General features: G+C 64.7%; 116 protein-coding genes and 1 tRNA gene (1 of these 117 only partly in view). 48 read left to right on the top strand and 69 right to left on the bottom strand.

Going from position 1 to position 111,103, the window contains the following annotated elements; all coding sequences use genetic code 11:
• Window positions 1–303: the start of a DNA double-strand break repair protein Mre11 gene (gene mre11 / locus GS429_RS10110; RefSeq protein ID WP_160065156.1), read on the bottom strand. It extends 1,104 nt beyond the left edge of the window; only the first 303 of its 1,407 coding nucleotides appear in the window; its start codon is at window positions 301–303; its stop codon lies off the left edge, out of view.
• Window positions 304–543: 240 nt separating this feature from the next.
• Entirely contained in the window at window positions 544–813 is a 270-nt protein-coding gene (locus tag GS429_RS10105) for a MarR family transcriptional regulator (RefSeq protein WP_160065154.1), read from the bottom strand.
• A 124-nt stretch (window positions 814–937) separates the two neighbouring features.
• Here GS429_RS10105 and pan1 point away from each other — a divergent pair, with 124 nt between their 5' ends.
• Window positions 938–2,155, top strand: coding sequence for a proteasome-activating nucleotidase Pan1 (gene pan1 / locus GS429_RS10100; protein ID WP_160065152.1), 1,218 nt, complete (start codon window positions 938–940; stop codon window positions 2,153–2,155).
• 250 nt (window positions 2,156–2,405) lie between these two features.
• Here pan1 and GS429_RS21835 read toward each other — a convergent pair whose 3' ends face one another.
• Window positions 2,406–2,543, bottom strand: coding sequence for a hypothetical protein (locus tag GS429_RS21835; protein WP_201293997.1), 138 nt, complete (start codon window positions 2,541–2,543; stop codon window positions 2,406–2,408).
• A gap of 220 nt (window positions 2,544–2,763) precedes the next feature.
• On the bottom strand, window positions 2,764–2,937 hold the full coding sequence (locus GS429_RS21830) for a DUF7556 family protein (protein WP_201293996.1): 174 nt from the start codon (window positions 2,935–2,937) through the stop codon (window positions 2,764–2,766).
• A 238-nt stretch (window positions 2,938–3,175) separates the two neighbouring features.
• On the opposite strand from GS429_RS21830, the gene GS429_RS10095 reads away from it, so the two are divergent.
• Window positions 3,176–3,727, top strand: a complete 552-nt coding sequence (locus GS429_RS10095) for a GMP synthase subunit A (protein ID WP_160065150.1) — start codon at window positions 3,176–3,178, stop codon at window positions 3,725–3,727.
• Window positions 3,728–4,057: 330 nt separating this feature from the next.
• Window positions 4,058–4,963 carry an NmrA/HSCARG family protein gene (locus tag GS429_RS10090; protein WP_160065148.1) on the top strand — a complete coding sequence of 302 codons (906 nt, stop codon included), beginning with the start codon at window positions 4,058–4,060 and terminating at the stop codon, window positions 4,961–4,963.
• A 75-nt stretch (window positions 4,964–5,038) separates the two neighbouring features.
• Here GS429_RS10090 and GS429_RS10085 read toward each other — a convergent pair whose 3' ends face one another.
• The 4 genes from GS429_RS10085 to GS429_RS10070 form a co-directional block, all read right to left on the bottom strand.
• On the bottom strand, window positions 5,039–6,253 hold the full coding sequence (locus GS429_RS10085) for a DUF418 domain-containing protein (protein WP_160065146.1): 1,215 nt from the start codon (window positions 6,251–6,253) through the stop codon (window positions 5,039–5,041).
• Between the two features lie 153 nt (window positions 6,254–6,406).
• Window positions 6,407–7,720, bottom strand: coding sequence for a GTPase HflX (gene hflX, locus GS429_RS10080; RefSeq protein WP_160065144.1), 1,314 nt, complete (start codon window positions 7,718–7,720; stop codon window positions 6,407–6,409).
• A 366-nt stretch (window positions 7,721–8,086) separates the two neighbouring features.
• Window positions 8,087–8,347 (bottom strand): DUF3194 domain-containing protein, encoded by a 261-nt coding sequence (locus GS429_RS10075; RefSeq protein ID WP_160065142.1) that lies wholly within the window; start codon window positions 8,345–8,347, stop codon window positions 8,087–8,089.
• A complete protein-coding gene (locus GS429_RS10070) occupies window positions 8,348–8,749 on the bottom strand; it encodes a prefoldin subunit beta (protein WP_160065140.1) in 402 nt (133 codons plus the stop codon). It abuts the gene before it with no gap.
• 192 nt (window positions 8,750–8,941) lie between these two features.
• Between GS429_RS10070 and GS429_RS10065 the strand changes: the two genes are divergently transcribed.
• Window positions 8,942–10,156, top strand: a complete 1,215-nt coding sequence (locus tag GS429_RS10065; protein WP_160065138.1) for an iron transporter — start codon at window positions 8,942–8,944, stop codon at window positions 10,154–10,156.
• 16 nt (window positions 10,157–10,172) lie between these two features.
• Here the strand turns inward: GS429_RS10065 and GS429_RS10060 are convergent, their stop codons facing one another.
• From GS429_RS10060 to truD, 9 genes are all read right to left on the bottom strand, one after another.
• Complete coding sequence (locus GS429_RS10060; protein ID WP_160065136.1) at window positions 10,173–10,646, bottom strand: DUF2243 domain-containing protein; 474 nt, start codon at window positions 10,644–10,646, stop codon at window positions 10,173–10,175.
• A 158-nt stretch (window positions 10,647–10,804) separates the two neighbouring features.
• Window positions 10,805–11,083, bottom strand: a complete 279-nt coding sequence (locus GS429_RS10055) for a KEOPS complex subunit Pcc1 (RefSeq protein WP_328821331.1) — start codon at window positions 11,081–11,083, stop codon at window positions 10,805–10,807.
• 9 nt (window positions 11,084–11,092) lie between these two features.
• Window positions 11,093–11,227 (bottom strand): DNA-directed RNA polymerase subunit P, encoded by a 135-nt coding sequence (locus tag GS429_RS10050; protein ID WP_006064440.1) that lies wholly within the window; start codon window positions 11,225–11,227, stop codon window positions 11,093–11,095.
• A gap of 20 nt (window positions 11,228–11,247) precedes the next feature.
• Window positions 11,248–11,511, bottom strand: coding sequence for an eL43 family ribosomal protein (locus GS429_RS10045; RefSeq protein WP_160065134.1), 264 nt, complete (start codon window positions 11,509–11,511; stop codon window positions 11,248–11,250).
• Window positions 11,512–11,668: 157 nt separating this feature from the next.
• A complete protein-coding gene (locus tag GS429_RS10040; protein ID WP_160065132.1) occupies window positions 11,669–11,875 on the bottom strand; it encodes a hypothetical protein in 207 nt (68 codons plus the stop codon).
• A gap of 134 nt (window positions 11,876–12,009) precedes the next feature.
• Complete coding sequence (locus GS429_RS10035; RefSeq protein WP_160065130.1) at window positions 12,010–12,765, bottom strand: DUF2103 domain-containing protein; 756 nt, start codon at window positions 12,763–12,765, stop codon at window positions 12,010–12,012.
• A gap of 99 nt (window positions 12,766–12,864) precedes the next feature.
• Entirely contained in the window at window positions 12,865–13,698 is an 834-nt protein-coding gene (gene surE / locus GS429_RS10030) for a 5'/3'-nucleotidase SurE (protein ID WP_160065128.1), read from the bottom strand.
• Between the two features lie 76 nt (window positions 13,699–13,774).
• A complete protein-coding gene (locus GS429_RS10025; protein ID WP_160065126.1) occupies window positions 13,775–14,086 on the bottom strand; it encodes a hypothetical protein in 312 nt (103 codons plus the stop codon).
• Between the two features lie 105 nt (window positions 14,087–14,191).
• Complete coding sequence (truD, locus tag GS429_RS10020; RefSeq protein ID WP_160065124.1) at window positions 14,192–15,556, bottom strand: tRNA pseudouridine(13) synthase TruD; 1,365 nt, start codon at window positions 15,554–15,556, stop codon at window positions 14,192–14,194.
• Between the two features lie 142 nt (window positions 15,557–15,698).
• Here truD and GS429_RS10015 point away from each other — a divergent pair, with 142 nt between their 5' ends.
• Window positions 15,699–15,938: a PRC-barrel domain containing protein gene (locus tag GS429_RS10015; protein WP_160065122.1), complete on the top strand. Its 240-nt coding sequence runs from the start codon at window positions 15,699–15,701 to the stop codon at window positions 15,936–15,938.
• A 152-nt stretch (window positions 15,939–16,090) separates the two neighbouring features.
• Window positions 16,091–16,258, top strand: coding sequence for a hypothetical protein (locus GS429_RS21825; RefSeq protein WP_201293995.1), 168 nt, complete (start codon window positions 16,091–16,093; stop codon window positions 16,256–16,258).
• 168 nt (window positions 16,259–16,426) lie between these two features.
• On the opposite strand, the gene GS429_RS22385 is transcribed toward GS429_RS21825, so the two are convergent.
• The 3 genes from GS429_RS22385 to pth2 form a co-directional block, all read right to left on the bottom strand.
• The gene (locus GS429_RS22385; protein ID WP_268892280.1) at window positions 16,427–16,549 is read right to left on the bottom strand and encodes a hypothetical protein; all 123 of its coding nucleotides are present in this window, start codon (window positions 16,547–16,549) and stop codon (window positions 16,427–16,429) included.
• Window positions 16,550–16,621: 72 nt separating this feature from the next.
• Window positions 16,622–16,915: a hypothetical protein gene (locus GS429_RS10010; RefSeq protein WP_160065120.1), complete on the bottom strand. Its 294-nt coding sequence runs from the start codon at window positions 16,913–16,915 to the stop codon at window positions 16,622–16,624.
• Window positions 16,916–17,011: 96 nt separating this feature from the next.
• The gene (pth2, locus tag GS429_RS10005; protein WP_160065118.1) at window positions 17,012–17,350 is read right to left on the bottom strand and encodes a peptidyl-tRNA hydrolase Pth2; all 339 of its coding nucleotides are present in this window, start codon (window positions 17,348–17,350) and stop codon (window positions 17,012–17,014) included.
• A 91-nt stretch (window positions 17,351–17,441) separates the two neighbouring features.
• On the opposite strand from pth2, the gene GS429_RS10000 reads away from it, so the two are divergent.
• Window positions 17,442–18,008, top strand: a complete 567-nt coding sequence (locus GS429_RS10000; protein WP_160065116.1) for a YIP1 family protein — start codon at window positions 17,442–17,444, stop codon at window positions 18,006–18,008.
• 35 nt (window positions 18,009–18,043) lie between these two features.
• Here GS429_RS10000 and GS429_RS09995 read toward each other — a convergent pair whose 3' ends face one another.
• Entirely contained in the window at window positions 18,044–18,859 is an 816-nt protein-coding gene (locus GS429_RS09995) for a hypothetical protein (RefSeq protein WP_160065114.1), read from the bottom strand.
• Window positions 18,860–19,125: 266 nt separating this feature from the next.
• On the opposite strand from GS429_RS09995, the gene dcd reads away from it, so the two are divergent.
• The 3 genes from dcd (at window position 19,126) to GS429_RS09980 (ending at window position 21,713) form a co-directional block, all read left to right on the top strand.
• A complete protein-coding gene (gene dcd, locus GS429_RS09990; RefSeq protein ID WP_160065112.1) occupies window positions 19,126–19,725 on the top strand; it encodes a dCTP deaminase in 600 nt (199 codons plus the stop codon).
• A 337-nt stretch (window positions 19,726–20,062) separates the two neighbouring features.
• Complete coding sequence (locus GS429_RS09985) at window positions 20,063–20,962, top strand: thiamine-phosphate synthase family protein (RefSeq protein ID WP_160065110.1); 900 nt, start codon at window positions 20,063–20,065, stop codon at window positions 20,960–20,962.
• Between the two features lies 1 nt (window position 20,963).
• Window positions 20,964–21,713, top strand: a complete 750-nt coding sequence (locus GS429_RS09980) for a class I SAM-dependent methyltransferase (RefSeq protein WP_160065108.1) — start codon at window positions 20,964–20,966, stop codon at window positions 21,711–21,713.
• Between the two features lie 53 nt (window positions 21,714–21,766).
• On the opposite strand, the gene GS429_RS09975 is transcribed toward GS429_RS09980, so the two are convergent.
• The 4 genes from GS429_RS09975 to GS429_RS09960 all read right to left on the bottom strand — a co-directional run bounded on the left by GS429_RS09975 (window position 21,767) and on the right by GS429_RS09960 (window position 25,243).
• On the bottom strand, window positions 21,767–22,177 hold the full coding sequence (locus GS429_RS09975) for an acyl-CoA thioesterase (protein ID WP_160065106.1): 411 nt from the start codon (window positions 22,175–22,177) through the stop codon (window positions 21,767–21,769).
• 98 nt (window positions 22,178–22,275) lie between these two features.
• Window positions 22,276–23,073 (bottom strand): DUF7001 family protein, encoded by a 798-nt coding sequence (locus tag GS429_RS09970; RefSeq protein ID WP_160065104.1) that lies wholly within the window; start codon window positions 23,071–23,073, stop codon window positions 22,276–22,278.
• Between the two features lie 101 nt (window positions 23,074–23,174).
• Window positions 23,175–24,065, bottom strand: a complete 891-nt coding sequence (locus GS429_RS09965) for an NAD-dependent epimerase/dehydratase family protein (RefSeq protein ID WP_160065102.1) — start codon at window positions 24,063–24,065, stop codon at window positions 23,175–23,177.
• Window positions 24,066–24,313: 248 nt separating this feature from the next.
• A complete protein-coding gene (locus GS429_RS09960) occupies window positions 24,314–25,243 on the bottom strand; it encodes a sulfide-dependent adenosine diphosphate thiazole synthase (protein ID WP_160065100.1) in 930 nt (309 codons plus the stop codon).
• Window positions 25,244–25,440: 197 nt separating this feature from the next.
• Here GS429_RS09960 and GS429_RS09955 point away from each other — a divergent pair, with 197 nt between their 5' ends.
• A complete protein-coding gene (locus GS429_RS09955) occupies window positions 25,441–25,848 on the top strand; it encodes an FxLYD domain-containing protein (protein ID WP_160065098.1) in 408 nt (135 codons plus the stop codon).
• A gap of 148 nt (window positions 25,849–25,996) precedes the next feature.
• Window positions 25,997–27,523: a flippase gene (locus tag GS429_RS09950; protein WP_160065096.1), complete on the top strand. Its 1,527-nt coding sequence runs from the start codon at window positions 25,997–25,999 to the stop codon at window positions 27,521–27,523.
• A gap of 86 nt (window positions 27,524–27,609) precedes the next feature.
• On the opposite strand, the gene GS429_RS09945 is transcribed toward GS429_RS09950, so the two are convergent.
• Window positions 27,610–29,094, bottom strand: a complete 1,485-nt coding sequence (locus tag GS429_RS09945; RefSeq protein WP_160065196.1) for an MATE family efflux transporter — start codon at window positions 29,092–29,094, stop codon at window positions 27,610–27,612.
• Window positions 29,095–29,336: 242 nt separating this feature from the next.
• Between GS429_RS09945 and GS429_RS09940 the strand changes: the two genes are divergently transcribed.
• The 3 genes from GS429_RS09940 (at window position 29,337) to GS429_RS09930 (ending at window position 37,840) form a co-directional block, all read left to right on the top strand.
• Window positions 29,337–30,707: a serine hydrolase gene (locus GS429_RS09940; protein WP_160065094.1), complete on the top strand. Its 1,371-nt coding sequence runs from the start codon at window positions 29,337–29,339 to the stop codon at window positions 30,705–30,707.
• Window positions 30,708–30,951: 244 nt separating this feature from the next.
• Window positions 30,952–33,438 (top strand): DNA topoisomerase I, encoded by a 2,487-nt coding sequence (locus tag GS429_RS09935; protein WP_328821330.1) that lies wholly within the window; start codon window positions 30,952–30,954, stop codon window positions 33,436–33,438.
• A 190-nt stretch (window positions 33,439–33,628) separates the two neighbouring features.
• The gene (locus GS429_RS09930) at window positions 33,629–37,840 is read left to right on the top strand and encodes an outer membrane protein assembly factor BamB family protein (RefSeq protein ID WP_160065092.1); all 4,212 of its coding nucleotides are present in this window, start codon (window positions 33,629–33,631) and stop codon (window positions 37,838–37,840) included.
• A 93-nt stretch (window positions 37,841–37,933) separates the two neighbouring features.
• Here the strand turns inward: GS429_RS09930 and GS429_RS09925 are convergent, their stop codons facing one another.
• A complete protein-coding gene (locus tag GS429_RS09925) occupies window positions 37,934–38,494 on the bottom strand; it encodes a TlpA family protein disulfide reductase (protein ID WP_235920786.1) in 561 nt (186 codons plus the stop codon).
• Between the two features lie 255 nt (window positions 38,495–38,749).
• On the opposite strand from GS429_RS09925, the gene GS429_RS09920 reads away from it, so the two are divergent.
• A complete protein-coding gene (locus GS429_RS09920) occupies window positions 38,750–39,370 on the top strand; it encodes a class I SAM-dependent methyltransferase (protein WP_160065090.1) in 621 nt (206 codons plus the stop codon).
• Window positions 39,371–39,427: 57 nt separating this feature from the next.
• Here GS429_RS09920 and GS429_RS09915 read toward each other — a convergent pair whose 3' ends face one another.
• On the bottom strand, window positions 39,428–39,982 hold the full coding sequence (locus GS429_RS09915) for a TlpA family protein disulfide reductase (protein WP_160065088.1): 555 nt from the start codon (window positions 39,980–39,982) through the stop codon (window positions 39,428–39,430).
• Between the two features lie 555 nt (window positions 39,983–40,537).
• On the opposite strand from GS429_RS09915, the gene GS429_RS09910 reads away from it, so the two are divergent.
• Together GS429_RS09910 and GS429_RS09905 are read left to right on the top strand one after the other, a co-directional pair.
• Window positions 40,538–41,380, top strand: coding sequence for a beta-keto acid cleavage family enzyme (locus GS429_RS09910; protein ID WP_160065192.1), 843 nt, complete (start codon window positions 40,538–40,540; stop codon window positions 41,378–41,380).
• Between the two features lie 76 nt (window positions 41,381–41,456).
• A complete protein-coding gene (locus tag GS429_RS09905; protein ID WP_160065086.1) occupies window positions 41,457–41,678 on the top strand; it encodes a helix-turn-helix domain-containing protein in 222 nt (73 codons plus the stop codon).
• A 12-nt stretch (window positions 41,679–41,690) separates the two neighbouring features.
• Here GS429_RS09905 and GS429_RS09900 read toward each other — a convergent pair whose 3' ends face one another.
• Complete coding sequence (locus tag GS429_RS09900; protein WP_328821329.1) at window positions 41,691–42,605, bottom strand: DMT family transporter; 915 nt, start codon at window positions 42,603–42,605, stop codon at window positions 41,691–41,693.
• Window positions 42,606–42,814: 209 nt separating this feature from the next.
• Between GS429_RS09900 and GS429_RS09895 the strand changes: the two genes are divergently transcribed.
• On the top strand, window positions 42,815–43,684 hold the full coding sequence (locus GS429_RS09895) for a DMT family transporter (protein ID WP_160065082.1): 870 nt from the start codon (window positions 42,815–42,817) through the stop codon (window positions 43,682–43,684).
• A gap of 61 nt (window positions 43,685–43,745) precedes the next feature.
• On the opposite strand, the gene GS429_RS09890 is transcribed toward GS429_RS09895, so the two are convergent.
• The 3 genes from GS429_RS09890 to lrpA1 form a co-directional block, all read right to left on the bottom strand.
• Entirely contained in the window at window positions 43,746–44,366 is a 621-nt protein-coding gene (locus GS429_RS09890) for a nitrous oxide reductase accessory protein NosL (protein ID WP_160065080.1), read from the bottom strand.
• Window positions 44,367–44,537: 171 nt separating this feature from the next.
• Window positions 44,538–45,032 (bottom strand): SRPBCC family protein, encoded by a 495-nt coding sequence (locus GS429_RS09885; protein WP_160065078.1) that lies wholly within the window; start codon window positions 45,030–45,032, stop codon window positions 44,538–44,540.
• Window positions 45,033–45,122: 90 nt separating this feature from the next.
• On the bottom strand, window positions 45,123–45,551 hold the full coding sequence (gene lrpA1 / locus GS429_RS09880) for an HTH-type transcriptional regulator LrpA1 (protein WP_160065076.1): 429 nt from the start codon (window positions 45,549–45,551) through the stop codon (window positions 45,123–45,125).
• Window positions 45,552–45,754: 203 nt separating this feature from the next.
• Between lrpA1 and GS429_RS09875 the strand changes: the two genes are divergently transcribed.
• A complete protein-coding gene (locus GS429_RS09875) occupies window positions 45,755–46,087 on the top strand; it encodes a hypothetical protein (protein WP_160065074.1) in 333 nt (110 codons plus the stop codon).
• A gap of 361 nt (window positions 46,088–46,448) precedes the next feature.
• Here the strand turns inward: GS429_RS09875 and GS429_RS09870 are convergent, their stop codons facing one another.
• From GS429_RS09870 to aroC, 5 genes are all read right to left on the bottom strand, one after another.
• The gene (locus tag GS429_RS09870; protein WP_160065072.1) at window positions 46,449–47,384 is read right to left on the bottom strand and encodes a thiamine pyrophosphate-dependent enzyme; all 936 of its coding nucleotides are present in this window, start codon (window positions 47,382–47,384) and stop codon (window positions 46,449–46,451) included.
• A gap of 2 nt (window positions 47,385–47,386) precedes the next feature.
• Window positions 47,387–49,294 (bottom strand): 2-oxoacid:acceptor oxidoreductase subunit alpha, encoded by a 1,908-nt coding sequence (locus GS429_RS09865; protein WP_160065070.1) that lies wholly within the window; start codon window positions 49,292–49,294, stop codon window positions 47,387–47,389.
• Window positions 49,295–49,605: 311 nt separating this feature from the next.
• Window positions 49,606–50,106, bottom strand: coding sequence for a response regulator (locus GS429_RS09860; protein ID WP_160065068.1), 501 nt, complete (start codon window positions 50,104–50,106; stop codon window positions 49,606–49,608).
• A 20-nt stretch (window positions 50,107–50,126) separates the two neighbouring features.
• The gene (locus GS429_RS09855; protein ID WP_160065066.1) at window positions 50,127–50,783 is read right to left on the bottom strand and encodes a helix-turn-helix domain-containing protein; all 657 of its coding nucleotides are present in this window, start codon (window positions 50,781–50,783) and stop codon (window positions 50,127–50,129) included.
• Window positions 50,784–51,072: 289 nt separating this feature from the next.
• Window positions 51,073–52,224 carry a chorismate synthase gene (aroC, locus tag GS429_RS09850; protein WP_160065064.1) on the bottom strand — a complete coding sequence of 384 codons (1,152 nt, stop codon included), beginning with the start codon at window positions 52,222–52,224 and terminating at the stop codon, window positions 51,073–51,075.
• A 117-nt stretch (window positions 52,225–52,341) separates the two neighbouring features.
• Here aroC and GS429_RS09845 point away from each other — a divergent pair, with 117 nt between their 5' ends.
• Window positions 52,342–52,821 (top strand): hypothetical protein, encoded by a 480-nt coding sequence (locus GS429_RS09845; RefSeq protein WP_160065062.1) that lies wholly within the window; start codon window positions 52,342–52,344, stop codon window positions 52,819–52,821.
• 209 nt (window positions 52,822–53,030) lie between these two features.
• On the opposite strand, the gene GS429_RS09840 is transcribed toward GS429_RS09845, so the two are convergent.
• From GS429_RS09840 to GS429_RS09825, 4 genes are all read right to left on the bottom strand, one after another.
• Window positions 53,031–54,350, bottom strand: coding sequence for an alkaline phosphatase family protein (locus GS429_RS09840; protein ID WP_160065060.1), 1,320 nt, complete (start codon window positions 54,348–54,350; stop codon window positions 53,031–53,033).
• A gap of 228 nt (window positions 54,351–54,578) precedes the next feature.
• Window positions 54,579–55,721 carry a thiolase family protein gene (locus GS429_RS09835; RefSeq protein WP_160065058.1) on the bottom strand — a complete coding sequence of 381 codons (1,143 nt, stop codon included), beginning with the start codon at window positions 55,719–55,721 and terminating at the stop codon, window positions 54,579–54,581.
• A gap of 104 nt (window positions 55,722–55,825) precedes the next feature.
• Entirely contained in the window at window positions 55,826–57,124 is a 1,299-nt protein-coding gene (gene aroA / locus GS429_RS09830; protein WP_160065056.1) for a 3-phosphoshikimate 1-carboxyvinyltransferase, read from the bottom strand.
• A 94-nt stretch (window positions 57,125–57,218) separates the two neighbouring features.
• Window positions 57,219–58,355, bottom strand: coding sequence for a LolA family protein (locus GS429_RS09825; protein WP_160065054.1), 1,137 nt, complete (start codon window positions 58,353–58,355; stop codon window positions 57,219–57,221).
• Between the two features lie 179 nt (window positions 58,356–58,534).
• On the opposite strand from GS429_RS09825, the gene GS429_RS09820 reads away from it, so the two are divergent.
• Complete coding sequence (locus GS429_RS09820; RefSeq protein WP_160065052.1) at window positions 58,535–59,722, top strand: M24 family metallopeptidase; 1,188 nt, start codon at window positions 58,535–58,537, stop codon at window positions 59,720–59,722.
• A gap of 17 nt (window positions 59,723–59,739) precedes the next feature.
• Here the strand turns inward: GS429_RS09820 and GS429_RS09815 are convergent, their stop codons facing one another.
• The 3 genes from GS429_RS09815 to GS429_RS09805 form a co-directional block, all read right to left on the bottom strand.
• On the bottom strand, window positions 59,740–60,783 hold the full coding sequence (locus tag GS429_RS09815) for an NAD(P)/FAD-dependent oxidoreductase (RefSeq protein ID WP_160065050.1): 1,044 nt from the start codon (window positions 60,781–60,783) through the stop codon (window positions 59,740–59,742).
• Between the two features lie 85 nt (window positions 60,784–60,868).
• Entirely contained in the window at window positions 60,869–61,600 is a 732-nt protein-coding gene (locus tag GS429_RS09810) for a GNAT family N-acetyltransferase (RefSeq protein ID WP_160065048.1), read from the bottom strand.
• 114 nt (window positions 61,601–61,714) lie between these two features.
• Window positions 61,715–62,071 (bottom strand): nuclear transport factor 2 family protein, encoded by a 357-nt coding sequence (locus tag GS429_RS09805; RefSeq protein WP_160065046.1) that lies wholly within the window; start codon window positions 62,069–62,071, stop codon window positions 61,715–61,717.
• 275 nt (window positions 62,072–62,346) lie between these two features.
• Here GS429_RS09805 and GS429_RS09800 point away from each other — a divergent pair, with 275 nt between their 5' ends.
• The 6 genes from GS429_RS09800 (at window position 62,347) to GS429_RS09775 (ending at window position 67,066) form a co-directional block, all read left to right on the top strand.
• Window positions 62,347–63,138 (top strand): prephenate dehydrogenase/arogenate dehydrogenase family protein, encoded by a 792-nt coding sequence (locus GS429_RS09800; RefSeq protein ID WP_160065044.1) that lies wholly within the window; start codon window positions 62,347–62,349, stop codon window positions 63,136–63,138.
• Complete coding sequence (locus GS429_RS09795; protein ID WP_160065042.1) at window positions 63,135–64,757, top strand: small ribosomal subunit Rsm22 family protein; 1,623 nt, start codon at window positions 63,135–63,137, stop codon at window positions 64,755–64,757. Before GS429_RS09800 ends, GS429_RS09795 begins: the two co-directional genes overlap by 4 nt.
• A gap of 136 nt (window positions 64,758–64,893) precedes the next feature.
• The gene (gene surE, locus GS429_RS09790) at window positions 64,894–65,700 is read left to right on the top strand and encodes a 5'/3'-nucleotidase SurE (RefSeq protein ID WP_160065040.1); all 807 of its coding nucleotides are present in this window, start codon (window positions 64,894–64,896) and stop codon (window positions 65,698–65,700) included.
• 72 nt (window positions 65,701–65,772) lie between these two features.
• Window positions 65,773–66,003 carry an Rdx family protein gene (locus GS429_RS09785; protein ID WP_160065038.1) on the top strand — a complete coding sequence of 77 codons (231 nt, stop codon included), beginning with the start codon at window positions 65,773–65,775 and terminating at the stop codon, window positions 66,001–66,003.
• Window positions 66,004–66,204: 201 nt separating this feature from the next.
• Window positions 66,205–66,591, top strand: coding sequence for a helix-turn-helix transcriptional regulator (locus tag GS429_RS09780; RefSeq protein ID WP_160065036.1), 387 nt, complete (start codon window positions 66,205–66,207; stop codon window positions 66,589–66,591).
• Window positions 66,592–66,919: 328 nt separating this feature from the next.
• Complete coding sequence (locus GS429_RS09775; protein WP_160065034.1) at window positions 66,920–67,066, top strand: DUF1328 domain-containing protein; 147 nt, start codon at window positions 66,920–66,922, stop codon at window positions 67,064–67,066.
• A gap of 223 nt (window positions 67,067–67,289) precedes the next feature.
• On the opposite strand, the gene GS429_RS22475 is transcribed toward GS429_RS09775, so the two are convergent.
• On the bottom strand, window positions 67,290–67,922 hold the full coding sequence (locus GS429_RS22475) for a HalOD1 output domain-containing protein (RefSeq protein ID WP_328821328.1): 633 nt from the start codon (window positions 67,920–67,922) through the stop codon (window positions 67,290–67,292).
• A gap of 957 nt (window positions 67,923–68,879) precedes the next feature.
• Between GS429_RS22475 and GS429_RS09765 the strand changes: the two genes are divergently transcribed.
• Window positions 68,880–69,272 carry a hypothetical protein gene (locus GS429_RS09765; RefSeq protein ID WP_160065032.1) on the top strand — a complete coding sequence of 131 codons (393 nt, stop codon included), beginning with the start codon at window positions 68,880–68,882 and terminating at the stop codon, window positions 69,270–69,272.
• Window positions 69,273–69,582: 310 nt separating this feature from the next.
• Here the strand turns inward: GS429_RS09765 and GS429_RS09760 are convergent.
• Window positions 69,583–69,654, bottom strand: a tRNA-Ala gene (locus tag GS429_RS09760).
• A 395-nt stretch (window positions 69,655–70,049) separates the two neighbouring features.
• Here GS429_RS09760 and GS429_RS09755 point away from each other — a divergent pair.
• The 5 genes from GS429_RS09755 to GS429_RS09735 all read left to right on the top strand — a co-directional run bounded on the left by GS429_RS09755 (window position 70,050) and on the right by GS429_RS09735 (window position 74,267).
• A complete protein-coding gene (locus GS429_RS09755) occupies window positions 70,050–70,517 on the top strand; it encodes a 30S ribosomal protein S15 (protein ID WP_160065030.1) in 468 nt (155 codons plus the stop codon).
• A gap of 31 nt (window positions 70,518–70,548) precedes the next feature.
• Window positions 70,549–71,760, top strand: coding sequence for an exonuclease (locus GS429_RS09750; protein WP_160065028.1), 1,212 nt, complete (start codon window positions 70,549–70,551; stop codon window positions 71,758–71,760).
• The gene (locus GS429_RS09745) at window positions 71,757–72,050 is read left to right on the top strand and encodes a KEOPS complex subunit Pcc1 (protein WP_160065026.1); all 294 of its coding nucleotides are present in this window, start codon (window positions 71,757–71,759) and stop codon (window positions 72,048–72,050) included. The genes GS429_RS09750 and GS429_RS09745 overlap by 4 nt, the downstream gene beginning before the upstream one ends.
• Window positions 72,043–72,684 (top strand): 30S ribosomal protein S3ae, encoded by a 642-nt coding sequence (locus GS429_RS09740; RefSeq protein WP_160065024.1) that lies wholly within the window; start codon window positions 72,043–72,045, stop codon window positions 72,682–72,684. The genes GS429_RS09745 and GS429_RS09740 overlap by 8 nt, the downstream gene beginning before the upstream one ends.
• Window positions 72,685–72,968: 284 nt before the next feature.
• A complete protein-coding gene (locus GS429_RS09735; RefSeq protein WP_160065022.1) occupies window positions 72,969–74,267 on the top strand; it encodes a GNAT family N-acetyltransferase in 1,299 nt (432 codons plus the stop codon).
• A gap of 183 nt (window positions 74,268–74,450) precedes the next feature.
• On the opposite strand, the gene GS429_RS09730 is transcribed toward GS429_RS09735, so the two are convergent.
• Window positions 74,451–75,632, bottom strand: coding sequence for an NAD(P)/FAD-dependent oxidoreductase (locus tag GS429_RS09730; protein ID WP_160065020.1), 1,182 nt, complete (start codon window positions 75,630–75,632; stop codon window positions 74,451–74,453).
• Window positions 75,633–76,098: 466 nt separating this feature from the next.
• Window positions 76,099–77,199, bottom strand: a complete 1,101-nt coding sequence (locus GS429_RS09725; RefSeq protein ID WP_160065018.1) for an NAD(P)/FAD-dependent oxidoreductase — start codon at window positions 77,197–77,199, stop codon at window positions 76,099–76,101.
• A 122-nt stretch (window positions 77,200–77,321) separates the two neighbouring features.
• Here GS429_RS09725 and GS429_RS09720 point away from each other — a divergent pair, with 122 nt between their 5' ends.
• Window positions 77,322–78,311, top strand: coding sequence for an ornithine cyclodeaminase family protein (locus GS429_RS09720; RefSeq protein ID WP_160065016.1), 990 nt, complete (start codon window positions 77,322–77,324; stop codon window positions 78,309–78,311).
• A gap of 169 nt (window positions 78,312–78,480) precedes the next feature.
• Window positions 78,481–80,409: a sensor histidine kinase gene (locus tag GS429_RS09715; RefSeq protein ID WP_328821327.1), complete on the top strand. Its 1,929-nt coding sequence runs from the start codon at window positions 78,481–78,483 to the stop codon at window positions 80,407–80,409.
• Between the two features lie 7 nt (window positions 80,410–80,416).
• On the opposite strand, the gene GS429_RS09710 is transcribed toward GS429_RS09715, so the two are convergent.
• Both GS429_RS09710 and purL read right to left on the bottom strand, forming a co-directional pair.
• Window positions 80,417–81,010 (bottom strand): response regulator, encoded by a 594-nt coding sequence (locus GS429_RS09710; RefSeq protein ID WP_160065014.1) that lies wholly within the window; start codon window positions 81,008–81,010, stop codon window positions 80,417–80,419.
• A 98-nt stretch (window positions 81,011–81,108) separates the two neighbouring features.
• Window positions 81,109–83,301, bottom strand: a complete 2,193-nt coding sequence (gene purL / locus GS429_RS09705; RefSeq protein WP_160065012.1) for a phosphoribosylformylglycinamidine synthase subunit PurL — start codon at window positions 83,299–83,301, stop codon at window positions 81,109–81,111.
• A 379-nt stretch (window positions 83,302–83,680) separates the two neighbouring features.
• On the opposite strand from purL, the gene GS429_RS09700 reads away from it, so the two are divergent.
• Complete coding sequence (locus GS429_RS09700; RefSeq protein WP_160065010.1) at window positions 83,681–84,019, top strand: hypothetical protein; 339 nt, start codon at window positions 83,681–83,683, stop codon at window positions 84,017–84,019.
• A 180-nt stretch (window positions 84,020–84,199) separates the two neighbouring features.
• Here GS429_RS09700 and GS429_RS09695 read toward each other — a convergent pair whose 3' ends face one another.
• The gene (locus GS429_RS09695; protein WP_160065008.1) at window positions 84,200–84,544 is read right to left on the bottom strand and encodes a winged helix-turn-helix transcriptional regulator; all 345 of its coding nucleotides are present in this window, start codon (window positions 84,542–84,544) and stop codon (window positions 84,200–84,202) included.
• Window positions 84,545–84,897: 353 nt separating this feature from the next.
• Between GS429_RS09695 and GS429_RS09690 the strand changes: the two genes are divergently transcribed.
• Window positions 84,898–85,479, top strand: a complete 582-nt coding sequence (locus GS429_RS09690) for a flavin reductase family protein (protein WP_425438200.1) — start codon at window positions 84,898–84,900, stop codon at window positions 85,477–85,479.
• A gap of 24 nt (window positions 85,480–85,503) precedes the next feature.
• Here GS429_RS09690 and GS429_RS09685 read toward each other — a convergent pair whose 3' ends face one another.
• Complete coding sequence (locus GS429_RS09685; protein ID WP_160065004.1) at window positions 85,504–85,938, bottom strand: SRPBCC family protein; 435 nt, start codon at window positions 85,936–85,938, stop codon at window positions 85,504–85,506.
• Between the two features lie 159 nt (window positions 85,939–86,097).
• On the opposite strand from GS429_RS09685, the gene GS429_RS09680 reads away from it, so the two are divergent.
• Window positions 86,098–88,536 (top strand): penicillin acylase family protein, encoded by a 2,439-nt coding sequence (locus GS429_RS09680; protein ID WP_328821326.1) that lies wholly within the window; start codon window positions 86,098–86,100, stop codon window positions 88,534–88,536.
• Window positions 88,533–88,943 (top strand): hypothetical protein, encoded by a 411-nt coding sequence (locus GS429_RS09675; RefSeq protein ID WP_235920783.1) that lies wholly within the window; start codon window positions 88,533–88,535, stop codon window positions 88,941–88,943. The genes GS429_RS09680 and GS429_RS09675 overlap by 4 nt, the downstream gene beginning before the upstream one ends.
• On the opposite strand, the gene GS429_RS09670 is transcribed toward GS429_RS09675, so the two are convergent.
• Window positions 88,926–89,981, bottom strand: coding sequence for a DUF2332 domain-containing protein (locus tag GS429_RS09670; RefSeq protein WP_160065002.1), 1,056 nt, complete (start codon window positions 89,979–89,981; stop codon window positions 88,926–88,928). The two genes, GS429_RS09675 and GS429_RS09670, sit on opposite strands and share 18 nt — an antisense overlap.
• A 539-nt stretch (window positions 89,982–90,520) precedes the next feature.
• Between GS429_RS09670 and GS429_RS09665 the strand changes: the two genes are divergently transcribed.
• Entirely contained in the window at window positions 90,521–91,495 is a 975-nt protein-coding gene (locus GS429_RS09665) for an aldo/keto reductase (RefSeq protein WP_160065000.1), read from the top strand.
• Between the two features lie 58 nt (window positions 91,496–91,553).
• On the opposite strand, the gene GS429_RS09660 is transcribed toward GS429_RS09665, so the two are convergent.
• A complete protein-coding gene (locus GS429_RS09660; protein ID WP_160064998.1) occupies window positions 91,554–92,108 on the bottom strand; it encodes a DUF8170 family protein in 555 nt (184 codons plus the stop codon).
• Window positions 92,109–92,245: 137 nt separating this feature from the next.
• Between GS429_RS09660 and GS429_RS09655 the strand changes: the two genes are divergently transcribed.
• From GS429_RS09655 to GS429_RS09645, 3 genes are all read left to right on the top strand, one after another.
• Complete coding sequence (locus tag GS429_RS09655; RefSeq protein WP_160064996.1) at window positions 92,246–92,659, top strand: MarR family winged helix-turn-helix transcriptional regulator; 414 nt, start codon at window positions 92,246–92,248, stop codon at window positions 92,657–92,659.
• Between the two features lie 168 nt (window positions 92,660–92,827).
• Window positions 92,828–93,121, top strand: coding sequence for a transcriptional regulator (locus tag GS429_RS09650; protein WP_328821325.1), 294 nt, complete (start codon window positions 92,828–92,830; stop codon window positions 93,119–93,121).
• Window positions 93,122–93,480: 359 nt separating this feature from the next.
• A complete protein-coding gene (locus GS429_RS09645; protein WP_160064994.1) occupies window positions 93,481–94,302 on the top strand; it encodes a TrmB family transcriptional regulator in 822 nt (273 codons plus the stop codon).
• 128 nt (window positions 94,303–94,430) lie between these two features.
• Here the strand turns inward: GS429_RS09645 and GS429_RS09640 are convergent, their stop codons facing one another.
• The 11 genes from GS429_RS09640 to GS429_RS09590 form a co-directional block, all read right to left on the bottom strand.
• Window positions 94,431–95,147, bottom strand: a complete 717-nt coding sequence (locus GS429_RS09640; protein WP_160064992.1) for an urease accessory protein UreF — start codon at window positions 95,145–95,147, stop codon at window positions 94,431–94,433.
• A complete protein-coding gene (gene ureE, locus GS429_RS09635) occupies window positions 95,137–95,829 on the bottom strand; it encodes an urease accessory protein UreE (RefSeq protein ID WP_160065182.1) in 693 nt (230 codons plus the stop codon). Before ureE ends, GS429_RS09640 begins: the two co-directional genes overlap by 11 nt.
• A complete protein-coding gene (locus tag GS429_RS09630; protein ID WP_328821324.1) occupies window positions 95,829–96,878 on the bottom strand; it encodes an urease accessory protein UreD in 1,050 nt (349 codons plus the stop codon). The genes ureE and GS429_RS09630 overlap by 1 nt, the downstream gene beginning before the upstream one ends.
• Window positions 96,875–97,495: an urease accessory protein UreG gene (ureG, locus tag GS429_RS09625; protein WP_160064990.1), complete on the bottom strand. Its 621-nt coding sequence runs from the start codon at window positions 97,493–97,495 to the stop codon at window positions 96,875–96,877. The genes GS429_RS09630 and ureG overlap by 4 nt, the downstream gene beginning before the upstream one ends.
• Entirely contained in the window at window positions 97,495–97,950 is a 456-nt protein-coding gene (locus GS429_RS09620) for an urease subunit gamma (protein WP_160064988.1), read from the bottom strand. Before GS429_RS09620 ends, ureG begins: the two co-directional genes overlap by 1 nt.
• A 106-nt stretch (window positions 97,951–98,056) precedes the next feature.
• The gene (gene ureC, locus GS429_RS09615; RefSeq protein WP_160064986.1) at window positions 98,057–99,760 is read right to left on the bottom strand and encodes an urease subunit alpha; all 1,704 of its coding nucleotides are present in this window, start codon (window positions 99,758–99,760) and stop codon (window positions 98,057–98,059) included.
• Window positions 99,757–100,170, bottom strand: a complete 414-nt coding sequence (locus GS429_RS09610) for an urease subunit beta (RefSeq protein ID WP_160064984.1) — start codon at window positions 100,168–100,170, stop codon at window positions 99,757–99,759. Before GS429_RS09610 ends, ureC begins: the two co-directional genes overlap by 4 nt.
• A gap of 338 nt (window positions 100,171–100,508) precedes the next feature.
• Entirely contained in the window at window positions 100,509–101,492 is a 984-nt protein-coding gene (locus GS429_RS09605; RefSeq protein ID WP_160064982.1) for a metal ABC transporter permease, read from the bottom strand.
• 52 nt (window positions 101,493–101,544) lie between these two features.
• Complete coding sequence (locus GS429_RS09600; protein ID WP_160064980.1) at window positions 101,545–103,023, bottom strand: metal ABC transporter substrate-binding protein; 1,479 nt, start codon at window positions 103,021–103,023, stop codon at window positions 101,545–101,547.
• Window positions 103,024–103,284: 261 nt separating this feature from the next.
• Window positions 103,285–103,824: a CBS domain-containing protein gene (locus GS429_RS09595; protein ID WP_160064978.1), complete on the bottom strand. Its 540-nt coding sequence runs from the start codon at window positions 103,822–103,824 to the stop codon at window positions 103,285–103,287.
• Between the two features lie 97 nt (window positions 103,825–103,921).
• Complete coding sequence (locus tag GS429_RS09590) at window positions 103,922–104,278, bottom strand: DUF555 domain-containing protein (RefSeq protein ID WP_160064976.1); 357 nt, start codon at window positions 104,276–104,278, stop codon at window positions 103,922–103,924.
• Between the two features lie 324 nt (window positions 104,279–104,602).
• Between GS429_RS09590 and GS429_RS21820 the strand changes: the two genes are divergently transcribed.
• Window positions 104,603–104,773 (top strand): hypothetical protein, encoded by a 171-nt coding sequence (locus tag GS429_RS21820; protein ID WP_201293994.1) that lies wholly within the window; start codon window positions 104,603–104,605, stop codon window positions 104,771–104,773.
• Window positions 104,774–104,929: 156 nt separating this feature from the next.
• Window positions 104,930–105,661 (top strand): archaeal proteasome endopeptidase complex subunit beta, encoded by a 732-nt coding sequence (gene psmB, locus GS429_RS09585; RefSeq protein ID WP_160064974.1) that lies wholly within the window; start codon window positions 104,930–104,932, stop codon window positions 105,659–105,661.
• 259 nt (window positions 105,662–105,920) lie between these two features.
• Here psmB and GS429_RS09580 read toward each other — a convergent pair whose 3' ends face one another.
• Complete coding sequence (locus GS429_RS09580) at window positions 105,921–107,036, bottom strand: Gfo/Idh/MocA family protein (RefSeq protein ID WP_160064972.1); 1,116 nt, start codon at window positions 107,034–107,036, stop codon at window positions 105,921–105,923.
• 278 nt (window positions 107,037–107,314) lie between these two features.
• Between GS429_RS09580 and GS429_RS09575 the strand changes: the two genes are divergently transcribed.
• On the top strand, window positions 107,315–108,046 hold the full coding sequence (locus GS429_RS09575) for a ThuA domain-containing protein (RefSeq protein ID WP_160064970.1): 732 nt from the start codon (window positions 107,315–107,317) through the stop codon (window positions 108,044–108,046).
• A 10-nt stretch (window positions 108,047–108,056) separates the two neighbouring features.
• Here GS429_RS09575 and GS429_RS09570 read toward each other — a convergent pair whose 3' ends face one another.
• The 3 genes from GS429_RS09570 to GS429_RS09560 form a co-directional block, all read right to left on the bottom strand.
• Window positions 108,057–109,343 carry a TIGR00341 family protein gene (locus GS429_RS09570; protein ID WP_160065178.1) on the bottom strand — a complete coding sequence of 429 codons (1,287 nt, stop codon included), beginning with the start codon at window positions 109,341–109,343 and terminating at the stop codon, window positions 108,057–108,059.
• A 79-nt stretch (window positions 109,344–109,422) separates the two neighbouring features.
• Window positions 109,423–110,274, bottom strand: coding sequence for an eIF2B alpha/beta/delta subunit family protein (locus GS429_RS09565; protein ID WP_160064968.1), 852 nt, complete (start codon window positions 110,272–110,274; stop codon window positions 109,423–109,425).
• A 60-nt stretch (window positions 110,275–110,334) separates the two neighbouring features.
• Window positions 110,335–110,658, bottom strand: coding sequence for a DUF5783 family protein (locus GS429_RS09560; RefSeq protein WP_160064966.1), 324 nt, complete (start codon window positions 110,656–110,658; stop codon window positions 110,335–110,337).
• A 104-nt stretch (window positions 110,659–110,762) separates the two neighbouring features.
• On the opposite strand from GS429_RS09560, the gene GS429_RS09555 reads away from it, so the two are divergent.
• Window positions 110,763–111,086 (top strand): DUF7969 family protein, encoded by a 324-nt coding sequence (locus GS429_RS09555; RefSeq protein WP_160064964.1) that lies wholly within the window; start codon window positions 110,763–110,765, stop codon window positions 111,084–111,086.
• The last annotated feature ends 17 nt before the right edge of the window (window positions 111,087–111,103 follow it).

Genomic DNA, 111,103 nt, shown 5'->3' with positions numbered 1-111,103 from the left:
GAGGTCGGCGAAGAGGTCGAGCCATTGAGCGTCGCGTTTGCCCTCGTGGTTTCCGACGACGGCGAGAAAGGGAATGTCGGCGTCGGCGAGCGTTCGGAGAATTTCGACGGTTCCCTGGAGATCGACCAGTCCGGGCCGTCGATCGTGAAAGAGGTCTCCCGCATGGATGACGGCGTCGACGTCAGCGGCGACCGCGTCCTCGACGACCGCCCGAAAGGCCTCGAGGAAATCCTGTCGTCGCTCGGGCGAATTGTACTGCTGGTACCCGATGTGGGTATCGCCCGTATGCAGTATCCGTGTCATTGCCACGTTCTTCGCAAGCGCTCCCTAAAGGGGTTCCGCGACCGCCGTGAAAGTAAAATCGGAACGGTATCAGGCGCCCGAACATCGGTCTCGGACGGGTATCCGCTGTTTCATTACATTGTGCGTTCGTCCGAGAAGCGGACCCTCGGACCGATCCGATTGAAATCTACCGAGCAGTCACTCGAAGACGGAACGTGCGAGAGGAGAACAGAGGGGAAATGCAGACCAGATCTCGTACGATTAGGATTCGATATCGAGACTGTACAACCGCTTGCGGGCGTCAGAGAAGGAAAACCGCGAGTCGACTACGTGCTCCTCATCGAGACGGTTCAGCGCGTATCGGACCGTCCGCGATGGGAGCAGCGTCTCGTCGGCGATTTGCTGTTGGGTCATCGTTTCGTTGTACTCGAGGACTTTCGCGACGAGTTTCGCACTCGGTGGCAGGTCTCTGACGTCGTCCCACGTCCCTTGCTGGTCGGTCTCTTGTCGTAACGACTCTGAAGCACTCATCATCATCCCCTTCCAGATACAGGCTGATAATATTTACTGTTTCAAAAAATGTCTGTGGGTTATTACTCGTGGTCGAGTGCACCTACCCGAAGCCTCTTATGAAGCAACACCCAAAGGACGGGTGATGAGCGACACTGTGGACGACGTCGACCTCCCATACGACGAGGACGAGGCGTCCCAACAGGAGAAGATTCAGGCACTCGAGGAACGGCTGGAAATCCTCGAGGCGCAAAACGAGGAGATGCGTGACAAACTCCTCGATGCCAACGCCGAGAACAACAAGTACCAGCAGAAACTCGAGCGACTCACACACGAAAACAAGAAACTCAAACAGTCCCCGCTGTTCGTCGCCACCGTCCAGGAGATTACGGACGAAGGCGTCATCATCAAACAGCACGGGAACAATCAGGAAGCGCTGACGGAGGTCACCGACGAGCTCCGTGAGGACCTCGACCCCGACGCGCGGGTCGCCGTCAACAACTCGCTTTCTATCGTCAAATCTCTCTCGAACGAGACGGACGTCCGCGCTCGCGTGATGGAAGTCACCGAAAGTCCCGAGGTCAGCTACGAGGACATCGGCGGCCTCGAAGAGCAGATGCAAGAGGTCCGCGAGACGGTCGAGATGCCCCTCGAGAAGCCCGAAATGTTCGACGATGTCGGGATCGACCCACCGAGCGGCGTCTTGCTGTACGGTCCGCCGGGGACCGGCAAGACGATGCTCGCCAAAGCCGTCGCCAACCAGACCGACGCCACCTTCATCAAGATGGCCGGCTCGGAACTGGTCCACAAGTTTATCGGCGAGGGTGCGAAGCTCGTTCGCGACCTGTTCAAGGTCGCCCGCGAGCACGAACCCGCCGTTATCTTCATTGACGAGATCGACGCCATCGCCGCCAAGCGAACGGAGTCCAAAACCTCCGGCGACGCCGAGGTCCAGCGGACGATGATGCAGTTGCTTTCGGAGATGGACGGCTTCGAGGAGCGCGGTGAGATCCGCATCATCGCCGCGACCAACCGCTTCGACATGCTCGACCGCGCCATTCTCCGACCCGGCCGGTTCGACCGCCTCATCGAGGTGCCAAAGCCGAACGCCGAAGGCCGCGAGATCATCTTCGAGATCCACACTCGCGGAATGAACGTCGCGGACGACGTCGACTTCGCGGAACTAGCCGAAGAGGCCGAAGAGGCCTCCGGTGCCGACGTCAAGGCAGTCTGTACCGAAGCCGGGATGTTCGCGATCCGGGACGACCGAACCGAAATTCGGATGGAGGACTTCCGCAACGCCTGGGACAAGGTCCAGGCCGATTCGGACGAGACCGAGGACGTCTCGAAGACCTTCGCCTAACTCGGTTTTCCGTTTTCCCTGTTCGTTTCGCTGCAAGAGCGAACGCCAGAGCCACCATTTTGAGTTGGACCGCAACCGTCCCCGACCGAACTGCTCACCGGCAGATGCCTCGAGCGAAGCGCGCATTTCGGTATAGTAGCCACCGATCGTCACTGCACGCTCGATCGCCGGACGAGTTGGCCAGCAGTGTACGAACAAGTTCAGTTGTTACTGAGGTCATCCGAAGAAAACACCCACCGGGCCGGGATTCCTACAGCGCTGCGAAAATCAACCACGGCACGATAAACAGGGCTACTGTCAGCACGGCGAGGATCAGCAGATAGCCGATACCTGTTCCGGCCGCAGTGATCCACGACGGATGCTCGAACTCGCTGAGATCGACTGCCATACCGGTATCGTCCGGTGACTGGCGTATAAACGTACCGGAACCAGGGGCTGGAGAACGAGGGGACGAAATTGAGGAACGGACCGGAAGTTCGGGATTGAGATCCGAAACTTGGAACAGGGAACACGGAACACGGAACACAAAACTCGAAACCTGAAACCCGAAACTCGGCGATCCAGCTGAGGGTTTTCGACCCGCTCACTCGAAATCCCCGCTACTGACGTTATCGCCAGGTTTCGAGCGAAACTGCGTCTCGCTCGGAGATCGACAGCCAGACGTCGTCCCGGGCGATATCGGCGATAACGAGCTGCGGACGCCCGTCCGCCTCGTCGATCGCCGCGACGATCTCGCCGTCGTCAGCCGACCCATTCCCGACCGATTCGGTCTCGAGGGACATACTCGAACCTACATCGCACCCATGCATGAATGTTCTGGTATTCTGGCGATCGGTACCGGAGTATTTGGTGGTATCGGCTAATAAGGATTACAAACAGGCGTAAATAGCAGTATATATTGTGATGATGTATCCGAACTCACGGTCAGAACGCCGTCGCTAATCGAGTTCACTTCTGACCGACGCGACTCGAGAACGGTTTCCGGACCGTTTTTACCGAGTGACTGGCTAGGGCCACTCAATGACGAAGATCGTCGTGGTGGACAATCACGGACAGTTCACCCATCTGGAGCGCCGAGCCCTTCGCGACCTCGGCGTCGATACCGAGTTGATCGACAACGAAACATCGCCCGAAGCGGTCGACGCAGATGGCGTCGTGCTCTCCGGCGGCCCGGATATGGACCGCATCGGCCGCTCGGCGGAGTACCTCGAGGGTGATGTTCCCGTCCTCGGGATCTGTCTGGGTATGCAACTGATCGCCGAGGAACTGGGCGGCCGCGTCGGCGGCGGTGAGTACGGCGGCTACGCCGACGTCAACGTCGAAATTGTCGACGACGAGGATCCCCTTACGGGCTCTTTGCACCCTGAAACCCGCGTCTGGGCGAGTCACGCTGACGAAGTCAAAGAGCTTCCCGACGGGTTCGAACTGACCGCACAGAGCGACGTCTGCGGCGTCGAAGCGATGAGCGATACCGACCGCGACCTCTACGGCGTCCAGTGGCATCCCGAGGTCGCTCACACCGAGGAAGGCGAAGAGATCTTCGAGAACTTTCTTGCAATCTGCGAATCGTAGACGCTTCGTCTTGGTTCGAATCGGTCAGTCGGCTGTTTTCTCTCCCTCAAATTGCCCCCGACCAGTACCGATGCATCCATATCAGAACTGAATCATCGTCCTCCGTTCGACAGCTCTCGGTCAGATATCGTCCCGCAATCGTGTACCACGGGGTGTCCTTCAGAAAACTATCAGTGACATCGATGTAAGCTAGTATCATTCCTGTCGCCAAGAGTATATGTGGGTTCGGAACCGAATCAGATAACGTAATGAAACCAGCTACGAACAGTGTTCCGATTGCGACCGTATCGTTTTCGACCGCCCACGTAACCGCCGGAGAGGTGAACTAACATGGCAACCAGCGTCCTCGTCACCGGTGCGACCGGCAATCAGGGCGGATCGGTCGTCGAACACCTGCTCGAGTCCGAAACGGAGTTCGACGTCTACGGTCTGACTCGCGACGCCTCGGGCGACCGCGCCCAGGAACTGGCCGATCAGGGCGTGACGACGGTCGAAGGGGATTTGAACGACGAGGAGTCGCTGCGACCCCACGTCGCGGAGGCTGACGCCGTCTTCACCGTCACCAACTTCTGGACGGAAGGCTACGACCAGCAAGTTCAGCAGGGCAAGAACATCGCCGACGTCGCCGCCGAAGAGGGGGTCGACCAGTTCGTCTTCAGCGGCGTCGGCAGTCACGAGCGCGACACGGGGGTGCCCCACTTCGATTCGGCCGACGAGATCGACCGGTACGCCCAGGAACTGGACCTCCCGATGACCGTCCTCCAGCCCGTGTTCTTCTTCCAGAACTTCGAGGCCTTCGCCGAGGACGTCGTCGAAGACGGCCAGATCGCGCTCCCGCTCGAGGAGGGCGTCTTCCTCCAGATGATCGACGTCGAGAACGTCGGCCGCGCCGCCGCGGTCGCGTTCGAAAATCCCGACGAGTTCGTCGGCGAGCGCGTCGAACTCGCGGGCGACGAACTCACGCTCGCGGAAACGGCCGAGGTCCTTTCCGAGGTCACCGGGCGGGACGTCGAGCCGGTTCACGTCCCCATCGAGGACGCCTACGACTCCTTCGGCGAGGAGTTTACCGTCATGTGCGAGTGGTTCAACGAGGTCGGCTACGGCGCCGATATCGACGCGCTCGAGGACCGGTTCGGCTTCGAGTTCACCGAGCTCGAGCGCTACCTCCGCGAGAACGGCTGGGAGGACAAGGAGGGGATGGCGTCGGTTCCCGGCTGGGTCAAGGCGATGCAGTGATGGGGTGCTGGAGTCTGTTCCGGCGCAACCGCGACCACCCTTCGGTTCACCGGTAAATAGTTATAACAATCCGTATCAGTCATCGACTCGATCGATCCGGAGCGGTTGGCGTTGCCCGTACGTGAGCACGCGCCAGAGCCACTCCATCGGCCCGAATCGAAAGTAGCGCAGCCAGAGGACCGACAGGGGAATCTGTATCGCCCAGATGGCCACGACGATTCCGAACGCCTCGACGCGAGTCACGTGCCCGAACAGTCCGAGTCCGTGGCCGTAGAAGATGGACGTCGCGAGCACCGTTTGCAGGATGTAGTTGCTGAAGGCGGTCCGGCCGACGGCGGTCAGCGCACGGGTCAGGACTCCATCGGGACGCCACCGGCAGTACAGCATTACCATCCCGATGTACGCGCCGGCGAGGGGGAAACTCCCCCAGTAGTTGAACTGGCGCCAGAACAACGCCGCCTCGGCTCCCCAGTCGTTGGCCTGGATGTACCAGACGCCGGTGAGAATCGCGGCGAGCCCGCTAACGGCCCCGATCACGACGAGCCTCCGGTAGAACGTCGCCGAGCGATCATTCGACAGGACGCCCCACTTGAACAGCGCCATTCCGAGCAGCATGGACCCGCTCACGCGCCAGGCGGTGTATCCGAGAAAGCCCGACGTCTGTCGCTGGAACGCGGCCGGAGCCCGATGGCTCATTTGCTCGAGCCAGCCACTGCGATACGTCTCGACCTCGGCGCGCACCGCTGATTCGGCCGGTCGCCACACGTCTGCAATCATCGCCGGGTGCGTGGTCAGCCCCGTGAAAAACTCGACGCTCGAGGGCACGGCAACCAGAAGGACGCCGAACAGCGTCAGCGTCCGCGCCGGGAGATCACGGAGGAGGACGACGCCAAACGCGCAGACGCCGTACGCAAAGAGGATATCACCATACCACAGGAGATAGGCGTGTGCGAGGCCGAACAGGACGAGCCAGCCGGAACGCCGGACGAACAAGCCGACCGCGGATCGGCCCCGCTTCGTGCCGTGACGGGTGAACAGTACGACGCCACCGCCGAACAGCATCGTAAACAGCGTGAGAAACTTCTGCTGTGCGAAGACGTGGCCGACGAACCACGCCCAGTAGTTCATCCCGGAGAAATCGCCGTATATCGTCGGATTGGACAGGGTCTCCTCGGGCATCGAGAACACCCAGATGTTGATCACCAGAATTCCGAGGATCGCGACCCCCCGAAGCGCATCGAGGCCGACGATGCGCTCCGACGGTGACTTTGGGCCGTTCTCAGGGCTCATGTCTCGTGTGCCGACTCGAACTCGCGTCCCGTCTCGCCTCGCAACTCATCGTCCATCCGGTCTGTCGTGTGGCCGCTACAAAGAGGTGAGTCCTGATTTTCGGATTCGATCTCGGTTTCGGGACGGTGCCCTCGGCTTCTGCCCGGTTCGTGGCTAGGGATCACTACAGCCCGCTGCTCGAGCGCGAAGCCGGTCGAGTACCGACGGACGACCCCGACACTCGAGAACGACGTCGACCCCGTCGTACTCGACCGTTTCCACGGTCGTCCGATCGTAAGCTCTCGAGACGACCGCCATCGCGTCGTCGCCGTTCGGCATTCGCAGCGTCGCCCGCTCCTCGGGCAGTTCGTCGCGGATCGCCGCCCGAAGCGTCCCGAGGTTCGCTCCCTCGAGGACGCTTACTGGGATCGGTTCGGCTGCCGGTTCGGGGAGCTCCGCCGTCGCAATCTCGCGACGGCGCGCTCGGTCGGCCGTCGAGAGCCGGTCGACCTTGTTCAGCGCCGCCACGATCCGATCATCGTCGACGTCCTGTGCCGCGAGGACCTCGAGCGACGTCTCGAGCCGCTCGCGAAACCGCGCGGGCGGATCGCTCGCGTCGACGACGAGCACGACGACGTCCGAGGCGGCGGCCTCCGACAGCGTCGAACTGAACGACTCGACGAGATCGTGGGGTAGGTCGTCGACGAACCCGACCGTGTCCGTGGCGAGGGTCGGTCGCCCGTCGATCGTCGCTCGTCGAGTCGTCGTCTCGAGGGTTTCGAACAGCCGATCCGCGACTGTTGCAGTGGCGTTCTTGTTCGATCCCTCCGCCGGTTCGCTTTCGGCGGCTTCCGACTGCTCGAGTGAGAGTTCGTCGGCGAGCCGGTGCAACAGCGTCGATTTTCCGGCGTTCGTGTAGCCCGCGATGGTAACGAGATCGAACCCCTCCTCGCGGCGACGCTCGCGGAACTGGTCGGCCGGCTCCGGCAGGTCCGCGAGTTTGCGCTCGAGGCGGTCGATGCGGTCGCGAACGTCGTAGACGGGCGACCCTTTTTCCGTTTGTTTGTTGAGCGCCCCCTCGTCCGCGGACTCGATCAGCCGCGGCAGGTCGTATCGAAGCTGTGCCAGTTCGACCTGTAGCTGTGCGCGCCGGGTGCCGGCCTGGGCCTCGAAAATGTCGAGCACGAGCCGGTATCGGTCGAGAACGATCGTTTCGTCGGGAAGCCTGGACTCGAGTGCGCGGTGCTGACTCGGCGTGAGTTCGCCGTCGACGACGACGCGCCGCGCGTCGCGGGTCGCGACGATTTCCGCGAGTTCGCGGACTTTGCCGCGGCCGAAGTACGTGCCAGCGTCTTCGGATTCGGCCTGCGTTAGGTCGGCGACGACGTCGTCGCCGGCCGCGCGGACGAGCGCCCGGATTTCGTCGGTTTCGATGGGGGTGGTCGTCGATCGCTTCGCAACGACTGTGCGTCGGTTGGTTCGTGACATTGGGGTGGTGGCTGTGTTGCTCTCATATCTGTTGAAGCCGATACTGGGCCTGACTCGCAGAGTTGCGGAGCCAGGGCTACGGAGTGAACACGAACCGGATACTCGCGTCGCGACTGGTCACACCGCGCCAGTACGACGGGAAGACACCCGGTTCAGTAGAAGGAACTGGTCTCCATCGGTCTCGAATCGAGACTCGAGGCCCGGACACAAAGGAGTTGTGGATAGTACAACGGCCTGAACTGTCTGGACTCGCGATCCAGTACAAACGCGGATCGTGTCACACCCGTCGACCAGTGCTCAGCGCTCGGCGACGGCTACGCCGCTATCGAGAAGTGAGAAGCGGAAACGAAACCGTTGGCCTACGGCCTACGCCTCGAACAGTTCATCGACGGCTTCCCGCGCAGCGAGCGCGGCGTCGTCAGCGACCTGTTCGGGGTCCGGGTCGTCCTCGCTGTCGATGTCGGGTGCGTTGAGATAGACGTCGACCTCGAGGGTTCCGTCCTCGAAGGTGACGGTGACGTCACAGTCGCGCACGTCCGACTGTTTGTACCGCGCGAAGATCAGGCCTTCCGCGGCATCCGATGCCGTCTGGACGACTTCGTCGTCCGTCGGCTCGCCAGTTGCCATTTATGCGCCGCCTGCGCCTGGGCCGCCTGGGCCGGCTGGACCGCCCATACCGCCGCCTGCACCGCCGAGCATCTCTTCGAGTTCGCCCTGCAGATCCTCGAACTGCTCCTGAACGCGGTCTTCCTGCTTCTCGAGGGTCTCGAGACGAATCTCGAGGGAGTCGACCTTGTCCTCGAGTTCCTCTTCGGCCCGGTCGTATTCGGTTTCGACGAGGAGTTCGCCGACCTTCCGGTACATGCCGGTGCCGGAGTCGATGTTCTCGAGTTCGTCGAGGGCGTTTTCGGCTTCGGTAAGGCTCGACTCGGCTTCCTGTTTCTGGACGGCGACCTGCTGTGCGGTCTCCTGAAGGTCCTGAAGCTGTTCGATTTTCTCTTGTGCTTCCGGCGGCAAATTACCTTGCATATCTCGACTCTCGCCCTCCGGACTGATAAAGCCAAGCTTTGACTTCCATCAGCGGGTACCGATGCGCTCATCCGTCAGGTTGCTGTGCTCGTGCGGTTCTGATGGTGTCACCCGTCGAATCGCGTTCGAAGTGGTCCGGTCCCAGCGCAGTCAGCCCCCACAGCTATCCGCCGTGACAGTGTGGGACGCGTGATGCAACGGCGCGAAGCGATCGCCGCTGGTAGCTGTCTGGCGGCAGCGCTCGCTTCGGGCTGCCTCGAGACACTTCGCCGAGAGGACGCCTGGCGCGAACTCGTCGCCGATCCCCCCGAGGGGATCTACGTCCCGCCACACGCGGACGGGATGGTGACCTACGGAACCGCGACCGCGGCGGGCCGAAAGATTTCGCTCATGGCGACCCGGCCGCACTCGTTCTGGCCGGTCACCGACGCCGAGCGAAGCCGGGCCGACGTCCGCTCGCGACACGCGGTCCACCTGATGGTAGACGTTCGGGATTCCGAGGCGGGCGCGATCGTTCCCGCACCGGTGACCACGAGCATCCGGCGCGGGGGGACGGCTGAAGCGAGCGACGGACGTAACGGCGCGGCCGACCGCGATCCGATCGATCGACGAAGTCTCTGGCCGATGCTCTCCCAGCGCATGGGTCCACACTACGGCGACAACGTGGCGCTCGACGGCGACGGCACCTACACGGCGACGGTTCAGGTCGGGCCGACGAACGCCGACGTAATCGGCCCGCTTTCCGACGAACTCGAACGGTCGACGAGCGTCGACGACGCCCTCGAATTCGAGTTCGAGTTCGAGTACGAGGCCGCCGAAATCGACGCCATCGAGCGCCGATTGATCGACGAAGACGAGGGTCGCGGCGAGCCCGGTGCGCTCGAGCCGATGAGGGATCACGCCGGTGGCGATCACGGCCACGACCACGAACCAAGCGATGAGCAGCAACAGGACGATTCCGACGGTGAGAGCGACGCTGATCGTGACGAACACGCTGCGTCCCCGTTCGGCTTCGACGACGCGACTCGAGTCGGATCCGAGACGAGCGACGATATCACCTACATCGCTGCGGTAGTCGAAGACGAGGATCGAACCGACGCGGATACCGCCGCGCTCGCGGTAACGGCGCGAACGGCGTACAACCAGTACACGCTTCCGTTCGCGTCTTTGATCATCGAACTCTCGCAAAACGGCGATCGACTTGCCAGCGGGCCGCTCCGGGAGACGATCGATTCTCGGACCGGCCACCACTACAGAACGCGCGTCGATCCCGTAGCCCTCGTGCGCGCGGACGAACTCGCGATCGGCCTCGAGACGACGCCACAGGTGGCGCGTCACGAAGGGTACGAAACTGCGTTTTTCCAGCCCGATTCGGTGACGCTCCCGATGCCGCTCGCGTTCGAGTGAGCGTCGCGAGGGCGGGTCAGGCAACCGTGTGGCCGTCAGCTCTCCGGAGGATCCACAGACCGAGTACGAGTATGAGGACGCTCACGACGAGCCAGTGCGGGTTCCACGCCTCGGTCCCGTGGACGACGTTGTGTAGATCGAGCACGTAGTGACTGACGACGCCGTCGACGACGTTGAACACGCCCATACCGACGACGATCGAACCGACGAGGTACGTCGTCGAGAACCGCCAGTCCGTTCCGTTGACGATTCGCCAGAGGAGTCCGAAGCCGACACCCATCACCGTGAGCATAGCGAGCAGAAACAGTCCGTCGAACATGACGTTCGTCCGATAGCCGTCGAGGCTGTACGGATCGTAGAACCCCGAGAGCAGGTGATGCGTCTGGAGAATCAGGTGGAAAATCACGGTATCGATGACCGCGCCGAACCCGAAGCCGATCGTTCCACCGGAGAGCAACAGCCGACGTCGCAGGCTGGCAGTTGACGCCATACGGCATCGACCACGACGGCGAGTAAAAATCGGAAACCTGCGACTGCGACACAGCGGACCGCTTTCGATCGCCCGCCCTCGAGTTCACGTTCGCGATCGCGGCTGTGACCGGTGACTGGTGACCGACGATCAGTTGGACTCGAGTGCCGTCTCGGCGATCAGTTGGCTTCGAATGCTGCCTCGCCGATATCCGCCGTTCGTTCGGCGACATCGACGAGGGTGAACCAGGTGTTGAGCGCGGCTCGCAGGGCGATGACGTCTGCGGCGACGATCTCGATACGGACCGTCGATTCTCCGCTCTCGTCGGCGGTCTCGATCGTCGTCTGCGAACGAGCGTCGTCGATTTCGCCGATTTCGCGGCTGACGCTCTCGGCGACGAGTCGCGCGCGAGACGGCGTCTCGTACTCGAACTCGAGCGTTGCGTCGTGAGAAAACACGGTCGGCCGTTACTGAACGCCGACTTCTTTGACGTCGCGGCTGCGCTCTTTCAGGAGCACGCGGTGGCCGCAATAGGGACAGCGGACGCCGCCGTATTCGTCGATCTGGACGTCGCGTTTACAGCGGGAGCATTTGTAACTCATACTGAATCAGTGTCGTGTCGTTATTCGTCGTCTTCGGCGAGTGCGGCGCGGATCGAGCGCTTGACGGTTCGGCCGGCGGGCGTCTCCGGACGGTAGGCACCGCCGGTGAAGACCTCACCGGTTTCTTCGTTCTTCCAGATGCCGGTTCCGATGCGCGTGACATCGTCGCCGTCGACCTGGGAGTTTTGCATATCGTCTTCAATATCACTGACGCGACGTCGAGCAACGCGACCGTAGCGTGCGCCAAAGCGGCCTGCGCTACCGACGATTCCGTTATCGGCCATAGTAAGGCTAGGTATCGCCAGCGGATTCTTAAACCTGTTGAGTTACGGCGGGTGTCGAAGGGGGCGTTCCCCGTGCCCATACGGACCGGTGTAGTTCGTTACCGGTGGTCGTTTCCCCGTTTAAGTGATCACCGGTAACACGCTACAACGATCCGTATCACTCGTCGGCCGTCTGCTTTGCAACCGGTCCCGTGAGTAGCTCTCGAAAGACCAACGCGAGGGCGGCGAGGTAACCGACGGGAGCCAGCGGGGCAGCCAGCAGTCCCGTACCGATACCCGTCGCCGCGATGGCCGTTCGGAGCACGAGCCCGCTGAACGCGAGCAACGGAATCGCAGCCAGGACGGCATCGGGTCGCTCGAGCATGGCTAATTATATCTCATTACCTCCGGCCGGATAAGGGGCTGAGAACCAGCAGGCAGTGTCACTTCCATCGGGTACTAACACTGTTTTCCCGATGGCAATCCGCGTCGGCGTCGAAACGCCGGTCACCACCGAACTCACCGAAACTCGGCGTCGGCCAGCACGTCGTTCAGATCGTCCCGAATCCGCTCGCCCATCTCTCGGTCTCGAGCGGTCGTCACGACGCGGTTCTCCTGGACGCTCGAGCCGTCTCGGATGAGCATCCGAACGTTGCCGCCGTCGTCGGCGCGAGTGACCTTCGCTCGAAGCCCCGACTGGGACCCTTTCCCGCCGGCGTCGATGGGGCCCGGAATGACCTTCTTTACGTGGGGATGGTCCGCGACGGTGTGGATCGCTCGCATTCCCGTGCGGCCGCCGATGAGCGTGGTATGACTGCCGCCGATCTTCTCCGCCGGGGGCGTCTCGACGACGTCGAGTGCGCGTTTCCCGCGGCGCTCGAGGACCGCCTCGACGGGATCGGTGTCGTCGACGCGGTAGAACGGGTGGTGAATGTCCTCTCGAACGGCTCGGATCACCGGCCGTTCTCCGCCCGCGTAGACCTCTTCGGGCCGTTTTCGTCGGATCTCGTCGCCGATCAGCCCCGCGAAGTTCCGCAGTTCGACGACCTCGTTCTCACCGTCTTCGGGCGTCGTGGTGATGATCGTCTCACCCAGTACCGGATCGTCACGTTCGGTCGCCGTCGCCGTGTCCTCGTCGCCGTCTCCTGCAAGCATCGTCAGCGTCGCTCGCTCGCGCTCGGCCTCGAGGACGATCGCCGCGGTGTTTGCCTCCCGGCAGACCAGACAGTAGTCACCGGGTTTCTCGAGCGGCGATGCACAGTGGCGACACTCCATAGCGATAGTTCGCGACGCGAGTGTAAAATGGGCGTGTTTTCGGTCGAGCGCATCGGGATCGAACGCCGTCTATCCGCCCGTCCGCCGTTCGCACGTCCCCTATAGAATCTCCTCGAGGATGTTCCGAACCGGCTCCGTCTCCACGACGTCGTAGGGGACCGTCATCGGCGAGACCGAAACCGTCCCCTCGAGCAGGGCGTGTCGATCCGTATCCTCGGGGTCGGGAATATCTCGATTCGCCATCTGCTGCCAGAGCCGGTTTGTCAGCTGGAACTGGCCGTTCTCGAAGGTGGCGTCCATCTCGTAGACCTCGGTCGGACGGGTCAGCTCGAACCCGTTCGGCTCCAGGTCGGGCCGCGGAACGTTGACGTTCAGGTAGTCGACGCGATCGAACAGGCCCGTTCCGGGGACGCCGGTCGCGAGCGTTGCGGCGATCTCGCCGGCCCGCTCGAACTGTGCGGGTTCGAGGTCGCCCTCGAGGCCGAGCGTGTCCATCGAGATGGCGATCGACGGCGTGTCGAGGAACGCGGCCTCCATGGCGGCGCTGACGGTTCCGGAACGCGAGAAGACGTAGGCACCGAGGTTCGCCCCTTCGTTACAGCCCGAGATGACGAGGTCGGGTTCCGGGTCGAGGGCGTTGACCCCGACGATGGCACAGTCACAGGGGGTTCCGTCGACGGCGTAGCCGATCTCGTGGTCGACGTGGGGCACGGGCGAGGTGAACATGCCGTCGGCCATGCTCGTCGACAGTCCGTCGTCGGTATCGGAACTGGTCCGGCCGTACGACAACGACCGGCCGACCGCGCTCTGATTGCGGTCGGGTGCGATCACGGTGACGGAGGCGACCGCGGACAGCGCGTCGTACAGCGCCCGAATGCCCGGGGCGTCGATCCCGTCGTCGTTCGTCAGCAGGATCTCCGGTTGGTCGTCCATACCGGTCCCGTTGGGGATCGGGCTGGATACGAGTATCTATTCCGCGTCTCGATTCGATACCAACCTCACTGCCCGCTCACGCTCGAGTCCACCACGGGAGGAATCGCGCGATCCGAGCCAGCAACGACGGCTTCTCGCAGCGAACGCGGAGGGTGGTCCCCCCGGCCTCGAAGGTCACGTCGGTCGCGGACACCGCCTCGCCGTCGGGCAACCGAATCGTCTGCTCGGCGGCGGGAACCGTGCCGCCGCTGCTAGCACCGAACAGCGTCCGCGGCCGGCCCGTCGGTGCCGATACCGGGCCGCTGTACTCGAGCACGTACACCGAGACCCCGTCGTCGGTCGTTTTCTGCCAGTCGACCAACTCCGTGTCCTCGTCCGCGCCGATCATCATCGATCACGAGCGGGCCGCTCGGGTTCGTGCGTCGTCGGATGCGGTTCCATCGCTACCGCTTGCTACTCGAGAGATCGCCTAAAACCGTTTCATACGCCTGTCTTATCCGAGGTGGACCGGATCGACCTTCAGATACTCCCGCAGGACGACCGTCGCGTACGACCCCTTCGGAAGCGCGAACTCGAGCGTCAGCGGATCGGTCCCGTACTCGAGGGCCGTTCGAACGAGAATCGCTCGCCGAGTCCCGGTCGAGTGGAATTCACCCGGGAGATCGAAATCCGCGCGCTCGAGGCCGAGATCGTCGAGCACGGCGCGTTCGATGTCGCCCTGTTCGCCGTCGGCGAGTTCCGTCTCCGTCCCCACGAGCGGGGCGGTGACGAACGCCCGGCCGCGCTCGCAGTGGCGTGTTACCGACCGCACGCGGCGTTCGTCCACGCGCTGGAGCCGGTCCGTGTCGGGTAGCTCGAGGCCTTCGGGGGCGTCGGTATCGGCGAAACAGGCTACGTCGCCCTCGACCGGCTCGTCGAACGGGAGCCCGCGCTCGAGACGTTCGGAGAGCATCAGGTTGAACGCGTATGACTGGGCGGCGTGGACGAACAGCCGCTGGAGGTTCGACGGAACCCGCTCGAGGGCGGCCCTGAAGTCCTCGGGACCCGGATCGCCGTCGCACTCGACGACGCCGTGGAGCATCGAGCGCTCGTAGCGCAGCCGGTTCGGGAACCGCTCGAGGGCCGCCTGCCAGTCTCTGGTCTCCTCGACGAAGGCGCGGGCCTCCTGGGTACCTTCGGGTTCGGCGTCCGTCGGGTTGCCGAGGTAGGCCATCACCGCGGCCTCCCAGTCGCCGCGGGCAATTTCGAGGCCGACCTTGTGCGTCACCGGCCGACGGCTGCCAAAGCGCTGCTGGCCGAAGAAGTTGGGGACGCCGATCGAAGTGATGGTCTCATCCGTGTCGCCGGTACCGGCGTCATCGAGCCCGCCGAAGGCGTGTAGTTCGTCCGTGATCGCCGCCGCGTTGGCCGCTCGCTCGGGCTCGCTGACCACGAGTTCGAACGCGTTGCCGGCCAGATCCCCGAACTCGAGGGAGCGCCCCGCGCGGCCGAGGACCTCGAGTTCGGCTCCATCGACGTCCGGCAGATCGTCTGGATCCGCGCCGTAGACCGAGAACAGTTGCGTGGTGACGGCGTACTTGTCCTTCGTGCCGGCCCAGTTGACCCGCTCTCGAGACATCTCGAGTGCGTTCGAGAGTCGCGAGGCGAAGTCGTTCGTATCCCAGCCGGAAAGCGTCGCTCGAAAGACGAGGTGGGGATACGCGTCCAGACTCGCGTCGACTGGCTCGGTCCCGAAGCGCTCGAGTTCGCGAACCCGAAAGTGCTCGTCGTCCTCGCGGAGGTGGCCGCCGACGCCGTCGGCGTCGCTGACGTAGTAGTCCATGCCGACGGCCTGCTCTGTGGGATGTGCCGGGCGCATGCTGAGTAGCGACGTTTCGGTGGCCGGGAATAAATCGGTTCGTTCTCGAGGGTGGAGCCGCCGGCCCTCGAGCAGAAGTGGCAAGCAGTCGCATGTATAGCCTTTATGGTGATTCCGGACGTCTGTCCAGTCGGACAGCACTATGTGTGCGACCTTTACGAACGACGACGAGGGTAAGCGCGTCGTCAACGAAAACGGCGAGACGGTCGGCCTCGTCGAACACGTCGAAGCGGGGAGCGTCCACGTCGATCCCGACCCGGGGATCACGGACAGTATCAAATCGAAACTGGGCTGGGGCGATGCCGACGAGGAGACCTACGCGCTCAATACCGACAACGTCGAGGCAATCACGGACGACGAGATCAGACTTCGCCGGCTCTAATCGGCGGAGTCCCCGTTCGTCTCGATGCTATCCACCCGTCCACTACGATGAATCATCGCGGCCGTTCTCCGCGGAGGCGGCCGCGGATCGACGCCGGCCGGTGGGCGTATGCAGGCTGTTTCGGTTTGTCCGCCGAGGCAGAACAGTAACCCATGACATTCCAGCTGCCGACCACGTGTCCGATCTGTCAGGAGACGTTGGCCCCCGATCGTAGCCTCGACAATCATCTGGTCGGGAGTCACACGCACCACGAGATCAGAAACCACACGCACCGCGAGACCGCGAGCAACGCCGTCTCCACGCAGTCCCTCGACGACTGACCGCTCTCCGCTCGCAACCTGCGCTCCTCCTTCGCTCCGATCCGTGTTACGTGTTCGACCTCAAGTCCCCGTTCTCGAGTCTCAACTGTGCGCTCGAGCGGCGTACGGCTCGGACCGAAAACAGCGGCGGATTGGTGTGGTCCGTCGGGAGCAGCGACGAGCCGTCGATCAGTCGCGAATTTGTTCCTCGTGGAGGACTTCCTGTTCACGGAAGAGAACGACGACGAACTCCGAATCGGCATCGAGTTCGACGGTTCGGCCCCCTTCTCGACGGCGCCGTCGTCGTCCCACACTATCGGCTCGGTCCGAGCGGGAATAATTGGCGAGGTCGTTGTCTCGGTCGTCTTCGTCGGCGCGGCGCTTTTACTCGGATGAACGATCGTCGTCTCGGTCATCTTCGCCGGCCTCGCTGCTCAGGTCGGCATCGACGCGCAGTTCCGAATCGGTCACCGTCACGACGTTCTCGCTCGGGATCTCGAGGTCGTCCTCGCCGGCGCTGCCGCGGCCGAGGCTTTGGATCCACGCGTTGGTCAGACTCGGTTCGGGGTCGACGTACGCGACCTGTTCGAGAGGGTCGATTTCGGTAACGATCCCGATCTGTTCGCCGCGGACGTCCATCAGAAACTTCCCTTCGTCAGTCTTGGACAGAACAGTCATTGTATTATGCTGTAACGTTACGGAGGCAAATAGCTGTTTTCGATACTGTCACGGTCCGAGTGCGTCGACCGACCGCGGATTTCGCCCCGTCCAGCCTCAGAACAGCGACAGTTCGCCGGTCACGCTATCGACTCGGTCGTCAGCCGCCGGGCCGACGGCCAGCGTGGTGACGGTCCCGGGTTCGAGTTGGGTGTGGCCGGCGTCCCTGACGACCGCGTTCGGAATCCCTTCGCTGTCGGCGATGGCTGACAGTTCGTGCAGTTGGCGTTCGCTCTCGCCTTTCAGGACGACCTTCTTCTGGCCGCCTTGCTTCCACTGGCTGCGGAGCTGGTCGTCGGCTTTCTCGTAGGCCGACAGCGATGCGTGAGCGACCTGTGCGGCGAGTTTTCCCTGTCCCATGCCGATGTCAGTGCGGGCGACGATGGCCTGTTTCATGTCCGATCGGAGAACGTCGTCCCCTATAGCCGCAGCGAAACCGACAGCGCGGACCAGAATTGTTTTACTACCGTGGTTTAGAGTCCGTAATATGGTGCGAACGCCCCTCGTCGCTCCCGGAGCGTACTTCGCTCGAGCGGACGCGTTCCCGCTCCAGTTGGCCGTCGGCCTCGCGGTCGTCCACTGGCTTGGTTCCCTCGCCGTCAGTCTGTTCTGGCAGGCGACCGGCGAGATAGCGCTCGATCCGCTGACGCTCTACGCCCTCCTGCAGGCGCTCGAGGCGACCCTGCTCTACTGGGTGGTCCCGGCGCTCGTCCTCTACGGAGTCGGGTTCGCCGTCGATGCCGAGGGTGAACCGTCCGAGATGCTAGCGCTCGCGGCGTGGGGGCTCGTTCCCCTCCTGGCCGGCGAACTCGTTTCGAACCTGTTCCTCTACGGACTCACGGCGCTCGAGGTCGATCCGGCTGCCGTACCGGTCGAGCCCGAGGTCTGGCTGTTCGTCCCCCTGATACTGGCCGCCTGCGGCTGGGCTGCGTTCGTCTGGCGCGGCGGCCTCCGGAGTGGGTTCGGCCTCGATCGATCGACCGCGACGGCGACCGCGCTGTCCGCGGCCGGGGTGTGTGCGGGGCTGTTGCTCCTGCCGATTGCGTTTGCGTAGCAAGAATCCGATAGCTCCGGCGACCGTGTCGGGAATCAGCGCACAATCTCGCCTTCGAGCCCGAGTTGCCGTTCCGTTCGCCGCGCCTCAGGCCCGGACTCGACGAGCATCGGTTCGGAGATCGATTCCGTAAAGCGATCGGGATCCGGATCGACGCGTTCCACAACCGCCGAGAAGGCCGATCCGCGTCGGCCCGCCGCGGAGACGATGCCGCCGTACTTTCGCTCTCCGAACGGCGTCTCCTCCGGGTCGGGAAACTCCTCGCGAATCATCGCCGCACCCTCCCTGAGGTAGTCCGCTGCCCGTTGCTGTGTGTACTGGCTCTCCTCGTAGTAGGTCCGCGCGTACTCGTCGGGCAACTCCTCCGAAGAGTGTTCCGGCGATTCGTAGTAGATCGCCTCGGGTGCGGTGAACCCGCTGGCGAAGCGAATGTTCAGCGTGAAACTGTCCGGGTAGCGGACGAGCAGCGGCGTGTACACCATCTCGGTCACGGTAGGCCACTGCTGGATCCGCCAACTGCTCTCGAGGAAGTAGGCGGTGACCGCCCCGACCGAGTCGTCGCGTTCGCTCCGGAAGTACGCCGTCGCGACCTCCTCGTACTCTTCGCCCGCGATCTGGCGCAGTCGGCGCTCGAGGCTCTCGGCGGCGTGATCGATGCCCGCTTCGTAGGCGGCGAGCAACGGAACGTCCGGATCGGCGAGCAGATCGGCTTTCCGCTCTTGGGCGTCCGCGATGGTTGCCATGTTTTCATGAAAGAACCGTTCGGCGTTCTCGTCGGGAAGCGGTATCCGGACTGCTCGCTGATGCAGGATTCCCACATCACCGTTGAAACGGTCGTGCGCTTCCTCCATGCGAGCCTTTCGGAAGACGACGTACTAATCGATTCTGGCCCCCGAGAGATCGATGACTCGGCGCGGAGTCGGCCGCGGTCGTCGCTCCGTTCCGCTCCCGATGTGGCCGGTGAGTTCCGGGTGATTTATACTGCCGGACAGAACGATTCGAAAACCGGTTGCGCTACTGCGGCCGTCCTCGGGGATGACGGCCGCGAATTCGCGACCGACTTCTCAGTGACTTCTGTCCGACAGTATTAGGACCCCGTGGCTCGCTCGTACTCGATATGATCCTCTCCGACGCGGACATCCTGCGACGTCTCGAGGACGGCGACCTCGTCGTCGACCCCCTCGACGATCCCGAACTGCAAATTCAGCCCGCAAGCGTCGACCTTCGCCTGGGACGGGAGTTCCTCGAGTTCCAGCGAACGAACATCCCCTGTATCCATCCAAACTCCGAACAGGAGGTCGACGACTACGTCACCGAAACGGTCGTCGACGCCGACGACGACTTCATCCTCCACCCGGGCGACTTCGTGCTGGGGACCACCCACGAGCGCGTCGAGATCCCGGCCGATCTGATCGCGCACGTGGAGGGGCGCTCCTCCCTGGGACGTCTCGCCGTGGTCGTCCATGCCACCGCCGGGCTCTGCGATCCCGGCTATCGCGGCCAGATCACGCTCGAGCTCTCGAACCTCGGCTCCGCACCCGTCGCGCTCACGCCGGGAATGCGGATCTCGCAGTTGACGTTTACCGAACTGAAGACCGCGGCGGAGCGGCCTTACGGCAGCGATCGCGGTTCGAAATACCAGGACCAGGCCGGCCCCCAGGCCTCGCGCATCCAGAGCGACGACGAGTTCGGCGGCAACCAACTCGAGCGCGATTGAATCGAGACTCTTCGGTCGTCTTATCGATGATCGACACAGCCCCCGATGCCCGATGCAATCCGCGGACGATCGGTGCAGCCGGCGATGGGTTCCACTTCCACCCGTTGACGGCAGTGAACGCGCTGCTATCGTGACACCGAGGGATACCTCGTCCTCCCCAACCGATCCGCTCACTCGCTCATCCCTCGCGACGGTCGAAAGCGCGCCGTCGGGGTGCTCTCCCCCGTTCACTTTCGTCTCCGTTCGTCCGCTTGCGAGATGCGAGAACGCGAGAACACCCGTCAAATCCGTCTCTGAGACCCACAAGTTATTTCGACGGCCGTCCTAACTACCGGTAATGCAATTCGTCGAAGAACTCGTCGTCGACGAGTTCCTGCCAACGGTTCGGTCGCAACTCGCCGCCGAACTCCGGGAGCGGGGACTCACCCAGAGCGAAGTCGCCGATGTCCTCGGAATCAGCCAGAGCGCCGTCTCGAAGTACGCCCATGGCGACGTCGCGACGAACGATCGAATCGCCGACGACGAACGCGTCGAGGCGCTCGTCGCCGAACTCGCCGACGGGCTGGCCTCCGGCGACGTCACGCCCGTCCAGGCGCTGATCGAAATCGAGGTCTTGATCCGCGACCTCGAGACCGGCGGGGATCTGCTGGCACAGCTCCACGAGGAGGCGGTGCCCGAACTCGCCGATCACGGCTCGAGCTTCCGCGTTCACGACCCCGAGAGCGACCTGCGGACCAGCGAGCGGGTGCTCTCCTCGCTCCGGCGGGGGCTTCGGCTCCTCGAGAACGCCAGCGGCTTTGCGGGTCTGATCCCGGCGGTCGGCTCGAATCTGGTTGCCTGCACGCCCGACGCGGAGGGCGTCGACGACGTCGCCGGCGTTCCCGGCCGGATCTTCGACGTCAAAGGCAAGGCGACGGTGCCGTCCGATCCCGAGTTCGGCGTCTCCGAGCACGTGGCGTCGGTACTCCTCGCCGCACGCGACCACGGCGCGGACGCGTCGGCGGCGATCAACATCAGATATGACTCCGAACTGATCGCCCGACTGACCGAAAGCGGCCACGCAACGGCCGAGTTCGACGAAACCGACGATATCGCCTCGAGCATCGGGGCCGCGATCGAGGACAACCCCGAGGCGACGGTCCTCTACCAGACCGGCGGGATGGGAATCGAGCCGCTGATCTACGTTCTGGGCCCGGACGCGGAATCGATCGCCGACACGATCCGCGCCCTCATCTGAAATGGGGGGAGTTCGGTCGAAACTGCAAGCGCGCGTGGAGCCGGAGGACGCACGGGCCTTTTACGGCCGCTGGGCTCGCCTCTACGACGTCATCGCGCGTCGAACGCCCGGCGTTCCGGCACTGCGCGAGCGGGCGGCCGCCGCCTGTCGGCTCGAGCCCGGCGACACCGTCGTGGAGATGGGCTGTGGTACGGGGGCGAATCTGCCGTACCTGCGCGAACGGGTCGGTCCCGAGGGGACCGTTATCGGGATCGACTTCACGGGTCCGGTCCTCGAGCGAGCGCGCGAGTTGACGGCCGAGTACGACAACGTCCACGTCGTTCGAGGTGACGCGACGCAGCCGCCGCTGGGCGGGCTCGAGGGCGACGGTGACCACGGCGACGAGGGCCCGCTGGACGGCGAGACGACCGTCGACGCCCTCCTCGCGACGTTCGTCGTCGGTATGCTCGAGGATCCCGCGGGAGCGGTCGACGACTGGTGTGATCTCGTCGGCCCCGGCGGCCACGTCGTCCTCGCGAACGCCGCTCGGAGCGACGAGTGGTACGCGCCACCGGTCAACGCCGTTTTCCGGGCGATCGTCGTCCTCTCGACGCCGCCCACGACGAAACTCCGCTACGAGAACGCGCCGCATCTGCGACTGGACGAGAAGATCGACACCGCACACGGCCGTCTGTACGAGCGCTCAGCGGCCGTCGCGGACGAGACGCACGTCTTCGGCGTCGTGCGGTTGACCGGCGGCCGACTCGAGTAACGAGCGTCGCAGACGGCCTCTCTCGGAGATGCGGGGTGTGAACTGTCGGAAAACTAGGCCGTGGCGCTCGGCTCCTCGAAGGATTCGATCGGCTCGCGGATCTCGTCGGGGAACGGCGAGGGTCGCTTCGTCTCGGGGTCGATGTGAACCATCGTCGTCTCGGCCGTCGCGGCGACCTCGCCGTCGACGTGGATCTCGTACTCCATGGTGCAACTCGAGTCGCCGAGTCGGGAGACCCACAGGACGACTTCGGGCTCGTCGCCCTTGACAATCGGTCGCTCGTAGTCGATTTCGAGGTTCGCGATAACGAAGGAGATGTTTTCGGCGGCGATGCCGACGACCGCCTCGAGGTAGTCGGTGCGGGCCGCCTCGAAGTAGCTCGCGTAGACGGCGTGGTTGACGTGGTTCAGCGGGTCGAGATCGCGATACCGAACGGAGATATCGACGGTGAAGGGATCGGTCATCGTACGTTGTCGGAAACGGCTGAGCGAAAAGAGGGCTCCGGTTCCGGCGACTGTCGGTGTGTCCTCGTTTTGACTGCTCGTACAGTCGACTTCGGCGATTACGAGTTCGACTTCGACTCTGACTCCGACACGGACCTCTCGTACAACCGCGCGTGGGTCGTACAGAACTGGGGCTCGCGCAACTGAGCATCGATCAAGTCCTCGTGATAGTGGGCGTTGTACAGCCGACACATCTCCCGGTCGCAGAAGGCCTCGCCGGTCTCGAGGTAGTCGACGGTCTGCAGGACGTACCCCTTCAGCGCGTCGGTCGTCCGCGGATCGTCCTCGATCAGGAACTCGCCGTCGACCTGGTTCTCGAGGACCTCTCGCGGCGGCGTATCGCCCGACAGCAGGGCGTGGCGCTGCTGTTCCTTGTAGTAGGCCTCGGGCTTGGCGGGGGCCTCGTAGAGCCCCGGCACGGAGACCAGCGCGGGCTGACCCAGGACGCTCACTCGCTTGTGCCAGCGGCCGTCGTGATCGCCCCAGGTGCCGATCGCCCGATCGAGAATCGGCACGTGAAGCGTCTCGAGATCGCGTTCATCTTCCGGCAGCGCGCTGTTGAGCGCTCGCTGGATCTGCACGCCGTCGTAGAGCACGCCACCCTCGCGTTCGGGCTGTGCGAGGGCGCGTTCCTCGTACCGGATCGTCCCGAGCATCGTGTTGCCGGTGTCGCGCTCGTAGGGCGACGGGACCCGCGCTTGGGCGAACCGCTCGGCGAGCACTTCGGTCCGGTGTACGTCGAGAAAACGGTCGCGAACCGCGACAGCGGCGTCGATTCGGGGCTCGAGCCAGTCGCCGATCGCGTCGACGTCGGCGACGGTCGTGGGGGCGCGGTACAGAATCACTCGATCGACCATGCTACAACCTAGTCGTACCACTCGGTGAAACGCTTGCGGTCGCGTCCCGACCGACCGATGTAAGTGCTTCATCGCCGGGGGCTTCAGCCGAGGTGATCCCGTTATCCGTCCAGAAATTCGGGCCCCTCGACGGGCTCGGTTTCGGCCTCACGCCAGGAGTGGGCGGGTTCCCAGCCCAGTTCAGCCCGCGCTTTCGCCGTCGAGAACGCCGATTCGTCGCCCTCGAGGTCGCACGCGTCGGGCAGGTCGCCGAAAACGGATTCGATCACGTCGGCGGTCGGCCGGTCGAGGTAGTTGTCGGCGGCCATCGCGTGATACGCTTCGTGGCCGTCGATGTCGGCCTCGAGCGCGGCCTCGACGATCGAGACGACGTCGCGAACGTCGACGTACGACCAGAAGTTGCCGCTCCCCTCGGCCGTCTCGGGGTCGAAGGCCGCCTGTTCGTCGGTGGCCCGGTACTCCCCGGGGTACTGAATCCACGAGGGACGTATCGAGGCGACCGAGACGTCGTACTGGCGGACCGTCTTCGCTGCGAGCTCCTCGCCGACGAGCTTCGACGCGCCGTAGCCGTCTTCCGGTCGCTGGGGATGGGACTCGTCGATCGGGAGGTAGTCGGGCAGGAACGGTTCCGCGGCGAACGGCATCCCGTACAGGCTCTCGCTCGAGGTCCAGACGACGTCCGCGCCCGCTCGACCCGCGGCCTCGAAGACGTGGTAGGTACTCGTGACGTTCGTCAGAAACGTGTCGGTGCCGGTCGTGATTCCCATCGCCGGAATCCCCGCGAAGTGGAGGACTGCATCGGGGTCCCGGGCGAGAATCGCCTCCCACGCCTGTCCCTGCTCGGTGAGGTCTGCCGCGAGGAACGTCGCGTTGTCGGGGTCGCTCGCGGGTCGCTCGAGGTCGATGCCGACGACGTTGTGGCCCAGGCTCGCGAAGTGCTCGAGCGCCCAGCTCCCCGCACCGCCGGTCGCACCGGTAACGATGAGTTGCATGTGCGAACGCTGGGCCGGGGCCGCGAAAACAGTGCGGGTTTCGGTGACTGTGGGGGTCGAAACCCGTGCTGTGGGGCTCTCGGGGACGGAACCGAACGCCGACGTCGGGGTCGAATCGAAGACTGCCGGTCGAAAGTCGAATGCTGATCGAATGGACGGAAGCTACCACCTACCGTTACTCCGCCCTTGCGCTTCAGCTCACTCGTCTGCCCGTTCTCGCGTCCGATCGAGAGGGGCCCTCGCTTCGATCAGTCGTCGGCCGGCGCGACGCGCGAATCCAGTTCGACGGGGTCGGCGTCGACCTCGAGTTCGTCGAGCGCTTCCTGGGCGGCGCGCTTGCCGGAGACGAGCATGGCACCGAAGGTCGGGCCCATGCGCGGGAGTCCGTAGGTCGTCGCGGTCGCCATCCCGGTGGCGATCAGCCCCTCGTGGACGAGACCGGTGTGTTCGACGACGGCGTCCTCGCTTTTGCCGACCCACATCGAGTCGTGCCCGGGCGAGTCGTGTCCGGGTGCGCCGTAGGAATCGTCGTCGGTCTGATCCATACCGGTCGCGCTCGCCTCGGCGTCGCCGATGCCGGGGGCGTCGAGCACGCCGCGCTCGTCGAGTTTCTTGACCGCCATCGCGTCGTGGCCCGTCGCGTCAATGACGAGGTCGGCCTCGACAGCGATCGGATCGACGCAGGTGATCTCGCGGGGCAGCGCGTGGACCGGCGTCCAGTTCATGACGATGCCGCCGACGCGGTGGTTCTCCCGAATGACGATATCGGTGAACTCGGTCATGTTCTGCATCTTCGCCCCGGCGTCGCAGGCGGCCTTGATGAGGCCGGAACACGCTTCGGGACCGTTGGCGACGTAGAGGTCCTCGCTGTCCTGGGACTCCTTGTAGGAGACGTCGAGTTCGTCGAGGACTTGCTGTGCCGGGTCACGCACCGTGACCTTGTTCATCAGGAAGCCGCCGAGCCAGAAGCCGCCGCCGAGGTAGTTGTTCTTCTCGACGACCATCACCTTCACGCCGCGCTCGGCGAGTTCCTTCGCGGCCGTCAGCCCGGAGGGGCCGCCGCCGACGATGATCACGTCCGAATCCGAGAAGTCCATGAACTCCTCGGTCCACTCCTGTCCGATTGCGCGGGTGACGTCGGCTTCGCCGACCTGACTGAACTGTTCGAATTCGGTCATACAACTTGGTGGTAGAAGTCCGTGGTGAAAAGTCTGTCGCGAATGACCGGAACAAGACACACTTCTGATAGCACGGCCGTCGCCGACGCTGGCGAGACGCGACGCCCCCTCGAGTCAGTACAAAGAGGCTACCGACCGTCGAATTTCGTCAGTATCCACCCGAACGCTGAAGGCTCGCGCTCGTCTACATCAAGGAGATGCATCGTCGTGGGTTTCTCGCGGTTGCCGTTCTCGTGCCGATCTCCGGCTGTCTCGAGTTCCTCGAAGACAACGGCGAGGAAATCACCGAACCCGGCGACGTCGAGATCGTCTGGGACGATCTCGTACGGGAGAACACCGGCACCGAAGACGAACGCGTGACCGTCTGGGGCGTCGTCAGGAACGTCGGCGATCGAACGCTCTCCTACATCGAGATCCGGGCCACGTTCTTCGACGAAGCGGGCGAGGAACTCGAGAGCGTTATCGAGAGCGTCGATATCGATGTCGACGCCGCCTCGGAACAGGGCCCCGGCGAGGAGTGGCCGTTCGAAGTCGAGTTCCCCCGGTTCGGCGAGGACGCAGCCGAAGTCGCGACGTACGAACTCGAGCCAGCGACAGGGGTCTGATCGCCACCAGGATGGAGACGAATCACCGGATCGATTCAGGCGTGGATCGCTCGAGTGCGGCCGCACCAGCTAGCGGTTCGGCGAGCGCCACGTCGCGTCTGAGATCGCCGAAAGGGGCACCTCGCCGTCGGTTGGCGGAGGGGGAAACATGACGGAGTCCGATCCAAACGCCGGTCGCGACGAGGGCGTCTCCACGCTCGCAAAGCAAGGGAGCATCACGTTCGCCGGGAACGTCGTCAACGGAGCCTTCGGCTTCGCGATTGTCATGCTGATGACGCGGTTCGTCAGCCCCTCGGTCTACGGCCTGTTCGTCCTGGCGACCTCCGTGATCCTGTTCATGCAGGTGTTCGCGAACCTCGGCTTACCGCTGGCGATCGACTACTTCGTCCCGCAGTACCTGGACCAGGGCGAGCACGGGAAGGCCAAAGGCGTCATCGTTCAGGTGACCGCTACCGTCCTCGTCACGTCGTCGCTGGTCGCGTTCGCACTCGCGATCAGTGCCGGCTACATCGGGACGTTCTTCCAGGAGCCCGCGATGCAGGTCGCGTTGCTGTTCCTGTCGGTGACGATCCCGATGCTGGCGATCTACAACGTCTTGCTGACCTCCTACTACAGCATCAAGAAGCTCCAGTATCGGGTCATCATGCGCGATCTGGTTCGGCCAACGGTCAGGTTCGCGGTTACCGCTGGCCTGTTGCTGATCGGCTACGGGCTGCTCGGGCTTATCGTGGGCTACGTCGTCGGCCTGTTCGTCGCCATCACGATCGGCGCGGCCGTTTTCGTCTACAAGGCCTGGGACCTCCTGACGGCCGAGATTGAACTCGTCGCGCCGGCCCCGCTGGTCAAGTACTCGGTCCCGCTGGCGATGACCAGCGTCGTCTTCGTCCTTATGGGCCACGTCGACTACTTCGTGCTCGGCTTCTTCCTCGATTCGGACAACGTCGGCATCTACCGCGTCGGCTACATGCTCGGCTCGGGACTGATGATCATCTTCAACTCCCTCTCGCCGGTGTTCAAGCCGCTGATTGCCGAAACGCGGGATGATATCGACCTCGTCGAACAACGGTTCCGGATCATGGCTCGCTGGATCGCCGGGATCACGCTCCCGGTCGCGATCTTTCTTTCCCTCGGCGCGAGCTCCTACCTCGCGGTGTTGTACACGCCACAGTACGCCGAAGCGAACGTCGTCGTCACGTTGCTCGCCGGCGCGTTCCTGTTCAACGTCACCTTCGGCGGCCCCGACGGCTCGCTGTTGCAGGGACTGGGGTACTCGAGAATCGTCTTCGCTAACACACTCGTCCTCTTCGGCGTGAACCTCATCGTCTCGTTCGCGCTGGTCCCGATCGTCGGCATCGAGGGCGCGGCGATCGGCTCGGCGACCGCGCTCTTTCTCGTCGGCGGTCTCACCCTCGGTGAGGTCTACTATCTCGACGGGATCCATCCCTTTACCAGGGACTTCGCCAAGGTCGTCGGTGCCGGCGGTCCCGCGATCGTCGCCGGCGCACCCGTCGTTTATTTCCTCGACTCGGACATCGTCATCGCGGCCGTGTTGCCGATCGTCGTCGTCGGAACCTACGCGCTCACGCTGATCGCGACGGACGCCTTTACCGACGAAGACGCCCAGATGGCCGCCGAGTTCAGCCCGACGCTGCGCAAGTGGCTCCCGTCGAAATAGCGTCGTTGCCGATCGCTCGATCGGATTACAGAAAAGCGGAGACGAAGACGGGGACAGAACCGAACGGACGCCGGAGACGAGGTGGCCTAATCGTCGATCAGTTCCGTCTCGCTCTCGCTGGCGGGCGTCTCGTCTCGAGGCGTCGATGCCCCAGTCCCGGTCCCGGTATCACCTGAGCCGTCATCGGCATCGTCGTCACCGATCACGCCCTCTCTCCACGTCCCCAGCCGGAACCAGCCGACGGCGACGACGAACGAGGCGACCATGCCGAACGCGTAGGCCCACCAGATCCCCTCGATACCCCACTCGAGGGCGCTGATCGAAATGCCGACGACGGGAACCGTCACCGTCCAGGCAAACGCGAGCACGAGCGCGACGGGAACCCGGAAGATCCACCGCGAGAGGAACGAGAGGACCATGGCTTCTCGAGTGTTGCCGGCGCCGCGGAACGCGCCCTGGATGACCATCACGCCCGCAAAGAGCGCCCAAAACGGCGCCATAATCCGCAGGAAGACGACGCCCTCGGCGATCACGTCGGGGTCGGCGACGAAGATCCGCATGGCCTGTGCTGGGAATGCGATCAACACGGCGGCGACGGCGGCGATCAGCACCATCGTTCCCGCGGTCGCGGTCCGCGCGACGGCCGCTGCACGGTCTGGCGTTTTCGCACCGAGATTCTGGCCGACGCCGGTCGCCGTCGCGTTCCCGACGGCACCCGAAACGGCCCACGTGACCGACATCAGCCGAACGCCGATCCCGTAGGCCGCCGTCGGATTCGCACCGAAGCGGGCGACGAAGCCGGCCATCGCGACCGACGCGAAACTGCGGGCCCAGCCGTCGATCGTCGACGGGTAGCCGATGTCGATCAGTTGCTTCAGGATGGCCGCGTCGGGCGTGAGATCCTCGAGTCGCAGCCGAACGCCGAAACTTCCCTCGAGCAGGATGTAGATCCCGGCGACGGTGGCGAACGCGCGGGCGATGAACGTCGCAACGGCTGCTCCGCGGGTTCCCATGGCCGGGAACGGCCCCCAGCCGAGGATGAAGAAGGGATCGAGAACGACGTTGATGCCCGCGGAGATAAAGACGAGCCACATGGCGGTTTTCGTGTCGCCGGCACCCTGTAGCGAGGACCGAAAGGCAAAGAAGAGGAAGGTAAGCGGCAGCGCGAGGAAGATGACTTCGATGTAGGCCAGCGCCTCGACGAACACCTGATCGCGCGCCCCGATCAGCGTGAGCAGCGGCCGCCGAAAGTAGAGCCCGATCGCCGCGAGAACCGTCGAGACGGCCAGCGTGAGCAAGATCGTCTGCGCGACGACCCTGTCGGCCATCCGATCGTTGTCGGAGCCGACGTACTGGGAGACCAGTGCGATCGTCGCCGCGGTGATTCCCATCGCGGTCGAGACGAACATCCACGAGAGGGGAAACATCAGCGAGACGGCGGCGACGGCCTCGCTGCTCACGCGACCGACCCAGAACATATCCGCGAGGTTGTAGAACGTCTGGAGGAGGTTGCCAAGCACCAGCGGCCACGCCAGATGCAACAGTTTCGGCGGGATCGCCCCCGTCGTCATATCGACGCGCTTGCGTTCCGTATCCGCTTCTGGCACGTATCGTCTGTCCGTGACTCACGCGCTCGAGTGAAAAGCACTTGGCTCGCGTGGGCGGGTTGCCGGCTCCGTTGAATCACGCACAGAGTTGCTACCGGCCTCGAGCCACCGCAGTTCGGCTCCGATAGCGGTAGACGAGGTCAGCGAACCGGTTCGTACTGTGGGGTTCCTGAATATTGATATTCACGGGCTCAGTGACGACTCACATGACAGATTCACCCTCCCTCGATGCGGCGACGATCGAAACGATCGACGCCGTTCTCCGCGAGCGACTGTGCGAGGACGAACTGCCCGGACTGAGCCTCGCCATTACTGACGGCGACAAAACCGTCTACGCCCAGGGGTACGGCTCGCGGGACCTCGCGACGAACGAGCCGGCGACGCCCGAAACGGTCTACGGCATCGGGTCGGTCTCGAAATCGTTTGCCGCGCTCGCCGTCGCACAGCTGGTCGGTGCGGGTGATCTCGCCTACGATGACGCCGCAGCCGACTACCTCGATATCAGTATACCCGAAGACGTAACCCTTCACCACCTGCTCAGTCACACCTCCGGCTATCCGTCGCTCGCGGTCAGCGAGGCCCTGATCGCCCGCCAACTCGAGGTCGGCGAGGCCGGCGTCCCGCTCGGCACTCGAGACGACTTTCACGCGTACATCGAAAATGCTCGCGACGAAATCGCCGGCAAGCCCGGCGAACGGTGGATGTACTGCAACTCCGGCTACACGCTGGTCGGCGAGATCATCGAAGCCGTCACCGGGCGACCGTTCACCGAATACGTCGAAGGCGAGATTCTCGACCCCCTCGAGATGAGCCGCTCGACCTACGACGGCGACCGATTCGAGCGGTTCGTCGATCGGATGACGCCGTACTTCCCCGGCGAGGGCGAGGACGCGGACCTCGAGCCCGCGGCGCTCCCGGTCCGCGAGCGAAGCGCGGCCGCGGGCGGCCTCCTCGCTCCGGTGACCGACCTGACGAACTACCTCCGGCTACACCTGAACGGGGGGACGTTCGGAGGCGATGACGTGGTAGATAGCGACCCGCTCGAGCGGTGTTACGGCGCGTATGCGGAGACGCCTTCCGGCCCGTACGGCTACGGCTGGCGCACGCGGGACGTCCGCGGCCACGAACTGATCGGCCACGGCGGCTCGATCGCAGTCTCGACCGCGTATGTCGGCTTTTCGCGCGAGGACGGGATCGGCCTCGCGCTGCTGGCCAACGCCTCACCGGGGTACGGCCTCGCGGAACTCGGGCAGGGAGTCTTCGCGGCGCTGGTCGGCGAGGATCCCGACGAACTCCCCTTCTTCGCACGAAAGCGTCGGCTCGAGGAACTGGCCGGCGAGTACGAGACGTATCGCGGGGTCAAGGAGGCCGAAGTGGAAGTCGAAGGGGGCACGCTCCGCCTGCGTATCGGCGGCCCCATCGAAGAAGGATCGTGGACGCCGCTTGTTCCGGAAGACCTCGAGGCGGGCGAGTTCCACGCGCTAACGGTTGCGGGGGACCGCCAACCCGTCCGGTTCGAGCGCGACGGCGACGATCTGAGCCTGTTTATCGATCGGTGGCGGTTACATAAGCAGTAGTTCCGGCCCGAAACGATCGCACCGGTAATAGTTCCCGGCCCGAAACGATCGTACTGGTAGTGGCTCCCGGGCCATAACGGTCCTCGCCCACGCGCGAGCGCAACCGCCCGCGAACGCACGCACATCCGCGCTGTCTCCCGGTTTTGGCGAAAGCGTTATCAGATCCTCAGTCGTACCGAGCGACGATGAACGATACTCGTCCGACCACTCCCGGACACCCGTCACCCGCCGGAGGTGATCCGCGGTGGAACTGATTATCACCGAGAAGGACAACGCCGCGCGACGACTCGCCGACATCCTGAGCGGCGGCACGTTCGACTCGAGTCGCGAGAACGGCGTCAACGTCTACGAGTGGGGCGGCAAGCGCTGTGTCGGGCTGTCGGGTCACGTCGTCGGCGTCGATTTCCCCTCGGAGTACTCAGACTGGCGGGACGTCGAACCGGTCGAACTCATCGACGCGGACGTCGAAAAGACGGCGACGAAGGAGAACATCGTCGCGACGCTGCGCATTCTCGCGCGAAAGGCAAATCGCGCGACGATCGCGACCGACTACGACCGCGAGGGCGAACTCATCGGGAAGGAGGCCTACGAGATCGTCCGTGAGGTCAACGAGGAGATCCCAATCCGCCGCGTTCGGTTCTCCTCGATCACGGAAAACGAGGTACAGAGCGCCTTCGAGGAGCCCGACGAACTCGACTTCGACCTCGCGGCTGCCGGCGAAGCGCGCCAGATCATCGACCTCATCTGGGGGGCGGCGCTCACCCGTTTTCTCTCCCTGTCGGCCGGCCAGCTCGGCAACGATTTCATCTCCGTCGGCCGGGTGCAGTCGCCGACGCTGAAGCTGATCGTCGACCGCGAACGCGAGATTGAAGCCTTCGATCCCGAAACCTACTGGGAGCTCTTTGCGGACCTCCGGAAGGGCGACGACGTCGACACGTTCGAGGCCCAGTACTTCTACCGCGACGAGGACGACAACGAGGCCGAACGCGTCTGGGACGAAGCCGTCGCGAGCGAGGTCTACGAGACGCTCTCCGAGCGCGACGCCGCCACGGTCGTCGACGTTAACGGCCGAACCCGAACGGATACGCCGCCGACGCCGTTCAACACGACCCAGTTCATCCGCGCGGCGAGCGCGATCGGCTACTCGGCGAAGCGAGCGATGTCGATCGCTGAGGACCTCTACACGGCCGGCTACATCACCTACCCGCGAACCGACAACACCGTCTACCCCGACGACCTCGACCCCGAGGAACTGCTCGACGACTTCGTCGGCCACTCCGCGCTCGGCGACGCCGCCGAGTCGCTGCTCGAGGCGGACGAAATCGTCCCAACGGAGGGTGACGAGGAGACGACCGACCACCCCCCGATCCACCCGACGGGCGAGATTCCGACCCGCGGCGACGTGTCGGACGACGAGTGGGAGGTCTTCGAACTCGTCGTGCGCCGGTTCTTCGCGACGGTCGCCGAGGCCGCGGTCTGGGAACACCTCAAGGTGGTCGCCGAGGTCGACGACTACCGGCTCAAGGCCAACGGCAAGCGCCTGGTCGAGCCCGGCTACCACGAGGTCTACCCGTATTTCAACACGACCGAGAACTTCGTCCCCGAACTCGACGAGGGCGACGAACTGTCGCTGACCGAGGTCGAGATCGAAGAGAAGGAGACCCAGCCGCCCCGCCGCTACGGCCAGTCGCGGCTCATCGAAACCATGGAGGATCTAGGGGTCGGAACGAAATCCACCCGCCACAATATCATCGAGAAGCTGTACGATCGCGGCTACGTCGAGAGCGATCCGCCGCGGCCGACCCGGCTCGCGATGGCCGTCGTCGAGGCCGCCGAGGACTACGCCGACCGCGTCGTCAGCGAGGGGATGACCGCCCAACTCGAGGCCGACATGGACGCCATCGCGAACGGCGAGGCGACCCTCGAGGACGTCACCGACGAGTCCCGCGAGATGCTCGAGGAAATCTTCGCGAACCTCGCCGAATCCCGGGATGAGATCGGAGACCAACTCCGCAAGTCGCTCAAGGACGACAAGCGGCTGGGTCCCTGTCCCGACTGTGGCGAGGACCTGCTGGTCCGACGCAGTCGCCACGGCTCGTACTTCGTCGGCTGTGACGGCTACCCCGACTGCGAGAACACGCTGCCCCTGCCCTCGACGGGCAAGCCGTTGATCCAGGAAAACGAGTGCGAAGAGCACGGCCTGAACGAAGTCAAGATGCTCGCGGGCCGCCAGACGTTCGTCCACGGCTGTCCGCTCTGTAAGGCCGAAGATGCCGGCGAGGGGCCGATTCTGGGTGCGTGTCCCGACTGCGGCGACGAGCACGACGGCGAACTCGCCGTCAAGACCCTCCAGAGCGGATCCCGCCTCGTCGGCTGTACGCGCTACCCCGACTGCGAGTACTCCCTGCCGCTGCCCCGACGCGGCGATATCGAGGTCACCGACGAGCGCTGCGAGGAGCACGACCTGCCCGAACTCGTCGTCCACAGTGGCGACGAACCCTGGGAGCTGGGCTGTCCGATCTGCAACTACCAGGAGTTCCAGGCCCGCGAGAGCGACACGGGCTCCGACCTCGAGGCCCTCGACGGCGTCGGTGCAAAAACGGTCGAGAAACTCGCCGACGCGGGAATCGAGAGTCTTGACGATCTGACCGACGCGGACCCCGACGCCGTCGCCGACGACGTCGACGGCATCAGCGCCGATCGAGTTCGGACCTGGCAGGCGAAGGCCTGAACGGACGGCTGTCCGCCGCCGAGCCGATCGATAGATCGATTTGAGCGTATATCTGGGTTTCAGAGTTTATCCATCAGCGGAACGTATTGGAAACCAAACTTCTGGAGATAGAATTAACTGGGTGTGTTCGTATGGCCAAATAACTGCACGATCACGCTCGACTCGCTTGCGGGTCGTGACATCCCCTATCATGAAAAAGCCGGACACCACGCCGACTGACCCTCCGCTGGACGGACAGGACGACGAAATCGAAGTGACCGTCGGGATCACGCAACTCGAGGCCTTCCTCGCGGCCGATGACCCCGAGGTCAGAGAGTACGCCGCGAGAACGCTCGCCAACGAGGCCAGAGAACGTCCCGAAGACGTTCGGTCGGCCGTCGAGTCGCTGACCGACCGGCTCGAGGACGAACCCGGGATCAGATCGAACGCGGCCGCCGCGCTGTCTGCCGTCGCGAACACCCATCCCAGAGCGGTCCGCGGCTCGGTGGGCGCGCTAACGGACCGACTCGAGGGATCGACCGCGGTGCGGGCGGACGCGGCAGATGCGCTCGCCGCGGTCGCGGTCGACGACCCCGCCGCCGTCAGCGACTCGACCGACGCACTCGGGCGCTACGTGACCGACGAGAACGAACGCGTGCGAGCCCGAACGACCGATGCCCTCGCCGCCATCGCCGACGCCGATCCCGAGACGGCCGCCGCGGTCGTCGACGAGGTGGCCGACGCGGCCGACGGCGGGACGGACACCGTCCGCGAGAACGCGACGGCGATCCTCGCCGCCGTCGCAGTGGACCAGCCCGGTGACGTCGAGGACGTCATCGGCCCGCTCGTCGCCCGCCTCGACGATGCCGAGACCGTCAGAGCGAACGCGACGCGAGCGCTCAGAGCAATCGCGCTCGAGCTCCCGGCCGCCGTCGCGACCGAGGTCGAACCGCTCGCAGAGCGGCTTACGGACCACCGGTCCGCGATTCGGACCGACGCGGCCGTCGCCCTCGCGGCCGTCGCCGCTGACAGCCCGATCGCCGTCAGTTCGGTCGTCGAACCGCTCGCGGACCGACTGGACGACGTGCCCGAGGTACGCCGTGAGAACGTCCGGGCGCTGCGTGACATCGCCGAGGCCGATCCCGCCGCCGCGGTTCCGGCCGTCTCGGCGCTCGTCGACCGACTCGACGACCCGCTCGAGGCGGTCCGAACGGACGCGGCGGCAGCGCTGGCGGCCGTCGCACCGGAGCGGCCGGCCGCGGTCAGCGAGGCCGTCCAGCCGTTGGCCGGCTGGCTGGCGGACGGGAACGCGGACATCCGAAGCCACGGCGTCGCGGCCATCGCTGCGGTCGCGGACGATCGCCCAACCGATATCGAGCCCATCGTTGCCGAGGTTGCCGGCGTCCTCGACGTCGACGACGAGACCGTTCGCCTCGATGCAGCCCGAGCGATCGCCGCCGTCTCGGAGCCGTCTCCCGGTGCGGTTCGGCCGGTCTGCGCCGCACTCGCCGCGCGGCTGGACGATCCACACGAGCCGGTTCGCCGCCACGCGGCCGACGCCGTGAGCGCGATCGCTCTCGACGGCGCGGTCGACCGGCCCGAAGTCGACGCGTTCGCGGCGCAACTCGAGGAGGACGACGAGTGGATACAGGGGTACGCCGCCCGCGCGCTCGCAGACGTCGCCGGCTCGCAGACGGCCGACGCTCATCCCGCAGTCCGGTCGCTTCGCCGCCGCCTCGAGCACGACGCGTCTGCGGTTCGTCAGGCGGCGACGCGGGACCTCGTCGGCGTCGCGGCGGCCAACCCCGGCGAGGTCCGCGATGCGGCCCTCCCGCTCGCTGAGCGGCTGTCAGACGACCACGCAACCGTTCGGAACAACGCGGCGATCGCGCTCGCACGGATCGCGGAGACGCATCCGGACGACGTCCACGAAGCCGACGTGCTGGTGGCGCTCCTTCGTTCGCTCGACGACTCCGACCGAACCGTTCGAGCGAGCGTCCGGAAGACCCTCACGACGATCGCCGACGAGCCACCGGCCGACTGTCGACCGCCGCTCTCGCTCGCTATCGAGGAGACGTCGGCGGACGAGGAGCGGGTCAGTACCGCCGCTCTCGAAGCCCTCTCGACGCTCGGTCTGACCACGGGAGCCGAGACCGAGGTCGCCGTCGAAGCCGTCTGCGATCGCCTGGTCGATCCCACGCCGGCCGTTCGCGCCGTCGCACTCGAGACGCTCGAGGCGTTCCTCTCGAGTGATGCCGAGACCGACCCGAGACCGATCGACATCGTCCTCGATATCCTCTCGGCCGGCGACGAACGTGCGACCGCCGTCGCGGCGGGTCTCGCAGACGTCGCCCAGAGCGAGCCGGAACTCGTCGGATCGGCCGCGAGTCCGCTTCTCGAGCGACTCGCGGCGGCCGCCGGCGCCGAGCGCCGCGCGCTCTTACGGGCGCTGACGACGGTCGTCGACGGGACCGATCGCAAGCCGATCACCGCCGTTCTGCTCGGACAACTCAACGAAGGCGCACGGGACGCGATCACGGGTGAAATCGCACGGTTGGCGGCGACGGCACCCGCCGACGTCGCGGCCGAACGGGATCGACTGGTTTCCCTGCTCGGGGACGACGACGAAGCCGTCCGCGGCTACGCCGCCCTCGCGCTCGGAACGCTGGCGATGACCGGCCACGACGACGGGAGCGGTCTCGGCTCGGAACTCGAGCAGGTCGACGACCGACTGCTCGATGCGGCCTCGCTCGCCACCGGCGGCGAAACGCCGGCCCACACCGACGGCATCAACAGCCAGCTTTCGGGGATGGGCAAGCGACTGAACGACGATCCGTGGGCGGCCGGCCTCGCGACGCTCGCGCTCTCCGTCCTGGCCGACGAGTCCGACAGCCTTCGACCGACCGGTCTCTCGAAGATCGCCGAGGGACTCGACGCGGAGAGCCCGATCGTCCGAGCCACCGCCGGGCGCGTCCTCGAGACGATGGCGGCGGACGATCCCGCGGGGTTCGATGTCGCGATTCCGGCGTTGCTCGACGCGCTCGAGGATTCCGACGCCGACGTTCGGGCGGCCGCCGCGGCCGTGCTGGCCGACTGCACCGGGACCGACGCCGAGTCCGGGTTTTCGGAGGCCGGTCGAGACCACGTCGCCGACCTCCGCGTCCGCCTTGCCGATCCGGACGGCCGCGTTCGCGCTCGAGCGATCCGCACGCTCGCCGGACTCGAGGTCGCGGAAGCCGCACGCGAGATCAGGGCTCTCGAGGACGATCCCGTTCCGTCCGTCGCAGCGGCGGCGTCGAACGCGACGAACCGACTCGACGCCGCAGGCGGCCGCGACAGCGGCGACGATCGACGATCCGACCCGATCGACTGGCCGATGGGTCGCACAGGCCCGACGCGGACCGGGTACGTCGCCGGTGGCACCGCACTCGGTCGCCGAACGAGCGAACAGTGGCGCGTCGAGGGGATCGACGCCCCGCCGGCGCTCGTCGGCGAGACGGTGTACGTCGGGCGAGACGACGGCAGCGTCGCCGCGCTGGAACTCGAGGACGGTACCGAACGCTGGCGGTTCGAAACTGGCGGCCCGATCAAGACGACGCCTGCAGTGGTCGACGGCCGCGTCTATGTCGGCAGCGACGACGGTGCCGTCTACGCGCTCGACGCTGAAACCGGGGAACGGGCCTGGCGCTATCAGACCGACGACCGCGTCCGTACCGCGCCGATCGTCGCCGGTGACACGGTCTACGCCGGCGGCGACGCGCTGCACGCGATCAACGCCGACGCCGGACAGCGGGTCTGGACCGCCGATCTCGAGGGCGATATCACCGGTCCGGCCGTCGCCGACGAGACGGTGTACGTCGGCGTCGACGAGCGCCTGCTCGCACTCGCGTCGGGGGACGGAAGCCGGCGCTGGAGCGTCGACCTCGAGGCGGCTGTCCCCGTCCCGCCGGCGGTCGCGGACGACACGGTGTACGCTCTCAGCGACGGGGCACTGCTGGCGCTCTCGGCCGCCGACGGCTTACAGCAGTTCCGATTCGACACGGGCGGCGACGTCGAGACGCCGCCGACGGTCGCCGAGGGGACTGTCTACCTCGCGAGTTCGGATGGAAGCGTCTACGCTATCGATACGGAGACGTGGACGGAGCGCTGGCGCGCCGCTATCGGCGAGCCGACGACGGGTCCAGTCGTCATCGACGACACCGTTTGTCTTGGAATCGACGACGGCCGCGTCCACGCGCTGACGACCGAAGACGGATCGTATCAGTGGCGACACGACGCCGAGACACGGATTTCGGACCTCGCCGTCGCCGGCGGACGCCTGTGTCTGGTCGACGACGGGATCACAGCAATCGGTGACGCGAGTTCCTCGTGGAAAGATCCCATCTCCGGTCTGTTCACTCGGCTCGGCGGCAGCGATCAGTAAGCAGCTATCGTCGACCGTAGCGATACGTCACCACGTCGCTACGTCGCCACGGCGACCTCGAGCAACTCACGGTCACCGACCTGAACCGTCGCGTTATTCCTCGCCCTCGAGGACGGATTCGACGGCGTCGGTGATCGTTCCGGGCTCTTGGATCCCGTTTCGTTCCCAGTGTTTTTCGCCGTCGGAACCGACGACGATCGTGACGGGAAAACCGATAGCGCCGTAGGACCTGGCGAGACCCGAATCGTAGCCGACCGGCCAGTCACCGCTGTGGGTCGCCCACCACTCGCGGAGGTCGTCTGCGGGCATCGTTTCGGGGGTCTGGTAGGTGACCGAGAGAAACCCGACTGCATCGCCGTGGCGTTGGACGAGACCCTCACGAGCCTCGGCGAGCCGGGGCATCTGCGCCTGGCAGTTACCACAGCCCGTGGTGAAAAACAGGATCGCCGTAACCGTCTCGTCTGGGACTGTAATCGTACCTGCCTCGCTTCCCCGCGCGTCGATCGTCTCGACCTCGAGCGGATCGTTACTCGCTTCGTCCTCGGCCGTCCCCGGTTCGTCGCCGAACGACGGTGGCCCGCGCCAGAGGAGGCTACCGGCTCCGGCGAGCACGCCGACGCTACCGATTCCGGCGACGAATTCGCGACGGTTCACGGCGTCACCGTCACCACCTTTGGTGGCCCACCGACCGTCTCGGCTGCTGTTGCGGTTCCGTCATCGGCTGCAACCGCACGACTCGAGGCCACGCAGACGGGCGACATCGACTGCCTCCTCGGCTTCCCCGGCCGGCGAGACGAGCAACGCTGCATACGTGCTCCGTTATGCGCCCGCGTCAAAAGGCTTCACTGGTTCGATCGTGAAAGCGCAGCGAGACGAACGCTCAAATGGATCTCGCCCGTTCGTCACACCATGACCGACGAGCGCGAACGATGGAACGAGAAGTACAGCGACGTCGAGTTCGAACTCCCCGACGATCCGATCCCCGAACTCGAGCGGCGACTCACCACGCTCCCGGACGGACGCGCTCTCGATGTGGCGAGCGGCACCGGGCGCAACGCGCTCTTTCTGGCCGAGCACGGCTACGATGTTGACGCCGTCGACATCTCCGACGCGGCCCTCGAGCAGGGCCGGCGACGCGCCGACGAACGCGGGGTCGATGTGAACTGGATCCGGTCCGACCTGAACGAGTTCGACCTCGCAACTGCCGAGTACGACGTGATCACGGTGAGCTTCTTCGCCGCCCTCGAGCACCTTCCGGACCTCAAAGACGCACTGGCACCCGGCGGCGTACTCGTCTACGAGCACCATCTCCGCTCGAGCGACCGCATCGAGATCGGACCCTCGAGCGAGCGCCACCGATACCGGTCGAACGACCTTCTTCGCGCGTGTCTCGATCTGACGATCCTCTCCTACGAAGAGCGTCGCCGGCCGGTTGTCGGCGGCATCGCCGCGGTCACGACGCTCGTCGCTCGGAACTCGAGCGGCGGCGCGCAGTCGTATCCGCGACTCGGAGCACGGGGCCTCGAGTAGTCGGCCGATTGCGATTTTGTCTCCCGTCAGTTATTCTCCGACCTGCAGTCCCGCCGGCTACGCCGATTCCTGTGCCTCGAGTGCCGTCCTGACTCCCTGGACGATGGTTCGCGCCGTCGTTCCGCCGTCGTTTCGCCACTGGACCTCGCCGTCGCCGTCGACGGCGATGACGACCGGAAACCCGCTGATGTCGTAGTGGTCGTTGACCAGTCCGCGTTCGTCGATGGCGACCGGCCAGTTCCCGTCGTGTTCGACCCACCAGTCGGCGAGTTCCGCCGGCGACGGCTGCGGGCCGGAACTGCCGTCGACGACGGTGATGACGTCGACGTCGTCGCTCGAGAGGTCTCCCCTCGCAGCGCCGACGGCAGAGAGAAACCCCTCGCTGGTGGGACACAGCGTCCGGGCGAAGTTGAGCAGCGTGACCCGTCCCGCACGTGGAACTCGTACCGTCCCTGCTTCGCTTCCGGGCGCGTCGACCGTCCGAACCTCGAACGGCGGAGAGTTGTCGGCGTCGCCGGACCCGTCTCCGTCGCCTCTGGCCATTCCATCATCGAGACAGCCTGAGAGCGTCGCCAGTCCCGCCGCCGCGGCGATGAGTTCGCGTCGTCTCATCATGATCGTCGTCTCGGTTCCCACCCGGGGCCCGTTTCCGGTTCCGGTTGCGAGAGGGCTTCCGACACGGCCATCCCGCAGTAGCCGAACGTGGTCCCGGCCCCACGCTCGTTTCGTGTAACCTCCATACCCCGTCGTTGACACTCCCTGGCAAAGAATCGATGGGTCTCGGCGATCGAAATGGCCGTTCAGTGTCTTCGGCGATCGAAACGATCAGTTCGTATCCTCGGCGAATGATTTCGCGGCGAACGGTCGCCTCGTTTTCTGCGCCGGCAGTGAACTGTTAACACCTCTCGAACAGAACCGAACCGTATGACCTGTCCGTATCTGGCGTATCGCGACGCGTCCGACGACCGTCGGTTCGACGACGAACGGGCCTACTGCACGGCGGCCGACCGCTTCGTCCAGCCGATGCGCGCCGACATCTGCAACGACCGGTACTCCCTCGAGCACGACCGTCACTGCGAAATTTTTCCTCGAGTACGCGGACGGCAACGCTGCCGGGGGCGAAACCGCATCACAGTCAGCCGACCGGAACGCGAACGGGGGCGAGGAATGAGCTACGCCGCGTTCCTCGACGGCGATCCGCTGATCGTCACGGCGGCGCTGACCGGCGGCGTCCACGGCAAGGAAGCGAACCCGAACCTCCCGGAAACGCCCGCGGAGATCGGTCGTGCGGCGGCCGCGGTGGAAGCGGCCGGCGCGTCCGTCGTCCACGTACACGCCCGACATCAAAACGGCGAACGCACGTTCGAGACCGAGCGTTTCCAGGCGATCGACGATGCGATTCGCCGCCACGCCGACGACGTGATCGTCCAGCACTCGACCGGCGGCACCGGCGTTCCGGACGCGGATCGTCACCTGCCGCTACGAACCGATCCGCCGCCGGAGATGGCCTCGCTCGATATGGGGCCGCTGAACCGGTACGACCACCTCACCAGCGAGAACACCCGCGGACTGGTCGACTCCCTGCACGAGGAGATGGTCGACCGCGGGATCAAGCCCGAACTCGAGGTGTTCAACGACGGGCACCTGAACGAGGTCCACGGATTGCTCGAGCGCCACGAGCTCGCCGATCCCGTTTACGCGACGCTCATCTTCGGCCCCGGTACGCTCTCCCCGCCGCGGCCGCGGAACTTCCTGAACGCGATCGATACACTGCCCGACGGCGCACGGTTCAACACGCTCGGTTTTGGTCGCCACCAACTGCCGTTTGCGACCATGGGAATCCTCTTCGGCGGCCACGTCCGCGTCGGCCTCGAGGACAACGTCTACTACCGGCGGGGCGAACTCGCCGAGAGCAACACCCAACTCGTCGAACGCGTCGTTCGCGTCGCCGCGGAACTCGGACGGGACGTTGCCTCGCCAGCACGGGCACGGGAGATTCTCGGCCTCTGACGAACGATCGGAAGACCGCTCTCGTCACCGACACCGAAACGGTTATGCCATTCTTTGCCGTGATGTGTGTTACCTAATGACTGCCTGCTCGACCCGAGGGCTCTTGGATCTCCTCGACGAGCGAGGACCGACGGAAATAGGGGTACTGGCGGCGGCCCTCGAGACCCATCCGGTGACGGTCACCAACCGGTGTTCCACGCTCCAGTCCGACGGCTACGTTCGGCAGATTTCGGGCGGCGTGTACGTCATCACCGACGACGGGGAGGAGTATCTCACCTCGCTCCCGGAGGCGGAATAACGATCGCTACGGCTACTCGTCGCGTTGTGTCGGCCCGCGCCGTCGTTCCCGCTCGATTGTCGTCACGTAGATTCCCGCCAGAACGACTAGCCCGCCACCGATCGTCACCGCGTCGGGAACCTCGGCGAGCAAGACGAGCGCGAGCAGCGTCGCGCCGACGGGTTCGCCCAACCAGGCGACGCTCACCACGACCGACTCGAGGTGCTCGAGCACCCAGTTGACGACGGTGTGCCCGAAAACGCCGGGGCCGATAGCCATCCCGAGAAAGAGCAGCCACTCGCGGGCCGGATAGGCGACGAACTCGTGGCCCTGGGCCCCGACGAGAAGGCACAGCGTCAGCGCACAGGCGGTGTAGACGACGGTGACGTATGGAAACAGCGAGACGCGCTGGCGGATCGATCGGCCGGCGAGGACGTAGGCGGCGACGGTGACTGCTCCGAGCAGCGCCAGCGAGTTGCCGTACAGCGTCGCATCGGAGATGGGTGCCTCGCCGGCGTCACCCAGCGACATCGCGGCGGCACCGACGATGGCGACCGTGATGCCGATGACCGTTTCCCGGTTGATCCGCTCGCCGAGAAGGAGCCCGGCGCCGAGCGCGACGAAGATGGGCTGGCTCTGGACGATCGTCACGCTCGCCGCGACGCTCGTGTGGTTCAGGCTCTCGAACCAGGACGCGAAGTGGACCGCGAGCGCGACGCCGGCGACGACCGCGAAGCCGAGATCGCGCCGCGAGAGCCGCGAGAACTCCTCCCGGTAGCGGAGCACGGCAACGGGAGCGACGATGGCCGTCGTGAACAGCACTCGGTAGAAGGCCGCGACCGAACTCGGAGCCGTGCTCCAGCGAACCAGGATGGCGCTGGTGCTCGCCGCGAACACCGCAAACGCGAGAGCGACGACCGGTGTCACCTCGAGATCGGACGCGTTCACGTCGTGGTCCAATCCGCTGGGGAACCAAACCGCTTCCGAAACGGCGCTTCGATTCGGGCCCAAACGTGCAGTTAGGGGCAGTCTTCGGACCGACCTCGGAACGGAACGTGTGCCTCGAGTCGAAACTCGAAGAGAAGGCTCGAACGGGACGGCGGACGAACCCCCAGCGGATCGCCGCAGGTATCAGTGCGTATTAGGTACTGTCCCGTATGAACGAGCGGTCGGTCGGCATCGCGTACGTCCTCGCGTCCGCCACGGGGTTCGGTGCCGTCGGTATTTTCGGGACCGTCGCGAGCGACATCGGCCTCTCGATTCCGACCGTGCTCGTCTTTCGGTTCGCCATCGCGACCGCGATTCTCTGGCCGCTGCTCGCACTTCGCGGCCGGCTCCGCCTGCTCACCGGACGCTCACTCGTGTGGGCGATCGTGCTCGGCGTCGCCGGCTTCGGCGCGATGAGTGGCTTCTACTTCTGGGGGCTCGAGTATCTGACCGCCGGGCTGGTCGCGATCGTCCTCTACACGTACCCGGCGATCGTCGTCACCGTCCGAATCGTCACGAACCCCCGGCGAGTAAGCCGGACGATGCTCGTGGCGCTCTGTCTCTCCCTCGGGGGCGTCGCCCTGATCGTCGGCGCGGACCCCGCCGGCGCGGATCCGCGGGGCGTGCTCATCGTCCTCGCCGGGGCCGTCAGCTACGCCGGCTACGTGATGGGCAGCGAGCGCGTCCTCAAGTCGATCGAGCCGCAGGTGTTGACCGCACACGTGTTGCCGGCGTCCGGACTCGTCTTTCTCGCGCTCGGCGTCGGAACGGGGACGTTTCGGATTCCCGCGGCGACCGAGACGACGGCCTGGGGCGTGTTGACCGCGCTGTCGCTGCTCTCGACCGCGCTCCCGATCCTCCTGTTGTACGCCGGACTGTCGCGGATCGGTGCGAGCAGAGCGAGTATCGTGAGTACGGCCGAACCGGCCGTAGCGGTCGTCCTCGGCACCGCAGTGCTCGGCGAACCCGTGACGGCGACGACGGTATTCGGTGGCGCGCTGGTCGTCGTTGGCGTCCTCCTGATTCAGCGGCGAGAATGAGGCTGGACGTCTTTACCGTCGGCAGCCGGGCAGAGCTATCAGGCCAGTTTCACGAGCGCGATCAGAGCCGATTCTCCCGATAGATCGCCGCGGTCTCGACGTCGATATCATCGAACTCGATGATGTCGTCCTCCGTTAGCTCCTCGTGCTCCCAGTCCTCGAGGTACGCGACGGCATCATCGTACTCCTCGAAGACGCGCGGGCTGCCGCCCATCGGATCGTCCGTCGCGGCCGTCTCGGTGACCCGAACGAAGTGCGCTTCGGTGGCGTCGATGAGGGTGGTGGACTCGAACTCGGTCGTCCAGGCCCCGGCGATCGGCGAGTCGGAACCCGTCGCGACCATGTACGCGAGCAGACAGCCCGGCGTGTCGAAGACGGCCCCGTCCCCGTCCTCGTGGGCGAGTTGGCTCTGCCACTGCGGGTAGTCCGTCACCGTCATATTACAGACCGCACAGTTGTGGTCGCCCTCGAAGTCGATCGGGTCGTCACCCGGATGCTCGACGTTCGGCTGGTAGGACTGCGTGACCTCGATATCGTCGGTGTCACCGGTATCGCCCTCGGAGTCGTCGCCCTCGTCGTCACCGTTTCCACCCAGACACCCCGCGATACCGACCGTTGCGCTCGCTCCGAACGCGCCCAGGAGCCGTCGTCGGCCGACCGATCGGTCCTCGAGTCCAGTCATACGCGGACGTAACGACCCGACGACCAAAACGAGCGTGGTTCAGTCACCGAAACCGAACACTCGGCGGACGAACGGTACGAACGTGGCAGTGGCAACGGTACGGACGTGGCAACGACACGAACGCGGCAACGCGACGAACACGATCCTCGACGGCAGATCAGACGGACGCGTTCATTCGAGTCGCGCTTTCGTCTCCCGGTGGCGTGCCCGAAACATCGTCTCGAACCCGATTCGGGAGAACGGCGAGACTACGTCGTTGACCCGCCCGAGCCCGCCTCTGTCGGGGAGCAGTTCGTACTCGACGTGATCCCGAAGCAGGGTTCGATCGCCGTCGGCGTAGAAAGCGTGGGTGTGTTCCCAGTGAGCGAACGGACCGCGAATCATCCGGTCGCGAAAGTAGGCAGCGCCGTCGCCGCGCTCGCGCTCCGTAATCAACGAGGTCCAGTACTGACGGGGCCCCGCACCGAACGGCCGTATCGACAGCGAGATTTCGGTGCCGGCGTCGAGTCGGCCCGGATCCAGATCGCCGACGGGACCCATCACCGACTCGACGCGCAACCCCATCCAATCCGGCGTTACCGCCTCGAGCGCTTCGATTCCCGAGTGAAACTGCCAGACATCCGCGAGCGGTGCATCGATCGTCGTCCGGCGGTCGTACGAAGGCATGGCCGTACCTACGCCGGCCAGCGTGAAAACGAAATGGCCAAACGGTCCCCGGATAGGGCTCAACGAGGCAAGACTGACCACCGACCGCCGTTACTTGAGTCGTTCCTGCAAGAAAGAGGGGTGGGCCGCGGTGACGCCGTCGATCTCGAGTAAGTTCTCGGAGATAATCTCGCCCAGCGCGTCGCCGTCTTCGGCGCGAACCTCCGCCATCAGCATGTGGTCGCCGCTGGAACTGTACAGGGCCTCGACCTCCTCGAGGGACTTGAGCGCCTTCGTCGCCTCGACGTAGCGTTCGCTCGCGACGTCGATTCCCACCATCGCAATCGTCTTACTCGAGAGTTTCTTCGGGTCGATATCGGCCGAGTAGCCGACGATCACCCCCTCGTCTTCGAGCTGGTTGATATACTTTCGAACCGTTGGTTTCGAGACGTCCGCCCGCTCGGCGATCTCGGCGTAGGACGCCTGGGCATCCTCTTCGAGAACCTCGAGGATGCGATCTTCCGTCGCCTGGGTGCTCATACTACTCTGTTTTGCTCCGATGGAAAAATATCTTTTGTATACGAAAACGGCCGGTGATCCGATGGAAACGCCACCGTTCGGGCGTCTGGGCGTCGAAATGGGAAACGGCTAGCGGGTAGGGCCTACTGCGAATCAGCGGGGCCTGTTCCGGCCGCGTGATCGTCGGACTTATTCGCTCGCTAACCCCAAATTCACCGAGTGACATGGTCGACGCCAATCTCATCAGCGGGACCGTCTGGTTGCTCTGCGGGATCGCCATCCTCTATCTCGGGTACGTTATCGCGATCCGCGGACGAGCCGATTTGCACGCGAACTACGACGAGTCGGTCGATCCGGCCTACGTGTCCCGATGGGCGGGCGGCACGGCCCTGTTCATGGGGCTGCTCGTCATCGGCTACGCGATTCGCGAGATGATCTACGGCTTCCAGCCCCTCGCGCTCGGCGGGCTACTCGTTTCCCTGCTCGTCTTGAGTTACCTCACGAAACTGTTCGCCCGCGGCGTCGGCTACCGCGGGGAGTACGACGGCGACAGTTGAGTGCGAAGGGGGAACCGTCTTCGCCTGCCGTTTGCCTCATCTTCGGCTATTTCTCCCCGCTTGCTTTCTGGACCGATTCAGAACCGTCTCGAGAACACGCGAACGGCAGCGCCTCCCGTTGTGACCCCGTGAGGACCAATCCCGAGCGCGTGCAACGGCAGGTTGTGTGAAGCCGGAACCGTTCGAGTTCACTCGGATGCCTTCCCGGTAGTCGGCGCGAATGACGTCACTTTCGAGGTATGCCGTGAGTATTCACGGCGAAAAGCGAAGATCAGTACTCAAAACGGAAAACAAAGAATAGCAAACCGAAAGCCAAACTCCAAAATCGAAGCCCAAGCCGGCGACGAGACGACGGTTCAGCTTAGGTGTGTCGGTCGAGCAGGTCGTAGCTGCGCTCCCACTCGGCGTCGTCGTCGAAGTACCGCTCTGCGAGCGGTTCGTCGGGCATCTCGCCGACGGCGGCCTTCTCCTGCTGGTAGGACGGTCGGTCGTCGTCGACGTAGTACCGGCCCGTGAGGACGGTCCCCTCCTTGAGGACGTCTTCGGTCTCGTGCATCATCTCGGCGGCTTCGCGCCGGTCGGTAACGTCGAAGTCGTAGTCGTCGGACTCCTGGACGTCGATGTAGGGGACGTACTGGCGTGCGTCCTTGTTCCAGGTCGGACACTGGGTCAGGAAGTCGACGTGGGCGAAGCCGTCGTGTTCGATGGCCTCCTTGATGATCTCCTTGGCCTGATTCGGGTTGACCGCGGCCGTACGAGCGACGTAGCTCGCGCCGGCGTTCAGCGACATCGACAGCGGTCGCAGCGGCGTCTTCGCGCTCCCCGATGGCTGGGTCTTGGACTTGTGACCCTTCGGGCTCGTCGGCGACGTCTGGCCCTTCGTCAGGCCGAAGATCTCGTTGTTGAAGACGATGTACGTGATATCGTGGTTCTCACGAGCCGTGTGGATCCAGTGGTTGCCACCGATCCCGTAGCCGTCGCCGTCACCGCCTGCGGCGATGACCTCGAGCTCCGGATTCGCGAGCTTTGCAGCACGGGCTACGGGCAGCGAGCGGCCGTGGATCGTGTGGAAGCCGTACGTATCCAGGTAGCTGTTCAGCTTGCCGGAACAGCCGATCCCGGTGACCGTCAGCACCTCTTCGGGCGTTCGGCCGACTTCGGGCAGCGCCTGTTTGAGCGACTTCAGCACGCCGAAGTCGCCACAGCCAGGACACCAGGTCGGCTGCGGTTCGACACCGGGGGTAAACTCGTCCCGGTCGATCTCCCGTTCCTCACCGATTGCGTTGAATGCACTCATGATTAATCACCTGCAGCAGGTTCGATTCGGACCTGTGCGGTCGGTTCTCTGTCGCCATCCTCGAGGTTAACCTCGTAGCCCTCGACGACCTCCGCGGGCTCGAACGGGTTCCCGTTGTACTTGAGGAGGCTGGTCAGTTTCTCGCCGAAGCGACCGAGTTCCTTCTGGATCAGGCCGCGGAACTGGGCGGTGGCGTTCATCTCAACGACCATCGCCTCGTCGACGCTCTCGAGGAACTCGGTCATTTCCTGCTCGGGGAACGGCATCATGTCGGAGACGCTGATCCCCCTTACCGAGTGGCCCTGCTCGTTCAGGCGCTCGACGGCTTCGACGACGGCGCCCTGGCTCGAGCCCCACGTGATGATTCCGTACTCGGCGTCGTCCTCGCCGAAGTAGGTCTGGTTCGAGGGCCGTTCCTCGTCGAGTTCGTCGCGGATGGCCTCGAGTTTCTGCACCCGTCGTTCCATCTGGAAGACGCGGTTGTCGGGGTCCTCGCTGATGTGTCCGACCGGGCTGTGTTCGTTCCCGGTCGCGAGGTAGCGCCCGCCCTTCTGGCCGGGCAGCGAGCGCGGACTGACGTGGTTATCGTTGTCGGGTTCGTGCTGGAAGCGATGGAACTTCCCGGAGGCATCGTGAGCGGCCTCCTTGAGCTCTTCTTCGGTCATCGTCGAGCCGAGACCAGGTTCGGGTTCGCGGTCGAAGAACTCGACGTCGACGTTCATGTTCTCGCCGGAGAGCTTCTGATCGTAGATGATGATCGTCGGGATCTGGTACTCCCAGGCGATGTCGAAGGCCAGTCGCGTCTGCTCGTAGGCCTCCTCGATGTTCCCCGGCGCGAAGACGACTCGCGAGGAGTCGCCCTGGCTCGTGTAGAGAACGAACTCGAGGTCGCCCTGTTCGGGCTTGGTCGGCATCCCGGTCGAGGGGCCGGCGCGCATCGATTCGACGAGCACGAGCGGCGTCTCGGTCATCTCGGCGAGACCGAGGGGTTCGCTCATCAGCGCGAATCCGCCCCCGGAGGACCCGGACATGGCTTTCACGCCGGCGTGGCTCGCCCCGACGGCGAGCGCGGCCGCGGCGATTTCGTCTTCGACCTGCTCCGAGACTCCGCCCATGTCGGGGAAGTTCTGGCTCAGGATGGTGAACACGTCCGTCCACGGCGTCATCGGATAACCCGCGATGAACCGACAGCCGCCGTCGATCGCGCCGTAGGCGATCGCGTTCGAACCCGACAGAAGCGCCTGTTCCGCGCCGTGGTCGCCCGTCGGGGCGCGAAGGTCGTGTTCGAAGTCGTACTCCTCGTTGACGGTGTCGTACGCTTCGTGGAGGATCTCGAGGTTCGCCTCGAGGATGTCGTCGCTCATCGCGTCGGACATCAGGTCCTCGATGTGCTCGAGCTCCATGTCGAGCAGCGCCGCGGTGACCCCCACGCCGGCGGTGTTGCGCATGACCTCGCGGCCGTGCTCCTTTGCGAGGCCGCGGAGGTCCATCGGGAACACGTGCCAGTCGTTCTCCTCGGCACGCTCCTCGAGGTTGATCGCTTCGACGTCCTCCTCGCTGATGAGGCCCTCGTCGTAGACGATGATCCCCCCTTCCCGTAGCTCGTCTAAGTTCTCCGAGAGCGGCTTGATCTCCTCGTTGCCGTAGTAGGCCTCTTCCTGCGGGTTGCGGGCGAAGGAATCGCCCAGCGAGAGCAGGAAGTTGTAGCCGTCTCCCCGTGACTGTACGTCCTTGTCTGCGGCCCGGATCTCGACGTAGGTGTGGCCACCGCGGATCCGCGACGGATAGTGGCGGTGGGTAAACACGTTGAGCCCCGAACGCATCAGCGCTTTTGCGAAGTTCTGACTTGTCGAGTCGATCCCGTCTCCGGAACCGCCTGCGATTCGCCAGATGAGTTCGTCGTCGCTCATAGTAAATCAGTGGCCTGTGGGCCGACCGTACCGGAATTTTGCCCCACGAGAACTAAAGCCTTTGCTATACATTGCCATAGATCTATCGTGAAGAATGAACAACCACACAGTATATTGAATGAAAGACCGTGACCTTTCTGCAAAGGTGCCACAATGGTAGCTATTTGTGGATAATTGACCAGCTACGATCCGGCGACGATTAGATATAATTGCACGATAGGAAATAATTATATACTTGGACTGTTCACCGGGTGGCCTGTTTCGGTTCGAACATCCAGCAACGGGTAAAACGCTCGAGTCGGTGCGTGTGCTTATTGATTGGGAGCGATCGAACGGATGATTTCGATGTATCCATCCGGGTCGGTCGGTTTTTCCTTCACCGAATCCGCCTTCGTCGAGGGCAGTTGGTCGGGCTCCACCTTCACTTTCGAGCCGGTTAGTATCACTATAGGGATATGTGCGTGTTCCTCCTTGATAGCCGTTAATACTTCTCTTCCAGTCGTTTGCCGGAGATTCCAGTCGAGAAATACGAGGTCAGGCTCCGGTGCATCTTGGTACTCCCCTCGCTGGCGAACGAAATCCACACCTGCAGCACTCGTCGAGACACTGTGGACTGTCGCATCGAGTGAGGAGTTGTCGATCGTCTCTTCGACGAAGCGAATGTCAGCCGGGTTATCCTCCACGAGCAGGAGGTCGTTCACTTCTCTCGGAGAGTCGAGGGAGTTTGGTGTTTCCACGGTTTGCTCTCTCAGGACGCGTCCGAATGTAGCACTGCTTGGACGGCTACCATCCTCAAATCTACTTTTGGCCATACAACACCTTTAAGTGGCCACTAATTCGATTTCCTCGTTTCGGGAAGGGTACTCCCGAGGATGTGTTTCACCCCGCGGCGGAGTCGAGACGCGATCGCCTGCTGGGTAATACCGAGTTCGTACCCGAGTTCTTCCATCGTCACCGCACGCGGAGACTCGAAGTACCCGCGCTGGTAGGCGAGTACCAACGCTTCTTGTTGTGTGTCAGTGAGTGCCGCCTCGGTTTCGGTCTTGACCGGCGTCAGTGCGTGCAGTTCCGTCAGCGTGACCGGGATGTTCAATTCTCGACATCGAGAGTGAAAGGTTGCAACATCGTTTCGAGTGTCCCCGCGCACGTCGAACGTCCACTGCTGGTTCGAACCGCTCGCCGTGATGAGCGGGACGTCCGTCTCGGTCAGCACACTCAGCACGTCGTCGTATTCGAGTGACCACTCGACACGAAGGAGATACTCATCCTCGACGGAATCGACGAGTTGGATCTGCTTCACGCCCGGATGGTCAGAAAACGCCACCTCAATGTCCGCAACTTCCGTCCCTCGAACCCAGAAATAAGGAATCACCACGTCACGCGACGGGATCAGTCGCTCGAGTTCGACCGTCACGTCCGGCAGTTGTGCGAACACGGTGCCGAGAGGGAACTGATCGGCTGGAACGGTAAAGGTAGCCTCAGTAGCCATTACTCGGACGATGTTTCGCTGGCCGTAAAAACCTCCCAGAGAGCAGTGTGGCGGGGACGAACGACTTCGCCGATCCGCTCTTGATAGCACTCGACTTGCTGTAGTAACAACTTGAACTGTTCACACACCGATCCCACGACAGCTGTGCGATCGGGTGTGAACCGACTTCTAGCGGCTCCTATAACTACGTAGCTGATACTGAACGCGAGTAACAAACACTGCCTACAAAACACTGCCTTCACTACTGCCGTAGTACCTACCACTGGTACACGAATCCGTCGCGATTCGACTACTCGTTGTTCGGGTTGCTCGGATGGTAATCCGTGTCGTACTTGCCCGGTTGATCGTCGACCCGGTCGGGGTTGAGCCGACCCGAGAGCAGCATGAAATCGACGAGCGTCAGGGCGAGCATCGCCTCGACGACGGGGACGCCACGCGGCGGAAGCACGGGGTCGTGGCGACCGATGACCTGTTCTTCTTTCAGTTCGCCCGTCTCCCAGTCGGCCGTCTGCTGGCTCTTCGGGATCGACGTCGGCGCGTGAAGGGTGACTTCGCCGTAGATCGGTTCGCCGCTCGAGATGCCGCCCTGGATGCCGCCGTGGTCGTTCTCGACGGGCGTCGGTGTGCCGTCGTCGTCGAACTCCCAGTCGTCGTTTCGGTCTTTGCCGGTCCACTCGGCGGCCTCGGTACCCAGTCCGAACTCGAAGGCTGTCGTCGCCGGCACGGCCATCATCGCCTGGCCGAGGCGTGCGGAGAGGGAGTCAAAGCGCGGCGCGCCGAGGCCAACGGGCACACCCTGTGCCTCGAAGTAAATCGAGCCGCCGATGGAGTCGCCTTCCTCCTGATAGTCTTCGATCAGGTCCTGCATCTCCGCGGCCGTCTCGGGGTGAGCACAGCGGACGTCGTTCTCCTCGCTGTGCTCGAGCATCTCCTCGAAGCTCACTTCGGGCGCTTCGACGTCGCCGATCTGGTTTACGTGGGCCTTGAGTTCGATTCCCTCCCGTTCGAGGAGCTTCTTCGCGATCGCGCCCGCGGCAACCCAGTTGACGGTCTCTCGGGCCGAGGAGCGGCCGCCGCCGCCCCAGTTCCGGGTGCCGAACTTCGCGGAGTAGGTAAAGTCGCCGTGGCTGGGTCGGGGAGCGGTGATGAAGGGCTCGTACTTGCCCGATCTGGCGTCCTTGTTCTGGATAACCATCCCGATCGGCGTCCCGGTCGTATAGCCGTCCTGAATGCCGGACTTGATCGAGACGGCGTCGGGTTCCCCGCGGCTGGTCGTGATCATCGACTGGCCCGGCTTGCGCCGATCCAGATCCGCCTGAATATCTTCGGCCGACAGCTCGAGGCCGGCGGGACAGCCCGAGACGGTACAGCCCATCGCCTCGCCGTGGCTCTCGCCGAACGTGGTCACCTGAAAGAGGCGACCGAAACGGTTGCCGTTCATTACCCGCCCCTCGGAGGCGGGGACACTTAGCGGTGCATGATTCGAGAAGCCCGATCGTCTCGCCGTCAACAGCCACCCCAAGCGTCTTTGTGGCAATCGGTGTACGACCGACCGTACATGCATCGCCGTTCGCTGCTCGCCGGCGTCGGCTGCTCGAGTCTCGCGGTCGCGGGCTGTCTCCCGGTCGCGGAGTCGGCGGTCGGGCAAGAAGAGCCCGCTCCGGAGCCGCCGTCGAATCCGGACGAGCCGATCGCTCGAGCGGTCCTCGGGTCGCCGTCGACGGACGTCCCGCCACACCGCGTCCGACTCTGGAATCGGACCGACGAGCGACGCACCGTTGCCCTCGAGATCGAGTCGGAATCGGGCGTCGTCTCCTTCGACGGAAGCTACGAGCTCGACGCCGACGCCCATATCGTCGTCCTGTTACACGGCCGGGATCGCTACAGCGTGACGGTCAGCGGCGACGAGATAACCGAAGCGGCGACCGAACTCGAGCGGTCGTCGTTCGACGACGCCTGTCCGGGCACGGAGCTGTTCGTCCTCGAGGACGGCCAGTTCGAGGTCACTACCGACGAAGATGCCGACCACTGCGACTGATACGGATTGCTGTAACTATGTACCGCCGATCACCAGGGACGGGATCGGTGATCGGCGGTCATTGACTACAGTAAACCGTATGAGGGGATACTGACCACGACCACCTGCAACTCGCGTACGGCACCGACTCAGACGGACTGTTACCCGTCAGTGCCGGCGCGACCCCAGGACTGCTCGCGGTCACCGGTACACAGTTACAGCAGCCCGTATCACTCCAGCACCGGCTCGAGATCGCTCGCCGCGAACGGCACCAGCATCTCGTCGGGATGGAGGCCGCCGTGGACCCCTACCAACTCGAGGTGGGCCCGGTCGCTGCCGTACCAGACCGAGCGCTCGCGGTGACAGACTACGAGATCGCCGAGTCGCCGCTGGAAGGTCTCGCTCGGCCGGCAGTCGCCGAACAGGTCGCGCTCGAGAACCTCCTCTCGGGTGAAGATACGCGCGTCGAGCGTCTCGTCCAACATCGTTCGAACCCGCTCGCGGCCCCGATCCGAATCCCGCAGGTGGAGGTGGAGATTCCGCGGGCTTCCCGCGTACCGGACCGGTTCGCCGTCGGCGTGGTGCTCGAGATACCCCATGATCTCGTCGCAGGTCTCGAGGTCGATGTTGCGCTCGGGATCGGTGTCGACGTGGCCGTGGTCGGCGGTCAGCACGACGAGCGTTTCGGCGTCTCGATCGGCGCTTCCACCGGCGCTAGCGCCGCTGCCGTTCGACTCGAGTCCCGAGAGCGCGCGCTCGAGCGCGTCGAAGGTGTTGTCGACGGTTTCGCGGTACTCCTCGCTTTCGGTCCCGAACGCGTGGGCCGCGCTATCGATCTGCGGAAGGTACGCGAACAGATACGCCGGTGTCTCGGCGGCCGTAAACGCCGCCTCGAGCGCGGAGTCGAAACCCTCGATCTCGGGCTTTCGCCCCAGTTCGTGATGGTCACGGTCCCCGTCTCGATTCCAGTCGTACGTGTGGGCGACCGCGCCGTCGTACGTCTCCTCGAACGGAACGACGTGATGGCAGTCGACCCCCGCGTTCGCGAGGTCGGGGTAGATCGGCTCACCCTCGAAAACGTCGTGCAGTTCGTGATCGACGGACTCGTTTCCGGCCTTGACCTCGACCGTGAACGCCTCGTAGGAGGCGTCGTCCGCCGGATCGTAGATGTCCCAGCCGAGGACGCCGTGAGCCGCGGGCAACCGACCAGTGTGGAAGGTCGTCATGGCCGCCGCCGTTTCGGAGGGGTACGTCGAGGTCAGCGGCGAAACGATTCCCTCGGCTTCGACGCGCTCGAGGAGCGGATGGTCGTGGCGTTTCCAGAAGGCGGTCCCGAACCCGTCGACCACGACGACGAGCACCCGATCGTACTCGTCGCCGACGCCTGTGAGGACGTCGTCGGGCAGCGACCGTCCGGCGTTGCGGTCCGCGCCGAGCACCGACCCGACCGTCGCCGGGACGTTAGCGAAACAGTAGCCGTCGTAATCGGGGAAGCAGTAGTCCCCCTCGGACAGGCGCTCGCGCAGACGGCGCTCGAGGTCGGTGCGCATGGCACGGGTTTCGACCTCGAAGCAAAAAGTACCCCAGGTGATGTGAACGCGGAACACACACGACGTCTCGGGGACCAAGCGGACCGGAATGGCGGGCTACCGGCCTCGAGAGACTCACTCGGCCAGTTCGAACTCGATCGCCGCGCCCTGTCGCGACCACCGTTTGTCTCGCTCATCACGTCGTTCTTCGCTCGCAAAATCTGGACCAAAAAGCCGAGGCCGATCGTCTTAGGACAGTTTGAACTCGATCGCCGCTCCTTGTCCGAAGCCGACGCACTCCGTCGCGATTCCGCGCTCGACGCCGCGGCGGTTCATCTCGTGGACGAGCGTCACGGGCAGGCGCGCGCCGGAACAGCCAAGCGGGTGGCCGATGGCGATCGCGCCGCCGTTGACGTTCAACCGGTCGTCCGGAATCCCGAGTTCGCGCTGTGAGTACAGCGTCTGGCTCGCGAAGGCCTCGTTGATCTCGACGAGACCGTAGTCGTCGATTTCGCGACCGGCGCGTTCGAGCAGTCCTTTCGTGGCGGGCACCGGGCCGACGCCCATCACCGTGGGATCGACGCCGGCAACGTAGCTGGTGCCGACTTCCGCGAGGACCTCGAGGTCGTTCCGGGAGGCGAAGTCACGACTGGTCAAAAGGACGCCGGCCGCGCCGTCGGCGATCTGGGAGGCGTTGCCCGGCGTGACGGTGCCGTCTTCTTTGAACACGGTCGGGAGTTCGGCGAGTTTCTCGGGGGTCGTGCCGGGCCGGAGCCCCTCGTCTTCGTCGTGGACGCCGTCTTCCGTCTCGAGCGGGACGATTTCGTCGTCGAACCGCCCCGCCTCTGTCGCCTCGACCGCGCGCTGCTGGCTGCGGGCGCCGTACTCGTCCTGTTCCTCCCGGCTCACGCCGTACTTCTCGGCGACCTTTTCGGCGGTCATCCCCATCGAGAGGTTCTCCATGCCGTACTCCTCGTCGAGTTGGGGATACATCTTGCCGCTGCTGGCGGCTCCCATCTTCACCCGGCTCATGCTCTCGACGCCGCCGGCGAAGACGGCTTGCTGGCGTCCCGCGGCGATCGAGTCCGCGGCGCTGATGATCGCCTGGGCCGAGGAGGCACACTGGCGATCGATCGTCGTCGCGGGGACCGACTCGCCGAGATCCGAAAAGAGCGCGATCTGCCGGGCGATGTTCGACCGCTGTTCCTCGCGCTGCTGGGCACAGCCCCACATCAGATCGTCGATTTCGTCGCCGGAGAGCCCCGTCTCCGCGAGCATCTCGTTGACCAGCGGAATCGACAGGTCTTCGCTTCGAAACGACGCGAGCGCGCCGTCTTCCTTTCCTTGCGCCGTTCGCACCGCGCTAACGAGTACCGGCGTGGTGTCTGTCATGGTCCATCACTGTCTTTGCGAGCACATATATCTACGTACATCGGTAACATCAGCGAGTTCGGTACGTCGATCGTAAACCCCACCTACCGCCCCCGTTACCGACGTTATTCCCGGCGCTCGAGCGCGACGCCTAACTCCTCGAGCATGCCGAAGAACCCGGGGAAGGAAACGTCGACGTGATCGGCCCCCTCGACGGTCGTCTCGCCGTCGGCGACGAGTCCGGCGAGCGCGAGCGACATGATGATTCGGTGGTCGTCGCGACCGCGAACGGTCGCCCCCTCGAGTCGGGACTCGCTCCCGTGGACGGTCAGCGAGTCCTGTTCTTCGCTCGTTTCGACGCCCATCTTGCCCAGTTCCTCGGCCATCGCGCTCACGCGGTCGGTCTCCTTGTACCGGACGTGCTCGGCATTCGTAATGTGCGTGTCGCCGTCGGCGACGGCACCGAGCGTCGCGATGGTCGGAAGCAGGTCGGGCGTATCGGCCACGGAAACCTCGATGCCCGAGAGCGAGGCGCTCGAGACCTCGATGACGCCCGCCTCGCGGTCCCACTCGACGTCGGCACCCATCCGGTCGACGATGTCGACGATAGCGGTGTCGCCCTGGGCGCTGGGATTGGCTCCCTCGATGCGGACGCCGTCCGCTTCGGCGCCGGCGATCGAACCCGCCGCGAGCGGGTACGAGATCGACGAGAAGTCGCCGGGAACCGCGTAGGTCCCGCCGACGGGATCGTAGGTCTGGCCGCCATCGACCGCGAACCCGTCGTCGGTGTGGCGGGCATCGACGCCGAACTCCTCGAGCACCTCGAGGGTCACGTCGACGTAGGGCGCGGACTTGAGTTCGGTCTCCAGTTCGATGTCGATCCCCTCGTCGGTGACGGCCCCGGCCAGCAACAAGGCGGTGATGTACTGCGAGGAGACGTCGCCCGGGATCGAGACCCCGCCGCCCGAAATCGGCCCGGTAACGACCAGCGGAGCCTGCCCGTTGCCCCGCGTGCTGTACGCGTCGCCGTCGAGGTCGGCGATCGCCTCGAGCAACGGCCCCTGCGGCCTCGAACGCAGGGACTCGTCGCCGGTGAGCACCGAGGTGCCGTCGGCGAGGGCGGCCGCAGCCGTGACGAGTCGCATCGTCGTGCCGCTGTTCTCGCAGTCGATGACGTCCGCCGGGACCTCCGGCCGACCGTCGAAGCCCTCGATCTCGAGCGTACCGTCTTCGTGGCGCTCGACGTCGCCGCCGAAAAGATCCACCGCGCGAGCGGTCGCCCGCGTGTCGGCGCTCCAGAGCGCGTCGCGAACGGTCGTTCGGTCCGAATACCCCGCCGCGAGGATCGCTCGGTGGGTGTAGCTCTTCGAGGGCGGTGCCCGCGCCGTCCCTCGAACGCTCGAGGGGGTGATGGTGACGTTCATGGTCGCTCTGTCGGGTGGCCGCGCCTTACCGATACCGATCCCCGCAGTACTGGTACTGGAATCGGACCGCCACTCTCCGTGGGAGAGGAACGGCTCACGGACAGCCGATCGAAGCCACCACGTCCCGGAGCGGGTCGCCGTCGGTCAGACTCGAGACCTCGTAGTTCAGGTCGTCACAGGCCCAGAACACGCTCTGGATCCGTCCGTCCCGACGGTAGGCTACCAGCCCGTCGATCTCGATTTCCTCGAGCGCGGACGGTCTGAATCGCTGAACCTCTCGAACAGCGACGAAGAGTTCCCGCGCGACGACGGCCGGGTCGTCGTACCAGAGCGTCGCGGTCGTACCGAATCGCTCGGCAGATTCGACGACGGTGACTCGGTCGAGCACGAACGAATCCGGCACGTCTGGCTCGGGCAACTCGTACGGAACGGCGTCCGCGGCGGCCGCTCGCGAGTCGAAGATGCCGTCGGGTTCGGGTCCGTCGGTGACGACGGATGCTTCCACCGGCGGCTCGTAGGTGAACGTCCCCGACTCGAGCCCCTCGTCGATCGAGAGCGCCTCGTAGCTGACGGTCAGGCTGTACCGCGTCTCGTCGCCGTCGCTGACCTCGTTTCGTTCCTTGACCGGGTACCGGTACTCGTCGTCGATCCAGATCGTACGGGAGACCTCCAGGTCCTCGAACGCCGCCGTTGACAGCGGAACGACGTAGGTCGTCCCTCCGACGACGAGATCGATCCGCCGATCGGAATCGTCGATCGGCGGTCGCGCCTCGATGACGTGTGCGTCTCGCCCGTCGACCGTCGCGGTCCCCTCATACCCCAGCCGGTACTCCTCGCGGAGGCGCTCGAGGACGCGCAAGGTTCGGTCGTCGTCGACCTTGTTCCCGTGGTGGCGCATGTCGACGACTTCCGCTGCCGGGTTGTACTCCCAGGTCGTTTCCCGATTCGTGACGGTTACCGAGCCGCTCGGGACGGTCGGATCGGTCGAGTCCAAAACCTCGATACGCTGCTTGGCGGGCGGTTCGCTCGCGATGCGTTCCGTTCGCTCGACGGAGCCGTCCGGGGTTTCGACCGTCATCGTTCGACGAGCCGAGAGCTGGCTCATGTGTCGCCGGGTCTCGATCGCATCCTGGACGAGGTCGTCGCTCGAGGGACCGTCGTCGGCCGCGAGGCCGACACAGCCAGCCAGCGCGACGCCCGCCCCGGTAGCCAGGATCCGTCGGCGGTTCATACGCGCCAGATTATTGCCTTAATTGATAAGTTTGTGGGTCCGAATCCATCCGGGTGGCCGGAGAGAACGCGAGCGACGCCGAAGGGATCGGCGGTGGACGGGCCGATGGTTGATCGAAGGCACGGACGCGACGGAGCGAACTCGCCGGGATTATGTAGTCGCTCGCCACACACCACCGTATGAACGAAGCGGTCGACCTCTCCTCGCTCCGCGAGCACCTCGACACCGACGGCCACGACGGCTATCTGATCGACGACGACGCCTCGGACTCCGACCAGCGGTACGTCTCCGGCTTTACCGCGCCGGATCCCTACCAGACGCTCGTCACCCGGGAGGGAATCCACCTGCTCGTCTCGGGACTCGAGTACGGCCGTGCGAGCAAAGAGGCAAGCGCCGATTCGGTGACCCGCCGATCGACCTACGACTACCAGCAACTCGTCGCCGAGCACGGCTCCTACGAGGCCAAAAGTCGCATGCTCGCGGCGTTTCTCGACGATCACGACGTCGACTCGCTGGCCGTCCCGCGAAACTTCCCGACGGGGACCGCGGACGGGTTGCGAGACCAAGGGGTCTCCGTGACGGTCGAATCCGAGGGGATCATCGAGGAGATCCGTGCGACGAAAACCGACTGGGAGATCGACCAGATACGGGCGAGCCAGCGCGCCAACGAGGCCGCGCTGGCGACCGCCGAGGAACTGATCGCGACGGCCGAGATCGAAGACGGCGTTCTCGTCCGCGACGGCGAACCGCTCACCAGCGAGCGCGTCAAAGAGGAGATCGAAGTCACGCTCCTCCGACACGGCTGTTCGCTGGACGACACCATCGTCGCCTGCGGGGCCGACGGCGCGGATCCCCACGACCGCGGCAGCGGCCCGCTCGCGGCCGACGAACTGATCGTGATCGACATCTTCCCGCGTGACAAGGAGACGGGCTACTTCGCGGACATGACGCGGACGTTCGCCCGCGGCGACCCCGGCGAGGAAGCCAGACGGCGGTACGACGTGACCCGCGAGGCCTACGAGGCCGCGCTCGAGGCCGTCGAGGCCGGCGTCACCGGAGCCGACGTACACGACGTCGCCTGCGATATCATCGAGGAGGCGGGCTACGAGACGCTCCGGAGCGATCCGAGCGCCGGAACCGGCTTCATCCACAGCACGGGCCACGGCGTCGGACTGGATATCCACGAACAGCCGAGCGTCTCGCCGGCCGGCGGCGAACTCGAGGCCGGCCACGTGATCTCGATCGAACCTGGAATTTACGATCCCGACGTCGGCGGCGTTCGGATCGAGGATCTGGTCGTCGTTACCGAGGACGGCTACGAGAATCTAACCGATTATCGCGTGGGACTCGAGCCAAAAGGCGAGTAAATCGACTCCAATACCCGCTACCGGTCTGCTATCACGCGTTCGCCGACTTCGAGTCCGTTCCGTAACGCGGCGTGGACTCGCCCCTCGCCGGCGACCCAGTCGCCCAGACAGTACAGCCCCGCGGATTCTGCGCGCCGGAGTGCGTCGGTCTCGACACCGTCGTCGGGAAGCGCGTAGCGCCACCCCTGGTGGTCCGTCCAGTCGGGATCGGTCAGTCGGTCGTCCTCGAGCAGGTCGGCGATCATCGACGCAAGTTCGTCGAGGTTCTGCTCCAGATCGCTCTCAAAGCGCTCGACCGACCACTCGTGGTTGGCCTGGACGATCAACAGCGACTCGCCGTCGGGGACGTGGCCCGGTTTGCACTCCTCGCGAGAGAGCCACCCGATCTCGTGGTCCTTGTCCGTGTTAACCAGCGCGTAGTAGGGGAGGTCGAGTTCGAAGGGGTAGTGAAAGACGCCGGCCCAGATCGTTCGATAGGGAACGGCGTCGATGGCGTCGACGAGGGCGTCCCGAACGTCGCGGTCCCACTCGGCGGACCGCAGGAGGTCGGCCGTCTGCGGCGCGGGTGGGTTCAGCAGGAGGACGTCGAAGGGACCCCACTGGTTGCTATCGGCGTCCGTGAGCCGCCACGTCTCCGCGGCGGGTTCCCGGCGGATCGTCTCGACTCGCGTCTCGCGGTGAACCGTCGCGTCGGTTCGCGAAAAGAGCCGCTTTGCGATTCCGGTCAGTCCCTCGCGGTAGGTCCATTTGTGCTCGTCCGCGTCTCGACCCCCCGAAACGGTGCCTGCGCTGTCGAACGTCCAGACCGGTTCGGTGACGTCGACCAGGCCGTCGGTCTCGAGGGTCTCCGTGAGCAGTTCGACCACCCGCTCGTCGGCCGATTTGACGTAGTTCGCGCCGTAATCGTAAACCGCGCCGTCCCGGCGTCGCGTGGCCGCACGGCCACAGAGCCCGCCGGACTTCTCGAGGACCGTCACCTTCGCCTCCTCGACCGTTTCCTCGATCGTATACGCCGCGGCGGCCGCGGCGACACCCGCGCCGACGATTCCGATCCGTGTCATAGTCGATACTCGGCTCGAGTCCTCAAGTATCCCGGCACCGGGCGTGTGGCGTGTCGGCGCCGAACCGCGATCGACGACCGAGACGCTACAGCTCGCGCGCCATCATCACTTCGTCGACGTGTTCGCCGTCGATTTCGTAGTGATCTCGGCGGATCGCCTCGGTGTCCCAGCCGTGGTGGGTCAGGAACTCGAGCGCGCGGTCGTTGACGATCGGAACGCTGTTGTACACCTTCCGGTAGCCGTTGGCTTCGGCCCACTCGATTCCGCGCTGGAGCAGTTTACTCCCGATACCGTGGCCTCGGACGGCCTCGCGGACGCCGACCGTCTGCTGGGCGGTGCCCTGCATCCGTTCGACCTGCGGGAGGTCCAGGTGGGTCCAGCCGACGACCTCCCCGTCGACCGTCGCGACGAAGAACATCCGCGATTTCACGGTGTTGTGTCTGGTCACGGCGTTTTCGTAGAGCAGTTCCTCGGCGATGCTCTCCGCGACGACGTACGTCTCCGCTGATGTAACGTCCCGAATCGTCTCGATGAGCCCGTCGAAGTCCGACTGTCGGCCCGGTCGAATGACGAACTCGAGGTCCTCGGTGTCGTACTCCACCACCGCGCCGAATTCGAGGCCGATCCGCAAGGTCCCGCCCTCCTCTTTCAGATACCCGTCGGCTTTCAGTTCATCGAGGTGGGACCGAAACTCCTCGGAGGAGAGCGACACGACGTCCAGTAGCTTGTGTCGCTTGACGGTCCCGTTGCGTTCGACGTACTCGTAGAGGCGCCTGTTGGCGTCGGACGTAAACGTCGGCCGCTCAGTCGCTCCCATAGGACCCGTACGGAAACGGATGACTTAGAGCTTGGGAAGTGATGTCACACACCACGGTGTTGCGAGTGACGCCAATGCGTCTTGTTGCTCCATCCAGTGGCCTCGAGCGGCGTCTCAGACCTCGTCGCGGTCCGTAAACGAGTAGCGGCGCGCGATAGCCTCGTCGCTGAACTCGTGGAAGTCGGCGAAATCGAACGCGACGGACTCGCCGCCCTGTCGGCCCGAAAAGGACCCGCGAACCGCGACGGTGTCACCGTCGACGACGAGGTCGTGAACGTCGTGGTTGCCCTCCGTCAAGGGTCGCTCCTCGAGATAGAACGTGCGGAGTTCGTCTCGACCCTCGATCGTCGCCTGGCCCGGACGCTCGTACCGAACGTCTTCGGTAAAGAGCGCCACGAGATCGTCGTACCGCTCGGCGTCGACGAAGTCGTAGTACTGTTCGACGACCGCCTGCGGGTCAAATTCGCCCATAGACGGCGTACGCGACCGATCGCCAATACGGTTGGTGTCTCGGACGCACCCTCCGTCGATCGCGGTAGTTCCTATTGACTCCGTGGACTGCGAACGGGACCCGGGCCCACCGGACCACGGGACCGACAGTCCGTCTCGGCGACCCCGTCTCTCGAACTGCACGCGACACGGATGGCGACGCAATTCTCGCCAACGGCCGGATTTCGGGCCCGGGAACGCGCTCGGGAACCGATCGATCGAACGGCTTTTGCAACGCCAGGGGGTAGATGTCGTCGATGGACGTACTGATCGTCGGTGCCGGCGCGATCGGGACGTGGTTCGGGCGCGCCGTCGACGCCACGGTCGCGTTCGCCGACGTCGATGCGGACGCCGCGGCGACGGCGGCCGACACGGTCGGGGCCGACGCCGACGTCACGGATCTCGAGGGGACAGACAGCTACGACGTCGTCTGTCTCGCAGTGCCGATGACCCACGTCGTCGACGCGATTGCGGACCACGCCGACCGAGCCGAGCGGGCGATCGTCGACCTTTCGGGCGTAATGGACCCGCCGCTCGAGGCGATGGCGACGCACGCGCCGACGCTCGAGCGAGCGAGCTTACACCCGCTCTTTGCGCCTGAACGGGCACCGGGTTCGATCGCAGTCGTCCGCGACGAGTCGGGGCCGGTCCTCGACGCGCTGCTCGAGTCGCTTACAGCCCGCGGGAACACCCTCGTCGAGACGACGGCGACCGAACACGACGGGGCGATGGAGACGGTGCAGGCGGCGACCCACGCGGCCGTGCTTTCGTTCGCCCTCGCCGCGGATTCGGTTCCCGACGGATTCGAAACGCCGATCTACGAGGAGTTGCGGTCGCTCACCGAACAGGTGACCGAGGGCACGCCGCGCGTCTACGCCGACATTCAGCAGACGTTCGAGGGTGCCGACGCCGTCGCCGACGCCGCCGCGCGGATCGCCGACGCCGATAGCGATGCCCTCGAGTCGCTGTACCGGGAGGCGGCGCAACAGTGGCAGCGAGACGATTGCGCCGATGCCGACCGATCCACGAACGGAGGGACAACCCAATGAGCAACCAACGCGAAGCCGTCCGATCGAACGCGAAGTATCTCCGGAACGTCAGACCGATCGACCCCGAGGAAATCTGTGACTACATCGACGGCACCCCGCACCCGGCGGTCGTCCGACAGCACCTTCGCGAGGACGCCGCCGACCTCGCGCTGATCGAACGGGACGACGGCACGTTCGTTCCCGTCGAGGACGAGCCCGTCCGGCCGCGTCAGGGCCCAGTCCGGCAGTTCCCCACGGCGTACGAACGCCGCCTCGACGATCTGCTGGTCGACCGCTACGGCGTCGGCTGGCACGAGGACGCGACCGGCGACCTCTTGCGATCGACCATCCGCCGATTCAAATCCCGCTATCTCGAGCGCCGGCCGGTCGAGTACGACGACGACGTCGCGGCGGGATACGCGATCTACCACCTTCCGGGCTACTACGCCGCCGTACAGTACGCACTGGACGACCTCGCCGAACGCGGCCTGCTGGGTCGCAACCTGCGCGTGCTCGATATCGGTGCCGGCGTCGGCGGCCCCGCGCTGGGGCTCTGTGACTACCTTCCCGACGACGCGCTGGTCGACTACCACGGCATCGAACCCAGCGCGGCCGCCGATATTCTCGAGGAACTGCTCGTTGAGACGGACCGGAACGTTCACACAACGATTCACCGGACGACCGCGGAGGCGTTCGATCCCGCTGCTATCGGCGAGACAGACGCTGACAACGACAGCGACGGCTTCGACCCAACTGCACCCGCCGACGGCTTCGACCTGATCCTCGCCGCCAACGTCGCGAGCGAACTCGAGGACCCGACCGCCGTCCTGTGGTCGGCACTCGAGTTGCTCGCACCCGACGGGGCGCTGCTCGCGATGGCACCGGCGGACAAGAACACGAGCATTCAGTTACGCGCGGTCGAGCGAGAACTCGAGGACGAACGGCTGTGGACGCCGGCGGAGTTGGGGAAGGATGAAGCTGCAGACGGCGAGGACGGCGTCGACGACCGGAACAGTGGAGACGACGTTGCCGACGAGAACGACAACTACGACCGCACCGGTCGGGTGACCGTCTACGGCCCCACCGTCCGCCTCTGGTCGGGCGACCGGCCCGCGGATCGCGGCTGGTCGTTCGACGCCAGACCCGACCTCGAGGTGCCCGCGTTCCAGCGGAAACTCGACGAGGCGACGCCGGACGCCGACGAGGAACACGCCTCCGGCGAGTTCGTCAACGTCGACGTCCAGTTTTCCTACTCGCTGTTGCGACTCGACGGCAGCCGGCGGCTCGAACTCGACCTCGAGACCAGCGACTGGGCGAAGATGGCCGAGATGGGCCACCACGTTCCCAACCGGATCGACGTCGTCGGGGCGAAACTCAGCCGGTCGCTGAGCGGCGACGACGAGTGGGACGGCCGCTCGGGCGGATCGAGTTCGAACCCGCTGTTCAAGATCAGCGACGGCAGCGAACAGGTCGACCACTACGCCGTCCTCACGAACGAGACTGCGCTCAACCGACCGCTGCTCGAGGCCGACTACGGAGAGGTCTGTTCGTTCGAGCAGGCCCTCGCCCTCTGGAACGACGACGAGGAGGCGTACAATCTGGTCGTCGACGAGGAAACGATCGTCGACCGAATCGGCTGATACTGTCTGCTGTACCGATGTACCGGTCAATCGCAGGACGGTCGCGATTGCCCCGGTAATGGCTTCCAGTAGACAGTATGAGACGGGAATTCGGCAAAGCGGTGGGCTTTTCGCGCCGGGCTTCGACGCGGTTGATATGAGCGATCCCCTCGAGATCCTGTTAACGAACGACGACGGGATCGACAGCACCGGGCTTCGGGCGCTGTACGATGTTCTTTCCGAGCAGGGAAACGTAACCGTCGTCGCCCCCGCGACCGATCAGAGCGCCTGCGGCCGCTCGATGTCCCACGAGGTCGACGTCGAAGAACGCGATCTGGGGTACGCCGTCTACGGAACGCCCTCGGACTGCGTCGTCGCCGGACTGGCGGAACTCGGTCCGGATCCCGACATCGTCGTCGCGGGCTGTAACAAGGGGGCGAATCTGGGCGAGTACGTCCTCGGTCGCTCGGGGACGATCAGCGCCGCCGTCGAGGCCGCCTTCTTCGACGTTCCCGCCATCGCGACCTCCATGTACGTTCCCGCCGGCGAGACGCCGCTGAGTCAGATCGATCTCGGTGCCGAGGAGTACGCGGAAGCCACCCGCGTCACGTCCTACCTGATCGAGCACGCGCTCGGCGCTGGTGTCTTCGAACACGCCGCATACCTCAACGTCAACGTCCCCCTTCCGGACGGCGAGCCCGCACCGATCGAGATTACCAGGCCCTCGAAACGGTACGAGATGGACGCCGAGCGCAACGGAACGCGCGTCCACCTGAAAGATCGCGTCTGGGAACGGATGGACCCCGACACCCTTCCCGACCCCGAGGGAACCGACCGCCGGGCCGTCGTCGAGGGACGAATCAGCGTCTCCCCGCTGACCGCACCACACTCGACGAACCACCACGAGACGCTCACCGCGCTCGCGGAGTCCTATCTCGAAACCGTCACAGCGAACGATAGTTAACGATATCCGACACGAAGGGGAGAATGCGCTCGCTACCGAACTGATTTGTATCAGGATGATGAACCACGGAGTATGGCGAGTGTCGAAATCGAGTACTGTGTTCCGTGCGGGTTCCTCCGTCGCGCCGAGGACCTTCAGCACGCGCTTCTGTCGACGTTTGGCGAGCAACTCGAGGCAGTCACGCTTGCCACCGGTGACGACGGTGTCTTTGTCGTTCGTGTCGACGGCGACGTGATCTTCGAGAAGAGTGAGGAAACGTACAATATCGATAACATCGTTCGACGGGTTCGTACATATCTGTGATCGCTCATCCCACTAACCGGGCGTGTCGAACCGGTGATGTGATAACCGACTTGCAGGCCGCAAGGCCGATGCTATCGATCGTGAAGAGTGTACGATAGACATACCGTAACCAGCAGCTACAGGAATAGATAACAGATGAAACGGAAAATCAAGGTAACTGCGCGTTCAACTAGCGATAGTTTCAACAACGGGTGATCAATGATGGTATTCAACACGCTCTGGACCCGCCTTTCGTCGCTCTGGTCGACCAGTTCGGCGGAGGAGACGACGGAGGAAGCGTCTACGACGGCGGAACCGGACGACAACGACGACGAAACGCTGAGCTACGCCGAAGAGATCGAGTACGGCGTCAACGAACAGGACTTGCCCGACGAGGACAAGATCCTCAGGCTTCTGGTCAAACGCGGCGGCCGGGTCGATCGGTCGACCGTCCGCCAGGAGACCGGATGGTCGGACGACCACCTCGAGGAGGTCATCTCCGGGATGGAAGACGAGGGGCAGGTCAGCGCGATTACGGTCGGTCGAAAACGCGTCGTCTGTCGGCGCGGGTTCGAACCCAAAGGGTACCGTTCGCACCTGAACGAGTGACAGGCTGTAGTCGATGGCCCGCGACTGCGGTGTTATCACGCCCGTATCGGGACCTAACTGAGAATCTGTAGTCCGCATCGACGTACTGTTTTCGCCGTTCGTATTACTCCGGCTGAGTGGAGACGTCCCGCGACGCGCCGTGGTTACTCGAGTCCCGCGCTCACGTTAGCGCGTCGTCTGCCGTCTTCCCCGCGGCGTGGTCTCGCAGTAGGTTCCGCCCACCGAACGGCTCGCGGATCGACGTGCGTTCTTGTGACAATCACCCATATCGGAGAATATGGCGTATTCAGGCCTAATTCACTTGCAGCGGACTACCCTTCATACAGGTATGTTAGAACTCGCACTGCTGTTCTTCGTGATCGCGATCATCGCCGGTGCGCTCGGCGCGACTGGTGTCGCTGGCATGACCATGTCAATCGCGAAGTGGCTCGTCCTCCTGTTCCTGGTCCTCGCGGTGGTCTCGATGCTGCTGTAGCGAGCGGTCGGGACGGCGTATCGGGTCCTCGAGCGATACCGTATCGCTCGAGTGAAGTTCCTCGTCGTCGAGCTATTACCGCACAATCAGTTCGGTTCCGGTAGCGGCCGTTGTCGCCCCTTCGGCGACCGCCGTCGGCCCAGCAATGTAGATACGGGTCCGGCGAGCGTGCCGGTCGAGTACAACGCTCACGACGAGACGACGAGACTCGTGGCTCGCGACGTCAGCGGTACGGACACGTCGACGAAGACTCACGCAGCGTGAGATCGGTCCGGCAGAGGACGCCATCGACGAACAACCGTCCGTCGCTCGCGAGCGTCACCTCGTGGTCGGCGACCTCGAACGTGAACTCCCAGGAACCGTTCTGCTGGTCGGCCAACTCCGTGAGGATCTCCGGGTTGATGTACTCGTAAAGCGTGTACTCGACCTCGTCGAGATCGAGTCGATCGGCTTCGGCCAGTGCCTCGACCACAGTGACGATAATGACGTCCGTGTCTCGGTGTGAAGACATCGTTACGTTCGGCCTCGAGTGAGCGTTATCCATAGCTGAGTTGCCGTCGTGAGAGGGCTGCGTGTTCGATCTCCGCTGGCGCGTTCCGCGGTGTTCGGTGACCGCGTAGAGACAGGTTGCGACCGACCGCCGGGCACCGTCGACCGCGATCGGCCCCCTTCGCTCGACGGCAGCGGCGGCGTCTGCACCGATAGCTGCGGTCGCCACCCCCGCGGGACCGCTCGTCGGTAGTCGTCCGACCGCCGGCGCGTTTCCCGGCCGGTGCGTGCATCGATTCGCGTCTCCGTCGTGGCGCGGTTCGACACGCTGGTCGGGCCACCTTTCGACGGCCCACCCGCGTCCCACCCCGAAACTGATCGCTCAGCGTCACAGATAACCCCTCGAGAGGACCAATAATAAATAGGTTGTCACTAAATCCGAACGGAATGGATCGTGTACTCGAGTACGGCGTTCCTGACCGGTCCTCGAGGGCCGCAATTCAGTAGTTTGCCGATGGTATTCCCCTACAGTGATAGATTATCGTCGGTTTCGAGAGACGACTCGAGAATATCATAGAACGAGGCTGAATCAGTGCTAATCTATCTCACTGTGAACGGGCTGGTACTGGACTCGAGCGCCACCTGTGGAACGGACGCGAGACGGCGGTCGCTACTCGAGATGGCATCACAGCTACGTTCGGGAACTGTCGATTACCCGAGAGTACGACCGTCTCCGCTGTCAGGTTTTTCCAAGTGGAAAGCTTTTTTGTACTGTTTCACTAGGTGATAACTCGGGGATGGCGTATAAGGACGATGTAACGAGGGTTTTGGCAACGTGTGAAGAGTGTGGGTCCGTGTATGCGGCGCGGCAGTGGCCGGACGGGACAGTTCGGATCATCGGACAGGAGGGCTGTTCCTGCGGTGCGAACGCGTTCGAGGTTGTCGACGACTCCACAGAGGACTCGGTGGCCGGATCCGGAGCGGAGTGAGAACTCGAGGAAAGTCCGGGCCACTACGGATGATCACGTACTCCGCCGATCCGAGCGGCAACGGTTGGGTGGAGACGGTACCAACAGCAGTCGGTCACCACCCGACTGACGCTATCCGACACTATCGTAGTCGTCAATCGTATCACCGACGATAGTAGCCGCTGGAAGTCGGTGTGTGAACAGTTCCAGTTGTTCATATACTACTATCCCGATCACGGACGAAGTAGCGAGGCTCTTAGGGCCACAGGTTCAACACTCGATCACACATACATGCGTATCACTATGGCACCCGACACCGCTGTCACCATCGACACCACGAGCACGAGGTGGATGCGATGATCCTCGACGATTCGGACACCCCTGCAGCCGAGTACGAAGCGCTGGCCGACGCCCTCAAGGATCTGCGGGACGAAATAGCCGCGGAACCGATCAAGGAATCGCGACTCGAGGGACTGTTCGACGAGGCGACCACGAGCGACCCTCAGATCTGGAACACCGTGACCGCGTTCATCGACCTCGAGGATGGCCGAGCGGTCGTCACGGAAGAGTCGAAACTCGCCCGCGGCAAGTGGGCTCCCGAGATCGTCGACGACTGCGATGCGATGGTGACCGTCGACATCGAGTATGGCCAGATGCCAGACGAGTTCAAGTACTCCGTTTTGAAGAAACTCGACGGGAAGATCGAGCAGGCTCAAGAACGGGCAGACGCGACTCGAGCGAACGAGTAAGCGGTACATGTTTTCAGGGCAGTGGTCGAACGCGATCGAGTTTGCGGAGCGAACACTGTTACCAACCGACGTTCGGCTATCCCTCGTAACTGAGACTCTTCCTGTGAACACCCCTCTAAATCGAAGCCGAGTGAGTCCCGTGGTGAGTATCCGATGACACGACGCGATAGCCGGTCCGACAGGAATCGATTCGCAACCATCGCAGTCGGCGCAGCTGAAACCGAAACACGTCCTCACGGAGATAAATTCTGAGAAATACAGCGTTCCTACTCGAAGTTTAGAAACCCTCGGTAGAACGGTTAATTTCGAGTGGACTCGCCGGGATTTGAACCCGGGGCCTCTCCCATGCCAAGGGAGTGATCTACCTCTGATCTACGAGCCCTCGTTCGCATTCCTCCATTTCCGTCGGGAATAGATAAACCCCTCGAAATTGTCGAGCCGCCCCTGTCTATGACTCGCATAGGGCCGGTCGCTGCACACCCTCACGCACGAGTTGTTGTAGGCCTCGAGGCAGAAGCGCTGGCCTCGAGTACCACTCCACCAGTTCATTCGTTCGAGTAAGCGGACCCAAACCCACACAGCGCCGCACACGCAGATCCGTCACGGTCTAGAAACCCTTTAGTCCGTCCGAGCGAAAGCGACGGTGGGAAGCGCACGGCCGCAAATCTGACTGTGCCATCGACTCTTTCCGGATGGCTTGGGATTGCGGAAGTGCACGGGCAGCCGGTTTCGGCTGTCACACTATCGGAGCGGTCAGTGCGGTTCCTATCCTCAACAATGGCACGAATGCACACCCGCCGCCGTGGCTCGTCCGGTTCGGACAAGCCAGCGGCAGACGAACCACCGGAGTGGAGCGACGTTGACTCGGACGATATCGAATCTCGAGTCGTCGAACTAGCGGAGCAGGGCTACGAGCCGAGCCAGATCGGCATGAAGCTGCGTGACGAAGGCGTCACGGGCACGCCCATCCCGGACGTCAAGCTGGCGACCGGCAAGAAGATCGGCGAGATCCTCGAGGAAAACGACGCGACCGCGGACATTCCCGAGGACCTTCGCAACCTGATGGAGCGCGCCATCGGCCTGCGCGAGCACATCCGAGAGAACCCGCAGGACTACCAGAACAAGCGCGCCCTGCAGAACACGGAATCGAAGGTCCGCCGACTCGCCGACTACTACCGCGGTGACGAACTCGAGCCGGACTTCTCGTACAACTACGAAACGGCGAAGGAACTCCTCGAGAAGTAAGCCGACCCCTGAACGCAGATACGCACACAATATGGCAACCGAGCGTCGTTCCGCCGAGCCGTCGTCCGCCCCCGTCGCCAGCGCACTCGAGAGCGCCGGCTTCGCGCACATCGTTGCGCGGGCCGACGGCGACGCGCTCGCGACGAGCGGTCTCCTCGCGAGAGCGCTGACCGACCGCGGGACGCCGTTCCAGGTGAGCGTCGGCCGGACCGTCGCGGATCGAACCGCACGCGTTCGCGACCGCGAGCCGGCGACCGATGACGTCACGATCGGCGTCGGCGCGATCGACGCTGACGTCACACGACTCGACGACGCCGACCGACCCGCCACGCTCGCAGCGCTCGACGTCGTCCGCGAGATCGGATCGACGCCGGATCCCGTGCTCGCACTGGCCGGCCTCGTCGCCGCCGACGTGGAGCCGGGTGCCGGCGAGAGTGAGTGGATCCTCGAGACCGCGCGCGAACGCGGTCTCGTCGAGCGCCGACCGGGCGTCGGGATCCCGACGGGCGATCCGGTCGACGGGATCGCTCACTCGACGCGCCTCCGCGCGCCGTGGTCGGGCGATCCGGACGCAACTCGAGACGCACTCGAGGGGCTCGGCGCCGATCTCGACGAGCCCGCTGATTTCGACGGGGACGATCACCGAGCGATCGCTTCCGCCGTCGCACTCGACGTGGTCGGCGACGACGAGGCTGCCGCGGCCGCCGCGGAGACGATCCAGCGCGCGCTCAGACCGTACGCGACGCCCGACCACGCGTTCGCGACGGTCGGCGGCTACGCGGATGTGCTCGAGGCGACGGCCCGGACCGAGCCCGGTACCGGCGCTGCGCTCGCGATGGGCCATGGGGTCCACGAGCCGGCGCTTGCGGCCTGGCGCGAGGACGGTCGTCGCGCCCACGCGGCGCTCGAGGGAGCGTCGACCGGTCGCTACGACGGCCTGTTCGTCGTCGGCATCGACGACGGGCCGGTCGAGACGGTCGCTCGCATCGCGGCCACCTACCGATCGCCGGAACCCGTGGTTCTCGCCGTCGGAGACGGTGAGGCTGCGATCGCGACCCGCGGCGACGATCACCTCGGCGCGACCGTCGAGGCCGTTGCGCGGGAACTGGGTGCCGACGATTCGGATTCGAACGGAGCCCAGGAAGGCGTCGAATACGACAGCAGCCGCCGCCGCGGCTATCTGCGATACGACACGGCCAGGGACGAATCGACGATCATCGCGGCAGTGAGGGAGCGACTATGAGCCGGCGAGCGACGATCCGGACAACCCACGACGATCCCGAACTCGTTGCGCGGGCGCTGTGCCCGGACAACACCGACGAGATGGAGACCGTCGTCGACGGCGACGCGGTCGTGACGCGGATCGACCGCGAGACGACCGGCGGTCTGCACTCGAACGTCGACGATTACGTCGTCAACCTCGAGGTCGCGATGGAGGTTACGGAGCGGACACGAGCGGGACAGGACGAGCAACCGACGGACACGGGACCTGTGTCCGACAGCGACTCAGATACATCAACACACAATGAGTGAACGATCAGTTTCACGCGCGAAACAGGAGAAGCGGTGGTACACCGTTCTGGCACCCGAGCAGTTCGACCGCCAGGAACTCGGCGAAACCCCCGCTGACGAACCGGAGAAAGTCTACGACCGAACCATCGAAACGACGCTCGGCGAGTTGACCAACAACGCCAGCGAGAACAACACGAAGCTCACCTTCAAGATCACCGACGTCGGAAGCGACTCGGCGTACACGGAGTTCGTCGAGCACTCCCTGACACGGGATTACCTCCGTTCGCTGGTCCGCCGCGGTGCCTCGAAGGTCGAGGCCTACGTCACCGTCCTCACGACGGACGACTACCGCGTCCAGATTCAGCCCGTCGCCTTCACGACCAAGAAGGCCGATGCGAGCCAGGAGAAGGCCATCCGCGAAAAGATGGTCGAGATGGTCGAAGAGGCCGCTGCCGAGCGGACCTTCGAGGAACTCATCGACAGCGTCGTCGAAGGCCGACTCTCGTCGGGCATCTACGGCGAAGCCAAGACGATCTACCCGCTTCGCCGCGTCGAGATCCAGAAGTCGACCCTCGAGGCCCACCCCGAGGAAGTCGCCGAAGAGGAAGCGACCTCCGTCGACGTCGACGACGAAGACGTTGCGACCGGCGACTAACGGACACGGACGACTCGACGGCAGCAGCCGGCGAGCCGACTGAACGACCGACGATCGATTTTTTACGATGATTCCGACCTCGAGTCGGAACTGGCAGTAACGGATCGAAAGCGTCGATCTCATACTGCCGGACAGAACTATTCGAAGATCGGTCGCACTACTGCGATCGTCATCCTCGAGGACGGCCGCGAATTCGCGACCGACTTCTCAGTGACTTCTGTCCGACAGTATCAGGCCGTCCGCGATCACGAACAGTTTTCCCGGTCGCCCGCACCGTCGTTCGTATGGTCGACTATCGCGCGATTCCCGACGAACGGGAGCTCTTTCACGAGTATCGAAGCTACGCGTTCAGACCCGAGAACGGCGTTCCCGCGTACGATCCCGACGAGCACGAGACGCCGCGGGACACCCTCGGTTCCCGTCGCGGGCTGTACGCGAGCGACGACGAGACCGGGTCCGAGAACCCGACGCCGCGCTGTGTCTGTCGGCACTACTGGCTCGAGGCCCGCGTCCGCGGGGACGCCCATCGAACCGCCGGGCTGGCGTCGGTTGCGACGCCGCCCGAGTATCGTCGACAGGGTCACGTCCGGCAGTTGCTCGCTCGTTCGCTCGAGGAGTACCGCGAGCACGACGTTCGATTTTCGATACTGTGGCCGTTTCAGTACCGGTTCTATCGACAGTACGGCTGGGATACGAGCAACCGCGTCCTCACCCACGACTGCGAGCCCGAAGTGTTGTCGTTCGCGACGGACGAGAGAGTTAGGGGCGGCCGATTTCGAAGACTCGAGGCCAACGACTACGGCCTGCTCGAGTCCGCGTACGAGGCCCACGCCGACCGGTACGGCCTCGCCCTCGAGCGCGACGAGGACTGGTGGCGCCATCGCGTGTTCGGCGGCCACGATCGAGATCCGTTCGTTTACGCATTCGAACGCGGCGGAGACGGGAATGGGGACGTCGCGGGCTACCTCGTCTACACGATCGACGGGGAGATGGGTGACCGGACGATGGACGTCTCCGAACTCGTCTTTGCAGATCACGACGCGTTCCTGGCGCTGCTGTCGTTCTGCGCCGATCACGACTCGCAGGCCCAGCGCGTGCGCCTGCGAGGTCCTGAGGAGATCCCGCTTCGTGCGGTCGCCCGAGACCCCGACGAGATCGACACGACCGTCACGGACGGCCCGATGGTTCGACTCGTCGACGTAGCGGAGACGCTGTCTGCGCTCTCGTATCCCGATTCCGGCGTCGATTCGGTTTCCGGTTCCAGGTCCGATCTCGACGCTGATTCCGCCCCTAACCTCGAATCACCCCTGACGGTCGCCGTCGAGGACCCGCTGGCCGACTGGAACGACGGGGTCTTTCGGCTCGCGACGTCGGCCGGCGAAGTCAGCTGCGAGCGTCTCACCGAGGACGCCACGCCCGACGCGGCCCTCGAGATCGGCGCGCTCTCGCAACTCGTCGTCGGCGCACGGTCGGCCAGCGACCTCGAGCGACGAGGTCGACTCGAGGCGACGGATTCGGGCGCGGTCGAGACGCTGTCGGCGCTCTTTCCGGAGACCGCCGTCTATCACGGCGATCGATACTGAGGGGGCCGAATCCGATGCGAATCACCACCATAAACGACTGGCGGCTACCGCCGTTCGTGGATCCGGCACCAGCACGGTGAGTCGTTCTCGTATAGCGTTTCTGACCGCCGAGGCGTGAATCGACGTCGTGGCCATCCAACTAATCCTCGCTGTAAACCCCGTCTCGCATGGTCGTCCCACCTCTCAGACGACGTTTCGCTCCAGTCGCTCGGCGTCCCGTCCGAACCGATCGCTCGAGAGCGCCTTGATATCGACCAGCGACGCCTCGTCCTCGGTCACGAGTTCGGCCACCAGTTTCCCGGTCGCGGGTGCGTGCTGGAACCCGTGACCCGAGAATCCGGCCGCCGTGACGAAGCCGGGAACCGTCTCCTCGAGAATCGCCGTATCGTCCGGCGTCACCGCGTAGAGTCCCGCCCAGCCGCGTTTGACCGCCGACTCGGGCCCGAAGTAGCTCGTCCACTCGGCGACGGCCTCGAGGGCGTCGATGCTCCAGTCGAAATCCATCGAGCGATCGTAGCCGTTCGGATCGCGGGCGGGATCGGGCGGGCCGAAGTGGCCGCCGACCAGCGCGTCGCCGTCTCGATCCGGGCGGAAGTAGGACCCGCTCTCGAGATCGATCGTCAGCGGATCGGTTTCCGGAACGGACTGTTCGGGCTTGACGACGGCGATCTGTCGTCGCTTCGGAGTGATCGGCAGCGAAACGTCGGCCATCGCGGCGATTTCGCGGGCCCACGGCCCCGCGGCGTTGACGACGTACGCAGCCTCGAGTCGCCCGTCGGGCGTTTCGACGCCAGTCACTCGACCCGCAGTGTCGCCACCGTCGTCACCAGCACCGGCCCCCTCCCGAATCACGTCCGTGACGGGCGTCTTCGTCCGGATGTCAACACCCGCGTCGGTCGCGGCCCGTGCATATCCCTGCAATGCGAGATGGGGATCGGCGAACCCGTCGGTCGGCGAGTACGTCCCCGCGACGAACCGATCGGGGTCGATTCCCGGACAGTGCTCCTGCGCGGCGTCGGGATCCAGCAGTTCGCTGGGAACGCCGCGCTCGTTTTGCATCGCGACCGTTTCCTCGAGTTCCGCGCCGACCGCCTCGCTGCGAGCGAGGAAGAGGTAGCCCGTCCGTCGATACTCGATATCGATTCCGAACCGTTCCTCGAAGCGCTCCCAGACGCGCATGCTCTCGCGGGACAACTCGACGTTGACCGGCGTCGAGAACTGCGCGCGAATGCCGCCCACGGATCGCTCGGTGCTTCCCGAACCGATCGAGCCCCGTTCGCAGACGACGACGTCGGCGCCTCGAGTGGCGAGTTCGTACGCGCTCGCCAGACCGACGATGCCGCCGCCGATCACGACTACTGTCATGCGATACCCATCGCTTCGCCACAGGATAAGGCTTCGTTCGCCTCTCGGCGGTCGACGACGGAGCTGTCAGCCGCTTAAACGCAAACGGCCACCGCTCCGTTCGGATCTCTCGGCGGGTGAACAGCTCCGTACCGCGGTCGCTCGGCGGTGTACGGTCACGTGCGTACCGAGTACGGCCGTATCCAAGCGAGTGGGAATCAGAACTGGATTGATAGTGGAAGCAGAATAGTGTTCACTCGTCGCGCGTTCGCCGCGCGACCGTTGTCTACCAACCATCCCCCCACCCACCCCCACTTGGCTGTCTCCGGTGTCGGTCTTGCACCGACGGCACCGGAGCCCGCTTTTCGTAGCCCTCACTACCGTCGTCAACCGCCGCAATCACGGGTTCTCATGATGTGTCACGCCGCGGTGTAGTAGCCCACTGACACCGACGAATTTCGAGTGACAACCGCACGGCCGGATCCCATCAAAACCGGTCCGGGGAGAGTCGGTCTCGAGATTCGCCGGCCAAATCCTCCTCGAGGACGCCGTACACGACGTCTGCGACGGCCGGAGCGAGCGTAATCCCCTGTCCCGTCATTCCGCAGGCGACGACGAACCCGTCCACGTTCGTTTCGCCGACGATGGGCCGTCCGTCCGGCGTAACGGTCCGAAGACCGACCCACTCGTCGGCGACCGAGGCATCCTCGAGTGCCGGGACGACCGTCGCGAGAGCCCTCGCGGAGTCGGCGAAGCCGTCCGGAACGGCGGCCTCGTCCGGATCGTAGCGCTGTCCGTCGTCGTAGCCGGTCCGGTACTCGCCGACCCACGCACCGGTCCCGTCGGCTCCGCCGGTCGGGCGCACGTACCGCTTGGACTCGAGGATCGTCACGGGACTCTCGATCGGGTCGTCGCTCTCGAGTGCTACCATCGGGCCGAGCGTCTGTCTGAGCGGGAGCGAAACGTCGACCAGTTCGTTTACCGCCGGTGCCCACGGACCGGTCGCGTTGATCACGCAGTCGGCGTCGAGTCGGCCGGTATCGGTTTCGACGCTCGAGACGGCGCCCTCGCTGAGGACGATGTCAGTTACCGCCGCTTCCGTTCGAACCTCAACGCCCGTTTGCCGAGCACAATCGGCGAACCAGTTGGCGACGGCGGTCGGATCGCAGAGCGCGTCGTTCGGCGTGTACAGCCCGCCGACGAACCCGTCGGGATCGACGCCGAGCCGCGACAGTTCGTCGGCCGGCAGGTACGAGGCCTCGAGTCCGCGATCGCTGAGCGTCGCCGCGGACTCTTCGAGTCGATCCGCAAACGTCGCCGTTTCGGCAACGTAGAGGACGCCGACTCGAGTCGACTCGAGCGGACTCCGCTCGAAGAGGTCGTCGTAGACCGACCGCGCTCGCTCGCGAAACCGCAGGTCGAACGGCGTCGGGTCGATGACGGTCTCCATCAGAATGCCCGCGGAAGCCGCGGTCGTCTCCGTTCCGATCCCCGACCGTTCGACGAGCGCAACGTCGTGCTCGGTCTCACCGAGGCGCGCTGCGATCGCGGTCCCGACGATACCGCCGCCGACGATGACGATATCCATGCGATAAGCTACCACGGCCAACTACAAACACACTCCGCCGGCCGAACGCTCGCTGCGACGCGAATCCGGGGCCGGTCGCGGGCGACGGCACCACTGAAGTAGCCCTCCGACGATGTGTGCGTATGGTTCGCGTGCTCTCTGACGAGGAGGTCGCCTCGGTCCTCGACCTCGAGGCGCTGTTGCCCGTCGTCGCCGATGCGTTTGAAAAGCAACGAACGGGTTCGGTCGAACGGCCCGAGCGACCCCACTACCCGATCGGGAAGGGGATCGATCCCGACGCACCGGAAGAACCGACCGGGACCGGACTTTGTATGCCCGCGTACGTCCACGGAGCCGCCTACGCCGCGACGAAACTCGTCGCCGTCGTCGAGGACAACCCCGAGCGCGGGTTGCCGACGGTCACCGCCCAGATTTCGCTCACCGACGCGGAAACCGGCCAGCCGGTCGGCTACCTCGCGGGCAACCGGATTACTAACGCCCGAACCGGCTGTATCGGCGGGCTCGCCGCCCGCGAACTCGCGACCGACGGCCCCATCGAACTGGCGGTGATCGGCGCCGGCACGCAGGCCCGCTGGCAAACGCGGGCCGTCGCCGCCGCGGTCGGCAGCGACCGCCTCGAGTCGATCCGCGTCTACTCCTCCAGCGACTCCCGCGTGGACTGCGCTCGCGACCTCGAATCCGAACTCGGCGTCTCGGCGACGCCGGTCTCGAGTCCGCGCGAGGCCGTGACGGACGCCTCGGTCGTCGTCACGGCGACGACGAGCACCGAGCCGGTATTTCCGGGCGAGGCTCTCGCCGATGGCACGCTCGTGATCGCCATCGGCGCGTACACGCCCGAGATGCGCGAACTGGACGCCGCGACGATCGAACGCGCGTCCCGCGTCGTCGCCGACGTCCCGGCGGAAGCCCGCGAGACCGGCGACCTGCGCGGCCACGTCGCCCTCGAGGTTCACCCATTCGGGGACGTGTTAGCCGGTCGACGGGGCCGGGAGTCTGCGGACGAGATCGTCGTCCTCGAGAGCGTCGGGACGGCGGTTCTCGACGCCGCAACTGCCGAATTCGTGTTCGATCGGGCCGCCGACCGCGGGATCGGAACGACGCTGGTGCTGTAGCTGGCCGCCGATCGAACCGTCTTCGGGACACAGCCACGACACTGAAATAGGCGGTTCGCAAAGAAGGGAGTAACTGGCTGCTGATGAGTACAACGACAGATCGGATGTCGCGGTCCGGTGGCGGACGGACCGCGACGCCGACATCGAATCGGGATGGGGGTTCGGAGCCGTGACGCTGCGATCCGTGCCGATCGTCGACCGCGTCACCGACGCCTTCTTCGCACTCGATACGGACTTCCGGTTTACCTATCTCAACGAGCGCGCCGAGACGCTGCTGAAACGCTCTCGAAACGACCTGATCGGTCGGGTGATGTGGGACGAGTTTCCCCACACCGTCGAAACCCAGTTTCCCGACGGGTTCCACCACGCGATGGACGAGCAGGTCCCCGTCTCGTTCGAGGTGTATCACGCCCACTTAGAAACCTGGTTCGAGGCGCGCGCATACCCCTCCGAAACCGGGCTGTCGGTGTACATGCGCGACGTCACCGAGCGCAAGTCCCAGGAGACCTCGCTCGCGCAACACGCCGCCGCCGTCGAAGCGGTCCACGACGCGGTCGTTACCCTCGATCGCAACCGGGAAATCGTCACCGTCAACAACGCCATCGAGAAGGTTTTCGACACCGAACGGAGCGAACTCGTCGGCAAGCACGTCGAAACCCTCACCCAACTGGCGGGAATCTCGGACGAACACGCCGTCGAGATCGGGCAGGCGATTACCGACGTCGACGTCGGGAACGCTGACAAGCGCCGGCTCGAGTTGCCCTTTAGCGACGGGTACGGAAACGATCGAATCGGCGAATTCCAGATCGTTCCGATCGAGGACGACGTCGCGACCGTCGCCGGCGTCGTCCGCGACGTCACGGACCGCCACGAGTACGAACGCATCATTACGTCGCTCCACGAGGTCACCCGCTGGCTGCTCGAGTCCGACGACCCCGAGGAGATCTGTGCGATCGCCGTCCACTCGGGAAGCGACCTGCTCGACCTACCCCTCAGCGGCGTCTGGCTGTTAGACGAGGAACACGGCTATCTCGAGCCGGTCGCCGGAACGGCCGGCGCACACGACGAGTTCGGTGGTCTGCCGCGATTTAACCCCAACGAGGGACTGATCTGGGACGTGTTCGAAGCCGGCAGCGTCGAACGGTTCGACGATCTGGGGACGGTCGATGACCTCTACAACCCCGACTCGCCGATTCGCTCGGAGATCATCGCGCCGATCGGCACCCACGGCGTCCTCATGACCGGGTCGCTCGAGCCCCACCAGTTCGACGAGACGGACGTCGATCTCATCTCGACGCTGGTCGAGAACACCCGGGCCGCCCTCGATCGAGCCGAGCGCGAACGGGTCCTTCGAGACCGAACCGACGAACTCGAGCGCCAGACCGAACGCCTCGAGTCGGTCGCTAACGTCCTCTCGAGCGACCTGAAACAGCAGCTGTCGACCGTTGCGGATACGTTGGAGGACAGAAACGAGGCCGAAACCGAGAGCGGGAACGTGAACGGGAGCGACATCAAGACCGACGACTGGGAGTTCCCGCTGGCGGAGGATTCGGTAACGGAAACGCTCGACCGCGCCGAACGGCTCGTCGACGACGTTCGGGAGTTCGCGCGGAACGCCGCGACAGTCGGGACCCGCAGTCGGCTCGATCTCGAGGACGCGATCGAAACCGCCCTCGAACGGTCACGGCTCGACGAAAACCGAGTCATCGTCGAACAAGCGGCGACGCTCCGAGCCGACACCGATCGGTTCGTCCACCTGCTCGAAACGGCGTTCGACGACGCCGCCGCCCGCGCCGACGGGACGGTCACGATTCAGGTCGGGCTCCTCGGATTCGACGCGACCGATGATTCGCGGGGCTTTTATCTGTTAGACGACGCCGCCGAAATTCCGCCGGCCGCTCACGAGCAGGTGCTCGAGCCGACGGCCAATTCCGCCGGCACTGCGACCGACAGAAAGACGAGTATCGACGGTCTCGGCCTCGCACTCGTCAGGGCCATCGCCGAAGCCCACGACTGGACGCTCTCGGTCGATAACGGCGAGAACGGCGGAACGCGCCTCGAGATTCGTGACGTGACGACCCTCGAGAAACAGGGGTGACCAAACCTCACCCCGAATCCTGCCGGACGGACCCTCGACTGATGTCCTGACAGAGCCGTCTATAGCCGTCCCGCTCGAGGAGTTCCTCCATCGTTTCGTTGACCTGAACGCGAAGGACCGCCAGCTGATCCTGTAGTTGGGCGTACTCCTCGCTCGAGCGGAGTTCGGCATCGCTCTTCTCGGCTTTGAGGAGAGCGTTTTTCGAGGAGAGAGCGAAGAACCGCTGGAGTTGTTCGTCGTAGCTCGAGCGCAACAGAAGTTGGTCGACGATCTGCAGGAGTTCGGCCTTCGAGACCGGCTTGACGAGGTAATCGTCGAACCCGAGCTCGATGATATCGAAGTCCGGTTCGACGGCGGTGACCATCGCGATGCGACACTCGAGGCCGTCCTCGCGGATCGTCGAAAGAATCTCGTCGCCCGACAGCACGGGCATCCGTCGATCGAGGAGGACGACATCGACGGTCTCGTCGATCGCTTCGAGCGCTTCTTCACCGTCGTAGGCCGTCTCGACGTCGTACGTGTCTTCGAGCCAGGTGGCGTACAGGGTCGCGAGGTCCGGCTCGTCCTCGACGATCAGAACGGACGGTGTATTAGTGGCCATCGAACGGTATCTCCCCCGAAGCTGTCGGTTCGTCGTAGACGTCGTACCGGGGATATATGAATATATCGGGCGATTAGTAATTTCCGATGCTGATACCCTTACTCGAGCCCGCGTTCGATCGTCGCGCGTCGATCCCGGATTTCGCCCGCGTCGGTCGTGAGCGTTCGGTCGCCGACCGCGATCCCGAGCGTGCCGTCGTCAGTCACCGCGCCGAGTTCGACGACCGGAGTGACGCCCTCGAAGGCGTCGCTGACGACCTCGGGGGACTCAGTCTGGATCAGCGCTCGACCCGGTTGCTCGTGGAAGAGCGCGGCCGCCGCGGCCGTTTCACTGCCGGATTCGGGGACGGGTATCGACGCCTCGAGCCCGGCGTCGTCGGTAACCATTTCGGCCAGTGCAACCGCGAGGCCGCCGTGGCTGACGTCGTGGACCGCCAGCGTCGTCTCGTCGTTTGCGACCTCGGCGAGCGTCTCGACGACGGCGGCGGGATCCGCAGGCAGTTCGGGGAACCGGTCGCTACCGCCGGTCCGAGCGAGGTACTCGGAGCCGCCGAGTCGGAGATCACCGTTCTCGAGGCCGGTGTCGCCGACTAACAGAACCGTGGTGTCGGTGTCGGGTTCGAGCGATAGCGGCGGTGCGTCGTAGCCGTCTTTGGTTCCGACCATCGCGAGCGTCGGCGTCGGCGGGATGGGACCGGTCACGGAATCGTTGTACAGCGAGACGTTGCCACCGACCACCGGCGAGGACAGCGACTCACACATGTCCGCGAGGCCGTCGACGATCCCCTTGAAGCCGCCGTAGACGTCCGGCTTCTCCGGGTTGCCGCCGTTGAGACAGTCGACGGCGGCCAGCGGCGTCGCGCCCTTGGCCGCGATGTTCGTCGCGTTCTCGAGGGCGACCGCACGGGCCCCCTCGAACGGTGCGGCGGTCGTCCAGTTCGGTGCCGCACCCGACGAAATTGCGAGCCCCTGTTCGGCTTCTCGGATCGCGATAATAGCGGCGTCGTCGCCCGGCCCGACGCTCGTCCGAACGCCGACCTCGTGGTCGTACTGGCGGTAGACCCACCGCTTCGACGCCGTGTTCGGACTCGAGACGACCGTGTCGAAGGCGTCCTCGAGGGACGTTTCCGGGAGCTCCGTTTCGGGCTGTTCGGGCTCCTCGCTCGGGAGGTCGTTCATCGGCGCGCCCTCGCCGAGGAAGTACGCGTCGACGTCGACGACCGTCTCACCGTTAAAAGTGCAGGTGTAGTTCCCGTCGGTGACCTCGCCGATAACCGAACAGCCAAGGTCGAATCGGTCGGCGATTTCGCGCACGCGCTCGACGTTGTCCGGCGTCACTTCGTAACACATCCGCTCCTGGGATTCGGCGAGGAGGATCTCCAGTGCGTTCATGTTCGGCTCGCGCTGGTGAACCCGCTCGAGTTCGATCCGGGCACCGAGACCGCCTTTGGCGACGAGTTCGCTCGAGGCGCCGCCGAGGCCGGCGGCACCGAGGTCGCGGGCGGATTCGATCAGCCCCTCGTCGACGAGTTGCTCGTTGGCTTCGATCAGCAACTTCTCGGCGTAGGGGTCGCCGACCTGGACCGCGGGTCGGTCCTCGGTTTCGGCGTCTTCGGCCAGATCCTCGCTGGCGAAGCTCGCGCCGCCCAGTCCGTCGCGGCCGGTCCCGTTGCCGACGAGGACGAGTTTGTTGCCGGGTTCCTGTGCGACGGCGGTGACGAGTCGCTCCTCGTTGGTCAGACCGACGCAGGCGACGTTCACGAGTGGGTTGCCCTCGTAGTCGGAATGGAAGTCGACGCTGCCGGCGACCGTAGGAACGCCGATACAGTTGCCGTAGTGGCTGATTCCCTCGACGACGCCCTCGAAGAGGTACTTCGAGTGTTCGTCCTCGAACTCGCCGAAGTACAGCGAGTCCGCGAGCGCGATCGGGTAGGCCCCCATCGACAGGGTGTCACGGACGATGCCGCCGACGCCCGTCGCGGCTCCGTCGAAGGGATCGACGTAGGACGGGTGGTTGTGGCTCTCGATCCCCATCGTAATGTACGTGCGATCGTCTCCGTCCTCGTCCGCTTCGTCGTCCTCGCTCCCGGGCAGTGCGACGACTGCGGCGTCGTCACCCGGTCCGATGACGACCTGGTCGCCCTCGCTGTCGAAGGCCGAGAGTAGCGGTCTCGAGGAGCGGTACGCGCAGTGTTCGCTCCAGAGGTTCTCGAACAGCGCCGCCTCCGCTGGAGTCGGCTCTCGCTCCAGTTCCTCGACGACGAGTTCGCGGTCCGAATCGGCAAGACTCATTCATGTCGGTGATGGAAGTCGGGTAGTAAATGGGTTTCTATGTACACGTTCGTGTATCGATACGGGTACTGACTCGGATGGCCTCGAGGGCGGACGTTCCGCCTGCGAACGGTGGGCCGAGTACGCTGAGACGGTCCGCGGCAGGGGACACCACGCTCTGGAAGCGCTCGAGCACGCGCGGGTAAAATCGGTGGAGAGAGGTCGGTACCGCGGTATCGTGGTATCGCGGATAATCTATCGATCGATCGGCCGGATTTCTCCGGGCGGATGGCTGATTTTCCGCCCGTAGTGGATGTGTTTACCTCGAAATCTGCGAGAGAATGAAGGACGGATAGGTATTTTGGCCGAAATTTAAGCGACTGCGATAGAATCGCCAGACATGGGACTGTTGAAGAACTTCTTCATCGGCGGCGCTCGTCCGAAAGTCGAAAACGGCGAAATCCGCTGCGGCGAGTGTCGTGAGATCGTTCAACCGGACGCAAAGCGGTGTCCGAACTGTCAATCCGATATTTTCACCCTGAAAGGGCGGGTACTGTCGCGGCTTCCGGGGCTGCTCGGACTGATACTGCTGGTACAGGGCTCCATAGCCGGCGGCGCGTTCGGGTCGCTCGGGATGGTACTCGGACTGGCTCTCCTCGGCGTCGCGGTCTACTACTTCCTGAAAGCGCCAATCTACTCCGCTCGCCCGCCACACCGTCCGTCGCGTCCGAACCGGTAGTGGTCGGGACGAACTAGCATAGGTTTGACGGCACGGGAACACTCGAGAGAGTCGTCCGTCACGAACGGCGCGACGTGCGGGGCGGGCAGCGTCGCTCGAGTTGTCCGCGTTTGCTGTCAGTATCTCCCAGCGGGCAGGACGGTCGCGGCCTCCGAAAGGGAAGGGGCGGTAGCAGCGTTCTCAGGCGTCACAGCTCTCGAGCCACGAGCCGGCCCAGCACTCGATTTCGTCGAACACCGGCTCGAGCGATTCGCCCTTGGCCGTCAGGCTGTAGTACGTCGCGATCGGGGCGTCTTCCTCGAGGCGCCGTTCGACGAAGCCCATGTCGCCGAGGTCGTCGAGCACGCGCGAGAGCGTCCGCGCGTTCGCACCGGTCGAGCGTTTGAGTTCGTTAAAGCGCTGCTCGCCCTCGAGAAGTTCGTGGAGGACCGCCAGCCGCCATTGGGAGCCGATCTGCTCTAAGGACTCGATAACGGGACAGGCACCGACGTTTTGTTCGCGGGGTTTCGTCTCTGGAGATGACATCGTCGGGGTCTGCTCCCGACTACGTCGCGAACGACTTTAGCGGTTCGGGTCCGAACCAGCTAACACGGCGTTAGTTGCGTCGGCGAACCGCGGACGACGAGACCCATGACGAAGACACGACCGACGACTGGCCCTGGACTGTACCGGCTCACGAACGGCGTCGCTTTCCCGCTCGCACTCGAGGTGATCGTTTGATGACGACCGACGAACCCGGACCGACGGAGGGGAAGGGTGGACCGAACGAGACTGGCGGGACGAACGACGCGAACGGCCCGAACGACACGAGTGACACGGGTAAGACGAACGATACCACCGACACAAACGATACGAACGACACGAACGAACTCCTCGAGATCGACGTCGATTCCCACGACGGGTCGCTCTACCGAATTCTCTCGAGTGCAGTCGTGCCGCGGCCGATCGCCTGGGTGAGCACACGGAACGCGGACGGCGTCGACAACCTCGCGCCGTACAGCTTCTTCACCGTCGCGTCGGTCGACCCGCCGGTGCTCCTCTTCGCGCCCGTCGACGGCGCCGACGGGTTGAAGGACACGCCGCGAAACATCCGCGAAACGGACGAATTCGTCGTCAACATCGTCACCGACGGCCTCTCGGATGCGATGAACGAAACGAGTGCGACCCTCCCGGCCAACGAAAGCGAGTTCGACCACGCCGGTATCGAGCGGGCCGACTCGAAACTGATCGACGCCCCTCGAGTCGCCGACGCGAAAATCGCGTTCGAATGCACCCTTCGGGACTTCCTCGACGTCGGCGGGTCCACGCTCGTTCTCGGCGACGTTCGCTACGTCCATCTCCGGAACTCCGTAACGACCGACGGCAAGGTCGACGTCAACGATGTCGACGCCATCGGCCGACTGGCCGGGAGCCTGTACGCGCGGACGGACGATCGGTTCGGTCTCGAGCGACCGCCGTAGCCGGCGACGGCGACGGCGACACCGTCACTCAGGCGTCGCGCGCTCGTGATCCTCGAGAAGCACCGCCTCGAGTCCCTCGAGGGCGCGCAGACAGACGGGGACGTAGCCGGTCGCCGTCAGCGGCAGTTCGAACGCGATCCGACAGCGGCTCTCGCCGAGATCGTCGACGCGGTGGCCGGCGCCCGGGAGTCCAGTGATCCGCCACCGCCAGCGTCTGTCCGCGGGCTGATAGCCGGTGACTCGAAACGACAGCCACGCTCCCGGAATCCGTATCCGTCCGGTCGTCCCCGCCCGAATCCGCCGATCCGTGGACTCGACGCCGACGACGATCGGCGACCACTCCGGCCAGCGGGTGGTGTCGACCAGCAGGTCCCAGGCGTCGGCCGCGGGGACGTCGAGCACGTGCGAGGCTTCGAGTCGGCGGCCCTCCGGCGTTCGCGTCGTCTGGAGGCGAGTCATACGGGGTACTACGCCGGCATCGCCCATGGAGGTTTGCAACGGCCCGAGTCGGCCCCTCGAGAGCGCCGTACACGGCCGAGTCTCGGCCCACCTGACCGGACCGGCCGCGACCGTTCGCGGGCGTGACAACTAAGACACGTGCGCCGGATCGGTAGGGTAGTGCCAGCAGACACCACACGCCGCGGCGTGCTCGCCGGCGCGCTCGCCGCAGGCATCGGCGGCCTGACGCTTTCCGGCGCCCGCGAACTCCTCGAGCAGTTCGCACCGCTATCGGGGCGGGCCTGGAACGCAGCCGACCGGACCCGCCCGGAGTCAGTCGAGAGTCCGTACGGCGAGGCGACCCTGCGGGTCGACGACGACGGCGTCCCCCACGTCGAAGCCGAAGACGAACGGGCCGCGTACTTCGCCGTCGGCTACGCGCAGGCGTTCGATCGGCTGTTTCAACTGGATCTCCAGCGGCGGGTGATGCGCGGGCAACTCTCCGAAATCGTCGGCGAGGCCACCCTCGAGGACGACGAGTTCCACGCGCGGATGGACTTCGTCGGCGCGGCCGAGGCGACCTGGGAACTGGCCGCCGAGACCCCCGCTGGGCCGCTCGTCGAGGCCTACGCCGACGGCGTCAATGCCGCGATCGAACGCGAACCGCTCCCCCTTGAGTTCGAACTGCTCGGGTTCGAACCCCGCGAGTGGACGCCGGTCGATTCGATGCTGATGGAGAAGCAGATATCCTGGGATCTGACGGGGAACTTCGGCGAACTCCGCCGGGCGCTGGTCGCCGATCGGCTCGGTGACGACCTCGCTGGGGCGCTGTATCCCGAACGAATGGACCACGACGTGCCGATCCTCCGGGACGAAGTGGATGCGGATCGTCTCGAGGGCGAAAACGACGACGACTCGAGCGACGGGAACGAAGCAACCGACGAGACGGCAGGCTCCGTCGACAGCACTGGCTCGGTCGGTCGGGAACTGACCGGCTGGCTCTCCCGGTTCGAATCGCCGACCGGCGTCGGCTCGAACAGCTGGGTCGTCTCGGGCGAGCACACCGACAGCGGACGGCCGATCGTCGCGTACGATCCCCACCTCACGCTGATGACGCCGCCGCTGTGGTACGAACAGCGCGTCGAGACGCCCGAGACGTCGGTTCGGGGAGCGACGTTCCCGGGCGTCCCGTTCGTCATTGCCGGGGCCAACGAGTCCGGGACGTGGTCCTTTACCAACGTCGGCGCCGACGTCCTCGACTGCTATCGGTACGATATCGACGACGACGGCGAGCGCTACCGCTACGACGGCGAGTGGCGCGAGTTCGAGACCGAGGAACGCGAACTCGCCGTCGCGAACGGCGAGAACCGGACGATCACGCTTCGGAAGACGGTCCACGGCCCGGTGCTCGAGCGCGAGGAGCAGACAGTCGGCGTCGCCTGGACCGGCCACACCGCCACCCGGACGACGGAAGCGATCTACGAGTTCGGCCGGAGCGACGGCCTCGAGGCGCTGCTCTCCGCAACCCGGAAGTTCGATCTGCCGACACAGAACCTCGTCTACGCGGACGCCGACGGGCGAACGCTGTACTACGCGACGGGGAAGCTTCCCGTTCGGACGATCGACGGGGACGCCGTAGCCGGCAACCAAATCTTCGACGGCTCCGCGGGCGAAGGCGAGTGGGAGGGCTTTACGCCCTTCGGAGAATCCTCCTGGGACGGGTTCGTCCCCTTCGAGGAGAAACCCCACGCCATTGATCCCGACGTGCTCGCGACGGCGAATCAGCGCGTCGTCGACGATCCCGAACACTACGTCGGCGTCGCCTACGCCTCGCCCTACCGCGGCGCCCGGATCTACGACCGGTTGGACAAGGCCGTCGCGAGCGGGGAGTTGACCGACCTCGAGTTCCACCGGGACCTCCAGCGGGACGCCCGCGACGGGCGGGCGGAGCAACTCGTCCCTGAATTGCTCGAAACGCTCGACGATCGGGACGTGTCCGATCGGCTCGAGGAGGCCGGCAGGACTCTCGACGACTGGGATCGACGGATGGTTCGGGAGAGCGCGGGCGCGCTCGTCTTCGCCCGATGGATGGACCAGTTCCGTCGGTTGACCGTCGAGCCACAGTTTGGGGACAACGACCTCGACGATTCTTACTACCCCGGCGACTGGGCAATCGCGACGCTCGGTGACGAGAGCGACCTCTACGCCGATCGGTCACGAGCCGAGACGATGATTGCGGCCCTCGAGGAGGCTCTGGACGAAATCGACGACGAGGGCTGGACGGTCTACGGCGACTGGAACACCACCGGGCCGATCGAACACCCCTTCGGCGTCGAGGCGCCGTTTCTCGACTATGACGAACGGCCGCTGGACGGCTCGCGGGCGACGGTCAACAACTACCGCGTCGCGAGCGCCGTCGGCTCGAGTTGGCGGATGGTCGTCGAACCCGGCGGGGACGCGACCGCGATCCTCCCCGGCGGCAACTCGGGGGATTACTTTTCCGATCACTACGCCGACCAGCTCGAACGGTGGATCGAGAACGACCAGAAACCGATGGCCGTGGACACTGACCCCGACGACACTGACACCACCGTCGAGTTCACGGAGGGGTCGTCGTGAGCGAGCACGAACCCGACTCGAGCGAGGCCGGCGGTTCTGGCGGGCGTTCCGAACCTCTCGACGAATCGCCAGTCGCACGTAGCCGGGTGCTACTCGAGCGCATCAGAACCGAGCCCGGACCGCACGCCGTCGCCGTCGTCATCGCGGTCGCACTCGGCCTGCTCTTCTCGTGGCTGCACTGGTTCGGACTCGTCGTCGGCGGGGCGCTCGTGAGCGTCCTCGCGCCGAATCTCCGACGAGGGGTGGTCGGAGCGGTCGCCTTCGGCGCGGTCGTGCTCGTCGCCTTCGCGTTCGCGCTCGGTTCCTCGACGTGGATCGTCATCGAGATGACGCCGGTCGTCTATCTGGTCGTTGCCAGCGCGTTCGGATTACCGGTGCTCGGGTCGCTGCTACGAGGGCTCCTGTGAGGGCGACCCGCGCTCGGGAGCGAGCCACCGGATCCACTTCCCGTATGATTCGAACCGTGCGAGCCGCGTTTCCGTCGCGATGCCGTCGTCGAACGTAACCAGGCGGTAAGCCGGCGTTCCAAGGTCCTCGTCCGGATCGATCGACAGCCAGTACACGCGCTGGTCCCTGCTGTACCGCGAGAGAAGTGATCGGAGCGCCGCGAGCGTCTCCGCCTCGAGCTGGTAGAGGACGTGCGTGCTGTAGACGACGAGGGCGGCGTCGTCCGGAGCGTCCGAGAGGTGAGAGAGAAGGTCGTCGACGGCGTCGCCTTCGGTGAGCGGGGGACGGTGCTCGCGGGCGACCTCGAGCGCTGCCTCGAGCCGGTCGTGTCGCCGAACGCGATTCGGATGGATTAACGCGCGCAGCCATCGGGCGTCCGCCTCGACGGACGCGTCGAGGGGGTTCAGGTCGATCCCGCGCCGATACGCGACCGTCGGGACGGCTCGAGAGACCGGCGGACGCCGGTCGCCCCGCACCGCCGTCTCGATCGTCACGGGAGCGTCGCTCGGTCCGACCGCTCCGTCGTCGATGTACTCGTACCGATAGCGGTCCCAGTTGAGGTTGAGCCCCGCGCTCGATCCGAGTTCGATCTGCGCTACGGTCTCCGTTCCGGCCGTTTCGGCGACGTATTCGAACGCCGGACGGAGCACTGCGGATCGCCCGACGTCGTTCGTCTGACAGCGCCGCGTCGCGACGATCGACCGCAACCGATCCTCGTTTGTCGCGCAGAAGTCTCGGAAGGATGGGACGGGATCCCCGTCCTCCGCTGTGCCGCCACAGGAGGGGTAAAAGTCAACCAGCGGGTGATCCCGGCCGTCTAACAGAAGCGAGTGGACGGCCGCGAGCAGGAGTTCCGGTTCGGGTTGTGCCGCCCGGGCCTCTGACGCGATGTCGAGCAGGAGGTCGTCCACAGCTGCCGCCCCCGCCAGCGACGCGTACAGCGGCGACTCGTCCGCGACCCACGCCGCGTATCGGCCGAATTTCTCGGCGGTGTCCATACTACCGCTTCGAACGCGTTCGGTTTGAACGTGGCCCCGGCTACCCATTCCGGGTCGAAATCGTCCGGCACGCGATCAGTCGGCGACCGTCTCGGTACCGCCGACTGAGGCCACTCGAGTCCACGCGCGATCGGTGCCACGAGAAAAATGGAAATAACGAACGGAATCGCAGGTTGACGGTAGCGTGTGAAGTACCGCGGGCACGGTGGCCCGGGGCACTCTGCCTGCTTCCTATGTAGACGGTGTCCTGTCCGTCAGTGCCGGTGCAACCACAGCCGCCGTGGTTACACGGGACCTCGGTACGGCAGTCCGTATCAGTCGCTCCGACTGAAGACGCGCTTGATTCGTGAGACGATGCCACTGTCGTCGTTGCGGGTCGCGTCTCGGTCGTTGCGTTCGTCCGCCATGGACAGCCGGCGGTACGGCGCGACCTCACTAAAAAATAACGGATATCTTACCTATAAGTTGTGGCGCCGGTCGTCGCGAATAGGGGTTGCCCCAGCACGTACTGTTTTTTCGGAGGCGCGCGTCCGGTCCGTATGGAGTACACGACACTCGGTTCGACCGGCATGAAAGTCAGCCGACTCTGTCTGGGCTGTATGAGCTTCGGCTCGAGCGACTGGCGCGAATGGGTCCTCGAGGACGAGGAGAGCACGGAGATCATCGAGCGTGCGATCGACCTCGGAATCAACTTCTTCGATACGGCGAACATGTACTCGAGAGGCGAGTCCGAACGGATCCTCGGCGAGGCGCTCGAGGGCCACCGCGAGGAGTCGGTCGTCGCGACGAAAGGGTACTTCCAGATGCGCGAGGACGACCCGAACTCGGGCGGCCTCTCCCGAAAGGCGATCGAACAGGAACTCGCGGCCAGCCGCGAACGGCTGGGGATGGACACGATCGATCTCTACCAGATCCACCGCTGGGACGACGACACGCCGATCGAGACCACACTGCGGGCGCTCGACGACGCCGTTCGGCGGGGCCACGTCCGCTACGTCGGCGGGTCTTCCATGTGGGCCCACCAGTTCGCCGAGTCGCTGCACGCGAGCGATGCGCTCGGCCTCGAGCGGTTCCAGACGATGCAAAACCACTACAACCTCGTCTATCGCGAGGAGGAGCGGGAGATGCTACCTCTCTGTGAAAAGGAAGATATCGGCGTGGTACCGTGGTCGCCGTTGGCCCGTGGCTATCTCACGCGGCCGCACGAAGAGATCGACGCCACGGAACGCGGCGAGACGGAAGAGCACCTGTACGACCATCCGTATCGCGAGGGTGGCGGCCGGGAAATCAACGAACGCGTCGCAGAACTCGCCGCCGAGAAGGGCGTGACGATGGCTCAGATCGCGCTGGCGTGGCTGCTTCATAAGGACTGGGTCGACGCGCCGATCGTCGGCACGACCAGCGTCGAGCACTTAGAACAGGCCGTCGAGGCGCTCGACATCTCGCTCTCGGCGTCGGATATGGCGTATCTCGAGGAGCCGTGCGAGCCGGTGCCGGTCTCGGGCCACTCCTGAGAGTCGCCGAAGAACGGGTGCCAGAACAGCAGTAACGGCGCAGTATCGCGGGCGTCGCTCACGGAAGGGCTTCGACGGCGGCCACGAGCTCCGCCTCAGTTTCCCACTGATACAGCCGGCCGTCTTCCTCGAGCAACTCGAAGACGCTGTCTTCCATCCAGCCGTACGGGTGCTCTTCGTCGGTATCGGGATACGTACGCTTGAGCACGTGACTCTTCTCGAAGTACTCCTCGGTGCCGACGACCAACCCCTGTTCGACGAGGAAGCCGCTCGGCTCCTTCTCGGCGACGCCCACGATGTGGCTGACGAGATCGGAGATGAGACAGAACTTCTGGATGCCGTTGTCCCAGCCGCCGCGAACGTCGCTCATCCGAAAGGCGTAGGCGTCGGAGCGGCGGTTGAGGCGGTCGACGACAAGATCGAGGCGGCGCATCTGTTCGCGGTCGTAGTTCCCGAGAACGAAGTACGAGCGCTCGCGCTCGTAAATCGGCGTCAGTTCGCTCAACGCCGTCAGGATCTCCTCGTTGTCCGCGAGCGTGAGCGCCTCGTCCTCGAGTCGCTCCGTCGCAGTCGCGAGCACGTCTTCGGGAACCGGCGGCGACTCATCGGTCATACCCCTCGATTCACACCACTTTCACATAGGATTTTCTTCCGCGTTTCCGTTTCCGAAACCGCCGCGTTTCAGCGGATTACTCCAAGGTGATTTACCCCAGGGTAAACTACTTGACCGTCGGCTGCGTAGATGGAGTCATGAGTACCGATGCGGGCCCGAACGAAGGAGGCAAGACGCGGGAACTCCTCCACTTCGTCACGCAGGAAACGCGATTCGCACTGCTCGCCAACATCCTGCAACACCCCGATCAACTCCCCTCGATGTACGAACTCGAGCGACTGAACCCGAGCGTGAGCGAGGCGACGGTGTACAAACACGTCCAGAAACTCATCGACGCCGGCATCGTCGATGAGGTCGCGCTTCCCGACGACGAGCGCCAGCAAGGGTATCCCTGGAAGTTCTACGGGCTGACCGACGAGGGCCGAGCGTTCCTCGAGGACCACAATCTGTTTGCGGCCGAGGAGACGCTCCAGCGGATTTACGAGACGATTTCCGATAAACCGGAGAAGATGATCAGGTACGAGAACGCGCCCCGTCCCGATACCGATTGATCGAGTTCACCGGTGGCCCCGATGGAACGACCGGATTTCGTGGGTCCTGCGGACTCGAGCGCCGAAGTCTGCTATATTGTTACTCGGTTAATCAATACAGCGACAAATCGTGAAAAAGTCGGCCGTTTAACTCTACAGATGTGCTACCAAACAACCAGGTAGATTCACGTGGCGGACAACGTCTTCGAAGCGCTATCGGATCGGTATCGGCGTCAATTACTCCTCGAGTTACTGGACCGGAATCCGGGTGAGGTACTGTCGCAGTCGAAGGCCGACAGCGGATACGCGATACCGTCGATCTCTCAGCACCACGTCCACCTGCCGAAACTGGAAGCGTACGGCTTCATCGAGTGGAACCGAGACCAGCAGATCGTTACGAAAGGACCGCAGTTCGACGAAATCGAGCCGATGCTGGAACTCTTCCGTGAAAACGCCGACGCGGTTCCCGGTGACTGGACGTAACGCCGAAGCCGCTCACAGCAGGGCCTCGAGTCATCGAACTGAATGACGGTGTGTGACCGACGGCTACACAGATTCGTCTCTCGATCGATCTAAAACGGCGTACATCGCCGTGGTTGGGCCGTAGCGGTGTACGCCGTTTCGCCCTTCTAGTCGTGGGGTAAAATAGTTTGTGTGATTATCTGAGTTAACCGTCTGGAACGGCGCGACGATTCGCTTCGCAGTCGGACCCGAGTCGGTCGAGAGTACGAATCCGTCGGTTGTGGACTCCGCCTCGGTCCCAAGTATCGGGCGATAGGTGAATTCTTTTCACCCTTCACGACCCAATGAACGTGTTCGGCTATCCGAACTCGTGGTTGGGCATGACAGGGAACGATACGGCGGCAGAAGCGGTGAGTCTACTACAAGAGCTCGGCCTTCAGGAGTACGAAGCGCGGTGCTTCTTGGCGTTGACGCAACTCCCTACCGGCACAGCAAAACAGATACACGAGATTTCCGACGTCCCGCGGACGCGCGTCTACGACGCCATTCGCGTCCTCGAGTCGCAGGGTCTCGTCGAGGTACAACACTCGAGCCCCCAGCAGTACCGGGCCGTCGAGATCGACGAAGCGACCCAGACCCTCCGCAAGAAGTACGACGATCGGATCGAGACGCTTCAGGGCGAACTCGAGAGCGTCGAACAGCGGGAACCCGATTCGGAGGACGACAGCGTACAGGAGGTGTGGTCGCTGACGGGTCACGAAGCGGTCGAGTCGCGGACGCTCGATCTCATCGACGAGGCGGAGTCGGAGATCGCGTTGCTCGTCGTCGACGAGGATATTCTCTCGGAACCGCTGTTCGACGGGATACACGACGCGGTCGACCGCGACCTCTCGATTATCCTCGGCGGGGAGACGGACGCGATCACTGATCGATTGGGGACGGAACTCCCGAGCGTCCGCGTGTTCGAGACCGAACTCGACTGGCTCCACGGCGCGTCGGCCGGACAGGACGTCGCCGTCAGTCGGATCCTGCTCATCGACCGCGAAACGCTCCTGATCGGCACCTATTATCCCGGCAGCGGGACCACCGAGGCGGACGAACAGGCGATTTTCGCCAGAGGACTCGAGAACGGGGTCGTCGTCCTCCTTCGACGACTGGTCTCGAGCGGGCTGGCCGCGGTCGACGATCCGGGGCAGCAATAGTAACGGTAACGACTCGAGACGGGCTCGTCCGCTGCCGTCTGGCGTCGTCGTCGCGATGGCAGACAGGCCGGTCAGAAAGACCACGCCCGACCGCCTCTCGCTATCGGGTATCGATTTAGGCCTTTCACTCAGCTCATAAACAGTCGCCGCCCGGCCCGTTCGTGTCGCATTCCCATAATCTCCGCGAGCGGTGCGAACGACGCCATCGCCGTCACCTCGTCGTCGACGTGGCGCTCGCACGTCTCGGCGATCGTCGGCCCCAGCGCCTCGAGCACCGACTGAATCTCGGTGTGGCCGAACCGGCCGAGTCGCTGGGCCGCGCCGAGCAGCCCCGTAATGAACGAGTAGGCGTGGGCGAGACAGGCCTCGAGCCTCGAGAGCCCGCGACGCTCCGCGACGACGCCGAAGACGACCGGGTAGTGCCCCGGCGTGTCGTCGCTCGCGACGGTATCGGCGAACGCTGACTCGAGGTCCGTCCCGCCTTCGGGCCCCGATTCCGCCGCGGTTTCGCCCAGTAACTCACACAGTTTCGCCCCGGCCTTCGTCGAACTCTCGCGAAACTCTTGGGGCATCGTCACCGCGTGCAGTCGCTCGTCGACGGCAAGCAGCGTCTCGAGATCCGCCGCGGTGCTCGCCCCGTGGGCGTTGGCCAGCGCGACGGTTTCACAGGGACCGACCACGCGCCGGAGGTAGGCCGCGAGCAGCGCCTGCAGGTCGTCGCCGTCCTCGATCCGATCCTCGTTGAGGTACTGCTCGAGGCCGTAGGAGGCCGTGTAGCCGCCGACGGGGAGAAACGAGTCCGAAAGGCGGAGGGCGGTTAGGAACGACTGCGGATCAGTGCTCATGATCGTGCTCGCGGCCGTGATCGGTGTGGTCGTAGCTGTGCTCTTCGTGCGAGTGCGGGTGGGAGTGGCTGTGCTCTTCGTGCGAGTGATCGTGTCCGTCGTCGGCAGCGTGTGAATGCTCGTGGTCGTGCTCACCACGTCCGTGACTGTGTTCGTGGTCCCCACCGTGGGACCCGGACCCCGAACCCTCGAGTTCGAGATCCGTCACGAACAGGTCGGCTTCGACGGTCCGCTCCTGGATCTCCGTGCCGGGAACGACGTCGGCGACGACACGTTCGACGATGTGGCGGTCCGCCTCGAGCGGGACGTAGACCACGCCGTCCTCGACCGCGAGGTCCCAGTGCTGGTTGCCGATCCGGTGGCCCAGTTCGACCGCCGCCTCGAGCCGTTCGTCGGTAGCCTCGGGCAGCGTCAGGGCGAGAGCGTCGAGCGGTTCGAACGCGACGACGATCAATCGGTCGTCCTCGACCGACAGCACGTCCCCGGCCGAGACCGCGGCCTTGTCGACGATCACGCCGACGTCCGTTCCCGCGTCCGTCGTCGCCCGGAACCGCGAGCGCCGCCGGTTGTTCGCGTCGATGACGACTCGCTCGAGCGTTCCGGCGGCGTCGTGTTCGTCTCGCAACCTGGCGAGTTCGTCGTCGGCGTGGACGTTGCCGACGACGCCGTCGATTCGCTCCATCAGTACCGCCGGTCGGCAGGTACGCCGACCCCCAGTCGCCGCCGTCTCGTTTCGTCCCATGCGGCCCGCAGCGTCTCCGTAACGTCGGCCTCTCGATGCCCGAGAATTCGAACGATCGCGCCGGATTCCTCGGGAAGCATCGAGACGCCGGCCCGGACATCCTCGCGGTCTCCGATTCGGTCGCGGATGCCGTCGATCAGGGCCTCGAGATCGAAATCGAAATCGGAATCGGAATCGGAATTGCGGTCCTCCGCGGTCCCTCCGCCGCCACTCTCGCTGCCGGCCTCGTCCACATCGTCGCTCCCGTCTCCGGTCTCGCCGCCGTCACCGCTCGGCGCGAAGACGTACAGCGATCCGACCACGCCGTACTCCCCGACGCTCGCCGGGTCCCGCGGATCACGGTTGCTCGGCCGAAGGTCGACGGCGTCGGCACAGACTAATCGCCCGTCGTGTTCGGCCTCGACGCGGGCGTGATAGTGATCGAACTCGAACGGCTCGTGGTCGCTCAACCCGTCCGGAACGAGGACGTCCGCCACGACGACGCAGGCATCGTCCGCAAGATCGACGTCGATCGTCTGGAGACAGCGCGCGTCCTCGTTGACGATCGTTGGCCCCGGAACGTACTCGAGGTAGCTCCCCGCGGCCGCCCGGAGCGAGGCGTCGAGGTGAGCGTAGTTCGCGCGCATGCTGTGGACCTTCGTCGCGCTCTGGGTCGTTACGTGTGCGCGCGCTCCCGGGCGAGCGTCGATCGCCATCCGGTGGCGGTCGCCCTGTGCCACGCCGCCGGTCGGCTCCTGGGCGACGAGCGTCGCGAGTCCGGGTGCCGGATCGGTCTCGAGGGCCCCCGTCAGGTGGTAGGGAACCTTCACGTAATCGCGGATAAGTCGGGTCGGGTTCTCGCCATCGCGGGCGAACGCGGCCTCGAGCAGTCCGTTCTTCCCGGGGCCGCCGGCCGGAGCCTGAGCGAGTGACTCGTCGGCGTAGGCCTCGAAGGCGGCCGGGAGGCGCGCCGATTCGATTCCGCCGGCGCTCGATCGACCCGCACTCACACGAACAGCACCTCCCGCTCGACGTGCTCGAGGACGGAGCCGACCCCGGAGCCGTCCTTGCAGTTGGTGAAGACGAATGGGTCGTCGCCCCGAACCTCGCCCGCGTCGGCCTCGATCACGTCCAGATCGGCGTCGACGTGGGGTGCAAGGTCGGTCTTGTTGACGACCAACAGATCGGCCTGCGTGACGCCGGGGCCGCGCTTTCGTGGGATGTCCTCGCCCTCGGCGACCGAGATGACGAACAGGAAGTAGTCCGCCAGTTCCGGGTTGAAGGTCGCGGCGAGGTTGTCGCCGCCGCTCTCGATCAGGACGACGTCCAGGTCGGGATGACGTTCGGTGAACTCGTCGATTGCCGCGAGGTTCATCGAAGGGTCTTCGCGGATCCCCGTGTGTGGACAGGCGCCGGTCTCGACGCCCTCGACCAGATCCTCCGGCAGGAGATCGGCGAAGGACTCCCGGAAGACGTCGGCGTCCTCCTGGGTCATGATGTCGTTCGCGATGACGCCGACGTCGTACCCCTCGTCGACGAGTTCGGGGACGAGTCGCTTGACCAGGGCCGTCTTTCCGGAGCCGACGGGACCGCCGAGACCGACTTTGGCGACGTCTCGGTACCCCATCAGTCTCCCTCCGTCGGCTCGGGGCCGCCACCCGCGGTGTGCGCTTCGCTCTCGTCGGCGTCCCCCTCGGCCACAGCCTCGTCTCCGGCAGCCGCGAGTTCCTCGCCTGGTCCGGGCTCGACCGTCTCGAGCTGGTCGCGGCTGTCGGCCCGAATCGGGTCGTGGATGGTCACGAGCTTGGTACCGTCGGGGAAGACGGGTTCGACCTGGATCATGTCGACCATCGACGGCACGCCGTCCATCACGTCCTCGCGCGTGAGCAACTGGGTCGCTTCGGTCCGGATCCGGGCGACGGATTTCCCCTCGCGAGCGGCCTCGCAGGCCCAGTCGGAGATGTACGCGACCGTCTCCGGGTGGTTCAGCTTCACGCCGCGGTCCTTCCGTCGGCGCGCGAGTTCCGCGGCCATGAACACCGTCAGCCGCTCCATCTCCTTCGGCGAGAGGTTCATTCCCATCGGTTCACCTCCGCCGGGTCGCTCGAGGCGAGGGGTGATTGGGTCGTCGATGCTGTCGAAATCGTCCGCGGAGTCGTCGCTGTAACTGTGTTTTCGGTAGTCATAATCAGAGCAGGTATCGCTGTGCGAGCGGCAGTTCGTCGGCCGGGTCGCAGGTGACGTGTTCGCCGTCAACCTCGACCTCGAACGTCTGGGCGTCGATCTCGATGTCGTCCGGACAGTGGTCGTTGTGGACCATGTCGGACTTGCGGACCTCCCGCGTTCCGCTGACCGGTCGAACGGGCGTTTTCAGGTCGTAGGCGTCGCCGACCTCGTTCTCGTAGGCGGCCTCGCTGACGAACGATATCGAGAGCGCCTGTTTGGCCCGTCCCTGCGCGCCGGCGCGTTCGCGGCCGATGACGGGTTCGCAGGTCATCAACGAGCCGTTGGCTTCGCCCATCTGGGACCAGACCGGGAACCCGCCCTTGATGACCGCTTTCGGTTTGATTCCGAAGAAGGCTGGATCCCACAGCGCGATGTCCGCCAGCTTTCCGGGCTCGAGCGAGCCCACGTAGTCGTCGATCCCCGCCGTGATCGCCGGGTTGATCGTGTACTTGGCGACGTAGCGTGCGATGCGGGCGTTGTCGGCGTCGGTTCCCTCGTCGGCGGCGAGCGGCCCGCGCTGGTGTTTCATCTTGTGGGCGGTCTGCCACGTCCGACAGACTAACTCGGCCATCCGGCCCATCGCTTGCGAGTCGGTTGTCATCATCGAAATTGCGCCGGTGTCGTGGAGGACGTCCTCCGCGCCGATGGTCTCCGCGCGGATGCGGGACTCAGCGAAGGCGACGTCTTCCGGCACGTCGGGATTGAGGTGGTGACAGACCATCACCATGTCCAGGTGCTCGTCGAACGTGTTCTCGGTGTAGGGCATCGACGGGTTCGTCGACGAGGGGAGCATGTGCTCGTGACCGATCAACTCGAGCACGTCCGGCGCGTGTCCGCCGCCCGCGCCCTCGATGTGAAAGGTGTGGATCGCGCGACCGTCGATGGCGTCGAACGTCTCCTCGACGAACCCCGACTCGTTCAGCGTGTCGGTGTGAATACAGACCTGAACGTCTTCTTCGTCCGCGAGTTCGAGACAGGTATCGATCGCGGCGGGCGTCGACCCCCAGTCCTCGTGGAGTTTGAGTCCGGCGACGCCGGCCTCGACCTGCTCGCGGAGCGCCGCGGGCTGGCTGCTGTTGCCCTTCCCGTAGAAGCCGACGTTAACCGGCCACTCTTCGGCGGCTTGCAGGAACCGCTGGACGTTCCGCGGGCCGGGCGTACAGGTGGTCGCCCCGCCGCCGAAGCCGCCGCCGAACATCGTCGTCACGCCCGAGCCCAGCGCGTGCTCGATCAGTTGCGGGCTGTTGAAGTGGACGTGGATGTCCAGCGCGCCGGGAGTCGCGATCAGCCCGTCGGCGGGGATAGTGTCGGTACTCGAGCCGATCACCATGTCGACGCCGTCCATGGTATCCGGATTCCCCGCTTTGCCGACGCCGACGATCTTCCCGTTTCGAACGCCGATATCTCCCTTGCAGACGCCCAACACGGGATCGATGATCACGACGTTCGTAAACGCCCAGTCGAGGGCACCTTCGGCCTGGGTCGTCCCCGACTGCATGCCCATCCCGTCGCGCATCGTCTTTCCGCCGCCGAAGACCGCTTCCTCGCCGGGGACGCCGTAATCGGTCTCGATCTTCGCGAACAGGTCGGTATCACCCAGACGCACTCGATCACCCTCGGTCGCACCGAACAGTTCGGTGTACGCCGCGCGCGGGAGTTCCCTCATTGCTCGTCCCCCGCGTCGAGAGCGGCGTCCGCCGACTCCGTGATGTAGCCCTGCGCTCGAGCCCGGTCCATCGCTCGGGCCTTCACGTCCTCGTCGTCGAGTTCGCCGCCGACCAGTCCGCCCATGCCGTGGACGATTCGGTCGCCGCCGATATCGACGAGGTCGACCTCCCGTTCACAGCCCGGTTCGAATCGGACCGCCGTGCCCGCCGGAATGTCGAGTCGCATCCCGTAGGCGGTTTCCCGGTCGAAGGTCAGCCCCGGGTTGACCTCGAAGAAGTGAAAGTGAGAGCCGACCTGCACGGGACGATCGCCGGTGTTCTCGACCGTTACCGTTGCCGTCGGCCGCCCCTCGTTGAGCCGGACCGGGTCCTCGGACGGGCGCAGTTCTCCCGGAACGAACTCGCTCATTCGTCGATCACGCCGGCTGAAACTCCAGCGATTTCAAGACGTAGATGTTCCATTACGAAGGAGAATAGGAACACGAACGGCGTAAATAGCACTGTGTATGACAATATTTGCCCATCGAATCCCATATTTCGCGACCAGGTTTCGAATAATTGGACGGTGATGGTCTGCCCCGACGCTATCGTCCCCGTAATCCCACACGCGTTTCCTTTTCGGGCCGGCATCGAACGGGCCAGCGGCGAAGGACCGTCCGCTCGTACGGGCTGTTGTCCCCGTTACCGGGTCGATCGCGAGCGGTCTTTCTCTGGCAAACGCACCCGAACTGACTACGGCGGTCCGCCTCAGTGGCTCGTCGGCGCGGACCCGGTTCGGCCGGTACGCACCACCGCGAGGAGGTAGCACGCGATCGCGACGACGACGATCGTGCCTCCGGGGCGGAGTTCGAACAGCCACGAGAGAACCAGCCCGGACAGGACCGCGAACTCGCCGACGACGATCGACGTGTAGAGCGTCTCCCGAAAACTGCCGGCGACCAGCGAGGCCGCCGCGACGGGGACGACGAGCATCGCGGCCACGAGAATCACGCCGAGGATCTGCATCGAGCCGACGATGACCAGCGCGGTCAGGACAATCAAGAGCCCGTTGTAGCCCGCGACGGGAACTCGAGCGACCCGAGCGGCCCGTTCGTCGAAGGTGATGAACAAGAGTTGCTTGTACGCGAGCGAGACGACGACGACGACGGCGAGACTGACCAGCGCCATCAAGGTGACGCTGCGGTCGTCGGTGATCGAGATGTTCCCGAACAGGTAGCTGTTGATATCGACGAACGCGAAGCCCCCGCCGAGATCGATAAACAGCGTTCCGAGCGCGAAACTGCCCGTAAGCACGATCGCGATCGGGACGTCACCGTAGGAGCCGGTTCGCTTGGCGAGCGCTTGCACCCCGAGCGCGCCGACGATGGCCGCTCCGAGAGCCACGAGCAACAGGCGAACGTCCCACCCCGTCCCGGCGAACAGTAGGGTTCCGAAGGCGACGCCCGCGAACGCCGTGTGGGCGAGGGTCTCGCCGATCAGCGCCATCTCCCGGTGGACGAGGAAGGTCCCGATCATCGGGCCGATGATCCCGATGAAGACGCCGACCGTGATCGTGTTCCACATGAATCGATAGCAGGCCAGTCGCGTGCCCAGCGCCTCGCCGGCCGTACAACTGGCCCCGAAAAATCGGTCGGGCATCAGCCCGAACGCGATCGGAAGGAAAACGGCGACCGCGGCGGCGGCGACCGCTCCGACGCTCGCCCGAACTGCGACCTCGAGTGCTCGGTTCATCGGGGCACACCGTTCGGGAGTCGCCGGGCTACCATCGGACGAGACGCTTGGTTCACACCGCGCCCAGGGCCGTTTCGAAGGCCGTCAGATTGATCTCCATCATCTGGCCGACGTAGTCGCCGTAGCCCGCCTCGCCCCATTCTTCGACGACGCTTTCCGCCGGAGAGACCATCACGGTGTCGATGACGGTATCGGCTTCCGCGGCGATCAGTTCCGCGTCCTCGTCGCCGTCGAAGTAATCCCAGAGGACGTACTCGATACCCCGTTCTTCGACGAAATCGACCGCGTCGGCGATCTCGCTGCTGCTCGGGTCGTCGTCCGGCGAAAGCCCGTAGGGCGTGTAAATCTCGAAGCCGTAGCGGTCGCTGAGATACTGGAACGAATCGTGGCCGGCGAGGATCACCGCGTCCTGTGTCCGATCGGCCAGACGCTGCTCGTAGGCCGCGTGAACGTCGTCCAGTCGCTCGAGGTAGTCGTCGGCGTTGGCCTCGTAGCCGTCGGCGTTGTCCGGGTCGAGGTCGATCAGGGCGTCGCGAATGTTCTCGACGCCGCGTTTCGCCAGGAGGGGATCGGAGAAGAATTTGGCGTCGTACTCGCCGTGGCTGTGATCGTGGCCGTGTCCGTCGTCGGCGTCGTGATCGTGGTTGTCGTGGCCGTGCTCATCATCGCCGTGACTGTGGCCGTCGTCGCGATCGCCCCCGTGGCTGTGGCCGTGTCCGTCTGCACCGTCCCCGTCTGCCCCCGCTCCAGCTTCGACCTCGAGTGCCGGAGATTTCCAGACGATCGAGTCCCCGCGGGCGACCTGAACGACGATCGTCGCGGCCCCGTCCTCGGTTGCACGCACGTGGAGGTGATCGCCGTGGGACTCGATCTCGAGGAGATCGGCTGACCCGGCGGTCCGTGCAGTCAGCGCATACTCGTCGCCAAGATCGACAGCGTCGCCGTCGTCGGTCTCGAGGATAGCACCGAGCGACCGGCGGTCCTCGATCGGGACGGCGAGCGGTTCGCCGTGCCAGTGGTCGGCGTGGGCGTCGACGACGGTCTCGCCGGTGTCGCGGTCGGTCAACTGGATGGCCCGGACGGACAGTTCGTGAGCGTGCTCGCCGTGTCCGTGATCGGTCTCGTGATCGTGATTGTGGCCGTGACCATCGTACTCGAGCAGATCGATCCCTTCGAGTGCGTCGATCAGGACGACGTCGTCGCCGTGATTCGACTCGACTTCCTCGACCGCTTGATCGACCCACGGCTGAAACCCTTCGACACCGAGATAGACGAACGCCTCGGATTCGACGATCGACGGGAGCATCGTCGCCTGGGGGTCCCAGCCGTGGCCGTGCTGTCCGGACGGAACCGCATTGTCGACCGATCTACCGTCGCCGACGATCTGGGCGGTGAAATCGGCAAGCGTAAAGAACGAGGCGAGCGCCCACTCGCCGTCGCTGTCCCGGCCGACGGTTCCCAGACAACCGGCGAGACTGCCGGCCGTCACCGCGCTGGCTCCCAGTACGATCTCCCGTCGCGTGTGTTCCATTAGTGGACTCCCCGCGCTGTCGAACCGTAGTCTGCACTACGAGCCCAATACTTGCCTGGAAAGCACGCTGGCGACAGCATTTGACCCACGATTCCCACGCGTAGTTATCATTCCGTGGTTTCGAGGACCAAATCTCCCTCTTTCAGTGGAAAATCGGAAATTCCTTTGAGAAGTTCATCTGTGTTCTTTTCGCCCGATTCGATAACCGACTCGCAACTTCCGCCAGTTCGGCGAAAGGCGACGGCCCCGACCGGAAGCCGATCAGGAGAACCGCGCGGCGATATCGGCCTCCGTGATGATCCCGACGGTCTCGCCGGCCTCGGTGATCATCACGGCCTTGTAGTGCTCGAGCAGATTGCTGATCTCGTCTAAGGTGGCGTCTTTCGACACCGTCGGAAAGCTCTCGCTCATGTGCTCTTCGACGGGTTCGTCTCGAGCCTCGGAGTCGAGGTGAACGAGGTCGCTCTGACTGATCGAGCCGACGGGAATCCCGTCCTGGATGACCGCCAGTTGGGAATAGGCTTCGTCTTCCATCTTTCGGGCAGCGGCCTTGACCGCGTCGTCCGGGGCCACGTTGACGACGGCCTCGTTCATCAGGTCTTCGGCACGGACGACGTCGCTTTCGGCCTTCTCGAGCGCGTTGACGATCCGTCGAAGCGTCGAGAGCCGCGGGTCGACGTCCCCGCCCTCGATTCGCGCGATCAGCGGCTGGGAGACGTCGGCCGTATCCGCGAGTTCGCTCTGGGTCAGCCCGAGTTCGGTTCGGCGCTGGCGCAGGTCCGCGGGCGTCGGAAGTTCCATACGGGCCAATAACTGCGGGTTATCAAAAATACTTTGGGTCGATTCACGGTTCTGTAGTTCGACGAACTGCTGTCGAAAACGGCGGCCGCGACCGAAATTAGTCCTCGTTTTCGGGGACTTCGGCGATTTCGACGACGGAGAGCGGCACGTCTCGCAACGCGCCGCCGACTTCGCTCTTGGCGATCCGAGAGGCGTGTTCTTCGCTGTCGGCGTTGAAAACCTCCATTTCGAGACCGAGGCCGACGAGCGCGGTGTCGGCCGCGATAAACGCCGAATCGAAGGGCTCGCCACAGGCCGGACAGCCCGTCGCGCCGACCTCGACCTCGACGTAGTCCATGTTTTCGCTGTTGAGTCGTTTCCCGGCTTCGCTGACGGCGACGCCGATCGCGTCGTCGATCGCTTCGACGTCACGAACGAGCCATGCGGCTTCCATCGCGACGAGATAGTTTCCCATATGTCGTGGTCGTTCCGGGGGGTTTCCTGCTTTGCGGTTCGTCCCCGACACGCGGCGGATCCCCCGTCGTTGTTCCGACGTCGATAGCGACGCGCTCGAGGTGCGCACGTGAATCGGATAATGCGCATAAGTTACGAGAATCGAGCGAGTCGATTGTCGTCAGGATACCCGTACATCGGCCCGAGTACGCCTCGAGTTGTTCGGATCGAAACCGGAGTTGAATCGCATGACGGGAGCGACCCGATTAGTCAGTAACAACCATTATAGATATTGGATTTCAAGAAAGCTTATATACACCCTCCGTCTGGGGCACGATGAACGCTGATGATATCCCGCGTGTACCGCGCGACCCTGTTCGCACTGTACCAGCTGTGCATTATGGTCGGCATCCTCGCGATGCCGCTTGCAATGGTCACCCGACAGATCGGGTTCACCCTCCCAGTCCACCGGCTCCTCGCAAACGTCGAGTCGGCCTACGAAGCCACCCAACCCTGATGAACTAACTACGCCGTTTCAGACGGACCGAGACCGACCCGGACGAGACCCGAACTACTTCTCCTACTGATCGACTCGAGAGCCGCCGCCGTGAAAGCGGAAACGACGGTGGTGACCGCCGGTGTTTTATACCGTGCCGGCCGTAACGTTCGGTCAATGCGAGCACCTCAACAGAATTCGGACTTCTCCCGCACCGTCGACCAGTTGGCCGACGATCCGAACCCCTATGAGCCGGAAGTCGGCTCGATGCCCCAGAACGATCTCACACGCGCTGATCTCGACAACGTCAACAAGACCGGGACGACGACGATCGGTATCTCGACCGCCGACGGCGTCGTCATCGCGACCGACATGCGAGCCAGCCTCGGCGGCCGGTTCGTCTCGAACAAGAACGTCCAGAAGGTCGAACAGATCCACCCGACCGCCGCACTGACGCTGGTCGGCAGCGTCGGCGGCGCACAGTCGTTCATCGGCAGCCTCCGCGCCGAAGTCAACCTCTACGAGGCCCGACGCGGCGAAAACCTGAGCATCGATGCACTCGCGACGCTCGCGGGTAACTTCGCCCGCGGCGGCCCGTTCTTCGCGATCCACCCGATCCTGGGCGGCGTCGACGAGGACGGTAGCCACGTCTACAGCATCGACCCCGCCGGCGGCGTCATGGAAGACGACTACACCGTCACCGGCAGCGGGATGCAACTCGCCTACGGTCACCTCGAGCAGTCCTACGAGGACGACATGTCCAACGAAGAGGCGAAAACCGTCGCCGCCCGCGGCATCAAGTCGGCCGTCGAGCGCGACACCGGCTCCGGGAACGGTGTCTTCCTCTGTGAGATCACCGAGGAAGGCGTCGATATCCACGGTCACCACGACTTCGACGAAGTCCTCTAAGACGGCCGTTCCTGTCGCTTTTCTCGACCTCCCATCTAGCCTCAGCCTCGGCTGTCCCCACTGATGCGGATTGCTGTAACTATGTACCGCCGACCTCCAGGGACGGGGTCGGTGATCGGCGGTAATTGACTACAGTAAACCGTATGATACCCTCGAGCCACCGACTGACACCAGCGTTGCTACTGGACGAACGCCTGTGAAAACCCTTCGAGCGTAAATCAACCCAAAGAAGAAGAAAACAGAGAATCGGCCCGACGAGTCAGTTCATCCGCGCCCGCTGCTCGACGCCGAGGTCGACCTCCTCGAGTCGGGTCGCTCGACCGGTTTCGCTCGAGCGGTAGATGGCGTCGATTACGCGCTGGACGATCATGGCCTCCTCGATGGTGTTCGTTTCCGGCGGCGTCTCCGCCGCGACGGCTGTGAGGAACTGTTCGTCCTGGGCCGTATACCCGGTCAGCGACGAGTCGCCGGTGAGCGTCACGTCGGCGTAGTGATCGCCGCCGGCGGTCCCGGTCTCGAGAATATTGAGCGCCGTGTCGCCGATGTCGAACTGCGCGCCGGCGTCCGTCCCGCGCACACGAAAGTCCATGCTCTCCTCGCGGTTTGTCGCCCACGCGGCCTCGAGGGAGATCGTCTCGCCGTTTGCACACCGGATGAAGGCGCTGACGGAGTCGTCGACCTCGTAGGTTTCGCTTTCGGCGTCCCAGTTGTCGCCGAATCCCTCGGGGTCGGCGTACTCCTCGGTGGTTCCGAACGTGGTTCTGGTGGTACCGGAGACCTCCGTGATTTCGGGGAAATCGAGTGCGTAGAGGGCGAGGTCGAGGGCGTGGACGCCGATATCGAGCAGGGCGCCGCCGCCGGCGAGTTCGGGATCGGTGAACCAGGAGCCCGGACCGGGGACGCCTCGTCGCCGAATGTAGTTCGCCTCGATGTGCGTGAGATCGCCGAATCGGCCGCGGGCGTCGTGTTCGTCGAACATGGCCATCGACGCGGCGTGACGGTTGTGAAATCCGACCATACAGATGCCCTCCGCCGTGGCCGCCGCCTGAGCGATTCGTTCTGCGCTCTCTAAGGTGTGGGCGAGCGGCTTCTCGACGAGAACGTCACAGCCGGCCTCGAGCGCGTCGACGGTGATCGGTTCGTGGAACCGGTTGGGCGTCGTCACGATGACGGCGTCGACGGCGTCGTCTTCGACGAGGCCCTCGTGGGTTTCGTAGGTCGTTGCACCGAATTCGCCGGCGAATCGCTGGCGCTGTCCCTCGACCAGGTCGGCGCCGGCGACGACGTCGGCGCCGAGTTCGCTGACGCTTCGCGCGTGGAGGTGGCCCATTCCGCCGAGGCCGACGATTCCGACGCCGATTCCGGCGCCGATCATTGCGAAACCCCCGATTGATGTGTTCCTGAGGGGGACGTGCGGGGAGAAACATTCCATTTCGCTGTCGTTTGTGTGCGGTCCCAGTCCATAGAGTGACGCAGTTGGCTATCGAAATAAGAGTTGTGACCAATTAATCTGTACGGTCGTTTTTCGTTCTCGCCGTTCGACACGACCACCGTATTCGTTCAGGGTTTTTGGTTCGATAATGCTGTATTTTGCCCGGATATTCACCGTTTCCGATCAGTCGAACTAAAAGGCTGGGTGACGAGAACCGGTCGATGACCAGGGTCACGATCTGGAACGAGTTTCGACACGAGCGCGAAGACGAGGATGCTGCGGCCGTCTATCCGGACGGCATTCACGAGACCATCGCCGACGGACTTCGGAACCACGACGGCGGTGACGGCACCGGCCGCGACGACGCCACCTACGAGATACGGACCGCAACGCTCGACGAACCCCAACACGGCCTCACCGACGCGGTCCTCGAGGAGACGGACGTTTTGCTGTGGTGGGGTCACGAAGCCCACGACGAGGTGTCGGACGCGGTCGCCGAGCGCGTCCAGGAACGGGTCCTCGAGGGCATGGGCCTGGTCGTCCTCCACTCCGGACACTACTCGAAGCCGTTCAAGCGGCTGATGGGGACCACCTGCAGCCTACAGTACCGCGAGGACGGCGCGACAGAGCGCCTCTGGGTCGTCGATCCCGGCCACCCGATCGCGGACGGACTCGAGGAGTATCTCGAGTTGCCGCGGACGGAGATGTACGGCGAACCGTTCGACGTCCCCGAACCGGACCGACTCGTATTCAACAGCTGGTTCGAAGGCGGCGAGGTGTTCCGCAGCGGCTGTTGCTACCGACGCGGAAACGGCCGAATATTCTACTTCCGTCCGGGTCACGAGACGTATCCGATCTACGAGAACGAGACTGTTCAACGAGTGCTTCGCAACGCCGTCGACTGGGCGAGTCCGACCGAAGGGGCCCCGCGGACGTTCGGCGAACGAGAGTAGTCGCGATCGCTCACTCGCTTCGCTGCGTATCGACCAGTTCGACGGCGACCTCGAGTTCGGTCCCGGTGGCCGCTTCCAGCCGCTCCCGAACGGTGTCGGCGAAATCGGGTGGCTCCTGCTCTCCCGGCGGCCGCTCGACGAAGACGATCACCGACGGCTGCCCGCCCGTGTAGACGTCGATCGGTTCGTAGTCGACGTTCCCCTCCCGGAAGGACAGGTCCTCGAAGGCCGGATCGTCGCTCATCGCCTCGAGTTCGGCCTGGACATCGTGTTCGACCGCGGCGGCCTGGTAGGTGCCGTACGTAACGCCGCCGAGGACGAGCGACAGGACGGCGATGGCGGCGAGGAGCACGACGACGCGCGAGCGCAACCGGCCGTACGCGTGATCGACCCGCTCCGTTCGGTGCGGACGGTACCCCGAAAGCCACAGCAGGATCAGCGCGGTCAGGTTGATCGAGAGCAGGTTGACGAGGACGAGCGTGCCGGCGGTGAGGATCACCGTCGGATGCCCCCAAGCGATACCGAGACCGGCGGTGGCGGCCGGCGGGACGAGCGCGACCGCGATGGCCACGCCGACGAGCACCGAGCCGACGTCGCGGACGAGGCTGACGACGCCGGCGACACCCGAGCCGAGCGCGAGAAACAGCGCGAGAACGCTCGGCGTGGTTCGCTCGCTGATTTCGGGAACCGTCGTGATATCGAACCCCGGCGGGAGTAACACCGTCCCTCTGAGTGCCCACCCGATCACCGCCGCCGTCGCGACGGCGACGCCGAGGCCAGCCACCTGCAGGACCACTCCCCGTGTCGCGAGCGCGTCGTCGTCGACGACGACGCCCACGCTGGCGGTCAGTGCCGGCCCCATCAACGGCGCGACGACCATCGCGCCGATGATGGTCGCCGCGGAATTGAGCAACAGGCCGGCCGTCGCGATGGCCGTGCTAACCACGAGCAAGACGAAGTACGTCGACGCGGCGGGGGCGAGATCGGCCGCCCGCGACTGGAGCTCCTCCCGGGAGATTCTGGTGCCGTCGAACTCGCGAGTCAGTTCGTCCGTTCGGCTCGAGACGATCGTTTCAGCGGCCGTAACGACCGTGTACGACTCCTCGTCGAGACCGGCGTCTCGAAGCTTCGAGAGAAACGGTTCGACGGCGGCCGGCGGGACGGGGACCGAAACGAGTGCCTCGAACTCTCCGCGACTCGTCTGTTCGGAGACGGCGTAATCGACTCCCGTTTCCTCCGCTGTCTCGAGGACGAGTTCCAGATCCCCCGACGGGACGAACACCTGTACGAGACGCATGGCGGCCATACCACACAACCGGGTTTAGGCTGTCGCCACGGGAGCGTGATTGTCCGCGCCCCGTGGACTTCGCGAAAAGCTAGAACTCCCGGCGACCCTCGTCGGTGACGACGCTCTCGAGCAGTTCGACCGGGGTCGCGTCGTAGTTCGGGTTCTTGACCGCGAACCCTTCGGCGGGTTCCGGCATGACCTCGCTGCCCGACCGGAACTCGTTTTCGAAGACGAATCCCTCGCTGACGATTTTCGACGCCGATCCCAGGACGGTCACCGGCACGTCGAGTTGGGCGGCCGTCGACGCGATCGGGAACGTTCCCACGCGGTTATACAACGTGTCGTCGACGATGCAGTCCATGCCGACGACGACGCGGTCACACTCCTCGAGGTAGAGGCCGCTCGCGCTGTCGGTGATGAGCGTCGTCTCGATATCGTCGATATCGGCGAGCGCCCGCGCCGTCTTGCGGCCGATATACCGCGGTCTAGCCTCCGTGATGTACACCTCGAAGGATTTTCCGGCGTCGACGGCTCGCTCGAGGGCTTCGAGAACGGTCGAGGAGTAGTCGTGAGTCAAGAGCGTCGCGCCGTCCGCGAGCGTTTCGACGGCGTTTTCGGCCGCCAGCCGCTTGCCCGATTCGACCCGAGAGACGACCTCGTCGATCTTCTCGCTCGTCAGGCGTTTGGCCGCCTCGACGCTCTCGGGATCGGCGTCGGTGACGTCGTCGACGACCTCGCGAACCGCGTTCTGTAGCGAGGCGTGGGAGGCGTTCGCTCGCCGCAACACCGAGCCGTTGCGCTCGAGCGCGCGGACGTACTCTTCGACGGTCGCGAACTCCCGTTCGACAAGTTCCTCGAGGGCCTGGGTCGCGCGTACGGCGACTACCGAGGAGCTGTGTGTCTGCATGTCCCGAATTTCCTCGGCCGTCTCGTCGATCATACCTGCACGAATTCCCGTCAGCGCAAAAGGTGTTCGGGTCCGACTCGGCTCGGGACGTGCTCAGTCGGCCGATTCGAACCCGAAGATCCGCGCCAGTTCGTTCTCGATTCGGTCGACGAGTGCCTCGAGGACGGCGTCGAACTGGTCGTGGTCGGCGACCGCGCCGACGCGTTCGCGGGGCTCATCGGGCAACTCGACTCGGAACTCCCCCTCACCCTCGTAGAACGGTTCGCTCTCGCTCAACACCCGCCGGTCGACGGCACGGAGCACCTCGGACTCGTATCGTCCGTGTAACTCCTGATACGCGTTCGAGTACGCGGTCTCGAGTTCCTCGAAGTAGTGGACGTACTTGTCTTCGAACTTTTCGGGATCGAAGTCGGCCATAACTGTGGTGGGAGAGGCAGCCGGTAAACGGTTCGGAAACGGGCCCGGGTGGGAGCATAGCCGCGTCCCGCAGGCTTACATCCTCGAGACGCCTAGGGCCGTCGATGACCGTCACCGTCCGCTACACCTGTCCCCACTGCAACGCCGTCGTGAGCCTCGAGCGGCCGCCGGACCTGGCGGATCGCTCCGTGACAAAAGTGACACAGCCGGGCTGGGAGTACGCCGAACCGAACGACCCGGACCGCGAATCGGCCGACGGAATCGAGTTCATCTGCGGCGAGGATGGCCCGGTCACCGACCTTGAGGGCGAACCGATCGAGGGCTGTGGCCGCCCCTTCTATCTGAACTTCGTCCGGTACGAGCAAGGTGTCGAACTCGACCCCGATCCGGCGACGTACGGCGGTCCGCGGTTCGACTTCAACGCCTGAGACGGACTGCTGTGCTG

This window comes from Natronorubrum halalkaliphilum, from assembly GCF_009834785.1.
In the GTDB taxonomy this organism is placed as follows: Archaea; Halobacteriota; Halobacteria; order Halobacteriales; family Natrialbaceae; genus Natronorubrum; species Natronorubrum halalkaliphilum.
This window is presented reverse-complemented; position numbering and strand designations above follow the sequence as displayed.

Excerpts from the sequence above, each read along its gene's own strand:
- GS429_RS10105 (WP_160065154.1), bottom strand. The coding sequence starts at position 813 with ATGAGTGCTTCAGAGTCGTTACGACAAGAGACCGACCAGCAAGGGACG.
- pan1 (WP_160065152.1), top strand. The coding sequence starts at position 938 with ATGAGCGACACTGTGGACGACGTCGACCTCCCATACGACGAGGACGAG.
- GS429_RS21835 (WP_201293997.1), bottom strand. The coding sequence starts at position 2,543 with ATGGCAGTCGATCTCAGCGAGTTCGAGCATCCGTCGTGGATCACTGCG.
- GS429_RS21830 (WP_201293996.1), bottom strand. The coding sequence starts at position 2,937 with ATGTCCCTCGAGACCGAATCGGTCGGGAATGGGTCGGCTGACGACGGC.
- GS429_RS10095 (WP_160065150.1), top strand. The coding sequence starts at position 3,176 with ATGACGAAGATCGTCGTGGTGGACAATCACGGACAGTTCACCCATCTG.
- GS429_RS10090 (WP_160065148.1), top strand. The coding sequence starts at position 4,058 with ATGGCAACCAGCGTCCTCGTCACCGGTGCGACCGGCAATCAGGGCGGA.
- GS429_RS10085 (WP_160065146.1), bottom strand. The coding sequence starts at position 6,253 with ATGAGCCCTGAGAACGGCCCAAAGTCACCGTCGGAGCGCATCGTCGGC.
- hflX (WP_160065144.1), bottom strand. The coding sequence starts at position 7,720 with ATGTCACGAACCAACCGACGCACAGTCGTTGCGAAGCGATCGACGACC.
- GS429_RS10075 (WP_160065142.1), bottom strand. The coding sequence starts at position 8,347 with ATGGCAACTGGCGAGCCGACGGACGACGAAGTCGTCCAGACGGCATCG.
- GS429_RS10070 (WP_160065140.1), bottom strand. The coding sequence starts at position 8,749 with ATGCAAGGTAATTTGCCGCCGGAAGCACAAGAGAAAATCGAACAGCTT.
- GS429_RS10065 (WP_160065138.1), top strand. The coding sequence starts at position 8,942 with ATGCAACGGCGCGAAGCGATCGCCGCTGGTAGCTGTCTGGCGGCAGCG.
- GS429_RS10060 (WP_160065136.1), bottom strand. The coding sequence starts at position 10,646 with ATGGCGTCAACTGCCAGCCTGCGACGTCGGCTGTTGCTCTCCGGTGGA.
- GS429_RS10050 (WP_006064440.1), bottom strand. The coding sequence starts at position 11,227 with ATGAGTTACAAATGCTCCCGCTGTAAACGCGACGTCCAGATCGACGAA.
- GS429_RS10045 (WP_160065134.1), bottom strand. The coding sequence starts at position 11,511 with ATGGCCGATAACGGAATCGTCGGTAGCGCAGGCCGCTTTGGCGCACGC.
- GS429_RS10040 (WP_160065132.1), bottom strand. The coding sequence starts at position 11,875 with ATGCTCGAGCGACCCGATGCCGTCCTGGCTGCGATTCCGTTGCTCGCG.
- GS429_RS10035 (WP_160065130.1), bottom strand. The coding sequence starts at position 12,765 with ATGGAGTGTCGCCACTGTGCATCGCCGCTCGAGAAACCCGGTGACTAC.
- surE (WP_160065128.1), bottom strand. The coding sequence starts at position 13,698 with ATGGACGACCAACCGGAGATCCTGCTGACGAACGACGACGGGATCGAC.
- GS429_RS10025 (WP_160065126.1), bottom strand. The coding sequence starts at position 14,086 with ATGATCGGCGCGGACGAGGACACGGAGTTGGTCGACTGGCAGAAAACG.
- truD (WP_160065124.1), bottom strand. The coding sequence starts at position 15,556 with ATGCGCCCGGCACATCCCACAGAGCAGGCCGTCGGCATGGACTACTAC.
- GS429_RS10015 (WP_160065122.1), top strand. The coding sequence starts at position 15,699 with ATGTGTGCGACCTTTACGAACGACGACGAGGGTAAGCGCGTCGTCAAC.
- GS429_RS21825 (WP_201293995.1), top strand. The coding sequence starts at position 16,091 with ATGACATTCCAGCTGCCGACCACGTGTCCGATCTGTCAGGAGACGTTG.
- GS429_RS10010 (WP_160065120.1), bottom strand. The coding sequence starts at position 16,915 with ATGACTGTTCTGTCCAAGACTGACGAAGGGAAGTTTCTGATGGACGTC.
- pth2 (WP_160065118.1), bottom strand. The coding sequence starts at position 17,350 with ATGAAACAGGCCATCGTCGCCCGCACTGACATCGGCATGGGACAGGGA.
- GS429_RS10000 (WP_160065116.1), top strand. The coding sequence starts at position 17,442 with ATGGTGCGAACGCCCCTCGTCGCTCCCGGAGCGTACTTCGCTCGAGCG.
- GS429_RS09995 (WP_160065114.1), bottom strand. The coding sequence starts at position 18,859 with ATGGAGGAAGCGCACGACCGTTTCAACGGTGATGTGGGAATCCTGCAT.
- dcd (WP_160065112.1), top strand. The coding sequence starts at position 19,126 with ATGATCCTCTCCGACGCGGACATCCTGCGACGTCTCGAGGACGGCGAC.
- GS429_RS09985 (WP_160065110.1), top strand. The coding sequence starts at position 20,063 with ATGCAATTCGTCGAAGAACTCGTCGTCGACGAGTTCCTGCCAACGGTT.
- GS429_RS09980 (WP_160065108.1), top strand. The coding sequence starts at position 20,964 with ATGGGGGGAGTTCGGTCGAAACTGCAAGCGCGCGTGGAGCCGGAGGAC.
- GS429_RS09975 (WP_160065106.1), bottom strand. The coding sequence starts at position 22,177 with ATGACCGATCCCTTCACCGTCGATATCTCCGTTCGGTATCGCGATCTC.
- GS429_RS09970 (WP_160065104.1), bottom strand. The coding sequence starts at position 23,073 with ATGGTCGATCGAGTGATTCTGTACCGCGCCCCCACGACCGTCGCCGAC.
- GS429_RS09965 (WP_160065102.1), bottom strand. The coding sequence starts at position 24,065 with ATGCAACTCATCGTTACCGGTGCGACCGGCGGTGCGGGGAGCTGGGCG.
- GS429_RS09960 (WP_160065100.1), bottom strand. The coding sequence starts at position 25,243 with ATGACCGAATTCGAACAGTTCAGTCAGGTCGGCGAAGCCGACGTCACC.
- GS429_RS09955 (WP_160065098.1), top strand. The coding sequence starts at position 25,441 with ATGCATCGTCGTGGGTTTCTCGCGGTTGCCGTTCTCGTGCCGATCTCC.
- GS429_RS09950 (WP_160065096.1), top strand. The coding sequence starts at position 25,997 with ATGACGGAGTCCGATCCAAACGCCGGTCGCGACGAGGGCGTCTCCACG.
- GS429_RS09945 (WP_160065196.1), bottom strand. The coding sequence starts at position 29,094 with ATGACGACGGGGGCGATCCCGCCGAAACTGTTGCATCTGGCGTGGCCG.
- GS429_RS09940 (WP_160065094.1), top strand. The coding sequence starts at position 29,337 with ATGACAGATTCACCCTCCCTCGATGCGGCGACGATCGAAACGATCGAC.
- GS429_RS09930 (WP_160065092.1), top strand. The coding sequence starts at position 33,629 with ATGAAAAAGCCGGACACCACGCCGACTGACCCTCCGCTGGACGGACAG.
- GS429_RS09920 (WP_160065090.1), top strand. The coding sequence starts at position 38,750 with ATGACCGACGAGCGCGAACGATGGAACGAGAAGTACAGCGACGTCGAG.
- GS429_RS09915 (WP_160065088.1), bottom strand. The coding sequence starts at position 39,982 with ATGAGACGACGCGAACTCATCGCCGCGGCGGCGGGACTGGCGACGCTC.
- GS429_RS09910 (WP_160065192.1), top strand. The coding sequence starts at position 40,538 with ATGAGCTACGCCGCGTTCCTCGACGGCGATCCGCTGATCGTCACGGCG.
- GS429_RS09905 (WP_160065086.1), top strand. The coding sequence starts at position 41,457 with ATGACTGCCTGCTCGACCCGAGGGCTCTTGGATCTCCTCGACGAGCGA.
- GS429_RS09895 (WP_160065082.1), top strand. The coding sequence starts at position 42,815 with ATGAACGAGCGGTCGGTCGGCATCGCGTACGTCCTCGCGTCCGCCACG.
- GS429_RS09890 (WP_160065080.1), bottom strand. The coding sequence starts at position 44,366 with ATGACTGGACTCGAGGACCGATCGGTCGGCCGACGACGGCTCCTGGGC.
- GS429_RS09885 (WP_160065078.1), bottom strand. The coding sequence starts at position 45,032 with ATGCCTTCGTACGACCGCCGGACGACGATCGATGCACCGCTCGCGGAT.
- lrpA1 (WP_160065076.1), bottom strand. The coding sequence starts at position 45,551 with ATGAGCACCCAGGCGACGGAAGATCGCATCCTCGAGGTTCTCGAAGAG.
- GS429_RS09875 (WP_160065074.1), top strand. The coding sequence starts at position 45,755 with ATGGTCGACGCCAATCTCATCAGCGGGACCGTCTGGTTGCTCTGCGGG.
- GS429_RS09870 (WP_160065072.1), bottom strand. The coding sequence starts at position 47,384 with ATGAGTGCATTCAACGCAATCGGTGAGGAACGGGAGATCGACCGGGAC.
- GS429_RS09865 (WP_160065070.1), bottom strand. The coding sequence starts at position 49,294 with ATGAGCGACGACGAACTCATCTGGCGAATCGCAGGCGGTTCCGGAGAC.
- GS429_RS09860 (WP_160065068.1), bottom strand. The coding sequence starts at position 50,106 with ATGGCCAAAAGTAGATTTGAGGATGGTAGCCGTCCAAGCAGTGCTACA.
- GS429_RS09855 (WP_160065066.1), bottom strand. The coding sequence starts at position 50,783 with ATGGCTACTGAGGCTACCTTTACCGTTCCAGCCGATCAGTTCCCTCTC.
- aroC (WP_160065064.1), bottom strand. The coding sequence starts at position 52,224 with ATGAACGGCAACCGTTTCGGTCGCCTCTTTCAGGTGACCACGTTCGGC.
- GS429_RS09845 (WP_160065062.1), top strand. The coding sequence starts at position 52,342 with ATGCATCGCCGTTCGCTGCTCGCCGGCGTCGGCTGCTCGAGTCTCGCG.
- GS429_RS09840 (WP_160065060.1), bottom strand. The coding sequence starts at position 54,350 with ATGCGCACCGACCTCGAGCGCCGTCTGCGCGAGCGCCTGTCCGAGGGG.
- GS429_RS09835 (WP_160065058.1), bottom strand. The coding sequence starts at position 55,721 with ATGACAGACACCACGCCGGTACTCGTTAGCGCGGTGCGAACGGCGCAA.
- aroA (WP_160065056.1), bottom strand. The coding sequence starts at position 57,124 with ATGAACGTCACCATCACCCCCTCGAGCGTTCGAGGGACGGCGCGGGCA.
- GS429_RS09825 (WP_160065054.1), bottom strand. The coding sequence starts at position 58,355 with ATGAACCGCCGACGGATCCTGGCTACCGGGGCGGGCGTCGCGCTGGCT.
- GS429_RS09820 (WP_160065052.1), top strand. The coding sequence starts at position 58,535 with ATGAACGAAGCGGTCGACCTCTCCTCGCTCCGCGAGCACCTCGACACC.
- GS429_RS09815 (WP_160065050.1), bottom strand. The coding sequence starts at position 60,783 with ATGACACGGATCGGAATCGTCGGCGCGGGTGTCGCCGCGGCCGCCGCG.
- GS429_RS09810 (WP_160065048.1), bottom strand. The coding sequence starts at position 61,600 with ATGGGAGCGACTGAGCGGCCGACGTTTACGTCCGACGCCAACAGGCGC.
- GS429_RS09805 (WP_160065046.1), bottom strand. The coding sequence starts at position 62,071 with ATGGGCGAATTTGACCCGCAGGCGGTCGTCGAACAGTACTACGACTTC.
- GS429_RS09800 (WP_160065044.1), top strand. The coding sequence starts at position 62,347 with ATGGACGTACTGATCGTCGGTGCCGGCGCGATCGGGACGTGGTTCGGG.
- GS429_RS09795 (WP_160065042.1), top strand. The coding sequence starts at position 63,135 with ATGAGCAACCAACGCGAAGCCGTCCGATCGAACGCGAAGTATCTCCGG.
- surE (WP_160065040.1), top strand. The coding sequence starts at position 64,894 with ATGAGCGATCCCCTCGAGATCCTGTTAACGAACGACGACGGGATCGAC.
- GS429_RS09785 (WP_160065038.1), top strand. The coding sequence starts at position 65,773 with ATGGCGAGTGTCGAAATCGAGTACTGTGTTCCGTGCGGGTTCCTCCGT.
- GS429_RS09780 (WP_160065036.1), top strand. The coding sequence starts at position 66,205 with ATGGTATTCAACACGCTCTGGACCCGCCTTTCGTCGCTCTGGTCGACC.
- GS429_RS09775 (WP_160065034.1), top strand. The coding sequence starts at position 66,920 with ATGTTAGAACTCGCACTGCTGTTCTTCGTGATCGCGATCATCGCCGGT.
- GS429_RS09765 (WP_160065032.1), top strand. The coding sequence starts at position 68,880 with ATGATCCTCGACGATTCGGACACCCCTGCAGCCGAGTACGAAGCGCTG.
- GS429_RS09755 (WP_160065030.1), top strand. The coding sequence starts at position 70,050 with ATGGCACGAATGCACACCCGCCGCCGTGGCTCGTCCGGTTCGGACAAG.
- GS429_RS09750 (WP_160065028.1), top strand. The coding sequence starts at position 70,549 with ATGGCAACCGAGCGTCGTTCCGCCGAGCCGTCGTCCGCCCCCGTCGCC.
- GS429_RS09745 (WP_160065026.1), top strand. The coding sequence starts at position 71,757 with ATGAGCCGGCGAGCGACGATCCGGACAACCCACGACGATCCCGAACTC.
- GS429_RS09740 (WP_160065024.1), top strand. The coding sequence starts at position 72,043 with ATGAGTGAACGATCAGTTTCACGCGCGAAACAGGAGAAGCGGTGGTAC.
- GS429_RS09735 (WP_160065022.1), top strand. The coding sequence starts at position 72,969 with ATGGTCGACTATCGCGCGATTCCCGACGAACGGGAGCTCTTTCACGAG.
- GS429_RS09730 (WP_160065020.1), bottom strand. The coding sequence starts at position 75,632 with ATGACAGTAGTCGTGATCGGCGGCGGCATCGTCGGTCTGGCGAGCGCG.
- GS429_RS09725 (WP_160065018.1), bottom strand. The coding sequence starts at position 77,199 with ATGGATATCGTCATCGTCGGCGGCGGTATCGTCGGGACCGCGATCGCA.
- GS429_RS09720 (WP_160065016.1), top strand. The coding sequence starts at position 77,322 with ATGGTTCGCGTGCTCTCTGACGAGGAGGTCGCCTCGGTCCTCGACCTC.
- GS429_RS09710 (WP_160065014.1), bottom strand. The coding sequence starts at position 81,010 with ATGGCCACTAATACACCGTCCGTTCTGATCGTCGAGGACGAGCCGGAC.
- purL (WP_160065012.1), bottom strand. The coding sequence starts at position 83,301 with ATGAGTCTTGCCGATTCGGACCGCGAACTCGTCGTCGAGGAACTGGAG.
- GS429_RS09700 (WP_160065010.1), top strand. The coding sequence starts at position 83,681 with ATGGGACTGTTGAAGAACTTCTTCATCGGCGGCGCTCGTCCGAAAGTC.
- GS429_RS09695 (WP_160065008.1), bottom strand. The coding sequence starts at position 84,544 with ATGTCATCTCCAGAGACGAAACCCCGCGAACAAAACGTCGGTGCCTGT.
- GS429_RS09685 (WP_160065004.1), bottom strand. The coding sequence starts at position 85,938 with ATGACTCGCCTCCAGACGACGCGAACGCCGGAGGGCCGCCGACTCGAA.
- GS429_RS09670 (WP_160065002.1), bottom strand. The coding sequence starts at position 89,981 with ATGGACACCGCCGAGAAATTCGGCCGATACGCGGCGTGGGTCGCGGAC.
- GS429_RS09665 (WP_160065000.1), top strand. The coding sequence starts at position 90,521 with ATGGAGTACACGACACTCGGTTCGACCGGCATGAAAGTCAGCCGACTC.
- GS429_RS09660 (WP_160064998.1), bottom strand. The coding sequence starts at position 92,108 with ATGACCGATGAGTCGCCGCCGGTTCCCGAAGACGTGCTCGCGACTGCG.
- GS429_RS09655 (WP_160064996.1), top strand. The coding sequence starts at position 92,246 with ATGAGTACCGATGCGGGCCCGAACGAAGGAGGCAAGACGCGGGAACTC.
- GS429_RS09645 (WP_160064994.1), top strand. The coding sequence starts at position 93,481 with ATGACAGGGAACGATACGGCGGCAGAAGCGGTGAGTCTACTACAAGAG.
- GS429_RS09640 (WP_160064992.1), bottom strand. The coding sequence starts at position 95,147 with ATGAGCACTGATCCGCAGTCGTTCCTAACCGCCCTCCGCCTTTCGGAC.
- ureE (WP_160065182.1), bottom strand. The coding sequence starts at position 95,829 with ATGGAGCGAATCGACGGCGTCGTCGGCAACGTCCACGCCGACGACGAA.
- ureG (WP_160064990.1), bottom strand. The coding sequence starts at position 97,495 with ATGGGGTACCGAGACGTCGCCAAAGTCGGTCTCGGCGGTCCCGTCGGC.
- GS429_RS09620 (WP_160064988.1), bottom strand. The coding sequence starts at position 97,950 with ATGGGAATGAACCTCTCGCCGAAGGAGATGGAGCGGCTGACGGTGTTC.
- ureC (WP_160064986.1), bottom strand. The coding sequence starts at position 99,760 with ATGAGGGAACTCCCGCGCGCGGCGTACACCGAACTGTTCGGTGCGACC.
- GS429_RS09610 (WP_160064984.1), bottom strand. The coding sequence starts at position 100,170 with ATGAGCGAGTTCGTTCCGGGAGAACTGCGCCCGTCCGAGGACCCGGTC.
- GS429_RS09605 (WP_160064982.1), bottom strand. The coding sequence starts at position 101,492 with ATGAACCGAGCACTCGAGGTCGCAGTTCGGGCGAGCGTCGGAGCGGTC.
- GS429_RS09600 (WP_160064980.1), bottom strand. The coding sequence starts at position 103,023 with ATGGAACACACGCGACGGGAGATCGTACTGGGAGCCAGCGCGGTGACG.
- GS429_RS09595 (WP_160064978.1), bottom strand. The coding sequence starts at position 103,824 with ATGGAACTTCCGACGCCCGCGGACCTGCGCCAGCGCCGAACCGAACTC.
- GS429_RS09590 (WP_160064976.1), bottom strand. The coding sequence starts at position 104,278 with ATGGGAAACTATCTCGTCGCGATGGAAGCCGCATGGCTCGTTCGTGAC.
- GS429_RS21820 (WP_201293994.1), top strand. The coding sequence starts at position 104,603 with ATGATATCCCGCGTGTACCGCGCGACCCTGTTCGCACTGTACCAGCTG.
- psmB (WP_160064974.1), top strand. The coding sequence starts at position 104,930 with ATGCGAGCACCTCAACAGAATTCGGACTTCTCCCGCACCGTCGACCAG.
- GS429_RS09580 (WP_160064972.1), bottom strand. The coding sequence starts at position 107,036 with ATGATCGGCGCCGGAATCGGCGTCGGAATCGTCGGCCTCGGCGGAATG.
- GS429_RS09575 (WP_160064970.1), top strand. The coding sequence starts at position 107,315 with ATGACCAGGGTCACGATCTGGAACGAGTTTCGACACGAGCGCGAAGAC.
- GS429_RS09570 (WP_160065178.1), bottom strand. The coding sequence starts at position 109,343 with ATGCGTCTCGTACAGGTGTTCGTCCCGTCGGGGGATCTGGAACTCGTC.
- GS429_RS09565 (WP_160064968.1), bottom strand. The coding sequence starts at position 110,274 with ATGATCGACGAGACGGCCGAGGAAATTCGGGACATGCAGACACACAGC.
- GS429_RS09560 (WP_160064966.1), bottom strand. The coding sequence starts at position 110,658 with ATGGCCGACTTCGATCCCGAAAAGTTCGAAGACAAGTACGTCCACTAC.
- GS429_RS09555 (WP_160064964.1), top strand. The coding sequence starts at position 110,763 with ATGACCGTCACCGTCCGCTACACCTGTCCCCACTGCAACGCCGTCGTG.